99 protein-coding genes and 1 pseudogene (2 of these 100 cut by a window edge) are annotated in these 112,520 nt (G+C 71.3%); 48 read left to right on the top strand and 52 right to left on the bottom strand.

Going from position 1 to position 112,520, the window contains the following annotated elements; genetic code table 11:
- From prfA to ACLBX8_RS03260, 3 genes are all read left to right on the top strand, one after another.
- Positions 1-964, top strand: partial view of a peptide chain release factor 1 gene (prfA, locus tag ACLBX8_RS03270; protein WP_056521837.1) — the 3' portion only. Its footprint begins 122 nt before the window's first position; 964 of the gene's 1,086 nt are visible here — the last part of the coding sequence; its start codon lies beyond the left edge, outside the window; its stop codon occupies positions 962-964.
- Between the two features lie 8 nt (positions 965-972).
- A complete protein-coding gene (gene prmC / locus ACLBX8_RS03265; protein ID WP_447714613.1) occupies positions 973-1,872 on the top strand; it encodes a peptide chain release factor N(5)-glutamine methyltransferase in 900 nt (299 codons plus the stop codon).
- 420 nt (positions 1,873-2,292) lie between these two features.
- A complete protein-coding gene (locus ACLBX8_RS03260) occupies positions 2,293-3,345 on the top strand; it encodes a DUF4167 domain-containing protein (RefSeq protein ID WP_447714612.1) in 1,053 nt (350 codons plus the stop codon).
- A gap of 69 nt (positions 3,346-3,414) precedes the next feature.
- On the opposite strand, the gene ACLBX8_RS03255 is transcribed toward ACLBX8_RS03260, so the two are convergent.
- The 4 genes from ACLBX8_RS03255 to ACLBX8_RS03240 all read right to left on the bottom strand — a co-directional run bounded on the left by ACLBX8_RS03255 (position 3,415) and on the right by ACLBX8_RS03240 (position 6,590).
- Complete coding sequence (locus tag ACLBX8_RS03255) at positions 3,415-4,176, bottom strand: hypothetical protein (RefSeq protein WP_447714611.1); 762 nt, start codon at positions 4,174-4,176, stop codon at positions 3,415-3,417.
- Positions 4,177-4,187: 11 nt separating this feature from the next.
- Positions 4,188-4,913, bottom strand: a complete 726-nt coding sequence (locus tag ACLBX8_RS03250) for an RlmE family RNA methyltransferase (protein WP_447714610.1) — start codon at positions 4,911-4,913, stop codon at positions 4,188-4,190.
- A 10-nt stretch (positions 4,914-4,923) separates the two neighbouring features.
- Positions 4,924-6,006, bottom strand: a complete 1,083-nt coding sequence (locus ACLBX8_RS03245) for a Ppx/GppA phosphatase family protein (protein ID WP_020091512.1) — start codon at positions 6,004-6,006, stop codon at positions 4,924-4,926.
- A gap of 110 nt (positions 6,007-6,116) precedes the next feature.
- A complete protein-coding gene (locus ACLBX8_RS03240) occupies positions 6,117-6,590 on the bottom strand; it encodes a response regulator (protein ID WP_012317168.1) in 474 nt (157 codons plus the stop codon).
- Between the two features lie 314 nt (positions 6,591-6,904).
- Between ACLBX8_RS03240 and ACLBX8_RS03235 the strand changes: the two genes are divergently transcribed.
- The 8 genes from ACLBX8_RS03235 (at position 6,905) to ACLBX8_RS03200 (ending at position 13,677) form a co-directional block, all read left to right on the top strand.
- On the top strand, positions 6,905-7,681 hold the full coding sequence (locus ACLBX8_RS03235; protein ID WP_447696151.1) for a cold-shock protein: 777 nt from the start codon (positions 6,905-6,907) through the stop codon (positions 7,679-7,681).
- 521 nt (positions 7,682-8,202) lie between these two features.
- Positions 8,203-8,514 (top strand): iron transporter, encoded by a 312-nt coding sequence (locus ACLBX8_RS03230; protein WP_447697901.1) that lies wholly within the window; start codon positions 8,203-8,205, stop codon positions 8,512-8,514.
- 26 nt (positions 8,515-8,540) lie between these two features.
- Positions 8,541-10,034, top strand: coding sequence for a PepSY-associated TM helix domain-containing protein (locus ACLBX8_RS03225; protein ID WP_447697900.1), 1,494 nt, complete (start codon positions 8,541-8,543; stop codon positions 10,032-10,034).
- Positions 10,031-10,378: a DUF3325 domain-containing protein gene (locus ACLBX8_RS03220; protein WP_020091518.1), complete on the top strand. Its 348-nt coding sequence runs from the start codon at positions 10,031-10,033 to the stop codon at positions 10,376-10,378. Before ACLBX8_RS03225 ends, ACLBX8_RS03220 begins: the two co-directional genes overlap by 4 nt.
- Before the next feature lie 308 nt (positions 10,379-10,686).
- Positions 10,687-12,210 carry an aldehyde dehydrogenase gene (gene adh / locus ACLBX8_RS03215; protein WP_020091519.1) on the top strand — a complete coding sequence of 508 codons (1,524 nt, stop codon included), beginning with the start codon at positions 10,687-10,689 and terminating at the stop codon, positions 12,208-12,210.
- Between the two features lie 162 nt (positions 12,211-12,372).
- Positions 12,373-12,798 (top strand): DUF779 domain-containing protein, encoded by a 426-nt coding sequence (locus ACLBX8_RS03210; RefSeq protein WP_026604679.1) that lies wholly within the window; start codon positions 12,373-12,375, stop codon positions 12,796-12,798.
- Between the two features lie 28 nt (positions 12,799-12,826).
- Positions 12,827-13,240 (top strand): carboxymuconolactone decarboxylase family protein, encoded by a 414-nt coding sequence (locus ACLBX8_RS03205; protein WP_447697899.1) that lies wholly within the window; start codon positions 12,827-12,829, stop codon positions 13,238-13,240.
- Positions 13,237-13,677 carry a cupin domain-containing protein gene (locus tag ACLBX8_RS03200; protein ID WP_447697898.1) on the top strand — a complete coding sequence of 147 codons (441 nt, stop codon included), beginning with the start codon at positions 13,237-13,239 and terminating at the stop codon, positions 13,675-13,677. The genes ACLBX8_RS03205 and ACLBX8_RS03200 overlap by 4 nt, the downstream gene beginning before the upstream one ends.
- Before the next feature lie 4 nt (positions 13,678-13,681).
- Here ACLBX8_RS03200 and ACLBX8_RS03195 read toward each other — a convergent pair whose 3' ends face one another.
- From ACLBX8_RS03195 to gap, 7 genes are all read right to left on the bottom strand, one after another.
- On the bottom strand, positions 13,682-14,731 hold the full coding sequence (locus tag ACLBX8_RS03195; protein WP_447697897.1) for a tetratricopeptide repeat protein: 1,050 nt from the start codon (positions 14,729-14,731) through the stop codon (positions 13,682-13,684).
- Positions 14,728-15,372: a thiamine phosphate synthase gene (locus ACLBX8_RS03190; RefSeq protein ID WP_447697896.1), complete on the bottom strand. Its 645-nt coding sequence runs from the start codon at positions 15,370-15,372 to the stop codon at positions 14,728-14,730. The genes ACLBX8_RS03195 and ACLBX8_RS03190 overlap by 4 nt, the downstream gene beginning before the upstream one ends.
- A 20-nt stretch (positions 15,373-15,392) precedes the next feature.
- Positions 15,393-16,463: a class II fructose-bisphosphate aldolase gene (gene fba / locus ACLBX8_RS03185; protein ID WP_020091526.1), complete on the bottom strand. Its 1,071-nt coding sequence runs from the start codon at positions 16,461-16,463 to the stop codon at positions 15,393-15,395.
- Positions 16,464-16,526: 63 nt separating this feature from the next.
- Positions 16,527-16,751 (bottom strand): hypothetical protein, encoded by a 225-nt coding sequence (locus tag ACLBX8_RS03180; protein WP_447697895.1) that lies wholly within the window; start codon positions 16,749-16,751, stop codon positions 16,527-16,529.
- A 91-nt stretch (positions 16,752-16,842) separates the two neighbouring features.
- Entirely contained in the window at positions 16,843-18,045 is a 1,203-nt protein-coding gene (locus tag ACLBX8_RS03175) for a phosphoglycerate kinase (protein WP_447697894.1), read from the bottom strand.
- A 34-nt stretch (positions 18,046-18,079) separates the two neighbouring features.
- Positions 18,080-18,565, bottom strand: a complete 486-nt coding sequence (locus ACLBX8_RS03170; protein ID WP_447697893.1) for a hypothetical protein — start codon at positions 18,563-18,565, stop codon at positions 18,080-18,082.
- An 89-nt stretch (positions 18,566-18,654) separates the two neighbouring features.
- Positions 18,655-19,659 carry a type I glyceraldehyde-3-phosphate dehydrogenase gene (gene gap, locus ACLBX8_RS03165; protein ID WP_012317185.1) on the bottom strand — a complete coding sequence of 335 codons (1,005 nt, stop codon included), beginning with the start codon at positions 19,657-19,659 and terminating at the stop codon, positions 18,655-18,657.
- Between the two features lie 452 nt (positions 19,660-20,111).
- Here gap and ACLBX8_RS03160 point away from each other — a divergent pair, with 452 nt between their 5' ends.
- Together ACLBX8_RS03160 and ACLBX8_RS03155 are read left to right on the top strand one after the other, a co-directional pair.
- Positions 20,112-20,396: a DUF4164 family protein gene (locus ACLBX8_RS03160; protein WP_091978416.1), complete on the top strand. Its 285-nt coding sequence runs from the start codon at positions 20,112-20,114 to the stop codon at positions 20,394-20,396.
- Positions 20,397-20,438: 42 nt separating this feature from the next.
- Complete coding sequence (locus ACLBX8_RS03155; protein ID WP_447697891.1) at positions 20,439-20,810, top strand: cell division protein ZapA; 372 nt, start codon at positions 20,439-20,441, stop codon at positions 20,808-20,810.
- A 72-nt stretch (positions 20,811-20,882) separates the two neighbouring features.
- Here the strand turns inward: ACLBX8_RS03155 and ACLBX8_RS03150 are convergent, their stop codons facing one another.
- Positions 20,883-21,317 carry a winged helix-turn-helix transcriptional regulator gene (locus ACLBX8_RS03150; protein ID WP_091677906.1) on the bottom strand — a complete coding sequence of 145 codons (435 nt, stop codon included), beginning with the start codon at positions 21,315-21,317 and terminating at the stop codon, positions 20,883-20,885.
- A gap of 74 nt (positions 21,318-21,391) precedes the next feature.
- Here ACLBX8_RS03150 and ACLBX8_RS03145 point away from each other — a divergent pair, with 74 nt between their 5' ends.
- Positions 21,392-22,276, top strand: coding sequence for an NmrA family NAD(P)-binding protein (locus tag ACLBX8_RS03145; protein ID WP_447697890.1), 885 nt, complete (start codon positions 21,392-21,394; stop codon positions 22,274-22,276).
- Between the two features lie 15 nt (positions 22,277-22,291).
- On the opposite strand, the gene ACLBX8_RS03140 is transcribed toward ACLBX8_RS03145, so the two are convergent.
- The 3 genes from ACLBX8_RS03140 to madL all read right to left on the bottom strand — a co-directional run bounded on the left by ACLBX8_RS03140 (position 22,292) and on the right by madL (position 24,296).
- Positions 22,292-22,960 (bottom strand): GntR family transcriptional regulator, encoded by a 669-nt coding sequence (locus ACLBX8_RS03140; RefSeq protein WP_020091534.1) that lies wholly within the window; start codon positions 22,958-22,960, stop codon positions 22,292-22,294.
- Positions 22,961-23,082: 122 nt separating this feature from the next.
- Positions 23,083-23,847 (bottom strand): malonate transporter subunit MadM, encoded by a 765-nt coding sequence (gene madM, locus ACLBX8_RS03135; RefSeq protein ID WP_026604683.1) that lies wholly within the window; start codon positions 23,845-23,847, stop codon positions 23,083-23,085.
- 17 nt (positions 23,848-23,864) lie between these two features.
- Positions 23,865-24,296 (bottom strand): malonate transporter subunit MadL, encoded by a 432-nt coding sequence (madL, locus tag ACLBX8_RS03130; protein ID WP_056521778.1) that lies wholly within the window; start codon positions 24,294-24,296, stop codon positions 23,865-23,867.
- Positions 24,297-24,523: 227 nt separating this feature from the next.
- On the opposite strand from madL, the gene mdcA reads away from it, so the two are divergent.
- From mdcA to ACLBX8_RS03090, 8 genes and pseudogenes are all read left to right on the top strand, one after another.
- Complete coding sequence (gene mdcA / locus ACLBX8_RS03125) at positions 24,524-26,170, top strand: malonate decarboxylase subunit alpha (RefSeq protein ID WP_447697889.1); 1,647 nt, start codon at positions 24,524-24,526, stop codon at positions 26,168-26,170.
- Positions 26,171-26,208: 38 nt separating this feature from the next.
- On the top strand, positions 26,209-26,517 hold the full coding sequence (gene mdcC / locus ACLBX8_RS03120) for a malonate decarboxylase acyl carrier protein (RefSeq protein ID WP_042671880.1): 309 nt from the start codon (positions 26,209-26,211) through the stop codon (positions 26,515-26,517).
- 2 nt (positions 26,518-26,519) lie between these two features.
- Positions 26,520-27,449, top strand: coding sequence for a biotin-independent malonate decarboxylase subunit beta (locus ACLBX8_RS03115; protein WP_447697887.1), 930 nt, complete (start codon positions 26,520-26,522; stop codon positions 27,447-27,449).
- Positions 27,436-28,152 (top strand): biotin-independent malonate decarboxylase subunit gamma, encoded by a 717-nt coding sequence (gene mdcE / locus ACLBX8_RS03110; protein WP_447697886.1) that lies wholly within the window; start codon positions 27,436-27,438, stop codon positions 28,150-28,152. The genes ACLBX8_RS03115 and mdcE overlap by 14 nt, the downstream gene beginning before the upstream one ends.
- A complete protein-coding gene (gene mdcG, locus ACLBX8_RS03105; protein WP_447697885.1) occupies positions 28,145-28,804 on the top strand; it encodes a malonate decarboxylase holo-[acyl-carrier-protein] synthase in 660 nt (219 codons plus the stop codon). The genes mdcE and mdcG overlap by 8 nt, the downstream gene beginning before the upstream one ends.
- Positions 28,801-29,727 (top strand): acyltransferase domain-containing protein, encoded by a 927-nt coding sequence (locus tag ACLBX8_RS03100; protein WP_447697884.1) that lies wholly within the window; start codon positions 28,801-28,803, stop codon positions 29,725-29,727. The genes mdcG and ACLBX8_RS03100 overlap by 4 nt, the downstream gene beginning before the upstream one ends.
- Positions 29,728-29,903: 176 nt before the next feature.
- Positions 29,904-30,887 carry a GDP-mannose 4,6-dehydratase gene (gene gmd, locus ACLBX8_RS03095; protein ID WP_447697883.1) on the top strand — a complete coding sequence of 328 codons (984 nt, stop codon included), beginning with the start codon at positions 29,904-29,906 and terminating at the stop codon, positions 30,885-30,887.
- Between the two features lie 68 nt (positions 30,888-30,955).
- Positions 30,956-32,437 (top strand): annotated as a pseudogene (locus ACLBX8_RS03090) (aldehyde dehydrogenase).
- A gap of 38 nt (positions 32,438-32,475) precedes the next feature.
- Here the strand turns inward: ACLBX8_RS03090 and ACLBX8_RS03085 are convergent.
- The 9 genes from ACLBX8_RS03085 to ACLBX8_RS03045 form a co-directional block, all read right to left on the bottom strand.
- The gene (locus tag ACLBX8_RS03085) at positions 32,476-33,705 is read right to left on the bottom strand and encodes an O-antigen ligase family protein (protein WP_447714609.1); all 1,230 of its coding nucleotides are present in this window, start codon (positions 33,703-33,705) and stop codon (positions 32,476-32,478) included.
- Between the two features lie 115 nt (positions 33,706-33,820).
- Entirely contained in the window at positions 33,821-35,332 is a 1,512-nt protein-coding gene (locus ACLBX8_RS03080; RefSeq protein WP_447697880.1) for a lipopolysaccharide biosynthesis protein, read from the bottom strand.
- A complete protein-coding gene (locus tag ACLBX8_RS03075; protein ID WP_447698139.1) occupies positions 35,329-36,552 on the bottom strand; it encodes a glycosyltransferase family 4 protein in 1,224 nt (407 codons plus the stop codon). Before ACLBX8_RS03075 ends, ACLBX8_RS03080 begins: the two co-directional genes overlap by 4 nt.
- Before the next feature lie 110 nt (positions 36,553-36,662).
- Positions 36,663-37,919: a glycosyltransferase family 4 protein gene (locus ACLBX8_RS03070; protein WP_447714608.1), complete on the bottom strand. Its 1,257-nt coding sequence runs from the start codon at positions 37,917-37,919 to the stop codon at positions 36,663-36,665.
- Positions 37,900-39,036 (bottom strand): glycosyltransferase family 4 protein, encoded by a 1,137-nt coding sequence (locus tag ACLBX8_RS03065; RefSeq protein ID WP_447697878.1) that lies wholly within the window; start codon positions 39,034-39,036, stop codon positions 37,900-37,902. Before ACLBX8_RS03065 ends, ACLBX8_RS03070 begins: the two co-directional genes overlap by 20 nt.
- Before the next feature lie 44 nt (positions 39,037-39,080).
- On the bottom strand, positions 39,081-40,307 hold the full coding sequence (locus ACLBX8_RS03060) for a glycosyltransferase (protein WP_447697877.1): 1,227 nt from the start codon (positions 40,305-40,307) through the stop codon (positions 39,081-39,083).
- Positions 40,304-42,499: a GumC family protein gene (locus ACLBX8_RS03055; protein ID WP_447697876.1), complete on the bottom strand. Its 2,196-nt coding sequence runs from the start codon at positions 42,497-42,499 to the stop codon at positions 40,304-40,306. Before ACLBX8_RS03055 ends, ACLBX8_RS03060 begins: the two co-directional genes overlap by 4 nt.
- An 11-nt stretch (positions 42,500-42,510) precedes the next feature.
- Positions 42,511-43,680, bottom strand: coding sequence for a glycosyltransferase (locus ACLBX8_RS03050; protein WP_100250971.1), 1,170 nt, complete (start codon positions 43,678-43,680; stop codon positions 42,511-42,513).
- A 309-nt stretch (positions 43,681-43,989) separates the two neighbouring features.
- Positions 43,990-45,078, bottom strand: coding sequence for an acyltransferase family protein (locus ACLBX8_RS03045; protein ID WP_447697875.1), 1,089 nt, complete (start codon positions 45,076-45,078; stop codon positions 43,990-43,992).
- A 390-nt stretch (positions 45,079-45,468) separates the two neighbouring features.
- Here ACLBX8_RS03045 and ACLBX8_RS03040 point away from each other — a divergent pair, with 390 nt between their 5' ends.
- The 8 genes from ACLBX8_RS03040 to ACLBX8_RS03005 all read left to right on the top strand — a co-directional run bounded on the left by ACLBX8_RS03040 (position 45,469) and on the right by ACLBX8_RS03005 (position 55,196).
- A complete protein-coding gene (locus ACLBX8_RS03040; protein WP_170855117.1) occupies positions 45,469-45,717 on the top strand; it encodes an acyl carrier protein in 249 nt (82 codons plus the stop codon).
- Entirely contained in the window at positions 45,714-46,877 is a 1,164-nt protein-coding gene (locus ACLBX8_RS03035; protein ID WP_447697874.1) for an acyl-CoA dehydrogenase family protein, read from the top strand. The genes ACLBX8_RS03040 and ACLBX8_RS03035 overlap by 4 nt, the downstream gene beginning before the upstream one ends.
- Positions 46,877-47,833 carry an amino acid--[acyl-carrier-protein] ligase gene (locus tag ACLBX8_RS03030; protein ID WP_447697873.1) on the top strand — a complete coding sequence of 319 codons (957 nt, stop codon included), beginning with the start codon at positions 46,877-46,879 and terminating at the stop codon, positions 47,831-47,833. Before ACLBX8_RS03035 ends, ACLBX8_RS03030 begins: the two co-directional genes overlap by 1 nt.
- Before the next feature lie 4 nt (positions 47,834-47,837).
- A complete protein-coding gene (locus tag ACLBX8_RS03025; RefSeq protein WP_447697872.1) occupies positions 47,838-48,809 on the top strand; it encodes a DUF1839 family protein in 972 nt (323 codons plus the stop codon).
- A gap of 8 nt (positions 48,810-48,817) precedes the next feature.
- Entirely contained in the window at positions 48,818-51,253 is a 2,436-nt protein-coding gene (locus tag ACLBX8_RS03020) for a glycosyl hydrolase 2 galactose-binding domain-containing protein (protein WP_447714607.1), read from the top strand.
- A complete protein-coding gene (locus tag ACLBX8_RS03015) occupies positions 51,243-53,027 on the top strand; it encodes an alpha/beta fold hydrolase (RefSeq protein ID WP_447697870.1) in 1,785 nt (594 codons plus the stop codon). Before ACLBX8_RS03020 ends, ACLBX8_RS03015 begins: the two co-directional genes overlap by 11 nt.
- Positions 53,024-54,307, top strand: a complete 1,284-nt coding sequence (locus ACLBX8_RS03010; protein ID WP_447697869.1) for a hypothetical protein — start codon at positions 53,024-53,026, stop codon at positions 54,305-54,307. Before ACLBX8_RS03015 ends, ACLBX8_RS03010 begins: the two co-directional genes overlap by 4 nt.
- A 64-nt stretch (positions 54,308-54,371) precedes the next feature.
- On the top strand, positions 54,372-55,196 hold the full coding sequence (locus tag ACLBX8_RS03005; protein WP_447697868.1) for an alpha/beta hydrolase: 825 nt from the start codon (positions 54,372-54,374) through the stop codon (positions 55,194-55,196).
- Between the two features lie 72 nt (positions 55,197-55,268).
- On the opposite strand, the gene cydB is transcribed toward ACLBX8_RS03005, so the two are convergent.
- Positions 55,269-56,282 (bottom strand): cytochrome d ubiquinol oxidase subunit II, encoded by a 1,014-nt coding sequence (gene cydB / locus ACLBX8_RS03000; RefSeq protein ID WP_091978443.1) that lies wholly within the window; start codon positions 56,280-56,282, stop codon positions 55,269-55,271.
- A gap of 4 nt (positions 56,283-56,286) precedes the next feature.
- Complete coding sequence (locus ACLBX8_RS02995) at positions 56,287-57,729, bottom strand: cytochrome ubiquinol oxidase subunit I (RefSeq protein ID WP_447697866.1); 1,443 nt, start codon at positions 57,727-57,729, stop codon at positions 56,287-56,289.
- 184 nt (positions 57,730-57,913) lie between these two features.
- Here ACLBX8_RS02995 and ACLBX8_RS02990 point away from each other — a divergent pair, with 184 nt between their 5' ends.
- Positions 57,914-58,726, top strand: a complete 813-nt coding sequence (locus ACLBX8_RS02990) for a universal stress protein (RefSeq protein ID WP_447698138.1) — start codon at positions 57,914-57,916, stop codon at positions 58,724-58,726.
- Between the two features lie 48 nt (positions 58,727-58,774).
- Here the strand turns inward: ACLBX8_RS02990 and ACLBX8_RS02985 are convergent, their stop codons facing one another.
- Positions 58,775-59,725, bottom strand: coding sequence for a substrate-binding domain-containing protein (locus tag ACLBX8_RS02985; protein ID WP_447697865.1), 951 nt, complete (start codon positions 59,723-59,725; stop codon positions 58,775-58,777).
- A gap of 36 nt (positions 59,726-59,761) precedes the next feature.
- Positions 59,762-61,492, bottom strand: coding sequence for a methyl-accepting chemotaxis protein (locus ACLBX8_RS02980; RefSeq protein ID WP_447714606.1), 1,731 nt, complete (start codon positions 61,490-61,492; stop codon positions 59,762-59,764).
- Between the two features lie 894 nt (positions 61,493-62,386).
- Here ACLBX8_RS02980 and ACLBX8_RS02975 point away from each other — a divergent pair.
- The gene (locus ACLBX8_RS02975) at positions 62,387-62,572 is read left to right on the top strand and encodes a hypothetical protein (RefSeq protein WP_132366249.1); all 186 of its coding nucleotides are present in this window, start codon (positions 62,387-62,389) and stop codon (positions 62,570-62,572) included.
- A gap of 215 nt (positions 62,573-62,787) precedes the next feature.
- Positions 62,788-63,507 carry an HWE histidine kinase domain-containing protein gene (locus ACLBX8_RS02970; protein WP_447697863.1) on the top strand — a complete coding sequence of 240 codons (720 nt, stop codon included), beginning with the start codon at positions 62,788-62,790 and terminating at the stop codon, positions 63,505-63,507.
- 25 nt (positions 63,508-63,532) lie between these two features.
- Here the strand turns inward: ACLBX8_RS02970 and ACLBX8_RS02965 are convergent, their stop codons facing one another.
- Entirely contained in the window at positions 63,533-65,017 is a 1,485-nt protein-coding gene (locus ACLBX8_RS02965) for a methyl-accepting chemotaxis protein (RefSeq protein ID WP_447697862.1), read from the bottom strand.
- Positions 65,018-65,430: 413 nt separating this feature from the next.
- Positions 65,431-66,273 (bottom strand): factor-independent urate hydroxylase, encoded by an 843-nt coding sequence (gene pucL / locus ACLBX8_RS02960; protein WP_447714605.1) that lies wholly within the window; start codon positions 66,271-66,273, stop codon positions 65,431-65,433.
- Positions 66,274-66,446: 173 nt separating this feature from the next.
- Here pucL and ACLBX8_RS02955 point away from each other — a divergent pair, with 173 nt between their 5' ends.
- The 3 genes from ACLBX8_RS02955 to ACLBX8_RS02945 are packed head-to-tail and all read left to right on the top strand — an operon-like array spanning position 66,447 to position 71,358.
- Positions 66,447-67,286, top strand: a complete 840-nt coding sequence (locus ACLBX8_RS02955; protein ID WP_447714604.1) for an FAD binding domain-containing protein — start codon at positions 66,447-66,449, stop codon at positions 67,284-67,286.
- Positions 67,283-70,018 (top strand): molybdopterin-dependent oxidoreductase, encoded by a 2,736-nt coding sequence (locus ACLBX8_RS02950; RefSeq protein WP_447714603.1) that lies wholly within the window; start codon positions 67,283-67,285, stop codon positions 70,016-70,018. The genes ACLBX8_RS02955 and ACLBX8_RS02950 overlap by 4 nt, the downstream gene beginning before the upstream one ends.
- Positions 70,018-71,358: an NCS2 family permease gene (locus ACLBX8_RS02945; RefSeq protein ID WP_447714602.1), complete on the top strand. Its 1,341-nt coding sequence runs from the start codon at positions 70,018-70,020 to the stop codon at positions 71,356-71,358. The genes ACLBX8_RS02950 and ACLBX8_RS02945 overlap by 1 nt, the downstream gene beginning before the upstream one ends.
- Positions 71,359-71,374: 16 nt before the next feature.
- Here the strand turns inward: ACLBX8_RS02945 and ACLBX8_RS02940 are convergent, their stop codons facing one another.
- The 10 genes from ACLBX8_RS02940 to ACLBX8_RS02895 all read right to left on the bottom strand — a co-directional run bounded on the left by ACLBX8_RS02940 (position 71,375) and on the right by ACLBX8_RS02895 (position 81,473).
- Complete coding sequence (locus ACLBX8_RS02940) at positions 71,375-71,821, bottom strand: PTS sugar transporter subunit IIA (protein ID WP_447697858.1); 447 nt, start codon at positions 71,819-71,821, stop codon at positions 71,375-71,377.
- A gap of 45 nt (positions 71,822-71,866) precedes the next feature.
- On the bottom strand, positions 71,867-72,595 hold the full coding sequence (locus ACLBX8_RS02935) for a response regulator (RefSeq protein ID WP_447697857.1): 729 nt from the start codon (positions 72,593-72,595) through the stop codon (positions 71,867-71,869).
- Positions 72,592-75,309, bottom strand: coding sequence for an ATP-binding protein (locus tag ACLBX8_RS02930; protein ID WP_447697856.1), 2,718 nt, complete (start codon positions 75,307-75,309; stop codon positions 72,592-72,594). Before ACLBX8_RS02930 ends, ACLBX8_RS02935 begins: the two co-directional genes overlap by 4 nt.
- Before the next feature lie 184 nt (positions 75,310-75,493).
- Positions 75,494-76,099 carry a K(+)-transporting ATPase subunit C gene (locus ACLBX8_RS02925; RefSeq protein ID WP_447697855.1) on the bottom strand — a complete coding sequence of 202 codons (606 nt, stop codon included), beginning with the start codon at positions 76,097-76,099 and terminating at the stop codon, positions 75,494-75,496.
- A 21-nt stretch (positions 76,100-76,120) separates the two neighbouring features.
- A complete protein-coding gene (gene kdpB / locus ACLBX8_RS02920; protein ID WP_447714601.1) occupies positions 76,121-78,211 on the bottom strand; it encodes a potassium-transporting ATPase subunit KdpB in 2,091 nt (696 codons plus the stop codon).
- A 106-nt stretch (positions 78,212-78,317) separates the two neighbouring features.
- Positions 78,318-78,512, bottom strand: coding sequence for a hypothetical protein (locus tag ACLBX8_RS02915; RefSeq protein WP_447714600.1), 195 nt, complete (start codon positions 78,510-78,512; stop codon positions 78,318-78,320).
- Position 78,513: 1 nt separating this feature from the next.
- Positions 78,514-80,229 carry a potassium-transporting ATPase subunit KdpA gene (gene kdpA, locus ACLBX8_RS02910; RefSeq protein WP_447714599.1) on the bottom strand — a complete coding sequence of 572 codons (1,716 nt, stop codon included), beginning with the start codon at positions 80,227-80,229 and terminating at the stop codon, positions 78,514-78,516.
- A 22-nt stretch (positions 80,230-80,251) separates the two neighbouring features.
- Complete coding sequence (locus tag ACLBX8_RS02905) at positions 80,252-80,341, bottom strand: K(+)-transporting ATPase subunit F (RefSeq protein ID WP_020091582.1); 90 nt, start codon at positions 80,339-80,341, stop codon at positions 80,252-80,254.
- Between the two features lie 482 nt (positions 80,342-80,823).
- Positions 80,824-80,964, bottom strand: coding sequence for a hypothetical protein (locus tag ACLBX8_RS02900; RefSeq protein ID WP_020091584.1), 141 nt, complete (start codon positions 80,962-80,964; stop codon positions 80,824-80,826).
- 299 nt (positions 80,965-81,263) lie between these two features.
- The gene (locus ACLBX8_RS02895; RefSeq protein WP_020091585.1) at positions 81,264-81,473 is read right to left on the bottom strand and encodes a hypothetical protein; all 210 of its coding nucleotides are present in this window, start codon (positions 81,471-81,473) and stop codon (positions 81,264-81,266) included.
- Positions 81,474-81,775: 302 nt separating this feature from the next.
- On the opposite strand from ACLBX8_RS02895, the gene ACLBX8_RS02890 reads away from it, so the two are divergent.
- The 4 genes from ACLBX8_RS02890 to ACLBX8_RS02875 all read left to right on the top strand — a co-directional run bounded on the left by ACLBX8_RS02890 (position 81,776) and on the right by ACLBX8_RS02875 (position 86,781).
- Positions 81,776-84,703, top strand: a complete 2,928-nt coding sequence (locus tag ACLBX8_RS02890; RefSeq protein WP_447714598.1) for a response regulator — start codon at positions 81,776-81,778, stop codon at positions 84,701-84,703.
- 49 nt (positions 84,704-84,752) lie between these two features.
- Positions 84,753-85,112: a response regulator gene (locus ACLBX8_RS02885; protein WP_026604690.1), complete on the top strand. Its 360-nt coding sequence runs from the start codon at positions 84,753-84,755 to the stop codon at positions 85,110-85,112.
- A gap of 33 nt (positions 85,113-85,145) precedes the next feature.
- Complete coding sequence (locus tag ACLBX8_RS02880) at positions 85,146-86,201, top strand: adenylate/guanylate cyclase domain-containing protein (RefSeq protein ID WP_447680399.1); 1,056 nt, start codon at positions 85,146-85,148, stop codon at positions 86,199-86,201.
- A 97-nt stretch (positions 86,202-86,298) separates the two neighbouring features.
- A complete protein-coding gene (locus ACLBX8_RS02875) occupies positions 86,299-86,781 on the top strand; it encodes a DUF1203 domain-containing protein (RefSeq protein ID WP_447680400.1) in 483 nt (160 codons plus the stop codon).
- A 43-nt stretch (positions 86,782-86,824) separates the two neighbouring features.
- Here the strand turns inward: ACLBX8_RS02875 and ACLBX8_RS02870 are convergent, their stop codons facing one another.
- The 4 genes from ACLBX8_RS02870 to ACLBX8_RS02855 all read right to left on the bottom strand — a co-directional run bounded on the left by ACLBX8_RS02870 (position 86,825) and on the right by ACLBX8_RS02855 (position 93,392).
- Positions 86,825-89,686 carry a putative bifunctional diguanylate cyclase/phosphodiesterase gene (locus tag ACLBX8_RS02870; protein WP_447714597.1) on the bottom strand — a complete coding sequence of 954 codons (2,862 nt, stop codon included), beginning with the start codon at positions 89,684-89,686 and terminating at the stop codon, positions 86,825-86,827.
- Complete coding sequence (locus tag ACLBX8_RS02865; protein WP_020091590.1) at positions 89,683-90,492, bottom strand: PstS family phosphate ABC transporter substrate-binding protein; 810 nt, start codon at positions 90,490-90,492, stop codon at positions 89,683-89,685. The genes ACLBX8_RS02870 and ACLBX8_RS02865 overlap by 4 nt, the downstream gene beginning before the upstream one ends.
- A 75-nt stretch (positions 90,493-90,567) precedes the next feature.
- The gene (locus tag ACLBX8_RS02860) at positions 90,568-91,605 is read right to left on the bottom strand and encodes a 2Fe-2S iron-sulfur cluster-binding protein (protein ID WP_447714596.1); all 1,038 of its coding nucleotides are present in this window, start codon (positions 91,603-91,605) and stop codon (positions 90,568-90,570) included.
- Positions 91,606-91,619: 14 nt separating this feature from the next.
- On the bottom strand, positions 91,620-93,392 hold the full coding sequence (locus ACLBX8_RS02855) for an ethylbenzene dehydrogenase-related protein (RefSeq protein ID WP_447697846.1): 1,773 nt from the start codon (positions 93,390-93,392) through the stop codon (positions 91,620-91,622).
- 754 nt (positions 93,393-94,146) lie between these two features.
- On the opposite strand from ACLBX8_RS02855, the gene ACLBX8_RS02850 reads away from it, so the two are divergent.
- Positions 94,147-95,745 carry a porin gene (locus ACLBX8_RS02850; RefSeq protein WP_165923069.1) on the top strand — a complete coding sequence of 533 codons (1,599 nt, stop codon included), beginning with the start codon at positions 94,147-94,149 and terminating at the stop codon, positions 95,743-95,745.
- Between the two features lie 562 nt (positions 95,746-96,307).
- Positions 96,308-96,601: a hypothetical protein gene (locus ACLBX8_RS02845; protein ID WP_020091594.1), complete on the top strand. Its 294-nt coding sequence runs from the start codon at positions 96,308-96,310 to the stop codon at positions 96,599-96,601.
- 78 nt (positions 96,602-96,679) lie between these two features.
- Here the strand turns inward: ACLBX8_RS02845 and ACLBX8_RS02840 are convergent, their stop codons facing one another.
- The 4 genes from ACLBX8_RS02840 to ACLBX8_RS02825 all read right to left on the bottom strand — a co-directional run bounded on the left by ACLBX8_RS02840 (position 96,680) and on the right by ACLBX8_RS02825 (position 103,560).
- The gene (locus tag ACLBX8_RS02840) at positions 96,680-98,065 is read right to left on the bottom strand and encodes a sensor histidine kinase (protein WP_100251000.1); all 1,386 of its coding nucleotides are present in this window, start codon (positions 98,063-98,065) and stop codon (positions 96,680-96,682) included.
- A complete protein-coding gene (locus ACLBX8_RS02835) occupies positions 98,052-98,732 on the bottom strand; it encodes a response regulator transcription factor (protein ID WP_447698137.1) in 681 nt (226 codons plus the stop codon). Before ACLBX8_RS02835 ends, ACLBX8_RS02840 begins: the two co-directional genes overlap by 14 nt.
- A 176-nt stretch (positions 98,733-98,908) precedes the next feature.
- The gene (locus ACLBX8_RS02830) at positions 98,909-100,294 is read right to left on the bottom strand and encodes an efflux RND transporter periplasmic adaptor subunit (RefSeq protein ID WP_447714595.1); all 1,386 of its coding nucleotides are present in this window, start codon (positions 100,292-100,294) and stop codon (positions 98,909-98,911) included.
- Entirely contained in the window at positions 100,294-103,560 is a 3,267-nt protein-coding gene (locus ACLBX8_RS02825) for an efflux RND transporter permease subunit (protein ID WP_447714594.1), read from the bottom strand. The genes ACLBX8_RS02830 and ACLBX8_RS02825 overlap by 1 nt, the downstream gene beginning before the upstream one ends.
- Before the next feature lie 590 nt (positions 103,561-104,150).
- Between ACLBX8_RS02825 and ACLBX8_RS02820 the strand changes: the two genes are divergently transcribed.
- The 3 genes from ACLBX8_RS02820 (at position 104,151) to ACLBX8_RS02810 (ending at position 105,404) form a co-directional block, all read left to right on the top strand.
- Positions 104,151-104,438: a hypothetical protein gene (locus ACLBX8_RS02820; protein WP_447714593.1), complete on the top strand. Its 288-nt coding sequence runs from the start codon at positions 104,151-104,153 to the stop codon at positions 104,436-104,438.
- Between the two features lie 360 nt (positions 104,439-104,798).
- A complete protein-coding gene (locus tag ACLBX8_RS02815) occupies positions 104,799-105,035 on the top strand; it encodes a hypothetical protein (RefSeq protein WP_244435236.1) in 237 nt (78 codons plus the stop codon).
- Positions 105,036-105,152: 117 nt separating this feature from the next.
- Entirely contained in the window at positions 105,153-105,404 is a 252-nt protein-coding gene (locus tag ACLBX8_RS02810; protein ID WP_020091601.1) for a PilZ domain-containing protein, read from the top strand.
- A 115-nt stretch (positions 105,405-105,519) separates the two neighbouring features.
- On the opposite strand, the gene ACLBX8_RS02805 is transcribed toward ACLBX8_RS02810, so the two are convergent.
- The gene (locus tag ACLBX8_RS02805; RefSeq protein ID WP_447714592.1) at positions 105,520-106,809 is read right to left on the bottom strand and encodes a D-serine ammonia-lyase; all 1,290 of its coding nucleotides are present in this window, start codon (positions 106,807-106,809) and stop codon (positions 105,520-105,522) included.
- Positions 106,810-106,917: 108 nt separating this feature from the next.
- Here ACLBX8_RS02805 and ACLBX8_RS02800 point away from each other — a divergent pair, with 108 nt between their 5' ends.
- Entirely contained in the window at positions 106,918-107,871 is a 954-nt protein-coding gene (locus tag ACLBX8_RS02800; protein ID WP_447714591.1) for a LysR substrate-binding domain-containing protein, read from the top strand.
- 52 nt (positions 107,872-107,923) lie between these two features.
- Here the strand turns inward: ACLBX8_RS02800 and ACLBX8_RS02795 are convergent, their stop codons facing one another.
- Positions 107,924-108,814: a LysR family transcriptional regulator gene (locus tag ACLBX8_RS02795; protein WP_447714590.1), complete on the bottom strand. Its 891-nt coding sequence runs from the start codon at positions 108,812-108,814 to the stop codon at positions 107,924-107,926.
- 122 nt (positions 108,815-108,936) lie between these two features.
- Between ACLBX8_RS02795 and ACLBX8_RS02790 the strand changes: the two genes are divergently transcribed.
- The gene (locus tag ACLBX8_RS02790; RefSeq protein WP_447714589.1) at positions 108,937-109,815 is read left to right on the top strand and encodes an SDR family oxidoreductase; all 879 of its coding nucleotides are present in this window, start codon (positions 108,937-108,939) and stop codon (positions 109,813-109,815) included.
- Positions 109,816-109,868: 53 nt separating this feature from the next.
- Here the strand turns inward: ACLBX8_RS02790 and ACLBX8_RS02785 are convergent, their stop codons facing one another.
- Complete coding sequence (locus tag ACLBX8_RS02785) at positions 109,869-110,780, bottom strand: LysR family transcriptional regulator (RefSeq protein WP_447714588.1); 912 nt, start codon at positions 110,778-110,780, stop codon at positions 109,869-109,871.
- 95 nt (positions 110,781-110,875) lie between these two features.
- Between ACLBX8_RS02785 and ACLBX8_RS02780 the strand changes: the two genes are divergently transcribed.
- Positions 110,876-111,970, top strand: a complete 1,095-nt coding sequence (locus tag ACLBX8_RS02780; protein ID WP_447697838.1) for an aldo/keto reductase — start codon at positions 110,876-110,878, stop codon at positions 111,968-111,970.
- 55 nt (positions 111,971-112,025) lie between these two features.
- Here the strand turns inward: ACLBX8_RS02780 and ACLBX8_RS02775 are convergent, their stop codons facing one another.
- On the bottom strand, positions 112,026-112,520 hold the end of the coding sequence (locus ACLBX8_RS02775; protein ID WP_447714587.1) for a glycosyltransferase family protein. Its footprint extends 2,709 nt past the window's final position; the window shows 495 of its 3,204 coding nt (coding positions 2,710-3,204); the start codon falls outside the window, past its right edge; the stop codon is at positions 112,026-112,028.

Genomic DNA, 112,520 nt, shown 5'->3' with positions numbered 1-112,520 from the left:
CGACCTCGACCCGGTCGTGGCGGCGATCCGCGCCTACCGCGCCGCCCTGGAGAACCTCGCGGGCGTCGAGGCCCTGATCGACGAGCCCGGCACGGATCCGGAGATGCGGGCCCTCGCCGCCGAGGAGAAGCCGGAGGCGCAGGAGGCGCTCGAGGCCGCCCACCGGGACCTCCAGCTGCTGCTCCTGCCCAAGGACGCCGCCGACGAGAAGAGCGCGATCCTGGAGGTCCGCGCCGGGACCGGCGGCGACGAGGCCGCGCTGTTCGCCGGCGACCTGTTCCGGATGTACGCGAAGTACGCCGAGTCGAAGGGCTGGCGGGTCGAAGTGATCTCCGAGAGCGAGGGCACGGTCGGCGGCTTCCGCGAGGTCGTGGCCGAGGTGAAGGGCCGGGGCGTGTTCGCCCGCCTCAAGTTCGAGAGCGGCGCCCACCGCGTCCAGCGTGTGCCCGACACCGAGACGCAGGGCCGGATCCACACCTCCGCCGCCACCGTCGCGGTGCTCCCGGAGGCCGAGGAGGTCGACATCCACGTCAACGACGCGGACCTGAAGATCGACACGATGCGGGCCCAGGGCGCGGGCGGCCAGCACGTCAACAAGACGGAATCGGCGATCCGGATCACGCACCTGCCGACCGGCATCGTGGTCTTTGTCCAGGAGGAGCGGTCGCAGCACAAGAACCGGGCCCGTGCCATGGCGCTCCTGCGGGCGCGGCTCTACGACGCCGAGCGCAGCGCCAAGGATTCGGCCCGGGCGGCCGACCGCAAGGCGCAGGTCGGCTCCGGCGACCGCAGCGAGCGGATCCGGACCTACAACTTCCCGCAGGGCCGCGTGACCGACCACCGGATCAACCTGACCCTCTACAAGCTCGAGGAGGTGATGGCCGGGACCGCCCTCGACGAGGTGGTGGACGCCCTCATCACCGAGCACCAGGCGGAATTGCTGGCCGCCGAGGGCATGGCCTGATCCGCGCCGTGACGCCGGACGCGATGCAGGACCTGACCCGCCGCGAGGCGCTGCGCGCGCTGACGGCGCGCCTGCACGCCGGTGGCGTCGCCGAGGCGGCGGGCGACGCCCGGTTCCTGCTGCTCGGCCTCCTCGACCTGGAGACCCGCGACCTGCTGATCGAGGGAGATCGCCGCGTCGGCGCGGCGGGTGCGGCCGCCCTCGCGGCGGCGCTGGCCCGGCGGCTCGCCGGCGAGCCGGTCGCCCGCATCCTCGGCGCCTGGGAGTTCTGGGGCCTGCCGTTCCGGCTGGGCCCCGACACGCTCGTGCCGCGCCCGGACACGGAGATCCTGGTCGAGGTCGCGCTGGCGGCGCGGCCCGAGCGCGCCGCTCCGCTCCGCTGCCTGGACCTCGGGACCGGGACGGGCTGCATCCTGACGGCCCTCCTGTCCGAGCGGCCGCGGGCCACCGGCGTCGGGCTCGACCGCTCCGAGGGCGCCCTGCGCGTCGCCCGGGACAACGCCGTCTTGAACGCCGTCGACGACCGGGCGCGCTTCGTCGCCGGCGACTGGTGCGACGCCCTGCGCGGCCGCTTCGACCTCGTGGTCTCGAACCCGCCCTACATCGCCCGCGCCGTGATCGCGACCCTGGCGCGCGAGGTCCGCGGCCACGACCCGGAGGCCGCCCTCGACGGCGGCACCGACGGACTCGACGCCTACCGGCGGATCCTGGACGGCGCGGGCGCGCGTCTCGCCCCGGGCGGCCTGCTCGTGCTCGAGATCGGCTACGATCAGGCGGCGGCCGTCACGGAGCTCGCGCGCGCCGCCGGCTATCGCGAGCGCGGGCTGACCCGCGATCTTGCCGGTCATGACCGAGTCCTGTGTTTCGACCGGCCGGAGGGTCTTTTATCCGGCCACAGGGATGCCTAAGTCTGGGTCGACCATCCCGGCACCGAAAAATTGCTTGTTGCATCAACCGGGGAACGCTAGAGTCGGCTTGAAGATCGCGAACCGTCCGTTAAGACGGACGGCTGTAAGGTCGGTGGTGACCATGGGTCACCGATTGGTTCGCTGATCCCCCTAACCCGTCGAACCAGAACGCGCCGGTGCCAGCGCGGCGGGACGACACATTCGAACCTGACAATCGACTGAGGATCGGCGGCCTTCACCGGGCGCCCGGTTCGAGGGGTGGTCAGGCAGACGCGCGGACCGAAGAGCGGTCCCACGCGCGGCGCCGCCGGATGCGCTTGGCCGGTTCGCGCCACGAGATCCGCCCGGGCGCCTCCGTAGACAGTCGTTTGCGTGAACGAGGGTCATAACAGACCGATGAGACCAAACCAGAATCGACGGATGCGCGGCCGGAACCGGCCGAAGGGTCCGAATCCGCTGACGCGCTCCTACGAATCCAACGGTCCCGACGTCAAAATCCGCGGCACCGCGCAGCACATCGCCGACAAGTACGCGCAGCTCGCGCGGGATGCCCTTGCCGCCGGCGATCCGGTCGCCGCCGAAAACTACTTTCAGCACGGCGAGCACTACTTCCGTATTGTCTCCGGTGCGCAGGACCAGAATCGACCGGCTAACACCGGTGGCTATGCCAGTCGTCCCTACGACGACGACATGGACGAGGGCGACGACGACGCTCAGGGCAATGGCGGGTCGCAGAACGGTCATGCCTATAACGGCTACGACGACAATGATCCCGGCCAGCAGCCGCAGCCCTACGAGAGCCGTCCGGACGGGAATCAGGACGGCCGCCAGGGCCGCGACCGGTTCCAGAACCGCGATCAGCGCCGGTTCGACAACAACGGCCGTCAGGACTACCGGCGCCAGGACCAGCCACGTCAGGATTATCAGCGCCAGGACTACCAGCGTCAGGATTATCGCCAGGAGAACCGGCAGGATCGTCAGGACCGCCAGGATTACGGCCGTCCGGACTACCGCCAGGAGCGGCACGAGGGCCGGCCGGATCGCCAGGACCGTCCGGACAATCGGCAGGATGGCCGCCAGGACACGCGTCCGGACAACCGTCAGGACAATCGCGGCGACCAGGGCCGCTACGAGAACGGGCGCGGCGATGCCCCGCGCGCCGAGGCCCGGCAGGAGGCCCGTCCCGAGGCTCGCCCGGAGCGGGCCCCCCGCGCCGAGGCCGCGCCGCGCCGCGAGCGCCGCCGCGAGACCGCGCCCGCCGCGGAGGCCGAGGAGCCCACGGGCCTGCCGGCCTTCCTGATGGCGCCCGCGCGCCCCGCGCCCGCGGTCGAGCCGTCGAGCGCTCCCGAGCCCGAGGCGGCGGCCGACGAGGCTCCGGCCGCCAAGCCCCGCCGCCGTCGGCGCCCGCGCTTCGAGAGCGCCGCGGACGAGGGCGGCGCGACCTCGCCGGCGGCGGACGTGCCGACCGAGTGATCCGACATCGCGGATGACGTTGAAGCGAGGCCGTCCCGGGAAACCGGGGCGGCCTTCTTCTTTCGCGGCTCAGCGCGCAGACCGCCGCGCGGCCTTCCAGTCCGGGTAGGCGTGCATGCGGTGGATCAGGCGGCGACGCCGGCCGATCTCGCCGAACGGTGCGATCTCCCAGTCCCAGGCTTCCGGCGCGGGCGGCAGCGTGATCCCGAACAGCAGGTCGGCGCTGTCGACGGTCCGGCCCGCCCAATCCTCCTCGCGCTGCACCGTGTCGGTGATCAGGCAGACGCGCTCGACGCGCCCGGCGAGCGCGTCGAGCGCCGCCAGGTGAGTCTCGACGAGGTGCGCGCCGAGTCGCGGGGGGGCCTCGCGGCCCCGGGTCTCGTGGGCCTCGATCGGGAGGAGCGGGATCTGCGACAGCAGATTCGCCGAGACGATCAGGTCGGCGTCCGCGCAGAGGTCGGCCCAGGCCCCCGCGAGACCGGCGCTGATCTCCGCGGTCGCCAGCGCGACGTTCGGGACGCGGCGGGCGGCGAGGCGCGCCGGCCAGGGATGGACGGCGTCCACGAGGCTGACCCGGTCGAACAGTCGCGCGAGCGCGTCGAGCGGTACGTCGTCGAGCAGGCCCGAGCCCAGCACCACCGCGTGCCGGCGCTGCCGGGTCGCTTCGGCCGCCGCCGCGATCACGGATCGGGCCCGCGCGAGGTGCGGCGCCCAGGCCGCCCGGCAGCGGCGCGAGCGGGCGTGGAGCAGGCCGCTCTGGCGGACATAGCCGAGCCGGCGCAGGGGCAGCGGCGCCGGGTTGAGGACGGACAGGGCCCAGGCGAGGAGCATCGCCGGGCGGCTCAGCCCTCGTCGGCGGACGCGGCCCGGCCCGGCGCACCCCGGTAACCGGTCGCGAGGACGTAGAGCTCGCTCGAATCGGCCCGGCTCGCGGCCGGCTTGACGTGCCGGACCGTGGCGAAGTCGCGCTTCAGGTCGGTGAGCAGCGCGCCCTCGGTGCCGCCCTGGAGCACCTTGGCGAGGTAGGCGCCCCCGGGGCCCAGGATCTCGCGGGCGAACTCCGCCGCCGTCTCGGCGAGGCCGATGATCCGCAGGTGGTCGGTCTTCTTGTGGCCGGTGGCGTTGGCGGCCATGTCGGACATGACGAGGTCGGCGGGGCCGCCGAGCATGCCGGTCAGCCGGACAGGCGCCTCGGGGTCGAGGAAGTCCAGGGTGATGAACTCGACCCCGGCCATCGGCTCGATCTCCAGGAGATCGATGCCTACGACGCGGCCCGTCGGCCCGACCACCCGCGCGGCCACCTGCGACCAGCCCCCCGGCGCGGCGCCGAGGTCCACGATCTTCTGGCCGGGCCGCAGGAGCTTGTAGCGCTCGTCGATCTCCAGGAGCTTGTAGGCCGCCCGCGACCGGTAGCCCTCGCGCTTGGCGCGGGCCACGTAGGGATCGTTGAGCTGGCGCTCGAGCCAGCGCTTCTGGGACAGGGTCCGTCCGCGGCCGGTCTTCACCCGCTGCTTCAGTTCGCCCCGGACACCGCCGCCGGAACTCGCGCCGCCGCGCCGGTCGCTCATCGCGCCGCCCTCATCGGACCGCCTTCCGGTTCCAGACCCCGTCCTCCCGCATCATGTTCATCAGCAATCCTTCGCGCAGGCCGCGGTCGGCGATGCGCAGGCGCTCCGAGGGGAACGCCCTGCGGATCGCCTCGAGGATCGCGCAGCCCGCGAGCACAAGATCGGCGCGGTCGCGGCCGATGCAGGGGTTGTCGGCGCGCTGCTCCAGGCGCGTGTCGAGCAGGTCGTCGATCGCGGTCGAGACCGCGTCGTCGCTCATCCACAGCCCGTCGACCCGCCGACGCTCGTAGCGGGCGAGGCGCAGATGCATCGCCGCGATGGTCGTCACGGTGCCGGACGTGCCGAGCAGATGGAAATGCGGCGCCGTCGCCGCGGGCGCGGCGCGGAGCGCGAAGGCCGAGAGCTTCTCGGCCACCTCCTCGACCATGCCCTCGAACATACGCCGGGTGACCTCGGCGCCGCCGTGGCGCTCGGCGAGCGTGACCACGCCGACCGGCAGCGAATCCCAGGCCCGGATCCGAAGCGTCGGGTCGGTCGACGGGTTGGCGGCCGCCCCGTCAAGCCACGCGATTTCGGTCGAGCCGCCGCCGATGTCGAAGATGATGACCGATTCGGCCAGCGGGTCCGCGAGCGCCGCGCAGCCGGTGACCGCGAGATACGCCTCCGTCTGCCGGTCGACGATCTCGAGGTCGAGACCCACGCCGCGGCGGACGCGCTCCACGAAGGCGGCGCCGTTCACCGCGAGGCGGCAGGCCTCCGTGGCGATGATCTTGGCCCGCTGCACCCCGCGGGCCTGCATCTTGGCCCGGCAGATCCGCAGGGCCTCCACGGTCCGCTCGATCGCCGCCTCGCTCAGGCGGTCGGACGTGCCGAGGCCCTCGCCGAGGCGCACGATCCGCGAGAACGCGTCGATCACGCGGAAGCCGCTGAAGGTCGGCTCCGCGACCAGCAGGCGGCAATTGTTGGTGCCGAGGTCGAGCGCCGCGTAGGCGGCGCGGCGACGCTCGCGGCCCGGCACGGGGGCTTGCGTCTGGAGCGGCACCGCGCCGGTCTGGATTCGGGACGGCGCGGCCGCGGCGGTCTCGTCCCTCATCGGCGCGGCCGTCGATCCTTCGGGTCGGCCCTGAGCAGCGCGCTCGGACTCTGTTGAACTGCGACCCTACAGGCTCGGTGGGGAACTGCAACGCCCCATCGCGGTCGCGCTCAGGCGACGGCCTTCATCGCGCTGGCCCGGCGCGGGATCGGCCGCAGGAGGCTCTTCACCTGCGAGTAGGGGCGGGGCCGGTTGATCACCTCGTCCAGCCGCGACCACAGGGTCTTGGGCGAGAACGGCTTGGCGATGATCTCGTTGACGCCGAGCGCCACCGCCCGGTCGACCACGTTCCGGCGGGGCTGGGCCAGCATCAGGATGATCGGGATCGTGGGGCAGGGGGAGGTGGTCGGGGTCCGCGCGAGCCGGATGAACTCCTCGCCCGACAGGATCGACAGGTCCCAGTCGATGATGCTGATGTCGGGCTTGCTCTCGGCGAGCACGCCCAGCGCCTCGGCCCCGTCCGGCGCCTCCAGCACGCGCTTGATGCCCACGCGCATCAGCATGTCGCGCACGATTCGGCGGATGTAGAGACTCTCGTCGACCACAAGAGCGGAGAGATCGGGGAAAGTCGGTGTCGCGATCATGGCCGGCCGGTTCTGCGGGGCGCGGGGCAGAGCCTAGCCGGACAGCCTTTGCGTTTCGCTAACGCCTTCCCTCGAATGAGAAAGGGCCGGCCCGGGAGCGAGGGCGGACTCCGTTGTTTGCCGCAAGAAAGTAACGAAACGGGCGCCTCTGAGCCAAGAAGGTCCTTGCGGTCAAGGCCCGATTGCGTCAGGACTGGGGCGTTATTCTTGGTTACCGCGACCTGGGGTAATGATAGTGCGGGGCGTGGGCTGTCTGGGATGGCGCGCACGCGGTATTCGAGACAAGGGCGGCGGACGGTTTTTGCGAGCTTTCTATGGGACGTGGTCGTGATTTCAGAGGGCCGCAGAAGCGCGGCTTCGACGAGAGTGGCGAGCCGAGATGGCCTGATCAGGCTCCCCCCAGCGGCGGATACGGCGGCGGCGGTTTCGGCGGTGGCGGCGGTGGTTTCGGCGGGGGCGGTTTCGATCGCGGCCCGTCGCGTGGCGCGGCTCCCGTCGCGTCCGGACCGGAGCGCGATGCGACGGTCAAGTGGTTCAACAAGGAGAAGGGCTTCGGCTTCGTCGAACTCGGCGACGGTTCGGGCGATGCCTTCCTCCACATCCGCGCTGTCGAGGCGGCCGGCCACGACGATCTGATGCCGGGCACCCGGCTGACGGTCACGACGGCCCAGGGTCAGAAAGGCCCGCAGGTCACGAGCGTCACCAGCGTCGACACCTCCACGGCCGAGGCGCCCGCGCCCCGGCGTGAGTTCCGTCCGCGCACCGGCGGCTTCGGGGCCGGCGGCGGCTACGGCGACCGCGATCGCGGTGGTTACGGTGGCGGCGGCGGCTACGGCGGCGGCGGTGGTGGCGGCGGTGGCCGTTTCGCCAGCGGCCCGTCGGTCGAGATGAGCGGCACCGTGAAGTGGTACGATCCCGCCAAGGGCTTCGGCTTCGTCTCGGTCAACGACGGCGGCAAGGACGTGTTCGTGCACCGCTCCGCGCTGTCCCGCGCCGGTCTCGATTCGCTCGCCGAGGGCCAGCAGGTCACGCTCGGCGTGGTCGAGGGCCAGAAGGGCCGTGAGGCCCAGAGCATCAACGTCGAGGATTGAGGATCCCGCGGCGGTCTCTTTGCCGCGGCGTTCCGCGAAGATCATGAGGCGGCGGCTCCGAGCGGGGCCGCCGCCTTTCTCGTTCGGGGACGATCGATGCGCCGCCTTGTGCTGTCCACGGCCCTGGTGCTGCTCGCGGGAACTGCGCGAGCGGAGGACTTCACGGGCTTCTACGCGGGGTCAACGCCGGCTACGGCTGGGGACACGCGCGCCGGCCGCGCGGCCGGCCCTGTGCCCGGATCGGCCGCGGCGTTCAGCAAACCCGACCCCGGGGCCGATCTGCCGCCGAGCGCGCGGAATGCGGCCGTGGCGATCCGCAGGCCGAGCCGCGACGGCGCGTCGGGAACCGCCGGCCCGTAGCGCGGGGCGGCGAGCGTCGGATCCGACCTCGGGACGCGCCGCTTTCCGGCGTCCTAAACGCCTCTTTTCACACTGGAATCGTTCCGGAACATAGGCGTTGCGCGGCGGCCCGGACCGCTGGTACGTCGCGCCATGGGCTCACGGGAACGAGGGATGGCGCCATGAGCGCCCGCGCCATGCCGACGCTGGCCGACCGCGCGGCGGTCGCCGGCCGGGTCTTGCTCGCGATCCTCGGCGGCTACGCGGTCGCCGCCCTGTCGAGCGCGCTGCTGGCCCTGGTTCTTCCGTTCCCGCGGGCCGAGGCGGTCTCGGCCGGGACGCTGGCGAGCTTCGCCATCATGGCGGGGGCGGCGATCTGGGTGTTCGCGGCCCGCACGCTCGGCCGGGCGACCCTCGTCCTGGGGCTGACGGCGCTCCTGCTGACCGGGGCCCTGTGGCTCGCCGGCGCCTTCGCGCACGGGGCGGCCGCGTGAGCCCGGCGCGGAGTGTCCGCCAGGCGATGGCGTGGCTGCACACGTGGTCCGGCCTCGTGGTCGGCTGGGTGCTGTTCGCGATCTTCGTCACCGGCACCGCCAGCTATTACCGCACCGACATCTCGCACTGGATGCGGCCCGAACTGTCCGCGACCGCACCGGATCCCGCCGCAGCGGCGACGCGGGCCGGGGCGTTCCTGCGCCGGATCATGCCGGACGCGGCCGGATGGTCGGTCAAGCTGCCGAATGCCGAGACCCCGGCCGTCGAGGTCTACTGGTGGCCGCGTCCGGGTGGCCCGTTCCACCACGCGCTCCTCGATCCCGCCACGGGCGAGCCCGCGCGCATCCGCGACACGCGCGGCGGCGACTTCCTCTACCGATTCCACTTTGAGCTGAGCCTGCCGCCGATCTGGGGTCGCTGGATCGTCTCGGCCTGCGCCATGGTCCTGCTGATCGCGCTGATCTCCGGGATCGTGACGCACCGGCGCATCTTCGCCGACTTCTTCACCTTCCGGCGCGACCGCTCTGCGCAGCGCGGCTGGCTCGACGCCCACAACGTGGTCGGCGTCCTGGCGCTGCCGTTCCACCTGATGATCGTCTACACGGGCCTCGTCACCCTGTCGGCGATGCTGATGCCCTGGGGCATGAAGGCCGTCTACGGCGACGACATGCTGCGCTACTACGCCGAGGCCGGCCTGGCGATCCCGGGCGCGGCCCCGGTCGGGCGCCCCGGCACGCCGCTGCCGCTCGGCGAGATCGTCGCCCGCGCGACGGCCGCCGGGGGCGAGGTGCCCGAGGTGGTGCTGGTCACGCGGCCGGGCGACGCCGGCGCCACCGTGACGGCGTATTTCGAGGAGCCGCACGGGCTCGCGCACCTGCACCCGCAGATCGCCTATGCGGCCGATACCGGTTCGGAGATCGCCCGGGTCGGCGAGGCCGGCGCGGCGACCCGGACCGGGGCCGTGATGGTGGGGCTGCACGAGGCGCACTTCGCCGCCGCGCCCCTGCGCCTCCTGTTCTTCCTCTGCGGCGTGATGGGTGCCGCCACGGTCGCCAGCGGCCTCGTGCTCTGGACCGTGGCCCGGGCGCCGAAGGGCGCGGATCCCGAGGGTTTCGGCCTGCGTCTCGTGCGGTTCCTCAACCTCGGCACCATCGCGGGTCTGCCGGTGGGCCTCGCCGCGTATTTCCTGGCGAACCGTCTGCTGCCCGACGGGCTCGGGGCCCGGGCGGACTGGGAGGTGCGCGCCTTCTTCGCCGCCTGGCTCGTGGCCGCCCTCGCGGCGTCCCTGTACCCGCGTAGGCGCGCATGGTCGCTCGCCCTGGCGGTGCCGGCCTGCGCCTTCCTGGCGATCCCGCTGGTGGACGTGATCCTCATCGGCCAGCAGCGCTTCCTCGCCTTCGACGCCGCCATGGCGGCCGTCGGCCTCGCGCTCGGCCTCGCGGCCCGGCTGGCCACGCGGCGGGGCGTGGCCGCGGCCCGTCCGGCCAAGGTAACCCTGTCCCGGACGGTCGAAGCATGACAGCCGCCGCGCTGATCCTCAGCCTGCTCCTGAGCTTCTCGGGCTTCGCGGCCCTGGCCCTCAGCCTCGACCGGCACCACCGGGCCGCCTACCGCGTCGGCGTGCCGAAGGCGCGGGTCGGCAGCCTGCGGATGGCGGGCTGGTGCGGGCTCGGCCTCTCGTTCGCGGCGGCCGTCGCGGCGGGGGGCTGGAATTTCGGCCCAGTGCAGTGGGTCGGATCGTTGACGGGCTCCGCCCTCGCCGTGGTGGCGATCGTCGCGTACCGGCCCACGTGGCTGCGGAACGCGGCCCTGGCGGCGCTTCCGCTCGCGGCGGCGTCCGTTCCGCTGGCCCTGCTCGGCTGAGGAACAGCGCGCCGATTCGGCACATCATCGATTCGGCCGGTCGCCGGGTCTGGCCGATCGTCGCGCGGCGGCCGGCCGGACGGTGCCGGAGACGAGGCTCTTTTGCCCGCTCGCGATGATGCCGGGAAGCGCGTAGGATCGGCGCACTCGCGCACTGGCCAAAAGTCCACCTTGATTCGGCAGGCCAAAAGCCATTGGCTGCGAACAGAGCGGAAGCGGATGCGGCCCCCAGGATCGGTCGCCCGAGCGCCAGCTTAAGCCCAAGAGCCGCGGTTCGCGAGGCCGGGGCCCACGGAGGGAACACAGCGATGAACAAGCCGGAATTCCTCGGCGACTCGAAGGTCAAGTCGCCCTTCTCGGCCCGCTACGACAACTTCATCGGCGGCCAGTGGGTCGCCCCCGCGGCCGGCCGCTACTTCGAGAACACCTCGCCGATCACCGGCAAGGTGGTGTGCGAGGTCGCCCGCTCCGACGCCCAGGACGTCGAGAAGGCCCTCGACGCCGCCCACGCCGCCCGGGAGGCTTGGGGCCAGACGGCGCCGGCCGAGCGCGCCCGCATCCTCCTCAAGATGGCCGACCGGATGGAGGAGAACCTCGATCTGCTCGCCCTGGCGGAGACCTGGGACAACGGCAAGCCGATCCGCGAGACGACCCACGCGGACATCCCGCTGGCGATCGACCATTTCCGCTACTTCGCCGGCTGCGTGCGGGCGCAGGAAGGCTCGATCTCCGAGATCGACCACGACACGGTCGCCTACCACTTCCACGAGCCGCTGGGCGTCGTCGGCCAGATCATCCCGTGGAACTTCCCGATCCTGATGGCGGTGTGGAAGCTCGCCCCGGCGCTCGCCGCTGGCAACTGCGTGGTCCTGAAGCCCGCCGAGCAGACCCCCGCCTCGGTGCTGGTGCTGGCCGAGATCGTCGGCGACCTGCTGCCCCCGGGCGTGCTGAACATCGTCAACGGCTTCGGCCTCGAGGCCGGCAAGCCGCTCGCCTCGTCGCCGCGGATCGCCAAGATCGCCTTCACGGGTGAGACGACCACCGGCCGCCTCATCATGCAGTACGCGTCGCAGAACCTGATCCCGGTGACGCTGGAGCTCGGCGGCAAGTCGCCGAACATCTTCTTCGCCGACGTGGCGAACGAGGACGACGACTTCCTCGACAAGGCCCTCGAGGGCTTCACGATGTTCGCCCTCAACCAGGGCGAGGTCTGCACCTGCCCGAGCCGCGCGCTCGTGCACGAGTCGATCTACGACCGGTTCATGGAGCGCGCGGTGAAGCGCGTCGAGGCGATCACCCAGGGCTCGCCGCTGGATCCGGCCACGATGATCGGCGCCCAGGCCTCGGGCGAGCAGATGGAGAAGATCCTCTCCTACATCGATATCGGCCGGCAGGAGGGCGCGCAGCTGCTCACGGGCGGCGAGCGGAACGTCAAGGACGGCGAGTTCGCCGAGGGCTTCTACGTGAAGCCGACCGTGTTCCGCGGCCACAACAAGATGCGCATCTTCCAGGAGGAGATCTTCGGTCCGGTCCTGTCGGTCACGACCTTCAAGGACGATGCCGAGGCGCTCTCCATCGCCAACGACACGCTCTACGGCCTCGGCGCCGGCGTCTGGACCCGCGACGGGACCCGCGCCTACCGCTTCGGCCGGGCGATCCAGGCCGGCCGCGTCTGGACGAACTGCTACCACGCCTACCCGGCCCACGCGGCCTTCGGCGGCTACAAGCAGTCCGGCATCGGCCGCGAGACCCACAAGATGATGCTCGATCACTACCAGCAGACCAAGAACATGCTGGTCAGCTACTCGGCCAAGAAGCTCGGGTTCTTCTGAGTTTCTTCCCGGGTCAACCCCCGAGACAACTTCAGCCCCGGCCGCAAGGCCGGGGCTTTTTCGATCCCGGACCCGGTGACCATGCACTCCGCGCTCCGGAGGGCGCCGCAGTGGAAACCGGCCGGCGCGCACGCATATTCAGGCATCGACCGGGAGGATCGCATGAGTTCGGAGCAGAGTGTGGACGCCAATGTCGCCGAGCAGGCCGGCGCCGACGGGACGCCGCTGCGGGTCACCGCAACCCCGGCGGCCCTCGCGCTGATCGACGAGCTGCGGGGCGAGTACGGTCCGGTCATGTTCCACCAGTCGGGTGGCTGCTGCGACGGCTCGTCTCCCATGTGCTATCCCGTCGGCGATTTCCTGGTGAGCGACGGCGACGTCCATCTCGGCACCGTCGGCGGCGCGGACTTCTACATCAGCCGGTCGCAGTTCGAGGTCTGGAAGCACACGCACCTGATCCTCGACGTGGTGCCGGGCCGCGGTGGCATGTTCTCGCTGGAGAACGGTCGGGAGAAGCGCTTCCACATCCGCTCGCGCCTGTTCTCCGAGGCGGAGAACCGGGCGCTCGAGGAGGCGTGCAGGCTCTGACGGCGCGAGCTTCGAGGAAGGGACTGCGATGGCGACCGTGAAACTCTGGTCCGATCCCGAGGTCGAGGCCGACCCGCGCGTCCGCGCGGTCTTCGCCGACATCCGGGCGACCCGCGGATCCGACTTCGTCAACAATTTCTGGCGGGGCCTGGCCAACGATCCGGCACTGCTGGAGCGGACCTGGTCGACGCTCAAGACCGTCATGGGACCGGGTACCCTCGATCCCCTGACCAAGGAACTGGTCTACATCACGGTCTCGATCGCGAATGGCTGCCCCTATTGCATCCATTCCCACACCGCGGCGGCGCGGGCCAAGGGCTTGACGGAGGCCCAGCACGGCGAGTTCCTGGCGGTCGTCGGGATGGCCAACCAGACGAACGCGCTGGTCAACGGCATGCAGATCCCCGTCGATCCCGCCTTCAGAGTGGAGGAAGATCCATGAGTTCCGCGTCCGGCACGGACAAGCAGGGGTTCCGGGTGGTGCACGAGAGTGCGCCGTTCCGCGGCAAGCAGGGGCACATCTACCGACCGGCCGTCTCGGCCGAGTCCGTGGATTCGAAGGCGCTGCACATGCAGCTCCTGGAGATCCCGCCCGGGGAGCGCGCCCACGCTCACAAGCACGAATCCCACGAGACGGCGATCTACGTGCTGTCGGGCGTGTCCGGCTGCTTCTGGGGCGAGCGGCTGGAGAACCACGCGATCGCGGGCGCCGGCGAGTTCGTCTACATCGCCGCCGACGTGCCGCACCTGCCCTACAACCGCAGCCAGACGGAGCCCGTCACCGCGGTGATCGCCAGGACGGACCCGAACGAGCAGGAGAGCGTCGTCCTGCTGCCGCATCTCGAGGCCGGCGTCGACTGGTCGAAGGCCGAGGTCTAGCGGCTCAGCGCTGCTCGATCCGCTCGTTGGCGAGACGCTCCGCCCGGGTGCGCTCGTCGGCCGAGAGACCGGAGAGGGTCTGATCCAGCCACGCGTCGGACAGGCCCTGTCCGGCCGCCGCGAGGTTCCAGGCGGCCGCCTCCACGGGATTCTTGGCGACGCCGCGACCCACGGCGTAGAGCCGCGCGACGCGGTTCTGCGCGATGGCGTTGCCGCGCGAGGCCGCGTGGAGGAAGTACCGTGCGGCCGCCCGCTCGTCCTTGGTGACGCCGGTGCCGTTGAACAGCAGGATCGCGTACTCGACCTCGCTGGCGAGGTCGCCGTTGTCGGCGCCGCGCCGGAACAGCTCCGCGGCCTTCGACGGGTCCTTGGGCACACCGCGGCCCTGCAGGTAGAGCACGCCGAGGTCGTGCTGGGCCGGGCCGATCTCGGCGTCGGCCGCCTTGCGGAACTGTGAAGCCGCCGCCGCCTCGTCGGCGGTCGCGCCGGTGCCGATCAGGATCAGTCCGAGATTGTAGGCCGCGGTTGGCGAACCTTGGGCCGTCGCCTGCTCGAGCCAGCGCCGCCCGCCCTTCGGGTCCTTCGGCATGCCGCGGCCGTCGAGGGCCATCAACCCGAGGGACGCCATGGCGGAGGCGTCGTTCTGCGCCGCGGCCAGGCGATACCAGTCGGCCGCCTTCACCGGATCCTGCTTCACGCCGAGGCCCTGATTGTACAGCTCCCCGAGCAGCGTCATGGCGGCGGCGTCCTTGGGATTCGCCTCGATGCGCTTCGTCGCCTCGCGGAAGGCGGTGACGTACTGACCCTTCTGGTAGGCGCCGTAGGCGAAATCCGGCGGCTGGCTCCCCGGCGGCGGCACGGCGCCCCGGGCGTAGTTCGGCGTGTAAGGGCTCGGCAGCTCCGGCATCGACGCCTTGCCGGTCTGCGCCGCGGGCCCGAGCGAGCCGGGCGCCGCGGTCCGGGCCGGGTCGGCCGGTCCCGAGGCCGCCCAGGTCGGCACCGCCAGCAGCGCGGCGCCGGCGAGAGCTGCCAGACGAACGTCGCGGCCCCTCACGCCTCGATCTCCCGGACGGCGCACTGGGCCCGCTCGACCGCGCCCGAATCCTGCAGCCAGAGGCCGCTCTCGAGGCCGACGAACTCCGCACCCGTCGCGGCGAGCGACGCGATCTCGTCGGCGGCGGCCGCCACCGCGATGCACGGCGTCTCGAAGATCTCGGCCCACCACGCGGCGCGGGCCCGGACCGTCTCCGCATCAGGCGCGACGCCGTCCGGGTAGAGGCCGCCGAACATCAGGTAGTCGATGCCGGCTTCGCCGGCCTCCATCGCGCCGTGCTTGGTCTCGAGGCCGCCCGCGCCGAGAATGCGGCCGTCCCGGAGCCGGCCGCGCAGGTCCTTCAAGTCGCGCGGCTTGTCGACGTGGATGCCGTCGGCCCCGCCGCGGATCGCCACCGTGGCAAGGTCACCGGCGAAGCCCGGGCAGGCGACGACCAGCGCCGCGCCGCGCTCCTGCACGATCGAAGCGACCGACTTGACGCGGGCCGTCAGCCCGCGCTCGTCGGTGGCGGCGAGCCGCAGGATCACGGCGGCGACATCGCCGGCTTCGCAGGCGGCCTTCAGGACCGTCACGAAGTCCGCGATGCCCTCCGCGTCGAGACCGTGCGGTCCGAGCAGGGCGAGGCGGGCGCTGTTGCTCATCGCGGCCGACAATCCGCGCCCTACTGCGGGCCGATCTTCGGGTCGAGGGCGCCGCTGGCGTAGCGCTTGGCCATCTCGGCGACGGAGATCGGGCGGAGCTTCGAGCCTTTCCCGGCGGTGTTGAACTCCTCGAAGCGCTGCTTGCAGAGCTTCGTCATCGCCTCCATGGCGGGCTTCAGGTACTTGCGCGGGTCGAACTCGGAGGGGTTCTCGGTGAGTACCTTCCGGATCTGGCCGGTCATCGCCATGCGGTTGTCGGTGTCGATGTTGATCTTGCGCACACCGTGCTTGATGCCGCGCTGGATCTCCTCGACCGGGACGCCCCAGGTCGGCTTCATCTGGCCGCCGTACTGGTTGATGATGTCCTGTAGGTCCTGCGGCACTGAGGAGGAGCCGTGCATGACGAGGTGCGTCGTCGGCAGGCGGCGGTGGATCTCCTCGATCACGTTCATCGCCAGCACCTCGCCGTCGGGCTTGCGGGTGAACTTGTAGGCGCCGTGGCTCGTGCCCATGGCTACTGCCAGCGCGTCCACCTTGGTCGCCTCGACAAACTTCACGGCCTCGTCCGGGTCGGTCAGGAGCTGGTCGTGGCTGAGGGTGCCCTCGGCGCCGTGGCCGTCCTCGGCCTCGCCCTGGCCGCTCTCCAGAGAGCCGAGCACGCCCAGCTCGCCCTCGACCGAGACGCCGGCCCAGTGGGCCATCTTGGTGACGTTGCGGGTGATCTCGACGTTGTAGTTGTAATCGGCCGGGGTCTTGCCGTCGGCCTTCAGCGAGCCGTCCATCATCACCGAGGTGAAGCCGTACTGGATGGCGGTGGCGCAGGTGGCTTCGTTGTTGCCGTGGTCGAGATGCATGCAGACCGGGATGTGCGGGTAGATCTCGACGAGGCCGTCGATCAGCTTCGCGAGCACGACGTCGTTGGCGTACGCGCGGGCGCCGCGGCTCGCCTGGAGGATCACCGGCGAGTCGGTGGCGTCGGCGGCCGCCATGATGGCGAGCCCCTGCTCCATGTTGTTCAGGTTGAAGGCGGGCACGCCGTACTCGTACTCAGCGGCGTGATCGAGGAGCTGCCGGAGGGTGATGCGTGCCATCGTGCGTGTCTTCCCGTTTCCCGTTTCGTCGTCCGCCCGATCGCCGGAGTTGCCGTCAGGCACTCAGCTGAGCTGTATCGTGTCGCTCTGCCGAGTGCCTTGCTTTCGGTCAATCTCCGACGCGGCGCAGGGCATTCTTTCGGCGGATGATCGGCACCCGGACCGGTTCTCCAGGGCAACGACGGCCTCCGCGATCGCGCTGACACGCGCGTCGAAGCCGCCCGCCATAGCCGGCGTGGCCACGCGCGCCCGGATGCCCTTCAGGATCTCGAAGGTCGCGTTCGCCACGTCGTCACCGATCGACTCGGCCCCCCAGCCGATGGAGGCCGGTCCCGTAGATAGGGCTCGGTCGAAGGGGGAGGAGAGCAAGGCGGCCGTCTCAGCCCTTCGCCCGCAGCGCCTCGACGCCCGGGAGGGCCTTGCCTTCCAGCCACTCGAGGAAGGCACCGCCGGCGGTCGAGACGTAGGTGAAGTCTTGCGCCACGCCGGCGTGGTTAAGTGCGGCCACCGTGTCGCCGCCGCCCGCCACCGAGACGAGCTGGCCGGCCTCGGTCCGGGACGCCGCGTGCTTGGCGGCGGCTACGGTCGCGGCGTCGAACGGAGCGAGCTCGAAGGCGCCCAGCGGGCCGTTCCACACCAGAGTCTTTGCCCCGTCGATGGCGGCGTTGATCTCGGCGACCGAGCGCGGACCGGCGTCGAGGATCATGCTCGCGTCCGGCACGGCATCGACCGGCACGGTCTCATGCGGGGCCTGCGCCTTGAATTCGGTCGCGGCGACGGCATCGACCGGCAGGATGATCCGGCAGCCGGCCTTCTCGGCCGCCGCCAGGATGCGCGTGGCGGTCTCGGCGAGATCCTTCTCGCAGAGGGACTTGCCCACCGCCTTGCCCTGCGCGTGCAGGAAGGTGTTGGCCATGCCGCCGCCGATCACCAGCATGTCGACCTTGGCGACGAGGTTCTCGAGGAGGTCGATCTTTGAGGAGACCTTGGCGCCCCCGACCAGCGCGATCACCGGGCGCTGGGGCGATTCCAGGCCCTTGGTCAGCGCGTCGAGTTCGGCCTGCATCTCGCGGCCCGCGTAGGCCGGCAGCCGGTGCGCCAGACCCTCGGTGGAGGCGTGGGCGCGGTGAGCCGCCGAGAAGGCCTCGTTGACGTAGACGTCGCCGTTCGCCGCCAGGGCGTCCGCGAAGGCCGCGTCGTTCTTCTCCTCGCCCGCGTGGTAGCGGGTGTTCTCGAGCAGGAGGACATCGCCGTCCTTCAGGGCCGCCACCGCCTGCGCGGCCGCGTCGCCGACGCAGTCCGCCGCGAACGCGACGCTGCGCCCCAGGGCCGCGCCGAGGGCGTGGACCACCGGCTCCAGCGAATCCTTCGGCTCGCGCTTGCCCTTCGGGCGGCCGAAATGGGCGAGCAGGATCACCTTGGCACCCTGCTCGGCGACCTCGCGGATCGTCGGCGCGACGCGCTCGATGCGGGTCGCGTCGGTCACCCGCCCGTTCTCCATGGGCACGTTCAGGTCGACGCGCATGAGGACCCGCTTGCCCTTGAGGGAGCCGGCATCGTCGAGGGTGCGGAAGGCGCTCATGCGGTCTGGTGCGGTCCTGTTCGGGGCGGGGCGGTTACTGCGCGGTGGTGCCGATGGTGGCCCGCTGCGGCAGCAGGCGGTCGAGGTTGAGCCGCTGGACGGCGACCATCAGGACCACGGTCAGGATGGCGGTGATCACGGCGGTGAGGACGAGGGCGCCGGTTCCGGGCAGGCGCCGGGTGCGCTCGGCGAGGCCGCGCATTTCCGTGCGGAGCGCCGCGAGGTCGGACTGGCGCGCGGACTCGTTCATCCGGTTCGCGGCATTCTCGACCTTGTCCTCGACGCGGGACAGCAGCGCCTCTGAGCGGGCGTACTTGTCCTCGATGCGCGAGCACTTGTCCTCGATGCGCGCGAGCTGATCGAAAAGCTGGTTGGCCGGGAGCGCGTGGGACGGGAGCGCGGAGGCGGCGGGTGCCACGGGAGGTGGTGCGGTCTGGGTGGTGGGCGGCGGCGGAGCCGGCCTGGGGGCGGGCGGCACGGCAGCCGGCCCGCTCGACGTGCCCTGCGAAGCGTCGGTCATCCCTGGAGAGTCCCTGGTTCGAAGAAAGGCCGTCCGAAGAGAGGTGCGGCCGCCGGCCTCAAGGGAGGCGGCGACCGCTGCAGTCCGGCTCAGATGAGCTTGGCCATCGCCACGGCCGTGTCGGCCATGCGGTTCGAGAAGCCCCACTCGTTGTCGTACCAGGTCAGGATGCGCACCAGCACGCCGTCCATGACCTTGGTCTGGTCGAGGTGGAAGGTCGACGAGTGCGGATCGTGGTTGAAGTCGATCGAGACGTTCGGCCGGTCGGTGACGCCGAGGACGCCCTTGAGCGGGCCGGAGGCGGCCGCCTTGATGGCGTCGTTGATCTCCTGAACCGTGGTGGCGCGCTTGGCCGTGAACACGAGGTCGACCGCCGAGACGTTCGGGGTCGGCACGCGGATCGCGGTGCCGTCGAGCTTGCCCTTGAGCTCCGGGAGCACGAGGCCGACGGCCTTGGCCGCGCCGGTCGAGGTCGGGATCATCGAGAGCGCCGCGGCGCGGGCCCGGTACAGATCCTTGTGCATCTGGTCCAGCGAGGGCTGGTCGTTGGTGTAGGAGTGGATCGTGGTCATGAAGCCGCGCTCGATGCCGACGGCCTCGTCCAGCACCTTCGCCACCGGGGCGAGGCAATTCGTGGTGCAGGAGGCGTTCGAGACGACGTGGTGCTCGCCCGTGAGCTTGTCGTGATTGACGCCGTAGACCACCGTCAGGTCGGCGCCGTCGGCCGGGGCCGAGACGAGAACGCGCTTGGCGCCGGCGTCGAGATGGGCCTTCGCCTTGTCCTTCGAGGTGAAGATGCCGGTGCATTCCAGGGCGATGTCGACGCCGAGGTCGCGGTGCGGCAGCTCGGCCGGGTTGCGCACGGCCGTGACCTTGATGCGCTTGCCGTTGACCACCAGGAACTCGCCGTCGACCGCGACCTCGCCGGGGAAGCGGCCGTGCACGGAATCGTAGCGGAGCAGGTGGGCGTTGGTCTCCACCGGGCCGAGATCGTTGATCGCCACGACCTCGATGTCGCTGCGGCCGGCTTCCGCGATCGCGCGCAGGACGTTGCGGCCGATGCGTCCGAACCCGTTGATGGCAACCTTCGTCACGGCGTGACTCCTTCCTGATGCGGCTCGCCGCGCGCCGGACCTCAGGGGGGCGGTCCGCGGAGCGGTCTCGGCGGCCCGCCATACCGTCCGGGCCGGGCCGGGCGGGATCTGGGCGGGCGGGTTTGAACCTGCGATGAACCGGACCGGGAGAGGCCGGGCTTCCACGCCCGTGACCGTCAATTCGGACGGTGCTGGCTGAGGCCTCGGAACTGTCGCGGACCGGCCCTCCGGCATGTCTCGCGCGGTCCCTCTCGGGATCGCGCGGCTGTCTAGCATGGAGCCTCGACCTGTCAAACGCGTGGTTGTGACAAAGACCTTCGATCCACCGACCAATAAACAGGGATCGCGACGATCCATTCGGTCAGCGACCGGATCGGGGATCAAACGCGTTTTCGCGCTGGAATTTCGCCTGCATTCGACGGAAAGCTTCGCGTCGGGATAGACGAAGAACCATGGCCGACGAGACCGAGACCCGTTCCATCGACGACGCCCTCAACCGGCTCGAAGCGGCGATCAACCGCCTCGACGCCGTCGTCCAGCATCGCCTCGAGACCGACGCGCAGCCCGACGACCGGGACGCGGAACTCGCCCTGATGGACGAGGACCGGGCCCGGCTCGCCGCCGCCCTGGACGCGGCGAGCGCCCGCCTCGCCACGGTCTCGGCGACGACCGGGGAGGTCGGCCACCGGCTCGACCGGGCCATCGAGACCGTTCAGGATGTACTCGGACGCGCCTGACACCACCGCCCAAGCCTGTCGGAGCGATCACCGGAGCGATCCTTGCCGCAGATCAACGTGACCATCGACGGCCGCAGCTACCGCATGGCCTGCGGCGAGGGTGAGGAGGCGCATCTCACCGGTCTCGCCGCCCTCCTCGACGGGCGCATCGGCGAGATGCGCAAGAGCTTCGGCGAGATCGGCGACATGCGCCTGCAGGTCATGGCGGCGCTGACCATCGCCGACGAACTCGCGGAACTGCGGTCGCGGATGTCGTCGCTGGAGAGCAGCGTGGCGGAGCTGCGCGCCGCCGCCGAGACCGCCGAGCGTGGGCGGGTCGACGATGCCGAGCGGGCGGCGTTCGGGATCGGTCGGGCGGCCGAGCATATCGGGCGGCTCGCCGACGCCCTCGGCGGATCGGCGACGCGGGCTTGACCCTCTTCGCGCGGGCGGACAGCGCGAGGCCCGACGTCCTGAAGAAGCCGTGGCAGGCCGCGCGCGACGCTCCTAGAAGGGCTCCGCGTCGAACCGGGTCCGCGCCGCCCGGATTGCGCCGTGACGCTCCTCCGCCCATTGCACGAGGCGCGCCAGCGGCTCGAGCAAGGCGGCCCCGAGATCCGTGAGCCGGTACTCGACGCTGGGCGGCTTCGTCGGGAACACCGTCCGCGCGACGAAACCGTCCCGCTCCAGGTCCCGGAGCGTCTGCGTCAGCATCCGCTTCGAGATGTCGGGCAGCGTCCGGAGGAGGGCGCTGAACCGGTGCGGCCCGTCGGCCAGGGCGATCAGGAGCAGCATCGACCACTTGTCGCCGACCCGATCCAGCACGTCCCGCACCGGGCACGCCGCCGGATCGAGGGTTCCGGCCTGCCAGGCCGCGTACTTGGCCGCCAGCTCGGCGCGGGCGAGCGGCACCGCGGTTTCCTCCGAGTAACCTGGTCCCAAAATCCTGCCTCCTTCACCGCGCTGGCGGTCTCATCTAGTGACCTTGCTCCGATATTGAACCATGAGGAGCGAGCATGAGCCCGACCAGTCAGCCGACCTACTTCGTGACCGGCGCCACGGGCCAACTCGGCCGCCAAGTCGTCGCGGCGCTCCTGCAGCGCGTACCGGCCAGCGCGGTGGTGGCCGGTGCGCGCGACACCGAGGGCGAGGCTGCACAGAGCCTGCGAAGGCTCGGCGTCGCGGTCCGACGGGCCGACTACGCGGACCCGACGAGCCTGGACGCGGCGCTCGAGGGCATCCAGCGTCTCCTGCTGATCTCATCGAGCGAGATCGGCCGGCGCGTGGCGCAGCATCGCAACGTCATCGACAGCGCAAAGCGGGCCGGTGTCGGCCTGATCGCTTACACGAGTGTTTTGCGCGCCGACACGTCGGCACTCGCCCTGGCCGAGGAGCATCGCCGGACCGAGCGGCTGCTCGAAGCCTCCGGCGTGCCGTTCGTCCTGCTGCGCAACGGCTGGTACACGGAGAACTACGCCGCGGGTATCGCGCCGGCGCTCGCCCACGGCGCAGTCCTCGGCTGCGCGGGCGACGGGCGCATCGCCTCGGCCGCGCGGGCCGACTACGCCGCGGCGGCGGCCTCGGTCCTCACCGCCGACGGGCAGGGTGGCCGCGTCTACGAGCTGGCGGGCGACGAGGCCTACACGCTGGCCGAGTTCGCCGCTGCGATCGCCGCCGCCGCGGGCAGGCCGGTCGTGTACCGCGATCTGCCGCAGGCCGAATACCGCGCGGCGCTGGTCGGCGCCGGGATGCCGGCGGACTTCGCGGCGCTGCTCGCCGACTCGGACGCGGCCGCGGCCCGCGGCGCCCTCAACGACGACACGCGTCAGCTGAGCGCGCTGATCGGCAGGCCGACGACGCCCTACCGGTCCACGGTGCGCGACGCCGTCGCGCGGCTCTGAAGCCGCGCCGGCCCGTCACTCCGTCTCGGCGATGTAGCGCCCCAGCGCCGCCGCCGCCCTGAGCATGTGGGCGCGCATGCGACGGGCGGCCGTCTCGCCGTCCCCCTCTGCGATAGCCGACAGGATCTCGCCGTGCTCCTCCCGCGAGCGGCGGATCCGGTCGGCGTGGCGGAGCTGCGTGCGCCGGAACGCGGCCAGCCGCTCGCGTATCGCCAGAGCCTGCTCGGCCATGAAGCCGTTGTGCGTCGCCGTGTAGAGTGCCTCGTGGAAGGCGCGGTTGAATCGGTCGTAGGCGTCGACGTCGCCCGCCTCGACCGCCTTGGCGGATTCCTCGTGGAGCTCCATCAGCTCCCCGCGCTCGAGGGGCGTCATCCGGTAGGTGGCGAGCCGGGCGCACATCGCCTCGATCTCGGCGGTCGTCTCGAACATGTCGGCGATCCGCTGCGGCGTCAGGCGCGCCACCACCACGCCCCGCCGGGGCCGGATCTCCACGAGGCCCGAGGCCGCGAGCTGGCGCAGCGCCTCACGGACGGGTGTGCGCGATGCGCCGTAGCGATCGGCGAGGTTCTGCTCGTCGAGGGCCGTACCGGCCGCGATCGTCCCCGACGCGATGGCGTCGGTGAGCGCGTCGCGGATCCGGTCCGAGAGCAGCCCGCTGTCGATCTTCTGGAAGTCTCCGTGCATGCGCCGTTCCTCGAGCGTCCCCTGAGCGGCGCCTGCCCGTCCTCGGGAAGACGATGCGGGACCATACCCTAATCCGCGCGTGCGGATCCGCTTTTCGGCCGGGAAGCCGGTGAGCCGACGCGTCAGCCGACCAGGGCCCGCACCGTCAGGAACAGGATCGAGGGTCCGACGAGGCAGCCGATGCCGGTGTGGAACGTCGCCGTCAGTGCGCCGTAGGGGACGAGCTTCGGATCCGTCGCCGCGAGGCCCCCGGCGACTCCGCTGACCGTACCCATCAGGCCGCCATACGCCATGGCCGAGCGCGGGTTGTCGAGGCCGATCAGCCGGGCGACCAGGGGCGTTCCGACCATCACCATCACCGCCTTGGTCACTCCGGTGGCGATGGACAGCGCCATCACGGTGGAATCCGCGCCGATCGCCGCGCCGGTGACGGGCCCGACGATGTAGGTGATCGCCCCGGCGCCGATCGTCGTGATCGAGACCGCGTCGTGATAGCCGAAAGCCACGGCGGTCAGGGTGCCGACGATGAACGGCAGGATCGTGCCCAGCGCCAGCGCCAGGACACCCAGTAAGCCCGCGCGCCGCGCCTCGATCACGTCGACCTCGAAGGCGGTGGCGACGATGGCGAAGTCGCGCAGCATCGCCCCGCCCATGAGGCCGATCCCGGCGAGCGCCGGGATGTCGGCGAGGCCCTTCTTCCCGCCCGTGTAGAGCCCGCCGACATAGGCGAGCACCAGACCGAGCACGATCGCGATCGCGGAGCCGTGGACCCGGCCGTTGGTCAGGTGCTTGGCGGCGAAGTTCGAGACCAGGATCAGCGCGCCGACCACCGCGAAGGCGGCCACGAGGCTCTGCTCGACGAAGACGTGCTCGATGCCGTGCCAGATGTCGTGTCCCATGGCGATCACCCCTTCCTGGCGACGGGTTCGGCGTCGCCGCCGATCACGGATCCGCCGTGCTCGACGGGGCCGCTGCCGGGATCGCGCCGGCCGATCCGGCTCAGCAGGGCGACCGCGCCGAAGCACAGGACCAGGGAGCCGGTCGCGGCGATCAGCACGATCGGGCCGCCGCTCACCGCGGCGACGACGTTCTGCTGGGCCGCCATGGCAACCACGATCGGGATGTACATCCCCGCCCAGAACTCGACGCCGAACTGGACGCCCTTCGTCAGGCGGCCCCGGCGGGACAGCCACAGGCGCGCGGCGATGAGCAGGATCATGGCGATGCCGACGCCGCCGACATTGGCCTTCACGCCGAGGGCCAGGCCGAGGAGATCGCCGAGATACACGCCGACCAGCGTGCAGGCGGCGAGCAGGGCGACACCGAGGACGATCATCGGCGTTGCCCCTTCGAGGAAGCGGCTCTTCCGGCCGCATCCGACGGCCGTATGGACGCGTGCGACATGGCGCATTGCCCTCCCGGGTCGGCCTCGGAGGCCGTTGGTGAAAGTATGCAAGATATTGACAGGTGCGCAATCCCGTATACGAAACTGTGATAGAGAAGGGTTTGAGAATACCAGAGTGCCCGCTATATGACGTTCGGTACACCGGTGGGAGCACGCGGATGGGCGAGTGGCGCGGTGAGAGGCAGGCGCGCGACGCGCGGATCGCGGCGGGGCGCGCCCACGCGGACGGCAAGGTCGTGCCGGCCGGAGCCGTGGTCGACCTCTTGGAGGCCATCCTGCGGCCCGGCGACCGCGTCTGCCTCGAGGGCGACAACCAGAAGCAGGCCGACTGCCTCGCCCGCGGCTTGAGCGCCTGCGATCCCGGGAAGATCCACGACCTGCACATGGTCCAGTCGGGGATCGTGCTGCCCGAGCACCTCGACGTGTTCGAGACCGGGATCGCGAAGCGGCTCGACTACTCGTATTCGGGCCCGCAGGGCGCCCGCATCGCCAAGATGCTCTACGGCGGCCAGATCGAGCTCGGGGCGGTGCACACCTACCTGGAGCTGTTCGCCCGCTACTTCGTCGACCTCACGCCCAACGTGGCGCTGATCGCCGGCGTCTCGGCCGACCGGAACGGCAACCTGTATACGGGGCCGAACACCGAGGACACGCCGACCGTCGTGGAGGCGACCGCCTTCAAGAACGGCGTCGTGGTCGCGCAGGTCAACGAGATCGTCGACGCGGTCCCGCGGGTCGACATCCCGGGCGACCGGATCGACTTCGTGGTCGAGGCCGACAGGCCCTTCTACGTGGAGCCGCTCTTCACCCGCGACCCGGCGGCGATGACCGAGACGCAGATCCTTATCGCCATGATGGCGATCAAGGGCATCTACGCCGAGTACGGCATCAAGCGGCTCAACCACGGCATCGGGTTCGGCACGGCGGCGATCGAGCTGCTGCTGCCGACCTACGGCGAGAAGCTCGGCCTCAAGGGCAAGATCGCCACGCACTGGGCGCTGAATCCGCACCCGACCCTGATCCCGGCGATCGAGTCCGGATGGGTCAAGCAGGTCCACTGCTTCGGCTCCGAGGTCGGGATGGACCGCTACATCCGCGAGCGGCCGGACGTCTTCTTTACCGGCGCCGACGGGAGCCTGCGCTCGAACCGGGCCTTCTGCCAGACCGCCGGCCTCTACGCCTGCGACATGTTCATCGGCGCGACCCTGCAGATCGACCTGATGGGCCATTCCTCGACCATCACCCAGTCGCGGGTGGCGGGCTTCGGCGGGGCGCCCAACATGGGGTCGGACCCGCACGGACGACGCCACCCCTCCGACGCCTGGATGAAGGCCGGCCGCGAGGGCCAGATCGTCGGCGATCCGGCACTGATGCGCGGGCGCAAGCTCGTCGTGCAGCTGGTCGAGACCTTCGGCGACAAGCTGGTGCCGACCTTCGTGGAGAAGCTCGACGCCCTCGAACTGGCCAAAAAGATCGGCCTCGAGCTGGCGCCGGTCATGATCTACGCGGACGACGTCACTCACATCGTCACCGAGGAAGGCATCGCCAACCTCCTGCTCTGCCGCGACGCCGACGAGCGCGAGCAGGCGATCCGGGGCGTGGCCGGCTACACCGAGGTCGGTCGCGGTCGAGACCGGGCGAAGGTCGAGGAGCTGCGCGCCCGGGGCGTCATCCGACGCCCGGAGGATCTGGGCATCGAGCCGCTCGACGCCGACCGCGCACTGCTCGCCGCGAAGTCGATCAAGGATCTCGTGCACTGGTCCGGCGGGCTCTACGAGCCGCCCGCCCGCTTCCGGAACTGGTAGCGTCGCGCGATGACGTATCCGCACCCGAGGAGCCGGCGATGGAATCCCTGACCTTCCGCCACACCACCAGGAAGCCGCTGGCCGGCTCGGCGCCGAGCGCGATCACCGGCGTCGTCGCCTCCGGCAACCTGGAGATCCTGCTGGAGCGGGTGCTGCCGCCGGATGCCTGCGAGGTGGCCATCGAGACCCCGATCGCCGGCTACGGCGACGTCTGGGAGGCGGTGGTGGCCGATTTCGTTGCCCGGGCGCAGCCGGGCGGCCTCCGCATCAGCATCAACGACGGCGGCGCCCGCCCCGACACCGTGTCGCTGCGCCTGCTCCAGGGCGCGCGGCTGATGGAGGCCTGACCATGGCTGCCGACCGCGCCGCGCGCTTCGATCCGGACGCCCTGAGCTGGTACGAGGCCACCGCCCGCCAGCGCGTACTGGCGCTCACCGATCCGGGAAGCTTCCGCGAGTTCCTGCCGCCGACCGAGCGGCGGATGAGCCCGCACCTGCCGCTCTTCGACCTGCCCCGCGCCTTCGACGACGGCATCGTGGTCGGGAGTGCGCGCCTCGACGGCGACCCGGTCCTGGTCGCCGCCCAGGAGGGCCGCTTCATGGGCGGCGCCTTCGGCGAGGTGCACGGCGGCAAGCTGGTCGGCCTGCTCCGCGCGGCCCTGGAGCTGAAGCCGAAGGCGGTCCTTATTTTGTTCGATACCGGCGGCGTCCGCCTCCAGGAGGCCAATGCCGGCGAGACGGCCATCGCCGAGACCATGCGGGCCATCGTCGACGTCCGCGCGGCCGGCATCCCGGTCGTCGGGCTGATCGGCGGGCGGGCCGGCTGCTACGGCGGCGGCGGCCTCATCGCCGGCACCTGCTCGCGGCTCGCCGTGTCGGAGAGCGGGCGCATCTCGGTCTCCGGCCCCGAGGTGATCGAGACCAACAAAGGCGCCGAGGAGTTCGATTCCCGCGACCGCGCTCTGGTCTGGCGGACCATGGGTGGCAAGCACCGTCGCCTGATCGGGGGCGCCGACGCCTTCTGCGCCGACACGGTCGCGGCCTTCCGCGCGGCCGCCAGCGACCTCGTCGGCCGCGCGCCGGCCTTCGATCTGGCGACCCTGGACGCCGAGCAGGCGCGCCTGGAGGCCCGGATCGAGCGGTTCGGCGATTGCCGCGACGCCACCGAGGTCTGGGCGCGCCTCGGCGTGAACGATCCCGACGCGGTGCCGGCGATGGACACGCCCGCCTTCGACGAGACCGTGACCCGGAGCCCGGAGGCCGACCATGACGCTCGCTGAGATCCTCGCCTCCCTGTTCCCGCGAGGACACGCGGTGGCGGTGCGCGACGGCCTCGTGACCGGGACCGGCCCCTTCGCGGACGGCCGGATCCACGTGGTCGGCATCGACGGCGATACGCCACTGGGCGTCGACGGGGCGCTGGTCCTGTCGCGCGCCGTGCTCGACGCCGTCCGGGTTGGCGACCGCGCGCCGATCCTCGTGGCGGTGGATTCCGACAGCCAGCGCATGAGCCGCCGCGACGAGTTGCTGGGTCTCAACGAGTGCCTCGCGCATCTCGCCAAGGCGCTGCTCCTGGCCGACCGGTCGGGCCATCCCACGATCGGGCTGATCTACGGCCACTCGGCCGCCGGCGCCTTCATCGCCACGGCGCTCGCGACGCGGGTCCTCGCGGCGCTGCCCGGGGCGAACCCGAGCGTGATGGACCTGCCGTCCGTCGCCCGGGTGACCAAGCTGCCGCTCGACACGCTGAAGGACATGGCGAAGTCGACGCCCGTCTTCGCGCCCGGCCTCGACAACATGGTGGCGACCGGCGCCGTCCACGTGGTTCTGAACCCGGACCTGCCCCTGGAGGGTCAGATCCGCGATGTGATGGGAACCCTGCCGGCGGAGGATATCCGCGACCGGCTGGGCGCCGAGCGGGGCGGTCGCCCGGTCGCCCGCACCGTCGCGGCGGCCGTGGCCGACCAAGCCCGTCTTGGCTGAGCCGTTCCGACGCCACGACCTCGTCCGGGTCGATCCGGCGGCCTGGGCGGCGTGGCGCGCGGACCGGCCCGACCTCGGCGCCGTCCCCCATCTCGACGGCTGGGCCGCTGCGGGCCGGCCGCTGATCGTCCGCCGCCGCGTCCCCGGAGAGACCGGCGACGCGGTGCCGCTCGGCCTGCCGCTGCCGCCCGCGGATGGCAAGCGGCGGATCGGGCTAGCGCTGCCGGCATCGGCGCTGGCGCCCGCACCGGTGGTGACCCTCGCCCAGGCCGCCACTTGCGCGCCGGCGGCCTGGGGCCCGACCCTCGACGCGCTGACGGCGCTCGGCCGACGGCACGGCCTCGTGCCGCGCCCCTTCGGCAGCCTCCTCTGGCAGGCGGTCACGGGCCTGACCTACCTCAGCGCCACCTCCGACCTCGACCTGCTCTGGCCGTGCCCACCACCGGTGCCGGTCGACCTTCTCGACGGCATCGCCGCCGTGGCGGAGACGGCGCCGATGGGCATCGACGGCGAGATCCAGTTGCCGGACGGCGCCGGTCTGCACTGGCGCGAGCTGCGCGACGCGCCGGAGGACCGCTCGGTGCTCGCCAAGAGCCTGGATCAGCTGCTTCTGCGGCCGGTCGCGGGCCTGCGCGGCCCGGGCGCGGCATGACCCTCGCGATCCTCCTCTCCGGCCAGGGTGGTCAGCACCCGGCGATGTTCGACCTGACGGCCGATCGTCCGGCGGCTCAGGACGCGTTCGCGGCCGCCAGACCGCTCCTCGGCGGCGCCGACCCGCGCGACTTGGCCCGGGCCGGCGGCGACAACCTGCACGCTAATCGGACCGGCCAGATCCTGTGCTGCGTCGCCGCCCTGGCGGAGTGGCGGGCGCTGGCCGAGGCGGCACCGGACCGGTCGATCGTGGCCGGCTACAGCATCGGCGATCTCGCGGCCTGGGGCGTCGCCGGGCGCCTCGACCCCGCCGACGTGCTGGCCCTTGCGGCAAGACGGGCGGAGGCCATGGACGCCGCGTCCGGCGCGGGGTTCGGCCTGGCGGGGATCCGCGGCCTGAGCCTCGACGCGCTCGCGGATCTCGCGGCGCGCCACGGCTGTCACCTCGCCATCCGCAACGCGGCCGACAGCGGCGTCGTCGGCGGTCCGCGCGCGGCGCTGGAGGTGCTGTGCCGGGAGGCGACCGGCGCGGGCGCGCAGCGCGCCGTGGTCCTGCCCGTTCACACGCCGTCGCACACGCCCCTGCTCGACGCCGCGACGGTCGCATTCCGGGACGCGCTCGCCGCGGTGCCGCCGCGCCGCCCGCCGCCCGGAGCGCCCCGGCTGCTCAGCGGGCTGGACGGGAGCACGGTGTTTCGGGATGCCGAGGGTCGCGGGAAGCTGGCCCTCCAGATCTCGCGCACGATCGACTGGGCCGCCTGCCTGGAGGCGTGCCGCGAGTACGGCGCGGACCGCGTCCTCGAGCTCGGGCCGGGCCACGCCCTCGCCACCATGGCCCGGGCCGCCCTCCCGGCGGCGCGCGTCCACGCCGTCGAGGAATTCCGCTCGCTCGACGGCGTGGCGGACTGGCTCGCGCGACCTTAGCCGTGCCGCACTGGGGCCGCATAACCATTGCAGATGGCTGTCGAGTTGCGACGCTAGTCTGGCGATGTGCCGGTCCGGCTCCGCTTGCTTGGCGCAATACTGATGTCGACACATCGCCTTGACGCGCGGCCCGTTGCGGTCGTAGCAGCCGGGCATCTTCGGGACGGGACGGGTTCATGACGGCCAAGCGAGCGCTGATCACGGGTGTGACGGGCCAGGACGGCGCGTATCTGGCGCAGCTGCTCCTGCAGAAGGGCTACGCCGTCACCGGCATCGTGCGGCGCTCCAGCCACGCCGGCGTCTTCGACCACCGGTTGAAGTGGCTCGGCATCACCGACGACGTCGAGTTGGTCGACGGCAACCTGCTCGACCAGTCCGCCCTGCTGCGCATCGTCCAGGCCACGAAGCCCGACGAGATCTACAACCTCGCCGCCCAGTCGTTCGTGACCTCGTCCTGGCAGCAGCCGCTGCTCACCGGGCAGGTGACCGGCCTCGGCGCGGTGCACATGCTGGAATGCCTGCGCTCGGCGGCGCCCCAGGCGCGCTACTACCAAGCCTCGACCTCGGAGATGTTCGGCCTGATCCAGGAGGCCAAGCAGAGCGAGTCGACGCCCTTCTACCCGCGCTCGCCCTACGGCGTGGCCAAGCTCTACGCGCACTGGATGACCATCAACTACCGCGAGAGCTTCGGGCTGCACGCGTCGAACGGGATCCTGTTCAACCACGAGAGCCCGCTGCGCGGCGTCGAGTTCGTGACCCGCAAGGTCACCGACGCGGTGGCGCGGATCAAGCTCGGCCAGCAGAGGGAGCTGCGGCTGGGCAACATCGACGCCAAGCGCGACTGGGGCCACGCCCGGGACTACGTGAAGGCGATGTGGCTGATGCTGCAGCAGGACCGCCCGGACGATTACGTGATCGCCACCGGCCGGACCACGACCGTGCGGGACATGTGCGAAATCGCGTTCAAGCATGTCGGCCTGACGGTGGACGACCACCTGATCGTCGACCCGGCGCTGTTCCGGCCGGCGGAGGTCGAGGTGCTGCTGGGCAACCCGGCCAAGGCCAAGGCGACCTTCGGCTGGGAGGCCGAGACCAGCCTCGAGGCGCTGATCACCGAGATGGTCGACGCCGACATCAAGCGCCTCAGCGCCAACGCCTGAGCCGTCGGGCTCGCCGCGAGCGGGCTCCGGATCCATATGGCGCGCATCCCCGGACGGAGAGGCGCGCCGTGAAGACCTACCAGCTCTACATCGACGGCCAGTCCGTCGATCCGGTCGAGGGCTCGTGATTCGAGTCCATCGACCCCTATCGCGGCGAGCCCTGGGCGCGGATCCCGCGCGCTGGGCGCGCCGACGTCGACCGGGCGGTAGCCGCGGCCAAGCGCGCCATGTGGGACGGACCCTGGGCGATCATGACGGCCTCGGCCCGCGGCAAGGTCCTGCGCCGGATCGGCGATCTCGTCGAGCGCGAGGCCAAGGCGCTGGCCGAGATCGAGGTCCGCGACAACGGCAAGCTCTTCGCCGAGATGTACGGCCAGACCCGCTACCAGCCGGAATGGTGGTGGTACTACGCGGGGCTCGCCGACAAGGTCGAGGGCGCGCAGGTGCCGATCGACAAGCCCGAGACCTTCGCGTTCACTCGGCACGAGCCCGTAGGCGTGGTCGGGGCGCTGACGGCGTGGAACTCGCCGCTCCTGTTCGTCGCCTGGAAATGCGCGCCCGCGCTCGCGGCGGGCTGCGCGGTCGTGGTGAAGCCGTCCGAGTTCGCCTCCGCGAGCACGCTGGAATTCGCCCGCCTGACCAAGGAGGCAGGGCTGCCCGACGGCATGTTCAACGTCGTCACCGGCTACGGCGGCGAGGCCGGCACCGCCATCGTCGAGCATCCCGACGTCGCCAAGATCACCTTCACGGGCTCCGACGTCACCGGAGCGAAGGTCTACGAGGCCGCCGCGCGGCAGATCAAGCGCGTCTCCCTGGAGCTCGGCGGGAAGTCGCCCAACATCGTCTTCGCCGACGCCGACCTGAAGTCCGCTGCCGCGGGGGCGATCTCGGGCATCTTCGCGGCCACCGGGCAGACCTGCATCGCCGGCTCGCGCCTGCTGGTCCAGAACAGCATCCGCCAGGAATTCACCGAGCGGCTCGTCGAACTCGCCCGTACCGCCAAGCTCGGCGACCCGATGCAGGCCGACACCAATATCGGGCCGATCACGACGCCGCCCCAGTACACGAAGGTTCTCGACTACATCGCGCTCGCCAAGAGCGAGGGCGCGCGCTGCGTCTTCGGCGGCAACCCCGCCTACGGTCCCGGCGTGCTCGGCGGCCAGTTCGTCGAGCCGACCATCTTCACGGGCGTCACCAACGACATGCGCATCGCCCAGGAGGAGGTGTTCGGCCCGGTGCTGTCGATCATCGGATTCGAGGACGAGGCCGAGGCGCTGAGAGTCGGCAACGACGTGATCTACGGGCTCGCGGCCGGCGTCTGGACCCAGGATATCGGCCGCGCGATGCGGATGTCGAAGGGGCTGCGAGCCGGCACCGTCTGGGTGAACACCTACCGGGCGGTGAGCTACATGATGCCCTTCGGCGGCATGAAGCGCTCGGGCATCGGCCGCGAGAGCGGCATCGAGTCGATCCGCGAGTACCTGGAGACCAAGAGCGTGTGGATCTCCACGAGCCGCGACGCGCCGGAGAACCCCTTCGTCATGCGCTGAGCCCGCGGGCCGCGCCGCGATCCGTGGCGGCGCGGTCCCTAATCCGGGGCCGATTGGGCGCGGTCCGGCGGCAGCGCGAGGGATGCCAGGACGAAGCCCATGAAGAAGAGGAAGTACTGGTTGACCGACAGTTCCTCGAACATGAGCGACGGGATCAGGAACACCGCGCTGTAGGTCAGGAACGGCCCGAAGGCGGCGGGCGCCAGCAGGATCCGCCCGAGGCCGGCGACGAGCAGCAGCGCCGCGGCGATGCCGCTCTGGAGTGCCAGCGACACGAAGCCGTTGTGTGGTGTCACGAGCCCGGTCAGGGCCTGCAGCTCCTCCCGGCGGGCGACCTCGCCGACGCCGAACGGGTACTCGAGGACCAGCTGGAGCGCGGTCACGCCGGACAGGAACCGCTCGTCGAAATTGCCCGTGACGTTGTGGTCCTCGGCGAAGCGCCGCTCGATCGCCTGGGACAGCGTCCCCGGCAGCGGGATCTCCCCCGTCACCGCCCAGGCCACGAGCAGGACGCCCAGGACGCCGAGCGCGGCCAGCACCGCGGGCGCCTTGAGGTTCCGCCGCATCAGCAGGCCCAGGAACAGGACCGGCATGAACAGGCCGGCGCGGTTGTTGGTGAACGGGAAGCTCGCCAGGAGGCCCGCGAAGTAGGCGAGATAGACGATCTTCAGGCGATAGCGCAGGCTGAGTAGCAGGGCCGCGGCCCCCGCCAGGGCGAAGACGTGGCCGGTCTCGTTACCGGAGGCCCAGAGGCCGCCCTGCTTTTCCTGCACGAACAGCTTCAGCTCCTCGTCGAGCCCGTCCGTGGGAACGGCGAGTCCGAACCGGTCGAGCGGCATGCCGGAGGCGGCGAGCAGCAGGACCGCGAGGGAGGCGAGCATCCCGGCGAGCAGGCCGACGCAGAACGCTTCCTCGACGCGCCGGTCGCGGAACATCACCAGCAGGATGAACGCCTGGACCACGTAGAGCAGCAGGACGAGGGTCAGGTAGACGTCGCCCGCCTGCTTGTGCGCCTTCAGCACCAGCGAGGCCGCGATCAGCGCCAGGATGCCGGCGAGGGGCGCGGCCTGCCGCAGTGCCTCCGCCACGACGGCGCGGCGCAGGCCCAACCAGGGGATGAGCAGGAACGGCAGCAGGTCGGACAATCGCTGGAACGGCAGCCCGAAGGTCGAGGTCAGGACGTTGAAGTTCAGGGCGGCGCCGAGCAGGAACACGGCGACGCGGTCCGTGAGGAGGGACGCGGCCGGCGCGCGCGTCTCGATCGGCAACGCCTGTCCCGCCATCACCCTGCACCGTCCCCGCGTATCGGCCGCCGATGAACCCTCCGCCGGCCGCGGCCTCTAGCGGGCAGTGTCGCCCACAAAGGTTGGCGGAGGGTGCAGATCAGGCGGAGCGTCTCAGGAACAGGCCGACGGCCGTGCGGAGCGTGCCGCGCATGAAGATCCAGGCGAGGCCCAGATAGGCCGCGATCCCGAGTCCGACCGCCGCGAACAGGCCGACCCGGTCCCCGAGGTTGGCGTGGATCGGCCCCTGGACGACCAGCACCAGCCCGGCCATCGCGCCGGCGCAGAGCGTGATCGGCGCGAGGAGCCGCACGAGCCGCCCGTTCGTGACCGGGACGACGCGCCCGGCGCTGGCGACGATCGCGGGCGTGAACAGGTAGGCCCGCGCCACGTGCCCGGCGACCAGGGCGGCGAGGCCGAAGGGCGCGGTGACGAGGGCCGCCGCGGCGCCGAGGCCGAACTGCGCGCCGGCGAGCCGCAGGGCCGTGCCGTTGCGGCCCAGGGCCGTGAAGATCATCCACAGCATCGAGGTGGCGACGAATTCCGGGGCGAGGAGCGCGAGCGTCCGCAGCACCGGCGCCGCGTCGTGCCACTGGTCGCCGAACAGGAACGGGATGAGGGTCGGGGCGACGGCCGCCATGCCGAAGAAGGCCGGCACGGCCAGGAAGGCCGAGGCCTGGGTGAAGCCGTGGAAGGCCGCGGCCAGCTCGCCCGGCCGGTCCTGGAGCCGCGCGTAGGTGGTCAGCCCGACCGTGGTCAGCGGGATGACCGCGACCTGGCTCACGAGGTCGATGCAGCGCCACGCGAGGCGCAGGTAGCCGACATCGGTGGCGGACAGGAAGTAGGCCGCGATGACCTCCTGGCTCCGGATCGAGGCGACGAGCAGCAGATAGGTGCAGAACAGCCGCGAGCCGAACGCGATCTGCTCGCGCACGGAGGCGAGGTGCAGCCGCAGCGGCGGAATCCAGCGGGCCGCCGCCCAGGTCAGGAGCGTGGTCGCGGTCGCGGCGACGAGCCGCTGCACCACCAGGCTCCAGACGCCGTAGCCGTCGAGGGCCAGCACGAGGGCCGCGGCGCCGCCGAGCACGTTGGCGCCGAGCGCCCGCAGGGCGAGCTTGCGGAAGCCGAAGCTCCGCTGGAGCCGCGCTTCGTGGATCGCGCCCGCGGCGGTGATGACGAAACAGGCGGAGAGCGCGCACAGGACCGGCCGCAGCGCCGGCAGGTCGAAGATCCAGGCGATCGGGCCGGCCAGGGCCACGAGGCCCACGGCGCACAGGACACCCGCGGCGAGCATCACCCAGAAGGCGGTGGCGGCGAAGTCTTCGTCGAGGTCGGCGCGCTGGACCACCGCGTCGGGCAGGCCGCAGCGGGCGACGATCTGCAGGATGTCGATGAAGACCGCGGCGATCGCCACCATCCCGAACTCGGCGGGCCCGATGAGGCGGGCGAGCACGAGGAACACCCCGAAGCTGAGGACCACGTTGCCGACCGAGGCCACCGCCACCCAGCGCGCGGCGTCGAACGAGCGCCGCGTCACCGCGGCGCCGGAGGCGAGCCCCGGCTCCTCCTCGGCGGCGGCCGCCTCCGACAGGACCGGCGCGGCGGCGCTCACGGGCGGCTCGCCCGACGCTCGGCAACGAGTTCGGCGTAGAGATCGAGGTACTTCTCGGCGACGCGCTCCGAGGTCGATTCGCGGATGACGTGCTGGAAGGCGCGCTCGTCCGGCAGGTCACCGCGGCCGCGGGCGATCACGGTCCGCAGCCGTGCGGCGAGGTCGGCGTCGTCGCCCGGCGTGAACAGCCAGTCGGCGTTGTCCTCGCCGATCAGCTCGGGGATGCCGCCCGAGCCCGCCCCGATCACCGGAACGCCCATCGTGTAGGCCTCGTAGATCGTCCGCGGCGACGGCTCGGCCCAGAACGACGGGACGATGAGCACGTCGATCGCGCTGAGGAACTCGGCGGGTTCCGCCCAGCCGACGAAGTCGATGGGCAGGCCCTCGGCCTGCGCCTTGAACCGCTCGATCGAGTCGTCCATCGCGTGGCCGGCGACGAGGCAGCGCCAATCGCCGGGACCGATCCGCCGGAAGGCGTCGATCATCGTGCCGACCCCCTTCTCGGTGTTGATCCGGCCGAGATAGCCGAAGGTCATCGGCTGGCCGGTCCGGTCGATCCGGCGCCTGGCCTCCGGGTCGCCCTCTGGGACGGTGCAGGAATAGAAGATCACCCGGCGCCGCTCGGGCGCGAGATGCGCGAACAACCCGTGGTCGACATGGGTCTTGAGGATCTCGGTCCCGACGCTGACGACGGCGCCGACCGACCGGTTCGTGATCTGCTTGGCGGCGTTGACCACCTTGCAGCCCAGATGCCAGCGGTCGCACGGCTTGCCGTCCCTGAACATCGCGGCGTTGCCGCAGATCAGGTCGTACTCGCAGACCGTGTGGACGATCGGGATCCCGCGCTTGGCCGCCTCGCGCCAGACGAGAGTCGAGACGTCGAGCAGCGAGTGCGTGTTCACGATGTCGGGCCGGAAATCGTCGAGGACGCGGCCGAACTCGGCCGCGACGGCGAAATTCCACTGCTGCTTGAGCTTCGCCCAGGCGCGGCCGAAGCGGCTCGCCTGGGGCCAGTCCTCGAGCCAGAAATCGTTGTGGTGGGCCATGCGGTAGACAGTGACGCCGCCGCGCACGCTCTTGGGCTCGGGCTCCCGGGCGATGCAGGCCGCCGCCACCGTGTGGCCGGCCGCGACGAGTTCCTCGGCGAGGTGCTCCACCGAGCGCTCGGCGCCGCCCACGATGTAGGGCGGGTAGAGGGCGCTGAGATGCAGGATCCGCAGGGGGCCGGTCACCGCGCGTGCGGCCGCCTGATCCCTCGGGCGGTCCCGGTCCTGGGCGCGGGGTTCCTCCGAGAGGACCCGGGCGAAGCTCGACGACAGGGTGGGGGTCATCATGAACGGCACTCGCTGAGGTGCGGGCGCTCCGCGCGGGCGGAAGGCTCGGGAAGCGGTTCGATGGAGGCCGCGTCGCGGGTCGCGGCGTAGAGATCGAGATAGGCGGTCGCCACAGCGACCGGATCGGTGCCAACGCGGATGCGTGCGGCGCTGGCGAGCCCCTCGGCGAGACGGGCCGGCTCCGCGATGATCCGGGCCATCGCGGCGGCGAGCGCCGGCGCGTCGCCGGGCGGGACCAGCCAGGGGCCGGACCCGACCTGCTCGCCGATGCCGCCGGTCGCGGTGCCGATCACCGGGACGCCGCGCCCGTAGGCCTCCGCCACCGTCCGGCCGAAGGGCTCGGGCCAGATCGGCGGGACCACGAGGCAGTCGAGATCGTCCAGGAAGGCGTCGCGCTCGGCGTAGCCCGGGAAGGTCACGGGCAGGCCCTCGGCCAGGGCTCGAAAGCGGTCCAGTCCGTCCACGGCGCGACCCGCGACGGCGAGGCGCCAGCCCGCCTCCGGCAGGCGCCGGCAGGCCTCGAGGAGGATGTCGAGGCCCTTCGCACCCTCGATCCGGCCCAGATAGCCGAACCGGACCGGCGCGCCGGGCGCCCGCTTCGCCCGCGTCACCGGCGAGCCGGGCGGGATCGGGTTCCAGATCACCCGGCGCAGCGCCGGCGGCACGTGGGTGAAGAGGCCGGCCGCGAGGTGGCGGTCGAGGATGTCCGAGCCCACGGCGGCGACGGCCGTCACGGCGCGCTGGCAGCGCCGGTGCGGCGCGGCGTAGAGGCGGCACTTGAGATGCTGCCGGGCGCAGGGACGCCCGTGGCGCACCATCGCGCCGTTGGTGCAGAGGCTGGTGAAGTCGTGCAGCGTGTGCACGACCGGCACCCGGAGCCGCCGGAGCATCGGCCAGAGCGCCGGCGGTAGCTCGGAGATGGAATGCGTGTTCACGAGGTCGGGGGCGAAGTCCCGGACCGCCCGCGCCATCCGGTCGACGGCGTGGCGGTTCCACTGCGCCGCGACCTTGTAGCGGAGGCGCTCGACCCGCCCGCGCTGCGGCCAGTCGAGGATGTGGAACGGCGTCCCGTAGCCGGTCCGGTAAACCGTGACGCCGTCCTGCAGGACCGGTCCGCCTTCGGTCCGCGCCGCGCAGGCAACGGCGACGCTGTGGCCGAGATGCGCCTGGGTCCGGGCGAGCGTCTCGACCATCAGTTCGGCGCCACCGACCTGCTCGGGTGCGTAGAGGGAGCTAAGGTGCAGGATGCGCATGCGGCACCTCCCGGGCGGACCGCGCCGCCGCGCCGTCTTGCAGCGCGTCGAGCAGCAGCGTCTCGTAGCGGCGGGCGGTCTCGGCCCAGTCGTAGCGCCGGACATTGTCGCGGCCGCGGGCGATCAGCGCGTCCCTGAGATTGGGCTCGTCGAGCAGGCGGCGCAGGCACTCGGTCAGCGCCGCCGCGTCGGCGGGATCGAAGGTGAGGGCGCCGGCTCCCGCGATCTCGGGCGTCGCGGAGCGGTCCGAGCAGATCACCGGACAGTCGAGGGCCTGCGCCTCCAGAACGGGCAGGCAGAATCCCTCGGCGAAGGACGGGACGCACAAGCACAGCGCGCCGCGATAGAGGGCCGCCAGCCTGTCGTCGCCGATGCCCGACAGGCGGGTCAGGGGGACCAGCGCGTTGCCGAGTGCGGCGGCGACGGCCTCGGCGGAATCCTCGCCGACGTGGACGATCCCGATCCCCGGCCTCCCGAGCGCGACCACGGCGCGCGCAAGGGTCGCGAAGTTCTTGTTGTAGAGGGCGTTGCCGACGGCCAGCACGTAGGGCGCCGCTGGGACACCGGCGGCGGATCCGCCCGCCGAGGGGTCGAGCATGGCCGCGGACGGCACGGTCTGCGTCCGGCCGCGGAGCCGCGGGTAATGGTACTCCAGATCGCGCCGTGTCGCCTCCGAGACGGCGATTACCCGGGCGCTGTTGCCGAGGACCAGGCGGAAGATCGGGTCGGTGGTCAAGGCCTCGCGGGAGCGGATGCGCTCGGGCAGGGTGCGGAAATAGAGGTCGTGCACCACGCTGACGCGGGCGCGGCCGCCGAAGGCCGCCCCGTACGGGTCGATGTTCAGCACCACGTCGACGGCGCGGGCGCGGCACAGCCGCGGGACGGCGAGGCACTGGCGCAGGACGTCGAGCAGCATGATCCGCGGCCGCGGCACCGTCACGACCTCGACGCGGTCGCGGATCGACGCCGGCAGCTGGTCGCGGCGCCACGGGGATCGGAGCACCACCGCGAAGGTGCCGCGCGCGACCAGGCCGGCGATCACCCGGAAGGCGACGAGCGCGACGCCCGACGGCCGACCGGGATGCTGGCTCGGCATGTTGACGAGGACGCGCGGCATGGCGGGTCTGACGGCTCCGAACGGGAAGGGGGATCGCCGGCCCGTCAGGCCCGGCCGGCGACCTGGAGGATGATGGCGGCGAGATCGCGCTGCATGCGCTCCGCGCCGTAGCGGGACAGCGCCCGCTCGCGCGCGCGCTCTGTGCGTGCGCCGAAGGCTTCGGGATCGGCGAACAGCGCCGAGAGGGCCGCCGCGAGGCGATCCGGCCGACGCGGCGGCACCAGCGTCCCGGCCGCGCCGCCGTCGAGGATCTCGGCGGAGGCGCCGGCGTCGGTGGCGATCACCGGCACGCCGACCAGCATTGCCTCGACCAGAGTGCGACCGAACGGTTCGGGATCGACCGAGGGGTGCACGACCGCGTCGACCGCCTGCATCAGCCGGGGGACGTCGTCGCGCTGTCCGAGGAACAGCACCCGGTCCGAGAGGCCGCGCCGCGCCGCGAGGTCGCGCAGGTGCGCCGCGTAGGCATCCTCGCCGAAGAGCGGCGCCCCGACCACGACGCAGCGGAGGCCGGACAGGGTCGCCAGCGCCTCGATCAGAACGTCCTGCCCCTTCCACGGCGCGAGGCGGCTGAAGACGCCGACGAGGGGGCCGTCCGGCAGGCCGAGTTCCGCGCGCAGAACGGCGGCGGAGCAGGGTGCCGGATCGACGTCGAGGCCGTTCGGCACGACGCGGATCAGCGACCGGCGGCCGCCGGCCTGGACGAAGGCCCGCGCGGCGGCCTCGGAGGGAACGATCACCCGGGCGGCGCAGAGATTGGCGAGCCGGATCTGCAGGATGCGCTGCGCCCGGCCGAAATGCGCCCCGTCGAGGATGTCGTGGAGGTGCCAGATCAGGGGGCGCCCGGCGGCGCGCGCGGCCAGAGACGAGAGCAGGAAGGCCTTCTGCGAGTTGGCGTAGACCACGTCGCAGGACCGGGCCGATCGGGCGATCTCCAGCGCCAGGGAACCGAGCTGTCCCAGGACCGGGAGCGCGCTAAGCGGGGACACATCCCGCCGGAGGCCTGCCAGGGCGGACCGGCGGCGCGCGAGACGGATCTCCAGACCCGCGTCGCGGAGGGCCGCGGTCAGCGCGCCGTCCTCGAACAGGAAGGCGCTGGAGCCCGCCCAAGGCCGGACGGCGTCGCGGAGCACCAGCTCGGCACCCGACATCGTGCCGGTATGGCTCACGAACAGGACCCGCGGCCGCGCGGCGACAACCGACCGCGCGGCCTGCGCCCGGTCCAGGAGGCCGCGCTTCGCGAGCGCGTCGGCGGGGAGCACTTCGGTCATCGCGCGCTCGCGGCCGTGCGGGGATTGGGCAGCGGCATCACGTCGTAGGTCGACTGGATGCCCGGGCGGACCATCGTCATGGCGATCCCGAGGACGTGTCCGCCGGCGCGGCGCAGGTTCGCCACGGTCTCGACCGTATCGGAGAGCTGCGAGCGGCCGTAGCGGGCGCAGCAGAGCACGCCGTCGACGTGGCGGGCCAGCATCGCCGCATCCATCAGGAGGCTGGTCGGCGGGGTGTCCAGGAGGACGAGGTCGTAGCGGCGGCTCCACTTGAGGAAGTCGGCCATCCGGTCGCCCATCAGGAGCTCGGTCGAGTCGGCCGTCGGCGTTCCCGCGGGGATGACGTCGAAGCGTCCGGCCTGGATCACCGCGTCGGCCGGGTCGATCTCGCCGCGGAGCACGCCGCCGAGGCCGGGGCCGCGGCCGAGCCCGAGGGAGGCCTCGAAGTTCGGCCGCCGCAGGTCGCACTCGACCACCAGCACCCGGCGGCCGCTCGCTGCGCCGATGCCCGCCAGCGCGAAGGCCGTGAACGACTTGCCCTCCCGCGGCTTCGCCGAAGTCACCAGGATGACGCGGGACTTGCCGGCGCCCGCCAGCACGAGATGGGCGTGCAGGTTGCGCAGGACGTTCTGCATCACCGGGTCGACCCGCGCCCGCGACAGGGCCTCCGCGAGGTCGAGCTCGCGCTGCCGCTCGGAGAAGCGGCCGACAAGTCCGGCGGGCTCCAGGCTCGGCAGCTGCGCGAAGACCGGGGCGCCGGTGCCGGCCATGAGCTGCGCCGAGGTGCGCACGCGCCGGTCGGTGTAGTCGCGCAGCAGCGCGGCGGCGGCCGCGAGCACGCCCGCCAGCACGACGCCGCCCGCCAGGAACGGCACGGCCTTGGGCGAGAACGGCTCCTGCGGCAGCTCGGCGAGGCTGACGAGCCGCGTGCTGCCGGTGAGGATGCGCCGCTCGGTCTCCAACTCGCCCGCCCGCTTGACCAAGTCGGCGTAGCGGGTGCGCTTGATCTCGGCGTTGCGCACCATGCCCTCGATCGACGCTTCGTCGTCCATGGCGGCGGCGGCGTCGGTCTTCGCCGTCTCGAGCTGGGCGCGCAGCGACTTGGCCAGGGCGTTCGAAGCCTCGTAGGACTTGCGCAGACCCTTGGCGACGTTGCCGATCTCCTGCTCGATCCGCGCGCGAAGGCTCGCCTGCTCGGTCTCGAGCGCCCGGATCACCGGGTGGTTCGCGCCCAGCAGTGTGCTCTGGTTGGCGAGCTGCGCGCTGACGCCGCTGAGCTGCTGCTTCAGCGAGACGATGGTCGGGCTTGCCAGGACGGCCGGGGCGCTGTCGGCGCCGCGGGCACCCTTGGCCTCGATCTCGGAGAGCCGCGCGGCCGCGTCCGCCTTGGCGGTCTCGGCCGCGGCGAGCTGCTGGCTGATGCTGGTGAGCCGCTCCGCGCTGATCGGGGCGAGCGAGCCCTTCAGCAGGCCCTTGCGGCGCCGGAAGGTCTGGATGCGGGTCTCGTCGGCCCGAATCGAGGCGTCCAGCTGGCTGATCTCGGTGTGCAGCCAGTCGGCCGCCGCCTTGCGGCTCGAGGCCTGTGCCTCGCGCTGGTCGTCCAGGAAGGCGTTGATCAGGCCGTTGGCCATCGTCTGCGCCGTCTCGGGCAGCGGCGACTTGTAGCCGATGGTGATGATGCGCGAGCGGCCGGAGCTCAGGACCGTGTAGCGCTGCTGCAGGTACTCGACGAACGCGTTGCGGTCGGTCGTGAGCTTCGTGCAGGCGGCATCCTTCTTCTCGCTGATCCGGTCGGGATGCCCGCCCGAGGCCGCGTATCGGCACTCGGCCAGCACCGCGGCGACGAGGTTGTCGTCGATCGCGAGGCGCAGGAGCCGCGGCGAGCGGATCACCAGGATCTGGCTCTCGATATCGGCCGGGTCGCCGATCTTCTGGATCCAGGCCATCGAGGCGTTGTTGGCGCCCGGTTCCGCCTCGGCCACGATGACCGAGCCGCTCGCCACGTATTGCCGCTGGATCATCAGCAGCGCGGTCACGGCGAGGCCGAGGACGGTGGCGAACACCGCCGCGAACAGGTACCGGCGATGCCAGATCCGGGCGAGGGCCGCGGCCAGCGGCCCGCCGCGCGCCGGCTCCTGGGCGAGGGCGCGAACCGGCGTCCGGTCGGCCAGATCGACAGTCAGGAAGGACATGCGGCGCGTCCTCAGCCGACGGCTTCGAGGCGCGGCAGGATCCGCGGACGCGTCTCGCAGGCGGCCCGGTGCATCGCCATCTGGTCGTCGACGAAGGTCGAGAACCGGCTGCGGAACAGCTCGGCCGAGAACATCTCGGCCTGCGCCCAGCAGGCCTCGCGGGTGAAGTGGCTCTCCTGCAGCAGGAAGCGCTGGACGCACTCGGCGATGGCCACGGGCTCGGGCGTGTCGAAGAACATCCCGGTGCGCTGCGGGCCGCGGGTCTGGACCGTCTCGCGGGCGCCCCCGCGGCCCAGCGCGAGGACCGGCGTGCCCTCCGACGTGGCCTCGACCACGATGATCCCGAAATCCTCCTCGGCCGCGAAGATGAAGGCGCGGGCCGTGGCCATGAGGTGGCGTAGCTCCGCGTCGGGCACGAAGCCGGAGAACGACACGTTCGGCCCCGCGATCTCGCGCAGCCGCGCGGCATCGGGCCCGGTGCCCGCCACCACGAGTTCGAGGTCTGGGAGCAGCGCGAACGCGCGGATCACCGCCTCGACGTTCTTGTACGGCACCAGCCGGCTGGCCACGAGGAAGTGGTTGCCGCGCGCCCCGTCATACCGCTGGCTCGGCAGCGTGATCGGCGGGTGGATGACCTCGGCGGTGCGGCCGTAGACCTTGTGGATGCGGCGGGCGACGAAGGCCGAGTTGGCCACGATCGCGTTGGGGCCGGCCGCCGTGCGAAAATCCCAGACGCGCATCCGGTGCAGGATCAGCCGGGCGAGCACGCTCTTCATGCCCGCGTCGCAGCCGCTCTCCCGCAGGTAGGTGTGCTGCATGTCCCAGGCGTAGCGCATGGGCGAGTGGATGTAGGAGACGTGGAGCTGGTCGGGCCCGGTTAGGACGCCCTTCGCCACCGCGTAGCTGCTCGAGATGACGAGATCGTAGGCCGACAGGTCGAACTGCTCGATCGCGAGCGGCATCAGCGGCAGGTAGTTGCGGTGCCGCGTCCGCGCGAAGGGCATGCGCTGGATGAAGCTCGTATGCGCCTGGGTGTAGCCCAGCCGCGCCCGGTCTGCTTCAGGCAGGAAGTCGAAGAGCGCGAAAACATCCGCGTCCGGATAGATCCGCAGCAGCTGCTCGAGGACACGCTCGGCGCCACCGACGATGTACAACCAGTCGTGAACGATCGCGACACGCATCACAGCTTCCTCGTCGGTGCGCCGGACGCTGGACCATGCATTCCGTCCCGCCGGTCCCGCCGGTGACAGCGGGCCAAGGCACACACGAGAGGGTAATAGCAGCGTGATCTGTAAAAAAGGGGTCACCGCCGCAGCAACAGTCGAAAATAGCGCCTGTTTAGACGCGAGACGCGGCGTGTAAACTTAATTTTTGCCAATAATTAACGTTAAGCGAAGGGTGTTCTGAGACCTGCAATCTTCGGCATGACTCCCCGTGGGTGCCCGCTGCGCCGGGTGGGCACACCTGCGGCGGGGGCCCGGCTGCGCGGCCTACGAAGCGGCCGGAACGGGCAGGGGATCGGGCGAGGGCCGCCGGTCGAGCCGGCGCCGCAGGGCCGCGATCACCGGCGTCTCGACATACCGGAACAGCAACTCGCCGGCGGCGACCGCCGCCGGGAACGCGATCGCGAAGATCAGGGCGGCGCGCGCGAAGCCGGGCGCGACGACGAGCGCCGCGATCTTGGCGGCGCTGTGCAGCAGCAGGTTGTGGACCAGGTAGAAGGAATAGCTGGCATTGCCCTGCGACAGCAGCCAGCGCGACTTCAGGGCGATGCCGCCCCGCTCCAGCAGCAGCATCGCACCGACGATCAGGACGGCCGCTGACCCCCAGATCAGCGGGCGCGCGAACCCGGACAGCTCGGGGCTGACGCCGAGCGCGTCGGTCACGATCTGGCCGCCGAGGATGAGCAGAAGAGCGGCCGCGACGGCCGCGCACGCCACGCGCCGGACCGGGAAGCCCGCGGCCGGCGCCCGGAGCCGCAGGTAGGCGTATCCCAGCCCGATGCCGGCGGCGAACTCGATCAGGATCGGCTTCGTGTAGTACGCCCAGTAGAGATTCGACGCGGGCAGCAATCCGAGCAGGATCAGCGCCAGGAAGATCGCGGCCGCACCGAACGCCCGGAAGGCGGGTCTCGGCACCACGAGCAGCGCCGCGAAGACCACGTAGAAGAACATCTCGTAATTGAGTGTCCAGCCCACGGAGTTGAGCGGCTCGACGAAGCCGCCGCGGGAGAACGGCAGGAACAGCAGGGACTGGACGACGTAATCTGGCCGGATCTCCACGATCCCGATGGGCTTCAGGCCCGTCAGCGCGATGAGCGCCAGGGCGAGCGTGACGAGCCAGTAGACCGGGACAACGCGCGACGCGCGGCGGAGCAGGAACTCGCCCGGGCTCTCGCGGCGCCCGCTCGTGCTCACGAACATGATGAACCCGGAGAGCACGAAGAACACGTCGACCCCGCTCGCGCCGAAGGCGAACAGATCCGGCCTCGGCAGCACGGGGCCGATGTAGAGGCCGAAATGCGTGAGGAAGACGAGGTACGAGGCGACGGCGCGCAGGATTTGGAGGTTGTAGATCATCGCGCGCCGGCTGATCGCTGGGCCCGCCCGGGACGGGCGACGTCGCGCCCTTATGGCCGAGATGGCCCCGCCGCGTCACGACGAGTCCGGAAACGTCCTAAATGGCCCGCGTCTCGAATTGAAGATCAGGCGGGGCATTTACACGCATGAGTTGCTAAATCCGCGAAATCTCTGGACGGACGATCACGAAAGCAAGAGCTGGAAAGTGATCGTAAAGGTCGCGTCGCCGAATGTAGGCCGCCGGCCACATCCGGTTCCTGTTTGCACGGCGCGCAACCCTATGCCGCCCTCTACGGACCGCTATTTACTATTAATCAATAGATAATTTGACGCCGAGCCGATCCGTTCAATAGCGTCGCGATAACTGGAATAAGGAGTTCCGCCTTGAACATCGCTCAAGACATCCGTGAGATTCTCGGGGCGAACGAAGCCTTCGCCGGGAAGGCCGACCAGCTCTCCGAGGATGACAGCCTGTTCGATCTCGGGCTGGACTCGTTCGGTTCCGTCCAGCTGATGCTGGGCCTCGAGGAGCGTTTCAGCATCGAGTTCCCCGACGAGCTCCTGAACCGCAAGTCGTTCTCGTCGATCCGCGCGATCCGCGAGGCCGTCTCCACCCTGATCCAGCAGGAAGCCGCATGAGCACGCTCGCCGCGCGCGCCGAGCGGGCCGCGGCGGTCGCGGCCCGCCACGCCGACGCCGTCGACCGCGAAGGCCGCTTTCCCGAGGAGGCCGTGGCCGCGATGAGGTCCGAGCAGTTGCTCGGCCTCCAGATCCCCGGCCAGTTCGGCGGCGAGGGCGCCGGGCTGACGCAGATCGCCGAGCTGTGCAGCACGCTCGGTCAGGCCTGCAGCGCGGCCGCGATGGTCTTCGCGATGCACCACATCAAGGTGTCCAGCCTCGTGACCCACGGCCTCGACAGCCCGTGGCACGGGCGCCTGATGGAGCGCATCGCGCGCGAGCAGCTGCTGGTCGCCTCCTCGACCACGGAGGCGGGCATCGGCGGCGACCTGCGCAACAGCCTCTGCGCCGTGGAGACGACCGGCGAGGTCTTCGCCCTCGGCAAGGACGCGTCGGTGATCTCCTACGGCGCACAGGCCGACCTGATCCTCGCCACGGCCCGGCGCCATCCGGACGCCGCGACGTCCGATCAGGTCCTCGTCGCGCTGATGGCCGACCAGATCTCGCTCGCGCGAACGGGCGACTGGGACACGCTCGGGATGCGCGGGACCTGCAGCGACGGCTTCCGCCTGGAGGCGCGGAATGTCCCGGTCGAGCAGATCCTGCCGAAGCCTTTCGCGGAGATCGCCGCCCAGTCGATGCTGGCCTCCTCGCACCTGCTGTGGAGCAGCGTCTGGTACGGGATCGCGACCTACGCGGTCGACCGCGCCCGCGCCTTCGTGCAGGCTGAGGCGCGGCGCCGGCCCGGGCAGGTCCCGCCGACCGCGACGCGCCTCGCCGAGGTCTCCAGCGCGCATCAGGCCATGCGCGGCACCATCGTGTCGGCCCTGCGCCGCTTCGAGGAGGCACACGGGGACGCCGACACGATCGGCTCGGTCGGCTTCTGCGTGATGCTCAACAACCTGAAGATCACCGTCTCCGACATGGCGGTCGACATCGTCCGGCGGGCGCTCGCGATCGTCGGCCTCGCCGGCTACCGCAACGACACGCCCTTCAGCCTGGGGCGGCCGCTGCGCGACGTCCTCTCCGCGCCGCTGATGATCGGCAACGACCGCATCCTCGCCAACACCGCCAAGCTCCTGCTCGTGCAGAAGGGCAGCGGCCAGCTCATGAGTGCGTGATGGAATCGATCTCCTCTGCCCCCGTCGACGTGCTGCTCGAGGACGAGCCGGCCGGCGGTCCCACCTTCCTCGACCGCCTGTTCGATCACGGCCTGCTCGTCCGGACCGGCATCGACGGCCTCTACGGCCGCAGCGGCGGCTTCGAGAGCGTCGTCGACGCCCTCGACCGGATGATCACGCGACTCGGGGCCGTTGAGGAGGCCGAGGTGCTGCGCTTCCCGCCGGCCATGAGCCGCCCGGCCTTCGAGCGCAGCGGCTACCTGAAGGGCTTCCCGAACCTCGCCGGCACCGTACACAGCTTCTGCGGCGACGCGCGCGGCCACGCCGAGATCCTCGCCTGCCTCGAGGCCGGGACCGACTGGACCGGGCAGCAGGAGGCCACCGACATCGTGCTGACGCCCGCGGCCTGCTACCCGGTCTACCCGGTCGCCGCCGCGCGGGGCGCGCTGCCGGCCGAGGGCCGCCTGTTCGACCTGCAATCCTACTGCTTCCGGCGCGAGCCCTCGCTCGAGCCGACCCGGATGCAGCTGTTCCGGATGCGCGAATACGTGCGCATGGGTAGCCCCGAGCAGGTCCTGGCCTTCCGCGAAGCCTGGCTCGAGCGCGGCACGGCCATGATCCGCGCCCTCGGTCTCCCCCTCGCGATCGACGCGGCCAACGACCCGTTCTTCGGCCGCGCCGGCCGGATGCTCGCCAACAACCAGCGGGCGCAGGGACTGAAATTCGAGCTGAACGTCCCGGTCAACAGCGTCGACAAGCCGACGGCCTGCCTCAGCTTCAACTATCACCAGGACCATTTCGGCAGCACCTGGGAGCTGCGCCAGGCCGACGGCGAGGTCGCCCACACGGCCTGCGTCGGTTTCGGCCTGGAGCGGATCACGCTGGCGCTCCTGCGCCACCACGGGCTCGATCTCGCCGCGTGGCCGGCCGCCGTGCGCGCCGAGCTGTGGGGCTGAGGCGGTGACCGTCGCGCTGCGCCTGCCGGAGGGTCTCGGAGCCGCGGGACCCTACGTCCCGCACTCGCTCCACGATTCCGGCCGCGACTGGCCGGAGACGAACTGCTACGTCGACCTCTGGATCGAGCTCCTGCACGGACGCGGCCTCGTGCCGGAGGCGATGCTGGGCTTCACCGTGAGGCAGGATTTCGAGGGCGACCAGTTCACCTTCTTCAAACCGCCGACCGGCGATATCGAGCGCCTCTACGGTCTGGAGGTGCTGGAACTCGCGGTCTACGGCGGCCTTGAGAACCACGCCGTGATCCAGGCCGCGGCCGGCCGGCCGGTGCTGGTCGAGGTCGACGCGATCTACCTGCCGGACACCCAGGGGACCACCTACGGACGCGAGCACGGCAAGACCACGATCGGGATCCTGGCCATCGATCCGGCCGCGCAGGAGCTCGATTACCTGCACAATGCGGGTCGCTTCCGCCTCGCCGGGAAGGATTACGCCGGGATCTTCGGGCCGGCGACGCTGCCGCCCTACGCCGAGTTCGTGAAGACCGTCGCACCGTCGCTTGGCCCGGCGGATCTGCCGGCGGTCGCGCGCGAACTGCTCGTCCGGCATCGCGCCCGGGCGCCCCGGCGCAACCCCGTCCTGGCGTTCCGCGACACCCTCGCGGCGACGGCCGCCGAGCTGGTCGTCCGGCCGCTCAGCGTGTTCCACGCCTACGCCTTCAACACGACGCGCCAGCTCGGCGGCAATTTCGAGATGCTCGCCAGCCATCTCACGTGGCTCGAGGCCCGGGAAGCCGGCGGATTCGGGCCTGCCGCCGCGGCCGCCGCGGACCTGAGCCGCGAGGCCAAGGCCTTCCAGTTCCAGCTCGCCCGCGCGTTCCATCGCCGCTCGGCCGAGGGCCTGGCGCCGCGCCTCGACCGCCTCGCGGCGACCTACGACCGCGTCTTCGCGGATCTCGACCGCGCGCTGGACCGCTGAGAGGCGTCATGGCCCGCATCCGCAGCGTCGACGACCGCGCGCCGGAGGTCCGATTCGGGCCCTGGCGGCTCGCCGCGACGCCGGCGGGCGCCTGCGCGGGTCCCGGCGATCTGGACGGGGTCACCGACTGGATCGTCGCCGAGGTTCCGGGCACCGCCGCCGGCGCCCTTCGAGCCGCCGGACGCTGGAGCGAGGCGGCGCCGGAGCCGATCCACGACCGCGACGTCTGGTATCGGACACGCATTACCGGTTCCGGGCCTGCCCGGCTGCGCTTCGGGGGCCTCGCCACCCTCGCCGAGGTCTGGCTCGACGGCGTCCCGGTCCTGTGCGCCCGCGCGATGTTCGAGGAGCACGTCGTCGACGTGGACCTTGGCGGCACCTCCGACCTCGCGCTGTGCTTCCGCGCGCTTCGGGCGGAACTCGAACGCCCGGCCAAGCGCGGGCGCTGGCGGCCGCGGATGATCACGCCCGGGTCGCTGCGCCACGTGCGTACCAGCGTCCTCGGCTTCATGCCGGGCTGGTGTCCCGAGATCGACCTCGTCGGGCCCTACCGCCCGATAACCGTCGAGCCGGTCGGCCCCCGCGCGAGCGCCGCGGATGTGCGTACGACCCTCGACGGCGACGTCGGCCGGGTGGCCTTGCGCCTGCGGGTCGACGGTCCGGTCGGCACCGTCCTCCTCCGGTGCGGCGGCGGCGAAGCCCCACTCGCGGAGGTCGAGCCGGGCCTGTTCGCGGGCGCGCTGGCGCTGCCCGGCATCGCGCCCTGGTGGCCGCATACCCACGGCGCACCGAACCTTCACCCGGTCGAAGTCCGCGTCGACGGGGCGCAAATCGACCTGGGCCGCGTCGGCTTCCGGACCCTGTCGCTCACGCGGCCGTTCGCGGAGGGGCTCGCGCTGGCCGTGAACGGCGTGCCGCTCTTCTGCCGGGGCGCCATCTGGACGCCGCCGGACCTCGTCGGGCTGGGCTCGGACGGCACCCGCGCCTTGCTCGAGCTGGCGCGCGAGGCCGGCATGAACATGCTGCGCGTGCCCGGGACGACGCTCTATCCGGCCCCGGACTTCTACGATTTCTGCGACGAGCTCGGCATCCTGGTCTGGCAGGACCTGATGCTCGCCAACTTCGACTACCCGCACGCCGAACCCGCCTTCGCGGCCGCGCTCGACCGCGAGTTGACCGGATTCCTCGACCGCACGCAGACCGCGCCGTCGCTCTGCGTGGTCTGCGGCGGCAGCGAGGTCTGGCAGCAGGCGGCGATGCTCGGGGCACCGCGCGCCGTCTGGGCCGACGCCTACTGCGCGGACACGCTGGCGGAGCGGGTGGCAGCGCGGCGGCCCGATCTCGTCGTCGTGCCGAACTCGCCCTCCGGCGGCGACCTGCCGTTCCCGCCGCGCGGGGGTTGCACGCACTATTTCGGCGTCGGCGCCTATCGACGGCCCCTGGAAGATGCCCGCCGGGCCGAGGTCGGCTTCGCCAGCGAGTGCCTCGCCTTCGCCAACCCGCCCGAACCCGGCACGCCGGGCCCGACCGGACCGGCCGACCCGCTCTGGCAGGCCGGCATCCCGCAGGACCGAGGCGCCGACTGGGACTTCGAGACGGTGCGCGACCACTACGTCGGCGCGCTCTACGGCGTCGATCCGGCGACCCTGCGCGCCGAAGACCCGGACCGCTACCTCGAGCTCGGCCGCGCCGCGGTGGCCGAGGTCATGGAGGCGACTTTCTCCGAGTGGCGCCGGCCGCGCTCGCCGACGGCCGGCGGCCTCGTCCTGATGATGCGCGACCTCGCGCCCGGAGCCGGCTGGGGCGTGATCGACTGGACGCAGCGCCCGAAATCGGCCTGGTACGCGCTGAGGCGCGCCTTCCGCCCGGTCCAAGTCCTCCTCACCGATGAGGGCCTCGACGGCCTCCATGTCCACGTCCTCAACGAGACGGCGACGGCCCAGGCGCTAACGCTGTCCCTGATCTTCTGCGCTGTGGCGGGCCGCGTCGCGGCGCGCGCCGAGCGCGATCTCGTGGCCGGCCCGCGGGCGGCGCTCACGTTCACCTCCGCGACCCTTCTCGGGCGCTTCTTCGACGCCACCGACAGCTACCGATTCGGGCCCCGGACCCACGATCTCGCGCACGCGCGGCTGACCGACGCCGACGGGCGCGTGATCGCCGAGAGCTTCCACGTCCTGAGCGCGGGGCCGCTCGACCGGTCGGCCGTCGGCCTCCGCGCCGAAGCTGTCGCGACCGAGGCGGGGCCGGGTCTGCGGATCAGCACCGAGCGCTTCGCCCGCGGCATCCAGGTGCTGGCCCCGGGGGCACGGCCGACCGACAGCGGCTTCCACCTCGCCCCGGGGTCGAGCCGGATCATCACCTTCGCGGAGGCCGCCCGGCTCCCGCGCGGGCGCGTGCGGGCCATCAACAGCGACGAGATCGTGGAATTCGGTCATGACGGGTGAAGTCTGGTCCGAGGCCGCGGTGTCGGTGCCGGTGACCTTCGACGGGCTGTTCGGGTGGCTTCATCCGGCGGCCGGGACGCGGGGCGTCGTCCTCTGTGGGGCCTACGGTTTCGAGCAGATGGCCGCGCATCGGCCCTGGCGCTCCCTGGCCGAGGGCCTCGCCGCGGCGGGCTGCCCGACGCTGCGCTTCGACTATCCGGGCGAGGGCGACTCGGCCGATCTGGACGAGGCGCGGGTCGCTGGCTGCGTCGCTGCGGTGCGTGGGGCCATCGCGTACCTGCGCGCGACGACCGGCGTCGCGGAGATCGTCGTCGTCGGCCTGCGGCTCGGCGCGACCTTCGCGGCTCTGGCCGGCGAGGCGGAGGCCGTCGACCGCCTCGTCCTGCTGGCGCCGGTCACGACCGGGCGCGCGTATCTGCGCGAGATGCGGCTGCGGGCGCAGACGATCGGCCGCCTGCCGGACGGGTCCGCTCCGGCGCAGGACCCGGACAGCCTCACCGTGGGCGGCTTCCGGATGGAGGCGGCGTTCCTCACCGATCTCGCCGACCTGAACCTCGCGCGGCTTGCGCGGGCGCCGGCCCGCCACGCGCTGCTCCTCGCACCCGAGACCAAGGCGCTGGCCGCGCACCTCGGCGCTCTCGGCTGCGACGTGGCGACGGGAGCGTTCCCGGGTCTCGCGGCGCTCGTCGCCGATCCGATCTTCTCGGATGTCCCGACCGCGGATTTCGCCCGCGTCATCGGCTTCGCGACCGACGGGATGGCGGCCGCCGGGCCGCGACCCGGCGGCATCGCCATCGACGGGCGCCGGAACGGGCTGACCGGACCGGGCTGGGCGGAGGCGCCGGTCCGCTTCGGGCGCGGCCTGATCGGCATCCGCTGCCAGCCCGACCGGGCGGAAAGCGCGGCGCCGACGATCCTGTTCGTCTCGACGGGCATGAGCGTGCATTCCGGATGGGGGCGCCAGACCACGGATCTCGCCCGGCGCCTCGCCGCGGAGGGGATCGCGTCGGTCCGGTTCGACCTGCGCGGCATCGGCGACAGCGACGAGCGGCCGGACGGCCGCAAGCCCCTCTTCGCCGGGGACGGCTTCGCCGACGTCACGGCGGCGGTCGACCTGATCGCCGGCGCGGGCGGCCCGATCCTGTTGGTGGGCGGGTGCAGCGGCGCCTACGCGGCCTTCCACGCGCTCTGCCGGGACCGCCGGATCGACGGCGCGCTCCTGCTCAACCTCTACTGCTTCGACTGGGATCCGGATCAGGACCTCGACCAGGTCATCCGGCAGACCTTCGGGAGCGCGTCCACCTACGCGGCCCTGCTCAAGCGGAGCGCGACCTGGCGCCGGCTGATTCGCGGCGAGATCCGGATCGCCGCCATCGCCTCGGTCCTCGCCCGGCGCGGCATCGAGGCCGGGATCCGCCGCCTGCGCCGGGCTCTCCGCCCCGGTCCGCTCGGGGGCTCGCCCGCCCGGCGGGTCGCGGCCCTCCATCGGCGGGGCGCGGAGATCCGTCTGCTCTACAGCGCGGGCGATCCGGGCCTCGCGGCCGTCCGCCGCCATCTGGGACGCTCGCCCGGACCGGCCGACCGCCGTGTCGGAGCGCCCGTGACGGTGGTGCCGGGCGTGGACCACAATTTCGGCTCCCGCGTGGCCCAGGCCCGGGTCGCGGAGGCGCTGCAGGACCTCCTGCGCGCCGTCCGCCGCGCTCACGCGACGCGCACCGTCGCGGCGAAGGCCGCCGCGCCGGAAAGCGGTCTCACCCTGGCGGGCCGAACGTGACCCGTCTCACGCGCCGGTCGGCCCTCGCCCTGGCGGCGGGCGCCCTCGCGGCCGGTCGGGCCGCCGCGGCCGAGCCGCTGCACCGCTGCGAGGCGCTGATCGACTCGATCGGCGTCAACGTGCATCTCGGCCATCGCGGCACCCCCTACGTCGACCGCTTCGCCGCCTGCGCCCAGGCGCTCGACGAACTCGGGATCCGGCACCTGCGCGACGACATCGTGCTCGTCGGCGACGAGCCGGCCGGGCAGTTCGAGCGCATCGCCGATCTGGCCGACCGGGGCTACCGTTTCAGCCTGATCTTCTACGACGGGCTCACGCCGGGGCCGCGGGTGCCGCCGGAGCGCTTCGCCGAGATCGCCGGCTGGGCCGGCGACGGGCTCATCGTGGCGGAGGGCGGCAACGAGCCGCCGGTCGCGGCGCGGCCGGGCCTCGCGCGGCTCTCGGCCGATCATCAGGCGGCCCTGTTCCGCGCGGTGAGGGCGGACAGGCGGGCCGAGGCCGTGCGTGTGGCCGGACCGAGCTACATTCAGAGTAACGTCGCGGCGGCGCAGAACCTCGCGGCGGTCGTCGACCTCGCCAACATCCACGCCTATCCCGGGGCCGAGCACCCGGAAACCGACGGCGGCGGCAGCCTCGCGCGCTTCGTCGCGGCCGCGCGCCCGGTCTTCGGCGACGCGCCCGTGATCGCGACCGAGAACGGCTACCACACGGCGCTCGCCACCGGGAGTGCCCACCTGCCGATCTCACCGGGGCTGCGCGCCCGCTACCTCCCGCGGATGCTGCTCTGGAGCTACCTCCAGGGCGTGCGGCGGACCTACCTGTACGAGCTGATCTCCAGCTTCGACCGCGGCGACGCCGATCCAGAGAGCCGCTTCGGCCTTCTCGCCCACGACGGTCGCGCCACACCCGCCTTCGCGGCGGTGCGCAACCTCGTCCGGCTGTTCGGCGCCCCAATTGGCGAGATCGCCGCCGTTCCGGCCGACCGCGACGTCACGCTCGGCAACCCCGTTCCCGATCTCGTCACCGCGCGGTTCGCGCGGCGGGACGGGGCGACCCTCGTCCCGATCTGGCTCGGCCTCGATGGCTGGGACCGGCGCAGCCGGGCCGCCCGGCCGGATCTGCCGGCGCGAACCGCCGAGCTCCGGCTGTCACGGCAGCCCCGGCGGGTGCGCCTCCATCGCTTCGACGACGACGGCGCCGTGAGCGTGGTGGAGCTTCCCGCGGACAGGCGGGTGCCGGTCCCGGTCACGGACCGCCTCGGCGTTGTCGAGCTCACCTAGGGTCGCCGCCGACGGAGTCGTTCCGTGACGCGCCCGATCTCCGATTCTCGCGGAGGCCTGATCCATGCTGAGCTACCTGGGTGACACGATCGTCGGCCTGACCCTCGCGGTCCTGAACGCGCTGGCGCCGCTCGAAGTCCACGTGGACAAGGGCGTCCCCTATGCCGACGGGAGCGCGCACCGCGCCGACATCTACCGGCCAGCCGCCGGGAAGCCGCGTCCGGTCGCCGTGTTCCTGTACGGCGGCGGGTGGCGGACCGGATCGAAGGACGAGGTTGCCTACGTGGGCGCGGCCTTCGCGCGGCGGGGCGTCGTCGCGGTCATCCCCGAGTACCGCCACGTGCCGGCGGCGAGCCTCCAGGACATCCTCGCGGACAACGCCGCCGCCGTCGCCTGGACCCTCGCGCACGCGGCCGAGTACGGCGGCGATCCCGCCCGCGTCACCGTCGTGGGGCATTCCTCGGGGGCCTGGGCCGCCGCGATGCTGGGCCTCGACGCGACTTGGCTCGAGCGGGCCGGCTCCAGTCCCGCCAAGCTCGCCGGGATCGTCGGGCTGGCCGGACCCTACGCGACTTCGGCGCTGACCGATCCGCTGGATCGCCAGGTGTTCGCGGACAGCGATCCGGCCCTGCAGCCGATCAACCACGCCGCGGATCCCCATCCGGCGATGCTGCTGGCCACCGGCGCGGCGGATCTCGACGTCAACCCCGCCGGAACCCTGTCGCTCGACCGGGCGCTGCGCGGCTTTGACGGCAGGGAGACGATGAAGATCTACCCGGGTCTCGGGCACGGGCAGATCGTCCACGCGATGAGCGTCCCGTTCAGTCTCCGGTACTCGGTCGCGGACGACGTCGCACGTTTCGTCAAGGGCGCCCGTGCCGGCCCGTGAGGCCGAGCGCGCGAGGGCAGGGACCGGCGCGGCGCGCCGATCCCTGCGTCCCCATTCGACGGGCCGCGGGTCTCAGTGATAGCCCGGCGCGCCCGCCGCGACCTTGCCGCGGAACAGCCAGTAGACGTAGCCGGTGTAAGCCAGGATCATCGGGACCAGGATCACCGCGCCGGCCAGTAGGAACGCCTGGCTGCTCGGGTGGGTCGCCGCGTCCCAGATCGTGACCACCGGCGGGACGATCATCGGCCACAGACTGATGCCGAGCCCGACATACGACATGAGGAACAGGCCCAGGGCGCAGAGGAACGGCGTCACTTCGGCCCGCCGATCGAGCGCGACGAAGAAGCGCCACGCCAGCAGCGCGACGAGCGCCGGCACCGGCGCGGCCAGGGCGAGATTCGGCCAGGACAGCCACCGCGCGCGGAACGCGTCGCTGAGGATCGGCATCGCCGCCGAGACGACCACGATGGCCGCCAGCGTGACGAGGCCGAGCCGGCGCGCGAGCCGGTAGGCCCGGAGTTGGAGCTCGCCCTCAGTCTTCCAGATCAGCCAGCAGGCGCCGAGCAGACCGTAGCCGGCGACCAGGGCGGCCCCGGTCAGCACCGAGAACGGCGTCAGCCAGTCCCACCAGCCGCCCGCGTAGGCGCGACCCTCGACACGGATGCCCTGGACCAGGGCCCCGAGGCAGATGCCCTGGCAGAAAGTCGCCACGTAGCTGCCCCACGAGAAGGACCGGTCCCAGGTCCGCTGGCTCGCGGGCGAGGCCGCGCGGAACCGCATCTCGAAGGCGACGCCGCGGAAGACCAGCGCGAGGAGCATCAGGATCAGCGGCATGTAGAGCGCCGGCAGGATCGTGGCGTAGGCCAGCGGGAACACCGCGAACAGCCCGCCGCCGCCGAGGATGAGCCAGGTCTCGTTTCCGTCCCAGACCGGCGCCACGGTGTTGACCATGACGTCCCGGTCCGCCTTGCCGCGCACCGCCGGGAAGAGGATGCCGACCCCGAGGTCGAAGCCGTCCATCACCACGTAGAGGAAGACCGCCGTGGCGATGAGGAGCGCCCAGATGAGCGTGAGATCGAGGGGCATCGGGCTACTCCGCGGGCTGCGCGAGGGGGCGGCCGGCAGTCGGAGCGCCGGCGACGAGGGCGGGGGCGGGCGTGATGCCGGCGGTGCGGATCGGCTGTCCGGGCGGCGGGCCGGGCTCGTGGGCGTGCGGCGCCTGATTGAACAGGTGCAGGAGGTACCAGATGCCCGCGCCGAACACCGCGAGGTAGACCGCCGCGAAGGCCGCCAGCGAGGCGGCGACGGCCGGGGCCGCCACCGGTGACACGCTGTCGACGGTGCGCAGCGCGCCGTAGACGGTGAAGGGCTGACGCCCCGCCTCGGTCACCGTCCAGCCGGCCGTGACGGCGATCAGGCCGGACGGCCCCATGCCGACCGCGAAGCGGTGCAGCCAGGGCGCGTCGTAGAGCCGCCCGCGGTGGCGCAGCCAGAGCGCGGCGAGACCGAGGGCGATCATCAGCAGGCCGAGGCCGACCATGATCCGGAACGACCAGAACACCAGGGGGAGGTTGGTCGGCCAGAGGTCGCGCGGCATGTCGTTGAGCCCGCGGACCTCACCGTCGAGATCGTGGGTCAGGTAGAGGCTGGCGAGGCCGGGAATCTCGATCCGGCCCTGCACCGTGCCCGCCTCCGCGTCCGGCCACCCGAACAGGATCGCGGGGGCCCGGCGCTCCGTCCGGAAATGACCCTCCATGGCGGCGACCTTGGCGGGCTGGTGCGCGTAGGAATTGCCGCCGTGCAGGTCGCCGATCACCAGCTGGGCCGGAGCCACAGCGGCGGCCATCCACATGGCCATCGAGAACATCAGCCGGGCCCGGGGATTGGCCCGGTCCCGCAGCAGGTGCCACGCGCCCACGGCGCCGACGATCATCGCGGTGGTGAGGTAGGCGCCGGTGACCGTGTGGGCGAAGCGGTAGGGGAAGGACGGGTTGAAGACGATCGCCCACCAGTCGGCCGGGTTGAAGCGGCCGTCCGGCGCGACGACGTAGCCGGTGGGTGTCTGCATCCAGGAATTGGCCGACAGGATCCAGAACGCGGAGGTCAGGGTGCCGACGGCGACGAGGCAGGTCGCCAGGAAGTGGAGCCCCTTGCCGACCCGCTCGAGGCCGAACAGCATGACGCCGAGGAAGCCCGCCTCCAGGAAGAAGGCCGTGAGCACCTCGTAGCCGAGAAGCGGCCCGAGCACCGGCGCCGTCCGGTCGGCGAAGACCGACCAGTTCGTGCCGAACTGGTAGCTCATGACCAGGCCGGACACGACGCCCATCGCGAAGGCGACCGCGAAGATGCGGAGCCAGTAGCGGTAGGTGTCCAGATAGACGGCCTTCCCGGTGCGCAGCCAGAAGCCTTCGAGCACGGCGAGATAGCTCGCGAGCCCGATGGTGAAGGCCGGGAACAGGAAGTGCCAGACGACGGTGAGCGCGAATTGGGCTCGCGCGAGATTGACTGCACTCGGCAGTTCGAGGGCGGACATCGCGGTCTCCAGGGGACGAACGCGGCAGCTCTGCCCTGGCCCGGATCGCGACGCGTTGATTCAGCTCAAGGCCGGTGCCGTGAATCTGAGGGCGTCGGCGCGATTGCGCTGGATCAAGGCCCTCGCCCGCGCGTCGGGCGAGACTTTGGCGCGGGGGCCGGTCACGGCTCACGAGGAGATCGCCATGTCCTACGCCAACATCCTGGTATCCGTGGATTTCGCCGAGTCGACGCCCGAGCGTGTCCGTCTCGCTGCCGCGCTGGCAGGCCGCTTCGATGCGAGGCTCACTGGCGCCGCGGCCGCCGAGGTGCCGGCACCGCTCTTCGCCCACGACATCCGCGACGCGCAGGCCCAGTACGAGCGCGCGAAGGCGAAGATCCTGCAGGAAGTCGAGCGCGCGGAGGCCGTCTTCGCCCGCTGCGCCGGCGCGGCACCCCGCACCGCGTGGCGGGGCGGCACGGACCGGCCCTTCGCCCATCTCGTCGAGAGGGGCCGCGCCGCCGACCTGATCGTGGTGGGCGGCGCCGCCGCGACCGAGATCGATCCGAGCCCGTTCGGCGTGGCGGTCGTGCCCGTCCTGATGGAGGCGGGGCGTCCCGTCCTCGTTGTCCCACAGCAGAACGTCGGGGAGCCGGGCCACCGCATCGTGGTGGCCTGGAAGGATACACCGGAGGCGCGGCGGGCGGTGTCGGGCGCCCTGCCGTTCCTGCGCTCCGCCGATGAGGTCTTCATCGTCACGACCGGTCAGGGGGCCCGCCTCGAGGGGGCTGAGGAGGTCGCGGATCATCTCAGGCTCCACGGCGCGGCGGTCACGACCCATCTGCTGACCACGGCGGTGTCCGACGGGGAGGAGATCCTGCGGTTCGCGCGCGACCGGCAGGCCGACCTGATCGTCATGGGTGCCTACGGCCACTCGCGCCTCCGGGAATGGGCCTTCGGCGGCGCAACCCGCGACATCCTGCAGGCGAGCACCCTCTGCTGCCTCATGGCGCACTGACGGGCCGAACCGGCGCCGGGACGACTGGCGTTTGCCCGCCGGCGCGGTCTAGCGCGAGAAGTGCGTGGTCGACATGCGGTCCGTGATCAGCTCGGACGGGACCCAGTCGCTGGGCGGAACCGGCTCGCGACGGATCAGCGCCAGGGCGTCGTCGACCGCGCGCCGGCCCTGGACGCCCGCGTCCTGGAAGACCGTCACGGCGAGGCGCAGGTCCTGCATCGCCTGCATGCCCTCGGCGGTCGCATCCACCCCGCCGATGCGGATCCGGCCCGCCGGAATCCCGGCAGCCTCGACCGCCTCGGCGGCGCCGAGCGCCATCTCGTCGCTGGTCGCGGCGATCGCGTCGATGCCGATGCCTCGGGCGAGCCAACCGGCGACGATGGCCCGCGCCGTCGCGCGGCTCGCATCCGTCGCGGCCTCCGCGACGAGGCGGAGGCGCGGGCTCTCCGCCAGCACCTCTCGGGCACCCCTGCTGCGGAGCGCCGAGGCGGGATCGGTGGCGCTGCCCGCGAGGATCGCGACGCGTCCGGCCCCACCCGACATCTGAGCGAGCTTGCGCATCTGCAGCCGCCCGGCGACGAGATCGCTCGGCACGACCTGGGTGACGCGTCCGGCAAACCAGTCGGTCCGTGCGCCGTGGCCGATGAGGACGAGCGGTACGTCGGCTTCCAGGGCCAGCCGGATGATCTCCTCGCGCGCCGCGGAGTCGACCGGCACGACCACGAGGGCGTCGGCTCTCTCGGCGATCAGCCGCCGCGCCTGCGCGATCTGCTCGTCGCCCGCACCGTCGGGCGCGTAGGCGAAGCGAGTCGCGACGCCCCGCGCGCGCGCCTGCTCGTCGAGGCCGTCGTGCAGGCGCCGGGCGACGCCTGCCGGTGTCAGGAACGCGATGGTGGTGGCCGAGGCCGGCAGCGCCCAAGCAGCGAGAGCGAGGACGAGGGATCCCCTCCGGAGCGACCCGCCGATCGAGCGGCAGCGTGCCCACTCGATCCAGTTCATGCGGCCAGTTCCGTCCCGCTCTCAGCGGGCCCCGCCTCACGCCGCACGGAGGCTCTCCAGGAGGCCAGCGAGCGCCTCGCCGAGACGGGCGGCGTCCTGGGTCAGGCCGTCGGCCGCGGTCAACACGGCCGTCGTCGTGGGCTCGGCCGCCCCGGGAATCTCGGCGACGCCCGCGCCCTCCGCGTCGAACCCCTCGGTACCGTCGGTCGCCTCCGCGATGGCCGTCACGATCTCCCGCGCGGTCGCACCCTGCCGCTCCACGGACTCGACGATGGCGTTCGCCGCGCGGCTCATGTCCTCGACCCGCGCCGTGATGCCCGCGATCGCCGACACCGCCGCGTCGGTCGAGCCTCGGATCTCGGAGACGTGCTGGCCGATGATCTCGGTGGCTTCCCTGGTCTGCGCGGCCAGGGCCTTCACTTCTGAGGCGACCACCGCGAAGCCGCGGCCCGCGTCGCCGGCCCGGGCGGCCTCGATCGTGGCGTTGAGGGCCAGCAGGTTCGTCTGTGCGGCGATTTTGGCGATGAGGCGGACCGCGTCGCCGATCCGGTCGACGGCGCTGCTCAGCGCCTGAACGCGGGCGGTCGTCCGGGCCGCGTCCGCCGCGGCGCTTCCGGCCAGGGTCGCGGTGGCCTCGGCCTGCGCCCCGACCTCTTCGACCGCCGCGCCGATCGTCTCGGCAGAGACGGTGATCTGCCGGACCTTTGATCGCGTCTGCGCGAGCGCGGCGCCCAACGTGGTCGATCGAACCGCTCGATCGCGGATCGCTTGGCCGACGTCGTCGGCGGTGACGCGCAGTGCCGCGGCGGTCGAAGACACGGCCTCGACCATGCCACCGATCGTGGTCTCGACCCGCTCGGTCGCGTGCTCGATCACGGCGCGGCGCTGCTCGCTCTGAGCGCGCGACCGATCGGCCTCCGCGTCCCGCAACACGGCCTGCCGCAGCGTTTCCTGAACAGCTCTCGTCGCTGCCGCCATGACGCCGAGTTCGGTGCAGCCCGCTGCCGCCGGGACCGCGACGGTGAGATCGTGGTCGGTCAGTCGCTGCATGGCGGAGGCCAGCGCTGTCATCGGCTGCCCGACGCCGCGCAGGAGGGCGTGCACCAGGACCAGGGCAGCCAGCGCAGCGGCGGACAAGCCGGCCACGAGGCTCGGGCGCAAGGTCGAGCCGGCGGCGTCGACAGCTCCGAGTTGCCCGGTGACCGCGGCGTCGCGGTCGGTCAGCAGCGCGTCGATACCGCGTGCGACGGCTGCCGCGTCGGCCGGAAGAGCCGACGTCCGCACCCTGTCGGCGAGATCGCGTTCCCCAGCCCTCTCGAGGGCGGCCGCCTCCGCCTCCACGGCGAGGAAATGCTGCCACGCGTCCCACAGACCGCGAGCGCGCTCCCGCTCGTCCGCCGTCCTGATCGTCGGCACATAGGTGGTCCAGGTCTTGAGGAATGCCTCGTGCGCCGCGGTTGTCCAATCGATGTCCTGCTGAGGGCCAGCCTCGGACGATACGGCGCGCGCGGGACGTTCCGACGCACCGAGCTCCTGTGTCCGCTGCTTCATGGTGCCGAGAGCCCGGACAGCCCCGATCTCCTGAGCCAGAGTGCGGCTGGCAGCGTCGATCGCGCCGACCTGCAATAGCAGGACGTAGACAATTCCAAATGTGAGCGAGGTCATCGACCCTGCGAAGACGATCACGATCGTTCTGAAACGCAGGGTGCAGCGATGGGTTGTTCGAATAATGAATGGCACCACAATCCTGACCCTAGGAAGGATCACCAGGGTGCGTCTATTTTACGGACCGGGAAAAATCAATTGCCTTCAATGGGCCAAAAAATGCGTCAAAATTTTTGAAATTTCGATTCGAACCTCGGTTAAGCTGGATCATATGCTTATATCGGCAGACTTATAATTTGCACGAGCAAACTATATAAGACAAATATCGGAATGGCGAGCGAGATGGCGATGCATTATTGTAGGGGAAGCTGCTAGGCGTCCGATTCTGTCGCTGCCGGAGAGTCGCGCGGCCGCGCCCGTCAGTGAGCTTCAGGACCGGCTCGATACAGGCCGACGCGCGGGCCATGGCTCGCCTCCGGGCGGGCTGCTCGGAGGGCATATCGCAGCCGAGACGATCGCCGGGCGACGCGGCGACGGAGCCTCGGTCAGAGCGGCTTGGCCTGCCGTGCCCGCATCCACAGCAGGCCGGCGATGCCCATCCAGGGACAGACGAAGACGATGAAGGCGACCAGCCCCATGACGACCTCCCGACAGCGTGCGGCGGACCTCAGGAAACGCTCGTGGTTTTTGCCGGATCCCTCTGATCGGACATGGCCCGGGCTTGGCGCGCCATGGCAATCAGCTCGGAGGCCGTGAGACCGCGCGGCGGCGGCGGTTCAGGCAGGTCGGCCAGTCCCGGCGAACGCGGTGCCGGCGGAAGGGTAGCCGCGCGCCCGGGCCAGAGCCGCTTCAGCCGTCCTGCCTTCCGCAAGCTTTGTCCCGCCACGCATCCGTCTCCCGCACATCGAAGTCCGGCCACGGGTAGGCGACCGGGGCAGGGATGGTTAGCCGAACCGAAACAAGGGTCGGACTCCGGCCCGGCGTGGGGCGTATGCGAGGCCCCCTGGGCGGGCGCGTCCGCCGCCCTACCGTTGGCGTTTTCCGGATCGCCGGCGGATGGTGCAGGTCGAACCGGGCCCGACGACGCTCGGATCCTGCCGAAACCGCCATCCGGCATTCGGCCGGCTCGGGATGATCGCGAACGTCGACGCGGCCGGATTGTCGCTCGGGGTGATCAAGGCCGAAGCTTTGCGTGCGGCTCGGAGGTGCTTCGTCGAAGATCGGCCTCTGGTCAGAACGTAGCCTGAATCCTGGACGAATGATCGCCGGTATTGGCTGACAGCATCTCGGAACTCGATGATCGCTCCGCGGTGGGGCGTGTTCAGGTCAGACGGGCACGAGCCGGCACTTCCCGCCCGGTACAGCGAAAATCTCCGGTCTGTGATGCTGGCGCAGGTCCGCGATACGTTATGTGAGCTGAACGGAACCTCCCGGCTTTCGGCGCTGAGAGAGCGAACATGGCAGAGCCTCAAGCAATGGCCGCGCGCGTCGCGCACCTCGAAGCGGACAACGCCCGTCTTCGCCGCCTCCTAGACGAGTCCGGGACACCGGACGGTCTGCGTCACGGCTTGCGCGACACGCTGGCGATGCTGCGGGCGGTCCTGCGTCTCTCGGCCGAGACCGCCGAGACCGTCGACGGCTACGCGACGCATCTCGAAGGTCGGCTGGACGCCATCGCGCGCGTGCGGGTCGCGGCAGACACGTTCGGCGAGGTCAGCCTGCACACGCTCATCTCCGACGAGCTGATGATCCACCTGATCCGCGAAGGCGAGCAGGCGACGCTGGCGGGGCCGACCGTGCGCCTCCGGCCGAAGGCCGCGCAACTCATGGCCCTCGCGGTCCACGAACTCTGCAGCAACGCGATCGAGCACGGTGCCTTCGGTCTCTCGAAGGGCGGTGTCGACGTCACCTGGGTCGTCGCCGGCGCCGGGGCGAGCCCGCCCGGCGACATGACGCTCGTCTGGAAGGAATCGGGAGGGTCAGGCGTCGCGCAGCCGAGCCGGCGCGGCTTCGGCATGCAGGTGCTCACCGAGATGCTGAGCTACGAGCTGCGGGCAACCGTCGCGCTCGCCTTCGAGCCCGACGGCCTGCGCTGCACGGTCACCTGCCCGCTGATCCCCCGGATCGGGCGCTTGGTCGAAGACGAGCGCGCGGACGAAGGCGGCGATCCGGGCTGACCCGGCGGCGACCGCCCGGATCGCCTCAGCCGAAAGCCCGCGCGGTCTCCCGGACCTGCCGCGTCGCGCGGTCGGCACGGCCGCTCGCCCGCGCGATCGTGGTCATCCCGCCGGAGATCGCGGAGACGTCCTGTGCGGCGGTCTGCATGGTGCCCGACATCTCGCGCATCACCGCGGATTGCTCCTCCACGGCCGCCGCGATGGTCGACGAGGCCGCGTCCAGGGCCCGGATCGTGCCCTGGATCGTGTCGATGGCGTCGACGGCCTCCCGGGTCGCCGCCTGCGTCGAGGCGATTTGCTGGCGGATCTGTTCCGTCGCGCGCCCCGTCTGCGCGGCCAGGGTCTTCACCTCCGACGCCACCACCGCGAAGCCGCGACCGGCCTCGCCGGCACGGGCCGCCTCGATGGTGGCGTTGAGCGCGAGCAGGTTGGTCTGCGCGGCGATGCCGGCGATGAGGCTCAGCACCGCGCCGATCTGCGCGGCCTGGTCGCTGAGGCCGGTCACGATCCGGCCGGTGCGCTGTGCCTGCTCCACGGCCTGCCCGGCCATCTCGGCGGCGTGGCTCACCTGCTGGCTGATCTCATCCACCGAAGCCGACAGCTGCTCCGCGCCGGTGGCCACCGAGCGGATGTCGCCGGACACGCGGTGCACGCGCGTGACCGCCGCGTCGGCCTGGCGCGTCACATCCGCCACGGCGTCGCCGATGGCGTCCAGCTCGGCGCCGATGGCGCTCTGCGCGGCGGCGCGCTGCTGCCGCTCGTGGACCTGGGCGGTGATGTCGGTGGCGAACTTGACGACCCGGACGGGCCGTCCATCCGCGTCCGTGATCGGATTGTAGGTCGCCTGGATCCAGACTTCCCGGCCGCCCTTGCCGGTGCGGCTGAACACGCCGGACTGATACTCCCCGCGCGCCAGGGCGGCCCAGAACAGCCGGTAAGCCTCGCTGGCGCGCTCCGCCTCGCCGACGAACAGGCTGTGATGCCGCCCCACGATCTCGTCGAGCCGATAGCCCACCGCGTCGAGGAAGTTCGCGTTGGCGGTGAGGATCGTGCCGTCGAGCGCGAAGGCGATCACCGCCTGCGAGCGGTGTAGCGCGCTGATCTGCCCTTCCAGATCGAGGGCGCGGAGCTTCTGGGCGGTGATGTCGGTGGCGAACTTGACGATCTTGACCGGTCCGCCGCGCGCGTCGAGCACCGGGTTGTAGGAGGCCTGGATCCAGACCTCCCGCCCGCCCTTGGCGAGCCGCTTGTACTCGGCGCTGGCGAAGGTGCCGCGCCGCAGCTTGTCCCAGAATTCCCTATAGGCCTCGCTCTCCCGCTCGGCCGGCGGGACGAACAGGCTGTGATGCCGGCCGCGGATCTCCTCGAGCGCGTAGCCCATGGCTTCCAGGAAGTTCGGATTGGCGTCGAGGATCGTGCCGTCCAGCGCGAACTCGATGGTGGCGAGGGACCGGCTCAACGCCGCGAGTTTGGCCGCGTGATCCCTCCCAGCCAGAACGCCCTCGAACATCGATTTCTCCGCATTCTGGGATGAGGGTGCGGCCGAAGCGCGCACCGAGCCGGTCGGATCAAGAATTTCTTGATCGAGATCAATTTTTATTGCGACGGGCGACATCATAAATCTGTCGATGCCCGGCTCTAGCGCGGGCTTCGATAATGGGATGCCGTTGCGCGGCGGTTAAAATGGTTCGCTTTGCTCGAGATATTCGCGGTGAGCCACTAAATGCACAGTCCCACTTAATGAAAAGCCATGGGACAGCATAGATCAAGGGCGAGACTATCTTGCGTTGTGCGTCGCCCGCGTTTGCCCGCCCCTTGCCAGCCTGCGGTTGTAGGATTGCACCGCTGATCCACAGCCCACCGATCGACGCGGCGCGCGATGATGCGTGGGGAATCTGGGAAGGGCGTCGCGGCGCGGACTGATCAGCCTGTCCGGCCGATGGTCGCCTCGATCCGGCCGTAGGGCTCGTCGGTCGGCAGAAAGACAACGCCCGGGTTGTCGAGGCCGAACGGTGTCAGGTCGATCGGCAGGTAGTGCTTGTTGGGCATGACGAAGCCGATCTCGGCCAGTTCCTGGACGGCGGCCAGGGCGGCCTCGCCCATCCGGTACATGCTGTCCTGGATCCCGCGGCTGTAGGTGGTGCCGAAGACGGTCAACAGCGTCGCGAGAATGCGAGCGTTGGTTCCGGCGTAATCGTGCGGCGCCGAGGCCCAGGTCCAGGTCGCGTCCATGCTGGTCGCGGCGATGCGGTCGGTCGTGTCGGGCAGGGTCCGGTACTGGTCCGCCACGAACCCCGTCCAGCCCGATTGCGTGGTCTTCATGAAGGTGTAGCCGCGCAATCCGGAGCGCAGGGTCGACCGGGTCCGGTCGGCGGTGAGCCCCACGTAGCCGGCGCCGTTCCCGTCGCGCGTGAAGGTGTGGCCGTGCGGCGCGTCGGCGATCGCGTGGCGGAGCCAGCGGACTTCCTCCGCGTCGATCGTGACGGTCTCGACCTGCGGGTAGGTCTCGAGCAGCACCCGCGCGACCGCGGCGACGAACCCCTCGGCGTCGAGCCCGAGATGCCGCGCCGCCGTCACGTTGACGATGTTCCGGATGCTGTCCGTGGCGATGGAGGCGCGGTTGTCACCTTCTGTCCAGGCCGCCTCGAAGCGCCCGGTCAGCATCACCGACAGGGTCAGCTCGCGCGGCGTGTGGTGGTCGCCGTCGCGGGCGAGGCGCAGCACGCGAACCCGTTCCTTGCCGTACCGCGATGCCGTCAGGGCCATGGGGATCTCCGATCCGGACCGCCGCCGGCCATCTCACGCAAATCTGATTCATCCTAGGCCGACGCACGTGGGGGCGCCAAGGTTCGAAGTTGCCGGCGCGGCTTGACCGGGGCCCGATTAGAACCGGCATAGTGTCGGGCCGGGTCGAACCGGCCTCGGACCGGCGAGCGGGCATGGACCTCAACACGATCGAGACCGTCGTCCGGCCGCAGAGTCGGACCGAGCTTCCCGCCTGGGCGGACGGCGATGCCTGCCTGGGAGGCGGGACGTGGCTGTTCTCCGAGCCGCAGGTCGGGATGCGGCGCCTCGTCGACCTCGCGGCGCTCGGATGGCCACCGCACGCGGTCGACGCGGAGGGCCTGACCCTCGCGGCGACCTGCACCATCGCCCAGCTCGACCGGCTGGAACTGCCGCCGGGATGGAACGCGGCGCCGCTGGTCGGCCAGTGCTGCCGCGCGCTGCTCGGCTCCTTCAAGATCTGGAACGTGGCCACGGTCGGCGGCAACGTCTGCCTCGCCCTCCCGGCCGGGCCGATGATCGCCCTCGCGACGGCCCTCGACGCGACCTGCACGATCTGGTCCGCCGACGGGGCCGAGCGGGAACTCCCGATCCTCGACTTCGTCCTCGCGCCGCAGCGGAACGCCCTGGCACCGGGCGAGATCCTGCGGAGCCTGTCGATGCCGGCCGCGGCGCTCGCGCGTCGCACGGCCTTCCGCCGCATCAGCCTCAGCCCGAACGGGCGCTCCGGCGCGCTGCTGATCGGGACGCGCGGCGCGGACGGCGCCTTCGCGCTCACGGTCACGGCCTCCGTCAAACGCCCGCTCCGCCTCGCCTTCGACGGTCTGCCGGATCCGGCCGCGCTGATGCGGGCGCTGGACGAGGCGATCCCGGACGCGCTCTACCACGACGATGTCCACGGGCGGCCCGACTGGCGCCGCCACATGACCCGGCACTTCGCCGAGGAGATCCGCGGGTCGCTCGACGCGGCGCCGTCGCCGGGAGCCGCGTCATGAAGCTCACGATCAACGGTGCCGCGCACGAGGGCGCGCCGAGAGCCGGGCAGTGCCTCCGGACCTACTTGCGCGAGGCCGGCTGGTTCGGCGTCAAGAAGGGCTGCGACGCCGGCGATTGCGGCGCCTGCACGGTCCATCTCGACGGCGAGCCCGTGCACAGCTGCCTAGTACCGGCCTTCCGCGCCGAGGGACGGAGCGTGACCACGATCGAGGGGCTGGCCGGTCCCTGCCGCGCCGACGCGGCCGAGCCGGCGGCGTTCCACCCGATGCAGGAAGCCTTCCTGGCGGCCCAGGGCTTCCAGTGCGGCTTCTGCACGCCCGGCATGATCATGACCGCGGCGAGCCTCGACCAGGGTCAGAAGCAGGATCTCGGCGCCGCCCTCAAGGGCAATCTCTGCCGCTGCACCGGCTACCGCGCCGTGCGCGAGGCCATCGCGGCCAGCGCACGCTCGGTCGACAGCTGCGGCTGCGGCGATCCCGTGGGCCGCAACCTCGCGGCACTGGCCGCGCCGCTGGTCGTGTCCGGACGCGCCCGCTTCACGATGGACGCGCCGCTCGGCGACACGCTCCACCTCAAGGTGCTGCGCTCGCCGCACGCCCATGCCCGGATCGTCGCGATCGACGCGACGGCCGCCCGCGCCGTCCCGGGCGTCGTGGCCGTGCTGACCCACGCCGACGCGCCGACGCGCCGATTCTCGACCGCGCGCCACGAGGACCCGCGCGACGACGCCTCCGACACGCGGGTCCTCGACCCGACCCTGCGGTTCGTCGGGCAGCGCGTCGCCGCCGTGGTGGCGGAGACGGAGGCCGCCGCCGAGGCCGGATGCCGCGCCCTGCGGGTGACCTACCAGGTGCGCCCGGCGCTCCTCGATCCGGAGCGCGCCCTCGACTCCGACGCACCCCGCGTCCACGATCCCCGTGACTGCCCGGGTGAGGACGCGCCGCCCCTCGAACAGCACCCCAACCTCGCCGGCGAGGTGCACGGCGCGGTCGGCGACGTGGCGGCGGGCCTCGCCGAGGCCGATTTCGTCTACGCCGGGACGTTCCGGTCGCAGCGCGTCCAGCACGCCGCCATGGAGACCCACGGCTGCATCGGCTGGCGCGCCGAGGACGGCCGCCTGACGCTGCGCACCAGCACCCAGGTGCCGTTCCTGACCCGGGACGCGCTGGCGGACCTGTTCGGCCTCGAGAAGGACGCGGTGCGCGTCGTCTGCGCGCGGGTCGGGGGCGGCTTCGGCGGCAAGCAGGAGATGCTGACCGAGGATCTCGTGGCCCTGGCGGTCCTGCACACGGGGCGGCCGGTGCGCTGGGAGCTGACCCGCCGGGAGCAGTTCGTCGGGACGACGACGCGCCACCCGATGCGGGTGGACGTGAAGGTCGGCGCCCGCCGCGACGGCACCCTCACGGCGCTGAGCCTCGACGTCCTGTCCGACACCGGCGCCTACGGGAACCACGCGGGCGGCGTGATCCACCACGCCTGCCACGAGGTGCTGGCCGCCTATGTCTGCCCGAACAAGCAGGTGAGCGGCCGCGCCGTCTACACCCACACGGTGCCGGCGGGGGCCTTCCGCGGCTACGGGTTGAGCCAGACGATCTTCGCGCTGGAATCCGCCCTGGACGAGGTCGCCCGCGAACTCGGCATTGACCCGTTCGCCCTGAGGCGGCGCAACGCCGTCAAGCCGGGCGACGCCATGGTGTCGAACAGCCTGGAACCGCACGACGTGATCTTCGGCAGCTACGGGCTCGACCAGTGCCTCACCCTGGTCGAGGACGCGCTGCGGTCCGATCCGGGGCCCGAGCCCGAGCCCGGCTGGCGCGCCGGGACCGGCATGGCGATGGCGATGATCGACACGATCCCGCCGCGCGGCCACCACGCCGACGCGCGGGTCAGCCTGGACGCCGACGGGCACTTCACCGTGCGCGTCGGGACGGCCGAGTTCGGCAACGGCACCAGCACGGTGCATCGGCAGATCGCGGCCTCGGCGCTCGGCGCCGCGCCGGAGCGTGTCCGCGTCGCGGGCGCGGACACGGATATCGTCGGGCACGACACCGGCGCCTACGGGAGCACCGGCACGGTGGTGGCGGGCCTGGCGACGATGCGCGCCGCCGAGGCGCTCGCGCTCCGGATCCGCGCGCGGGCCGCCGAGATCGCGGGCGCGACCCCGGAATCCTGCCGCCTCGACGGGGAGCAGGTCGAGACGCCGGCCGGACCGGTCACGCTGGCGGCGATCGGTCCCCTGGACGCGACCGGCCGGGCCGACGGCAGCCCGCGCTCGGTGGCGTTCAACGTCCACGCCTTCCGGGTGGCGGTCGACCCGGTGAGCGGCGCGGTGCGGATCCTCAGGAGCGTCCACGCCGCCGATGCCGGGCGGGTGATCAACCCGATGCAGTGCCGCGGTCAGGTCGAGGGCGGTATCGCGCAGGCGCTCGGCGCGGCGCTCTACGAGGACGTCCAAGTCGCCGCGGACGGGAGCCTCATCACGCAGACGTTCCGCGACTACCACATCCCCGCCTGCGCCGACGTGCCCGACACCGAGGTCCTGTTCGCCGACACGCACGACAGCGTCGGCCCGCTCGGCGCCAAGTCGATGAGCGAGTCGCCGTTCAACCCGGTGGCGGCGGCGCTCGGCAACGCCATCCGGGACGCGACCGGGGCTCGCCTGACCGCGACCCCCTTCGCGCCGGACAGGATCTACCGGGCCGTGGCGGCCGGCCGGGCGGGGCTCGCGTGATGGATCGCGCGCGGGACGCGGTGCCGGCGGCGAGGCCCGGCCTCCTGGAACGCACCTTCCGCCTCGCCGAGCACGGCACCAGCGTACGCACGGAGGTGCTCGCGGGGCTGACCACCTTCCTGACGATGGCCTACATCGTCTTCATCAACCCGAGCATCCTCGGGGATGCCGGCATGCCCCGGGGCGCGGTTTTCGTGGCGACCTGCCTCGTGGCGGCGCTCGGCTCGATGATCATGGCGCTCTGGGCCAATTACCCGATCGCCCTCGCGCCCGGCATGGGGCTCAACGCCTACTTCACCTACGTGGTGGTCCAGCAGCTCGGCTTCAGCTGGCAGGCCGCCCTCGGCGCGGTGTTCATCTCGGGCGTGTGCTTCCTGATCGTCACGCTGACAGGCCTGCGCGCGCTGATCGTCGAGGGGATCCCGCGCTCCATGCGGATCGCCATCACGGTCGGGATCGGCCTGTTCCTGGCGATCATCGCGCTCAAGAACGCCGGCCTCGTCGCGGCGAGCCCGGCGACCTTCGTCACCCTCGGCGACCTGCACAAGCCGGAGGCGATCCTGGCGGTGCTGGGCTTCCTGATGGTGGCCGTCCTCTCCGCCCGGAAGGTGCGGGCGGCACTGCTGTCGAGCATCCTCGCCGTCACGGCGCTGAGCTTCGTCTTCGCGGGCAACACCTTCCAGGGAATCGTCTCCCTGCCGCCGTCGATCGCCCCGACCCTGTTCGCCCTCGACATCCCGGGTGCCCTCTCGGCGGGCCTGCTCCACGTCATCCTGGTCCTGTTCCTGGTGGAGCTGTTCGACGCCACGGGCACGCTGATGGGCGTGGCGAGCCGGGCCGGACTCCTGACCAATGGGAAGATGCGCCGCCTCGACCGGGCGCTGATGGCCGATTCCGTCTCGGTCTTCGCGGGCTCGCTCCTCGGCACGTCGAGCACGACGGCCTATCTGGAGAGCGCCTCCGGCGTCGAGGAGGGCGGCCGCACCGGGCTCACGGCCGCCACCGTGGCGGTGCTGTTCCTCGCCTGCCTGTTCTTCGCGCCGCTCGCGGGCGCGGTGCCCGCCTACGCCACGGCGCCGGCGCTGTTCTACGTCGCCTGCCTGATGCTGCGCGAGCTGGTCGAACTCGACTGGGACGATATCACCGAGGTCGTGCCGGCCTGCGTCACGGCCCTGCTGATGCCCTTCACCTACTCGATCGCCACCGGCGTCTCCTGCGGGTTCATCACCTACGCGGCGCTGAAGCTGCTGGCGGGCCGCGCCCGGGAGGTGAAGCCGATCGTCTGGGTGATCGCCGCGGTCTTCCTGTTCAAGTTCGTCGAGACCGGCGGCGCGCACTGACGGCCGCGCGGCGCCCTTACCGGCCCGTCGCGGCCGCGTAGAGCGCCGCCGCGTCCCGCGCGGCGCGCATCGCCGCGGCGGCCCCGGGGTCGCGCAGGCGCCGCGCCACGCAGGCCAGCGCGTTCAGCGTCTCGCCCTCGGCGGCGACCGGGAGCAGCAGCAGGACGACGAGGTCCACCGGCCGATCGTCGACCGCGTCGAAATCGATCGGGTCGCGGAGCCGGGCCAGGATCCCGTAGGGGCGCGCGATGCCCTCGAGGCGCGCGTGCGGCAGGGCGATGCCGTCGCCGACCCCGGTCGAGCCCAGGCTCTCGCGCCGGATCAGCGCCGGGAAGATCGTCTCCGCGGCGAGGCCGAGGGCGTTGGCGGCGCGGCGCGCCAGCTCCTCGAGCAGCGCCCCCTTGCCGGCGGCGCGCAGGCCGACGAGCGCGTCGGAGGGCGCGAGGATCCGGTCCACACTCATCGCGCGGGATCGCGGGCGCTGGGACACATCGGGTCGTCCTCGGGATCAGTGGGCGATCGCGCCGCCGACGCCGCGGTGCGGCGGGGTCGGCTCGTCGTCGGGCGCGCGCAGGCGGTAGCCGACGCCGGTCTCGGTGAGCAAGATCCGCGGCCGCTCGGGATCCACCTCCAGCTTCTGGCGGAGCTGGCGCACGTAGACGCGCAGGTATTGCGGGTCGGACGAGGACGGCACGGAGCGCATCAGCTGCGCGTGGGTGAGCACCTTGCCGGCATGCAGGACCAGGACGCGCAGGAAGTCGTACTCGCGCGGCGTCAGCTTCACCTCGGCCTCGTCGACCTTCACGATCCGGCGGACCAGATCGACCGACAGGGTGTCGACGCGGAAGATCGGCCGCTCGCCGCGCGCGGCGAGCTGGTGGCGCATGGCGGCCCGCAGGCGTGCCAGCAGCTCCGCCATGCCGAACGGCTTGGTCACGTAGTCGTTGGCGCCGAGATCGAGCGCCTCGACCTTGCCGCTCTCGTCGTCGCGGCTCGAAAGCACGACGACCGGGAGGTCGGGATGGCTCGATCGAACCGACCGCAGCAGGTCGTGGCCGCGCATGTCGGGCAGGCCGAGATCGAGGATCACGAGGTCGACGCCCTCCCGGCCGAGCAGCGCCAGGGCGGTCCGGGCATCGGGCGCCTCCAGGATCGCGTAGCCCTGCGTGGCCAGGCCCATGCGGAGGAGCTTGCGGATCGGCGGCTCGTCGTCGACGACCAGGATCGTGGGGCTCATGCGGCGATGTCCCTGGGCGCGTTCCGGGCCGGAATCGGCAGGCTGACGGTGAAGCAGGCGCCGCCGCGGTCGGGGCGGTTCTCGGCCGTGACGGTGCCGCCCATCGCCTCGACGAAGCCCCGGGAGATGGCGAGGCCCAGCCCGGTACCGGCCCGGACACGGTCGCCCTTCCGGACACGGTAGAACTTGTCGAAAACCCGCTCGACATCCGCCTCGGGCAGGCCGTCGCCCTCGTCCAGCACGGCGATGCGGACGCGGTCGTCCGCGCGGCGCGCGCGCACCGTCACGGTCGAGCCCTCGGGCGCGTACTTGGCGGCGTTGTCGAGGAGGTTGACCAGGACCTGCTCGAACAGGACCGGGTCGAGCGCCAGCGGCGGCAGGTCGGCCTCGACGTCCACGGCGACGCGGTGTTCGGCAAGGATCTTCTGGGTGCGGCGCAGGGCGGTGTCGACCGTCTCGGCCACGTCCTGCGCGGAGAGGTTCGGCGCCACCGCGCCGGCCTCCAGCCGGGTCATGTCGAGGAGGTTCGCGATGAAGCGGTTGAGCCGCTCCGACTCCTCGATGATCGTCGCCAGCAATTCCGCCTTGGCGTCCGCGGGCAGCGCCGCCTCGAGGTCGCGCAGCGTGCTGGCCGCGCCCAGGACCGAGGCGAGCGGCGTGCGCAGGTCGTGGCTGATCGAGGTGAGCAGCGCCTGGCGCAGGCGGTCGGTCTCGGCCGCGCGCTCGGCCCGGTCGAGATCCTCCACGAGCCGGACCCGCTCGATGGCTAGGGCGCCCATGTCGGCCAGGGCGTCGAGGAGGCGGCGGCCCTCAGGCGACAGGATCGGCCCGATGCCGTCGGAATCGAGGCCGATCACCCCGATCGTCCCGCGTCCGGTCCGCATCGGCAGGAACAGGCGCTTGGCGCCCGGCAGCGTGTCGGCGCCCCGGCCCGCGGGCCGGTCGTTGTCGAAGGCCCACTGCGCGGCCGCGAGATCGGCCTCGTCCAGCATGTCCTCGGGCGGGTAGCCCGTCCGCACCGTGACGGCCTGGCCGTCGGGCAGCAGGAGAACGACGCGCACCTTCAGCATCGCGGCGACCTGGGCGCAGGTGGCCCAGAGCACGTCGTCGAGGGTGCCGCAGGCGGCGAGCTTCCGCGAGAAGCCGAACAGCCGCTCCGTGGCCCGCGCCCGGCCCTGGCTGACCACCGCGACGCGACGCGCGCGGGAGGCGAGGTTCGAGACGAGGACGGCCACCAGGGTGAAGAGCAGGAACGCCGCGACGTTGGTCGGATCGGCGATGGTGAGGGTGTAGACCGGCGGCAGGAAGAAGAAATTGTAGGCGAGCGAGGCCGCCACAACCGAGACGAGGGACGGCCCGAGGCCCCAGCGCACCGCCACCGCCACGACCGCGGTCAGCAGGAACAGGTCGGCGTTCTCGACGCCCGCGTAGGGTTCCGCGACGATGGCCGCGCCGAGGCCCGCGGCGATCGCCGCCAGCGCGATCGCGTAGGGCCGCGCGTCGCGCCCCGGGCGCGGCGCGCTCACCGCCACGGCGCGGCGCGCCGGCTTCTCGTCCGGGACGGCCTCGCCGGGGACGACGTGCACGCTGATGGCGCCGCTGTGCCGCACGAGGTCGTACACCACCGAGCCGTTGACCAGCTCGAAGAGCCACGAGCGGTTCGCCTTGCCGACGACGATGTGGTTCACGTTGGCCGAGCGCGCGTAGTCGAGCACGTCGTCGGCGATCCGGCGCCCGCCCGGCAGGGTGACGGCGTCGCCGCCGAGGCGGTCGGCGAGCCGCAGGGCCTCGGCGATGCGGTCGCGCTCGGCCTCGCTCAGGGCCGCCGCCCGCGCGCCCTCGATGGAGAGCGCCGTCCAGGGGGCGTGCAGGCGGTCGGCCAGACGCTTGGCGTGGCGCACGAGGCCGGCGGAGCGGGGATCCTCGTTCACGCAGACCAGCACGCGCTCGCCCGCCGCCCAGGGACCGGCGATCGCGTTGGCCCGCATGTGGCCGAGCAGCTCGTCGTCGACCCGGTCGGCGGTGCGCCGGAGCGCCAGCTCGCGGAGCGCCGTGAGGTTGCCGCGCGAGAAGTAGTGCTTGAGCGCGCGCTCGGCGTGCGTCGGGACGTAGACCTTGCCGTCCTTCAGGCGCTGGATCAGGTCGTCGGGGTTGAGGTCCACCACCTCGATATCGTCGGCCCGGTCGAGGACGCCGTCCGGCACCGTCTCGCGCACCCGGATGCGGGTGATCGACGCGACCACGTCGTTGAGGCTCTCGACGTGCTGGATGTTGAGCGTCGTCAGGACGTCGATGCCGGCATCGAGCAGCTCCTCGACATCCTGGTAGCGCTTCGGGTGGCGCGAGCCCGGGGCGTTGGTGTGGGCGAGCTCGTCGACCAAGGCGAGGGCCGGCCGGCGCGCCAGCAGGGCGTCGAGGTCCATCTCCTGCAGGACGGTGCCGTGATACGGAACGGAACGGCGGGGGATCGTCTCGAACCCGTCGAGCAGGGCCTCGGTCTCGGCGCGGCCGTGCGTCTCGACGACGCCGACCACGACGTCGAGCCCTGCCTTCAGCCGGGCCCGCCCGACGGTCAGCATCTCGTAGGTCTTGCCGACCCCGGGGGCGGCGCCGAGGAACACCTTGAGCCGGCCGCGCGTCCGCTCCTCCCGGCGCGCCGCTTCGAGCAGGGCGTCGGGGGAGGGGCGGGTCGGGTCGCGGCCGGTCTCGGGCATGATCGCCATCTTAGCAAAACCCCGCGGACAACGCGGGATCGTCGCGTCATCGCGAGCGGAGCGAAGCAACCCAGGGCAGCTGACGCCGGTGAGCGTGGCGCGGCTGGATTGCTTCGCTTCGCTCGCGAAGACGAAGCGGGATCCGCAGCGCAGCTTCGGGGTCCCCCCTGCTGCTGGGCGCGCCTCAGCGACGGGCGAGATCGTCGACCGCGAGGTTCAGCGCCAGCACGTTGACGCGCGGCTCACCCAGGAGGCCGAGGGTGCGCGCCTCGATGCGGGACGACACCAGAGCGCGCAGCTTGTCCGCCGGGATGTTGCGGGCCTTGGCGACGCGGGGAACCTGGAAGTAGGCGGCCTCGGGCGAGATGTCCGGGTCGAGGCCCGAGCCGCTGGTCGTGACGAGGTCGACCGGGACGGGCGCATCCGGGTTCTCGGCCCTGAGCGCGTCGAGATCGCCCTTCACCCGCTCGGCGAGGGCGGCGCTGGTCGGGCCGAGATTCGAGCCCGAGGAGTTCGCCGCGTTGTAGGGCATCGGCACCGTCTTCGCGGCGTCGGACGGGTCCGGCGCCGTCGTCGCCGAGGGCCGGCCGTGGAAGTAGCCGGCACCCGTGAAGTTCTGGCCGATCAGGCTGGAGCCGACGACCGTGCCGTCGCGCGCGATCAGGCTGCCGGCGGCCTTCGCGGGGAAGATGGCGCCGGCGAGGCCCGTCATCGCGAGGGGGTAGGCGAGGCCGGTGATCGCCGTCAGGGCGGTGAGCAGGACCAGGGCGGGGCGAAGCTGGTTGAGCATGGCAGGTCTCCGGGGACCGGTTCAGGCGAGGTGGAGGGCGCTGACGGCGAGGTCGATGGCCTTGATGCCAACGAAGGGCACCAGGACGCCGCCGAGGCCGTAGATCAGGAGGTTCCGGCGCAGCAGCGCGGCCGCGCCGACGGCCCGGTAGGTGACGCCGCGCAGGGCCAGCGGGATCAGCGCGACGATGATGAGCGCATTGAAGATGATCGCCGACAGGATCGCGCTCTGCGGCGAGGCCAGGCCCATGACGTTCAGCGCCTGGAGCTGCGGGTAGAGCGTGAGGAACATCGCCGGGATGATGGCGAAGTACTTGGCCACGTCGTTCGCGATCGAGAAGGTCGTCAGCGCGCCGCGGGTCATCAGCAGCTGCTTGCCGATGCCGACGATCTCGATGAGCTTCGTGGGGTCGCTGTCGAGGTCGACCATGTTGCCCGCCTCGCGGGCCGCGACGGTGCCGGTGTTCATGGCGACGCCGACATCGGCCTGGGCCAGCGCCGGGGCGTCGTTGGTGCCGTCACCGCACATGGCGACGAGCTTGCCGTCCGCCTGCTCCTTGCGGATCAGCGCGAGCTTGTCCTCCGGAGTCGCTTGGGCGAGGAAGTCGTCGACGCCGGCCTCGGCGGCGATCGCCGCCGCGGTCATCGGGTTGTCGCCGGTGATCATCACCGTGCGGATGCCCATCTGGCGCAGCTCGGCGAAGCGCTCGCGGATGCCGCCCTTCACGATGTCCTTGAGGTAGACCACGCCCAGCAGGCGGCCGTCCCTGGCGACGGCGAGCGGCGTACCGCCGGCCTTGGCGATCTCCTCCGCGATGGCGCGGATCTCGGTCACGACGCCGGTCTCGGCCTCGGGGCGGACGGCCAGGGCGACGTTGGAGCCGCGCGAGGCGATGGGCTGGCCCGAGACCGAGGCGATGACGGCATCGACGGCGCCCTTGCGGATCGACGTGCCCTGCAGATCCACCCCCGACATCCGCGACTGCGCGGTGAACGGCACGAAGGTGGCGTTGAGGCCGCCCATGTCCCGGGCGCGGATGCCGTACTTCTCCTTGGCCAGCACCACGATGGAGCGGCCCTCCGGCGTCTCGTCGGCGAGCGAGGCGAGCTGCGCGGCGTCGGCGAGATCCTGCTCGCTGACGCCGCGGACGGGGCGGAACTCGGTCGCCTGACGGTTGCCGAGGGTGATCGTGCCGGTCTTGTCGAGGAGCAGCGTGTCGACGTCGCCCGCCGCCTCCACGGCGCGGCCCGACATCGCGAGCACGTTGAAGCGGACCAGCCGGTCCATGCCGGCGATGCCGATCGCCGAGAGCAGCGCGCCGATCGTCGTCGGGATCAGCGTGACGAACAGGGCGACCAGCACGATCACGGGGATCGACCCGCCCGCGTAGCTCGCGAAGCTCGGGATCGAGGCCACCGCGAAGACGAACACGAGGGTGAGGCCGGCGAGCAGGATGTTCAGGGCGATCTCGTTCGGCGTCTTCTGCCGCGAGGCGCCCTCCACGAGGGCGATCATCCGGTCGACGAAGGTCGAGCCGGCCGCGGCGGTGATGCGGACCTTGATCTCGTCCGAGAGGACCTGCGTGCCGCCGGTCACCGCCGAGCGGTCGCCGCCGGATTCTCGGATCACCGGGGCGGATTCGCCCGTGATGGCCGCCTCGTTCACGGAGGCGACGCCCTCGATCACCTCGCCGTCGGACGGGATCAGGTCTCCGGCCTCGACCAGGACGACGTCGCCGACCTTGAGCGAGGTGCCCGGCACCGTCTCGAAGGCCCGGCCCTGCCCAATGAGGCGCTTGGCGGTCATCTCGGTGCGGGTGCGCCGCAGGCTGTCGGCCTGGGCCTTGCCGCGACCCTCCGCGAGGGCCTCGGCGAAGTTGGCGAAGATCAGGGTGAACCACAGCCAGAGGATGATCTGGCCCGAGAAGAGCAGGTCGCTGCCGCCGGTGACGAGGTCGCGGACGAACAGCACGGTGGTGAGGAGCGCCACGACCTCGACCACGAACATGACCGGGTTTCGGATCATGGCCCGCGGATCGAGTTTTCGTACCGAGCCGAGGAGGGCCGGCCCGATCAGGGCGGCGCTGAACAGGGATGATGTCTGACGCGACATGGGAGATGTCCGGAGGAGAGATTGGAGTGAGGCTGCCGTCCTTGCGAGCGGAGCGAAGCAACCCAGGGCCGCGCTCCGCTGCGCGCGCGTTCACCGTTGCGGAGGCTCAGCCCCCGGCGCCGAGGGTCAGCGCGTAGGCGGCCAGCAGGGCGAAGCCGCCGAGCATCACGACGCCGAGGAGCGCCAGGATGAGGTCGGAGGTCCGCAGGGGCTGGGCGCCGCCGCGGTCAAGCCGCAGAGGAGGGCGGTGCAGCGCGAGGTGGTGGCGCGGGACGCGCCGGGCGGGGAAAGCGCGCGGCATCTCAGCCCCCCGTCGCGAAGGTCTGGCCGGCCGCGCCCGCGAAGTGCTCCACGATCGGGCCGAGCGCCAGCGACGGGAAGAAGGTCAGGCCGCCCATGATCAGCACGACGCCGACCAGCAGCCCGACGAACAGGCCACCGTGGGTGGGGAACGTGCCCGCGGAGGCCGGGACCGTCTTCTTGGCCGCGAGCGAGCCCGCGATGGCGAGCACCGGGATCTTCACGAAGAACCGGCCGACCAGCATGCCGACGGCGAGCGTGCTGTTGTAGAACAGCGTGTTGGCCGTCAGCCCGCCGAAGGCCGAGCCATTGTTGGCCGCCGCCGACGTGTAGGCGTAGAGGATCTCCGAGAAGCCGTGCGGGCCGGCATTGGCCGGGCCGGCGAGGCCCGCCGGCACCACCGTCGCCAGGGCGGTGAAGCCCAGCATCATCAGCGGCAGGCAGAGGATGCCGAGCATGGCCATCTTCACCTCCTTCGCCTCGATCTTCTTGCCGAGGTATTCGGGGGTGCGGCCGACCATCAGGCCCGCCACGAAGATCGCCACGATGACGAAGATCAGCATGCCGTAGAGGCCGGCGCCGACGCCGCCGATGATGACCTCGCCGAGCTGCATGTTGAGCAGCGGGATCAGGCCGCCGAGCGCCGTGAACGAGTCGTGCATGGCGTTCACCGCGCCGCAGGAGGCCGCCGTTGTGATGACCGCGAACAGCGCCGAGGCGCTGATCCCGAAGCGGACCTCCTTGCCCTCCATGTTGCCGCCGGTCAGCCCGAAGCTGCTGAGCACCGAGCTGCCGTTGGCCTCGGCCCAGTAGGTCACGGCGACGCCGGCCAGGAACAGGATTCCCATGGCGCCAAGGATCGCCCAGCCCTGACGCTCGTCACCGACCATGCGGCCGAAGACGTTGGTCAGCGCGGCGCCGATCGCGAAGATCGAGACCATCTGGACGAAATTCGACAGGGCGGTGGGGTTCTCGAAGGGGTGCGCGGCGTTGGCGTTGAAGAAGCCGCCGCCGTTGGTGCCGAGCATCTTGATCGCCACCTGGCTCGCGACCGGGCCCAGCGCGATGGTCTGCTTGGCGCCCTCCAGCGTCGTGGCGTCCGCGTAGGCGCTGAGCGTCTGCGGCATGCCCTGCCAGACCAGGAACAGCGTGTAGGGTATGCAGATCGGCAGCAGCACGTAGAGGGTCGCGCGGGTCACATCGACCCAGAACGAGCCGATCGTGCCGCTGGAGGCGCGGGCGAACCCGCGGATCAGCGCCACCGCGACCGCGATGCCGGTCGCCGCCGACAGGAAGTTCTGGTGCGTCAGGCCCAGCATCTGGGACAGGTACGACAGCGTGGTCTCGCCGCCGTAGGACTGCCAGTTGGTGTTGGTGATGAAGCTGGTCGACGTGTTGAACGCGAGATCCGGCGCCACCGCGCTCTGATCGGCCGGATTCAGCGGCAGTACCGCCTGCAGGCGCAGGATCGCGTAGAGCGCCGCGAAGCCCAGCACGTGGAACAGGATGACCGCGCCCGTATAGGCCAGCCAGTGCTGCTCCTGGCGATCATCGATGCCGGACACGCGGTAGAGCCCGCGCTCGATCGGTCCGAGCACGGGCGAGAGGAGGGTGCGCTCTCCGGTGAAGACGCGGGTCATGTACGACCCGAGGGGCTTCACGAGCGCCAGAACGATCGCGCCGTACAGCGCGATCTGGATCCAGCCGTTGAGGGTCATGGGGGAGATCCGTCAGGGCCGCTCAGAACCGCTCGGGGCGGACGAGGGCGTAGGTGAGGTAGACGAGGAGGCCGGCGGTCACGCAGGCGCCGAGGGCGAGATCGAGGGTCATGGCGGCCTCTCTCAGAGCCGGTCGCAGGCGGCCGCGTAGCCGGCCGCCGCGGCGAAGAAGGCGAGGCCCCCTGCGAGGAAGACGATGTCGAGCATGGTGGTCGGGTCCGGTTCGGCGGACCGGCCGCGGAGGCTCCGCGGCCGGCCTTGGCCGACCAGCAGTGTCGCCGGGAACCGCGTTAGGGTTCGAGCGAGGACCGGGCGGGAGTTTATAAGGGCCGCGTTAGGATCCGGCGTTCCCGCCGAAGCTGGCCCGGAGACCCGCGCAGGCGGCCGGCACGGTCAGCCACGCCGCGCCCGGGCAGAGACGGCGCCACCGGGCGCGATCGAGCCGGATCACCCCCGCCTCGCGGCCGAGGATGCCGCCGTAGGCGAGGCCGCAGACGCGGCAGCGGCCCGCCAGCGGCTGGATGGATAACCCCGGGGGTGCCGTGCCGGACGGCGACGCGGCGTCGCCGCGACAGGGCGGCGCGGCTCCGGCGCTCACTGGACCCGCAGGGGTTCGAAGACGTTCAGCGCGAGCAGCGCGAGGGACACGGCGGACCACCCGCCGAGCGCGACGACCATCAGCGCGAAGACGCGGTCGGCCCTGCACTCGGCGAGGATGTAACGGACGATCGGCATGCGGAGGCTCCATCCGGGCTGATGCCCGATGGCGCGACCACGTCCGCATCGGCCGTGAGGGACCAAGACGCGTGCGGGGCGTCCGGCATAGGGATGTCATGAGGATGGGCGGCCGGCGCGCCCGTCAGCGCCAGAAAGGGCGGATCGAGCGCGTGCAGGACGCGGGGCGGTGAGTCGTGGGAGCCGGATCCCGGGTCGGCGCAGCCCACCGAGGCCGGGACGGGCTCGGGCGCACGGAGGGAATCTGGTGGCACGACGCGGCCACTCCGGGAGCGTCCGGTCCGCGGGCGGGCGACGCCCTAGACCGTCGCGGCCTCGGGCTGCTCGGTCGAGTTGAACACGACCTCGCCGGTCCGCTCGCAGACCACGGTGACAGAGGTCGCCCCGTTCTCGCGCTGCTGCAGGGGGAGCTGCGCGAGCGCGTAGGCCGTCGCCGCCTCGAGGTCGCACGGCCACAGCTTGGTGAAGCTCTCGCGTTTTCCGCGGCGAAAAGTGATCTTGTAAGCCATCGTTTCCTCCGTTTTCACGGAAGATACACCTTCTCGGCGTGCCGCCACGCCGCGCCGAGACATGGCACCGATGCGTTCCGGACGGGATTGGAAGCGAGAAGCCGGCAGACGGGCGACGAACCGGGCGACGAACGGCGAGCCCGTGACTGGGGCGGGACAGCGATTCCCGTACAGCTTGATCCGCAAAATAGACCATGCGACGGTGCCGAATAATGAATTGCGCGCCCGCGGGCATCGCGCAGATCAGGCTTGGCAGGGCAAGGCGTCACCCCTGGCGCGTCGGTGTCGGAGTGGTTCGAGGTATGTCCCACGCGCCGGCCGGATCACCCAGCGAGACAGGTCGGGCCGCCGACGCCGGCCCTAGCCGGAGCGCCGGGCCTCTCGACGAGGCCGGGGTCGCCAAGCAGAAGCTCGTCGAGGCGATCGAGAGCAGCTCGGAGGGCTTCGCGCTGTTCGACCCGGACGATCGCCTCGTCCTGTGCAACGGGCACTTCCAGGATTTCCATCCCGGCCTGTCGGCCATCATCGTGCCCGGCGTGACCTTCGAGGCCATCGCCAACGCCGTCGCGGAGACCTGCGTCGTACGGCCGGACGGGATGAGCGTCGAGGCCTGGGTCGCCGAGCGCATCGCCCATTACCGCGCGCCGCGCGGTCCGCTCCTCCAGCAGCGCGTCGACGGCCGCTGGGTCCAGGTCAACGAGCGCAAGACCAACGACGGCGGCGTCGTCGCGGTCTACACCGACGTGACCGAGATCAAGCGCGCCGAGCAGGTGCTCCAGGCGACGCAGGGGCGGCTGACCTACCTGCTCACCGCGTCCCCGTCGATGATCTGCAGCTTCGAGGTCGGAGGGCGCAACGCGCCGACCTTCATCAGCGAGAACGTGCGCGATCTCCTCGGCTACGAGCCGGGCGACTACCTGTCGGGGCCGGAATTCTGGCTGGAGCGGCTCCATCCCGACGACCGCGACCGCGTTCTCGCCGAGTTCCCGAACCTGCTCGCGGACGGGCACAACGTCATCGAGTACCGGTTCCGGCACGCGAACGGCACCTATCGCTGGGTCCGGGACGAGCAGCGCCTCCTGCGGGACGCGACGGGCCAGCCCGTCGAGGTGGTCGAGTCCTGGAGCGACATCACCGAGCGCAAGGAAGCCGAGCTGGCGCTGCAGAAGCAGACCGCCTTCGTCGAGCTGCTCCAGGCCGCCGCCGCGGCCGCCAACGAGGCCCCGACGGTCGAGGACGCCCTGCGCTTCTGCCTCGAGCGCGTCGCGCAGCACGCCGGCTGGCCCGTCGGTCACGCCCATATCCTGGCCCGAGACGGGACGCGGACGCTGCTCCCGACCGGCATCTGGCACTGCGACCCCGGCGCGGATGTCGCGCGATTCCAGGCCGCCACGGCCGCCACGTCGCTGGCCGCCGGATCGGGCCTGGCCGGCCGCGTTCTGGTCTCGGGCGCGCCGGAATGGAGCGTCGGGGACCCGACGCTGGCCGCGGACCCGCGCGCGCCGGCGGCGGTCGAGCACGGCATCCGGGCGGGGTTCGGCTTTCCGGTGACGGTCGGGCGCGACGTCGTCGCGGTGCTGGAGTTCTTCGCCCGTGACGCGTCCCCGCCGGACGCCTCGCTGCTCCGGGTCATGAGCAATATCGGCGCGCAGCTCGGCCGCGTGATCGAGCGCAAGCAGGCCGAGGAGAGCCTGCGTCAGGCGAAGGAGGCGGCCGAGGAGGCGAGCCGCGCCAAGAGCAGCTTCCTCGCCAACATGAGCCACGAATTGCGGACCCCGCTCAACGCGATCATCGGCTTCACCCGGCTGGTGATGCGGCGGGCGAAGGATGTCCTGCCGGTCAAGCAGTTCGAGAATCTCGAGAAGATCCTGGCGAGTTCCGAGCACCTGCTCTCGCTGATCAACAGCATCCTCGACCTCGCCAAGGTCGAGGCGGGGCGCATGGAGGTGAAACCCTCGGACTTCGCCCTGGAGCCGGTCCTCGACCTGTGCCTCCGCACCGTCGAGCCCCTCGTCAAGAACGAGGGCGTGCGCCTCGTCCGGGACGTCCGGGACCCGCCCCCGATGCTGCGCACGGACGAGGAGAAGCTGCGGCAGATCCTGATCAACCTGCTCAGCAACGCCATCAAGTTCACCGAGGCCGGGTCAGTCACGCTCCGCGTCCGCTCGGTCGATGAGGGCATCGAGTTCGCCGTGATGGACACCGGCATCGGCATCCCGGCGGGCGCCCTGAGCGCGATCTTCGAGGAGTTCCATCAGGTCGACAACAGCGCGACCCGGTCCCACAGCGGCACCGGGCTCGGGCTCGCGATCAGCCACCGGCTCGCGCGCCTGCTCGGCGGCCGGATCGGCGTCGAGAGCCGCGAGGGCGAGGGATCGACCTTCACGCTCACCATCCCGCCGCGGATCGCCGGCGGCGCCGAGGTGCCGCCGCCCCCGAAGCCGGCACCCGCCGCCGTCACCGCGCCGCGCTCGGGCGCCAAGGTCGTGCTCGCGATCGACGACGATCCCAACGTCGTCTACCTGCTGAAGGAGAACCTCGCCGATGCCGGCTACACGGTGGTCGGGGCGGCGAGCGGCCAGGAAGGGCTGGTCAAGGCCCGGGAGCTGCAGCCGCGGGCCATCACCCTCGACATCATGATGCCCGGCACCGACGGCTGGCAGGTGCTGCACGCGCTGAAGACCGATCCGCTGACCCGGGACATCCCGGTCGTCTTGATCTCCATCGTCGACCAGAAGGAGCTCGGCTTCCGGCTCGGCGCGACCGACTACATCGTGAAGCCGTTCGAGCGGGAGGCCCTGATCGGCGCCCTCGCGCGGATCGCCCCCGACAACGAGCGCGTCCTCGTGATCGACGACGATCCCAACGTGCCGGACCTCGTGCGGCAGCTGCTCGACTCGGAGCACTGCACCGTCGACTGGGTGGCCGACGGCGCGGCCGGACTGGAGCGCATCGCGCAGGCCCGCCCGAGCGTCATCCTCCTCGACCTGCTCATGCCGCGGATGGACGGCCTCGCCTTCCTGGACGCCCTGCAGGCGGATCCCGCCGCCCGGTCGATCCCCGTCGTGGTCCTGACCGCCGCGTCCCTGGATCCCGCCGAGCGCGGCATGCTCCGGGAACGGGTGCTCGGACTGATCGACAAGGGTGGGCTCGATCGCGCCGCCCTGGTCCGGGAGGTCCGCCGCGTGCTCCCGGTCCTGGAGACCGAGACCGCCGACGGTGACCGATGAGGTCTGAGACGCCACGTTCGCGGCGGCCCGCTTCGTCCGGGATCCGCCCATGAAGCGGATTCTCATCGTCGAGGACGTCGCGCTCAACCGCGATCTGCTGACCCAGCTGCTCGAGGACGAGTACGAGATCCTGATCGCCGTCGACGGGGCCGCCGGCGTGGACATGGCGATCGCGCACCGGCCGGATCTCATCCTCATGGACCTGTCGCTGCCGCTCGTCGACGGCTGGGAGGCGACGCGCCGGATCAAGGCCGACGCGACGACCGCCGCCATCCCGGTGATGGCGATCACCGCCAACGCGATGACCGGCGACGAGGACCGCGCGCGGGCCGCCGGCTGCGACGACTTCATGACGAAGCCCGTCGACGAGGACCTGCTCTTCGCCAAGCTGCAGCACTGGCTCGGCTGAGCGCGGCCGTCTCACGCCAGGAAGGGAGGACCCGTGGAGCCAGCCCGCATCCTCATCGTCGACGATGAGCCCTTCAACCTCGACCTGCTGGAGCAGGAGCTGGAGCTCCTCGGCCACGCCAGCGTGCGGGCGGCGAACGGGCGGGCGGCCCTCGACCGGCTGAGCGAGGAGCCGTTCGACCTCGTGCTCCTCGACGTGATGATGCCGGCCCTGGACGGCTACGCCGTGCTCGAGCGGATGAAGGCCCACGAGGCGTGGCGCCACACGCCCGTCGTGATGATCTCCGCCCTCATGGAGATCGGCAGCATCGTCCGGTGCATCGAGCTCGGCGCCTTCGACTACCTGCCGAAGCCCTTCGAGCCCGTGATCCTGGAGGCGCGCATCCGGTCCTGCCTGGAGCGGAAGCGGGCGCACGACCGCGAGGTGGCGCATCTGCGGACCATCGAGCGCGAGCGCAAGCGCGCCGATGAGCTCCTGCACGCCATCCTGCCGGTCTCGGCGGTCGCGGAGCTGATGGAGACCGGGCAGGTCAAGCCGCGGCTGTTCGGCGACGTCGCGGTCCTGTTCATCGACCTCGTCGGCTTCACCACGTGGTGCCACGACCAGAGCCCGGACGTCGTCGTCGCGGAGATCCAGCGCCTCGCGGAGGCCTTCGAGGTGGTCGCGCAGGCGCGCGGCCTGGAGAACATCAAGACGATCGGCGACGCCTTCATGGCCACGGCCAACCTGCTGCGGCCGCACGACGACCCGGTCTCCGCCGCCATCCGCTGCGCCGCCGACATGGTGGCGATCGCGGCCGAGGGCGAGCCGGGCTGGCGGATCCGCGGCGGCATCCACATCGGGCCGGTCGTCGGCGGCATCGTCGGCCGGACGAAGTTCACCTTCGACCTGTGGGGCGACACCGTGAACGTCGCCGCCCGGCTCGCGGGCCTCGGCGACGGGTGCGCGCTGCACCTGTCGCGTGAGGCCTTCGCGCGCCTGCCGGACCCGCGCGACGTCCGGCCGATCGGCCCGGTGACGCTGAAGGGCAAGGGCGCGGTCGACGTGTACTGCCACGCCCTCGCGGCCGGCGACGCGACCCCGGCCTGAGACGCCCGCGGCGGCCGCGGAGCGTTCCGGATTGCGCAGCAAGAAGCGGGATGCGGCGCGCCGGGACGGAGCTTAGGGCCCGTCCCGGAGGTGCACCATGACCCGTTATCGCTGCGTTCCGATCCCGACGGAGACCGCCGATCGCTTCCGTACCACCGGCCTCGACGACCGGGACAACCCGGTCCGTCGGGTCGTCGCGACGGCGGATGGCGGCTTTCCCTGCCGACACTGCCTGCAGCTCGGCCGGCCTGGCGAGACCATGCTGCTCGGATCCTACGATCTGCCCGAGCCGCGCGGGATCTACTGGACACCCAGTCCGATCTTCCTGCACGCGGACGAGTGCCCGCGCGCCGAGGCGGCCGACGGCCTCGCGCCGATCGTCCGCGCGAACACGTTGGTCTCGGTCCGTGCCTACGACGCGGACCATCTCTGCCTCTACGATCTCGGGCAGGTCTGTCCCGGGAGCGAGGCCGAGGTTCCGCTCCGCCGCGCCCTCGACGATCCGCGCACCCGCTTCGTCAACATCCACACGGCGCGGCCCGGGTGCCTCCTGTCCCGCGTGGAGCGCGTCGCCGACTGAGCGCGAGCCACCGAATCGCCCAACGGGCCTTTGCGGGGCCCGGTCAGGCCGCCACGTGGATGTGCTCCTGCGCGTTGATGAAGGCCGCCACGCCGGCGGCCGGGATCGGCCTGCTCAGCAGGTAGCCCTGGACCTCCGAGAACCCGCTCGCCCGCAGCCGGGCCAGCTGCTCCGGGGTCTCGACGCCCTCGGCCGTCGTCGTGATCTTCAGGCTGCGGCCGAGTTCGGCGACGACGTGGACGATCGCCGCCGCCTCGTCCTTCTCCAGGAGGTTCCGGACGAAGGACTGGTCCAGCTTGATCTTGTCGAATCGGAAGGTGTTCAGGGAGGAGAGGGACGAGTAGCCGGTCCCGAAATCGTCCATCGAGAACCGCACGCCTAGGGAGCGCAGGCGGCTCAGCATCTCGAAGCTCGCCTGATCCTGGCTCAGGATCACCGACTCGGTGATCTCCAGCTCGAGACGGTGGCTCGGCAGCTCGGTCTTCAGCAGGACCTCCTCGACGAACCGGTCGAGATTGCCTTCGCGGAACTGGATCGGCGAGATGTTGACGGCGACCCGCAGGGAGCCGGGCCACGTCATGGCATCGGCGCAGGCCCGTTCGAGCACGTAGGCGCCGAGGGCGTCGATCAGCCCCGTCGCCTCGGCGACCGGGATGAACTCGCCGGGCGAGATCATCCCGCGTTCCGGGTGGTGCCACCGCGCGAGGGCCTCGAAGCTCGTCACCGCGTTCGTCGCCAGGTCGAACAGCGGTTGATAGTGCAGCTCGATCTGCGCGGTGCCGATCGCCAGCCGCAGCTCGCGTTCCAGCCAGCGCCGCTGGTTCTGGCGCTCCTCCATCTCCTGCTCGAAGACGCGGACGCGCCGACCGCCTTCGGCCTTCGCGGCGTAGAGGGCGACGTCGGCGCGGCGCAGGAGATCGTCGCCGTCGGCATCCTCCGCGCCGGAGACGGCGATGCCGAGACTCCCGTCGACGGACACGAACTGGCCGGCCAGGAAGAACGGCCGCCTGAGCTGGATCAGGATCTGCTCCGCCAGGGCGAGGACGCCGTCCGGCAGGTCTGCCTCGAAGAGGACCATCGCGAACTCGTCGCCGCCGAGGCGCGCCACCGTGCCGCCGGACGGGCACAGTCCGGTGAGGCGGCGGCCGACCTGCCGGAGGAGTTCGTCGCCGGCCGGATGTCCGAGGGTGTCGTTGATGCCCTTGAAGTCGTCGAGGTCGAGACAGATGACGGTCACCGCCCGGCCGCCGACCGCATGGTCCGCGAAGGCGGCGGCCAGACGGTCGGCCAGGAGCGCTCGATTCGAGAGGCCGGTCAGCGCGTCGTGGGTCGCGAGATGCGCGATCCGCGCCTGCGCGGTGACGCTCGCGGTGACGTCCTCGTGGGTCTCCACCCAGCCGCCATCGGCCATCGGCTCGACCGTGATCTCGATGCAGCGGCCGTCGGCGAGCGTCCGGGTGAGGGTCCGGCGGATCGGTCCGCTCTCCGCGGCCGACCAGTCCGTGAGACCGGCGAGCCGGTGAACCTCATCCTGTGTCGGTTCGAGATCCAGCGCGCCCGGAGCGATCCCGTAGATCCGGCAGAACTGGGAATTGTAGACCTTGAGCCGGCCGTGGACGCCGAACATGCACAGACCCTGGGACATGTTGTTCAGGGCGGCGTCGAAGCGCTCGTTCTGCTCCTGCAGCTGCCGCTCGCGCTCCGTCAGGACCGTGTTCTGCCGGAACACGTCGTCGCGCAGCTGATCGCGCTCCGAGAGGGAATGCTCGAGCACGACGACGGCCCGCGCGATATCGCCGACCTCGTCGGCACGGTCGATATCGGGCACGCTGACATGCCAGTTGCCGCGCGCGACCTCGGAGACCGTCTGGGTGATGCGCACCAGGGGACGGGTGATCCGGCTCGACAGGAAGAGCATGACGACGGCGACGAGGCACAGCGTCAGACCGGCGACGACGCTGAGCGTCCGCAGCAGCGCGCGCGAGCTCTCCTCGCCGATGCCCACGACCTTGCCGGTGAGTTGCTGCAGCTCCCGCAGCGGCGCCGCGACGCAGAGGCGTATGTCGGGCGGCTGCGGGATGCAGCGCGCGACCTTCTCGGCGCCGAGCACGGCGTGCAGCTCAGCGCCCGACGCGGGTCCGAGCTGGGCTTTGGAGACCTCCGAGCCCGCCGAGGAGAGGAGGTTCTGGTCGGCGAGGATCAGGACGTCGCGGTTGCTGAGGGACGCGAACGCCGTCAGGGTCGGCTCGTGCGCGCGCAGGACCCGGTACCCGACGAGGCCGCCGATCACCTCGCCGAAATCGTCGAACAGCGGCTCGCCGAAGATGTCGGCGACCGTGCCGCTCTCGGTGGCGGCGAGCGCCCGCGCGAGCGCGTCGTCCCAGCGCAGCGACAGCACGAACCCGTCCGCGTGCTCCCGATCGTTGCGGGCGAGCACGGCCCGCAGGGACGCCGCGACGGGCGACGTCCGGAACGCCGCGTTGGCGGCGAGGAGGTCCGCCTCGACGCGGTCGGCGGTCAGGGCGCGGAGATTGAGGTCGAAGGCGATGGCGCCGTCGAGATCGGCGAGGGCGAGAGCCGGCCGCAGAAGCTCCGAGGCCGCCACCGTGTTGCCGGAGAAGACCGCCTTCGCGACGTCCCAGCGCTTGGACATGGTGGCGAAGCGCCGCTCGACGTCCTCGCGCTGCATCTGGAGCCGCGCCGCGGCGAGCTTGGCGTCGCTGAGCAGGCGGTCGGAGAGCTGGGCCTCGGACCAGGTCGAGACCTCCTGCGCCTGCTCGCGGAGCGTCTGGCCGGAGCGCAGAACCACGAGGAAAACCAACGCCGCCAGCGCGATCGCGGCCGTCGAGAGCGTGGCGCCGACGAGGCGCGCGCGCAGGGAACGCGAGAAGACGGTGCCCGTCACGGCCTGAGCGGGGCGCCGCCCCGCTCCGCCATGACCTGTCCCGCGCGGTCGGAGGTCGCGAAAGCGAGGAACGCCGACGCCGCGGCGTCGCGCGTGGCGGCCTTGTAGATCAGCGCGAGGGTCACGGCGCTCGGATAGGTCGGATCGCGCGGGGCCCGGCCGTCGATCGTCAGGACCGCGAGATCGCCCGCGAGCGCCGGCGAGTACGGACCGAAGCCGATCGCGCCGGGCGTCTCTCGCACCGTGGCGATCGCGTCCTGGGTCGTGGTCGCGGTCTTCGAGCGGCTGGTCAGGACGAGGTCTCGCCAGCCCGGCATGGTGGCCCGCAGGACCGTGAGCGTGCTGTCCGTGTCCTCGCGCCGGACGACGCGGATCTTCAGATCGGGGCCGCCGAGGGCGCTCCAATTGTCGACCGTGCCGGCGAAGATCGCGGCGGTCTGCGCGCTGGTCAGATTGGTGACGCCGACGCCCTGATGGACGAAGATCGCCGAGGGGATGCGGGCGAGCGGCACCTCCACGAGTCCCTGGGCCTTCTCGGCCTCGGTCAGCGGGCGCGCGACCCGCCCGAGCCTCTGCCGCTCGCCGCCCACGGCCGCGACAGCGCCGCCGGAACCGATGCTCGGCGGCACCGACACGCGCGCGTCGCCGCTCTCGGCATTGTAGGCGGCCGCCACGGCCTGGAGCATCTCGATCCCGTCGCCCGTGCCGACGACCGCGAGGTCGTCCGCGCGCGCGGCGGCCGGCAGGGCCAGGAGGATGATTCCACCCGCGATGATGCGCCGAAGAGACGTGAATAACAGTGCCATAACCCGAGAATGCGCCTCGAGTGCTTAACCCGAGGTCACCGGATACCGTACACCGAAGTTGTGGTTGACGATCTGCTAGGCGACAGGCTCCGTTTTAGCGGTCCGATGACCCGCGACGCGCTGGAGGAAGCGCTGCAGGAAGTTCGTGTCGGACGGCGGTTTCCCGTCCGCGCCGCGCGCGGCCGCGTAGAATGGATCGGCGTAGCAGGTCGCCCCGGTCGCCGCGGCGAGGAACTGGACAGCCGCGACCATCTCGGGGGCGCCCGCCGCGAGGACGGTGTCGTCGCGCGTGAGCATCGGCATGTGGAGCGTCGGCCGCCCGGGCCGGGCATCCGGAGGCGGGTTGCCGCCGCTGCAGGTCAGGATCGTCGTCGCCCCCCGCTCGCGCAGCCAGTCGAGCGCCGGGCGCATGTAGAGGTTCTGCGGGTGCCGCGCGCCGGCCACGACGAGCAGGTCGCGCTCCGGCTCACGCATCCGGCTCGCGCGGGCGACCGCCCAGGCGGGCGCCCAGCCGACGCCCGATGAGACGATCACGAGACGGCCGCGCCCGAGCCGGTGGAAGGCGGTCCCGAACGGGCCCTCGACCTTCACCGCGGTTCCCGGTCCGATCCTGCCGCCGAGCAGCGGCGAGACCGCGCCGTCGGGCTGGCGGCGGATCTGGAAGATCAACTCGTTCAGTTCGCCCGATCCGTCCGCGCGCAGGGTCGGGCTGTAGTCCCGCGCGGGCAGCCCGGCGAAGGAGACCCGGACATACTGGCCGGGCAGGTAGGTCAGCCGCTTGCGCAGCGCGACCGTCACCTCGACGATCTCGGCGGTGAGATCGACGACGCGGTCCACGATGCCGGCCCGCCGGACGGTTTCCGGAACCTCGTCGAACTCGATGACCGCGTCGGTGGTCAGGCGGGCCCGGCAGGCCTGCACGGTCTCGCCGATGCGCGTCCCCGCATCGTCGACCGCGCCCGCATGGATCCGGACGCGGCAGGTGTCGCACTGCCCGGTGGCGCAGTCGTGCGGGATCGCCTGGCCGGCCGCCAGACCCGCGTCGAGCAGGGTCTGGCCGGCGCTGGCGCTGACCCGCCTTCCGTTGATGACGAGGCTGACGCGATCGGCCACGGCGCGCTCCCGGCTCAGCGCAGAAGGACTTCGACCGGCCGCATGTGCCGCGTGTGCCGCGTCTGCGTGTGATCGAAGGCCGAGACGTACAGGTAGAAGGTGTTGCCGGGCAGGAAATCGACGTCGTACTTGCTGCCGGTCGCGATCTTGCGCGCGGCGACGAGGGTCCAGTGGTCGTCGGCCCAGTCGGCGGCCGCCGAGATCCCGGCGCGGTCCCCCGTGTAGCCGTCGGTCATGAGCACGCCCGGCATCACGGTGCCGACCGGGATCTCCGCGTCGGCGGCAGCCGAGTACGGCACCGTCTCGGTCTTCTCGACCATCCACCACGCCGAGCCCGGCGACGTGCTGGCATCGAAGTCCAGATCCACGGTGCCGAGCTTGGCCACCGTCGCCTGCCAGTCCTTGGGAAGCCGCAGCGGCTCGACCGCGCCCGCGTAGCCGCCGGGCCCCTCGAACTTGAAGTTGTAGCGGTACGCGCTGGTGCCGGGATCGCCCCAGTAGCCGGCCTGGTAGCGGCCCTTCACGGCCCGCTCGGCGTCGGTGGGGTCTGTGGGCGGGCCGATATGCATGTCCTCGACGACGCCGAGCATGCCGCCGCGGGCCGCCTTCCACTGCCACATATCGATGTAGCTGCCGTCGGTGGTGTAGTGGTAGCCGCGGCCGTTGAGCGGGGCGGGGGCGTCGGGCAGCGGCCGGGCGCCGAGATGGGTCGACCCGCCGCTGCCGAACGCGTCGGACCGCGAGAAGATCACCGCCAGCTTGTCCTCGTAGTAGGCGGTCACGTCCGCGCGCGCCGCGTCCGCGTCGAGGAGGTGCCAGCCGTCCGCCTTCTTGATCATCGGGACGCGCTTCAGCGAGCGCGACGGGTCCCACCAGCGGAAGGCGAAATACACATTCGTCGCGTCGCGCACGGCGCGGATCTCGACGGTGGTCTCACCGGTCCCGCCGAAATTGGCCCCCTGCATCGTCCGGACCGAGACCGGGCGCGCGGTGCGCCAGACCGGGTCTTCGAGGAGCTTCGACAGGTCGGGCCCGGCCGACACCTTGTCGATCACCAGCGTGGACCGGCCCTTCACGTCCGCGAAGGCGAGGCCGCCGACGACGGGGAGGCCGATGATGGCGGCGGCCAGAAGTGGGCGTCGCCGCCGCGCCGCACCGTCCGCCAGGGCCGCCGGGCGGAACAACCGCAGGAGCTGCCACAGGCCGCCGTACATGAAGTGCGCGAGGGTATGGACCGCGATGTAGGCCAGGGCGACCAGCGCGCAGGTGGCGTGCAGCCAGACCACCCAGCCGCCATAGCCGAGGTAGAGCGCGACCCCGGTGCCTGTCAGGACGAGCGTGACGGCGTAGATCAGCCAGTGCAGCGCGACGTTGATGCCGCCCCACCGTGCCTTCCGGGCGGCCTTGCTTCGCCCGCTGACACGGAGGGCGCGGAGCCGCGACAGGCCGTTGCGATCCGTGAGACGCCCGCGCACGAGGTAGACCAGATAGGCGGTGATTCCGAAGAATAGGGTCAGGCCGGCCACGAAGTGGACGGTCCAGACTTCACCTTGCGGAAGCAGGGGCGCCAGGAACTTCGCGGTCCGCGCCACGGGCGCGTCGGCCGAGATGCGCAGGCCCGTGAGCAGGCTCGCCACCATGGCGATGGCGACCACCCAGTGGATCACGATCGTCCCGACATCGGAGCGGGGATGCCGGTCGACCTGCGCGGCGGCTGTACTGCGCCACCCGGGGGCGGTCTCGGCTCCGCCGGGCGGATGCGGCGCGAGGGTCAGCGGTTCCGACATTCGATCCTCCGCACCGTCGCCGCAAATTGGACGCGCTACGTTAGAACTTTGTAAATCATGATGCCGGCCGTTGGATATAGCCGAGCTTTGCAATCTATAACTCTTGAAAGATATGCTTAACGGCGGTCTCGGCCCGGTCGATCAGCAGGCCATGCCGTGGCTCCGCCCCGCCGCGGCGCAAACCGGTTCGGGTCGCGCGTCGACGAGAGGCGGACGCGGCCGATAGGGCACGGCCTCAGAGCGGCACCTCAAGCACCTGTCACGACGGAGCGCTCAGTCAGGAATGCTCGGAGACAGGATCTCCTAGCGACGGCACGGGATCTGTCGCCGGATCTCGGGGAGCAGGCCTGATAGGGCGGCAGATGCCTCTTCATCGCTGCTAGCGACATCCACGGCGCAGAACTCGAGGTCTCGGTCGGCGGAGTCCACGCGATGGACCGCGCCATCAACCAGCCTCGCTGAGCCGACGCGGCCGCGATCCGCAGCTCGCCTCGCCCGCGCACTCCCATTTCCGTGATCAATTTGGATACAAAAACAAATTTCAGGAAGTCAATTCCGGTTGAAAAACGCAATCGCAATTTATTTGTAAAATCAAATCTTGACGGATACGGTCAAGCTGCCGAGCGATAGAGCGGCCAATTCTCGAAAAATACTGCGACGCCGCACCGTGTCGGGACCCGTACACGTGCGTGAACGCGGATCATTGGGTTGACGCTGGCAGTGGCACGACCACGGCGTCGGATGCGGGGATATGATGACCAGAATCAAGGCGCTGTTACTGGGCTCCTCGGCCCTGATGATCCCGATCGGCGGTGCGTACGCTGCCGATCTCCCGACGTTCAAGGCTGCGCCGGTCGAGTTCGTACGCGTTTGCAACGCCTACGGCGCCGGCTTCTTCTACATCCCCGGGACCGATACCTGCATTCGTCTGTCCGGACGGGCGCGGTATGACTTCCTGTATCAGACCAGCAAGGTTCGCACGGGCGGCGGCGGCGACCTCACCGGCTATCTCGGCCTGATGCGTCTGAACCTCGATTCGCGGACCCAGACCGATTACGGAACCCTGCGCGCCTTCCTGCGCATCGATGTCGCCAACCGCAGCGGCCCGTTCCTGACCTCGGGATCTCGGCAGCGCGAGAGCTTGGCCATCGCGGGCCTCGGCGCCGACGCCTTCGGGCGCACGCAGACCTACGTCAACGCCGATAAGGCCTTCATTCAGTTCGCCGGGCTCACCGCGGGCCGCGCGTCTTCCTTCTTCGACTTCTACGCGCACGACTTCGAGCTGATCGGCGGCACGGCCGGCTCCGATACGTTCAGCACGAACCTGCTCGCCTACTCGGCGATCCTCGGGAACGGCATCACGCTGACCGCCTCGATGGAAGATCCGACCTACCGGCGCTTCCCGATCTTCGGCACCGGCTCGGCAGTCGGGGCCTTCACGGCCGGTGGCGGCTTCGCGGGCTACAGCAACGCCTTCAACCCGTTCACCCCCTCGACCTGGCTGGCGCCGATCGTCGTCGGTCCCGGCAATGTCGCCTTCGTCGATGTCACCCAGAAGAGCCGCATGCCGGACTTCGTCGGCGCGGCCCGCATCGACCAGGCCTGGGGCTCGGCGCAGCTCTCGGCCGCCGTCCACGAGATCAATGCCGGCGATGCCGGCAGCACGGTCGCGGGCATCACCACCGCCACGACCGGCCTGGGCATCTCGCCGACGGGACGCGCCTCGAACGCCTACGGCTGGGCGGTCCAGGGCGGCCTGAAGGTCAACCTGCCGTTCATCGCGACGGGCGACACGCTCTACCTCCAGGGCGCCTACGGGCAGGGTGCCATCGCCTATACGGGCATCTCCAACTACACGGCGCCGTACGACGCCCTCGGCGCGGCGCCGGTCGGCGGCGGCTCGTTCGCGCAATACTACGCGGACGCGGTGCTGAATCCCGCGACCGGCCGCCTCGAACTGTCGACCTCGTTCTCCGCTGTCGCCTCCCTGCTCCATTACTGGTCGCCCGCCTGGCGCTCGGCCTTCTTCGGCAGCTACGCGCAGATCGACTACAACTCCAAGGGGCGCAACGCTCTGGGCCTCCTCGGCTTCGGCTTCGCCCCGGCTGGCGCCAGTGCGTCGAATGCCCTGGCCTTCGCCACGAGTCCCATCCTGCGGGGCAACAACCAGATGATCACCGGCGCCAGCCTGATCTGGACCCCCGTGAAGGATCTCGATATTGGCGTCGAGGGCGAGTACATCCGCACGGCGCTCAACAGCGGCGTCACGCCGGACATCTCGAAGAACGCGCTGCGCTACGTCAATTCGCAGGATGCGGCCCAATTCCGGTTCCGCGTGCAGCGGGATTTCTGAACCGATCCGACGCGCCTTCGCGGGCGCAACGTCCAGTCTCGAGCCCGGCCGCAAGGCCGGGCTTCTCTATTTGGCGCGCCAAGTAAGTTATCTCGTAAATTGGGCCATATTCAACAAATAAAAGATCTTTTGCTTGCGATTGTCGCAAAATCATCTACAAGAGAGTCAGCTCTTCAGCGGCTTGCTTCGCCGCCGACCGAGCGGATGCTATGGTTTCAGAGCGGCTGGCCCGGGTACCAGGGCAGGGCCGGTCTGACCCAGAGCTTCAGACCCATACGACTTCGCCGACCGGGCAACCGGTCGGCTTTTTCGTGCGCCCTGCCGGCGCAAGCCGGGCAGGATTGTCCGCCAGGCCCGGGCGACACAAGCCCCGATCCCGGTGACCGGGATGTGGCGGACCTGAGGTCAGCCACCACGAGAAATTCAAAAATCGTTTCAAGATTGAAGCCTGCCCAAAGAGCGAAAGAATTATTCCGCAATAAAATATAGAGTTTAAATGCGTATTGCAGCATCTTACTACCACGTCGCCGGTGAGCGACAGCTTGTGTAACGGGAGATCATCATGAAGAACATCGTCCTCGCCTGCTCGATGGGCGCGATGCTGATTGCGGGACCTGCTCTCGCTCAGGACGGTGGCGCGACCATCGATCCCAGCCTCATCGTCCGGACCAACGGCAGCGGCCTCGACGCGTGGTCCGCCTCCGAGGGCAACGACAAGGCGGGCGGCATGTGGGAGGGAGCGACCGGCTACAGCGCCGCGATCCAGCGGCCCAGCGCGGTCGAGACCGTCCCGGCCAATCGCCAGTGGAGCCATCTCAACAGCCGCGAGCGCCGCCGCGGCCAGCCCGCCTACTGAGCGCCCACCCGGTTCGGCCCCGCGCCCGGCACGCCCCGCGATGCGGGACCGGCCGGGCGCGACGGCGTGACGACGGCGTCAGAGGGATGCGGCCGGCAGGAGGTCGATCGACGGGTGCCCCGCGACGCTGTGGGTCCAGCTGAGGGTCACGCGGCAGCCGCTCCCGTCGGAGACGATGTCGAAGGTGGCGCTGTGCAGCCGCGCGATGGAATCGACGAGGCTCAGGCCGATCCCGAAGCCGCTCTTGTCGGTCTTCAGCGCGCCGCGGCGGTACCGGGCGCGCACGGCGCTCAGCTCCTCCGCGGGGATGCCGCAGCCCGTATCGGTGACCTGGATCCCCGTCGGATTCCGGAGCAGCGCGACCGTCACCTGCCCGCCGGCCGGCGTGAACTTCAGGGCGTTGTCGATCAGGTTGCTCACCGCCTCGAAGATCAGGCTGCGGTCGCCCTCGATCGCGCACGGGCCGTCCGGCCGCTCCCAGAGAAGTCGGATGTCGCGCTCGATCGCCAGGGGCTCGTAGTACTCCACCGCATCCTCGAGCAGCCGGCCGAGATCGACTTGGGTGAAGCCCGATCGGCGCAGGCGGTCCTCCATCTCGGAGATGCGCAGCAGGGCCGAGAACCGGACGACGATGCTCTTGACCTCGGCCAGGACGTCCTCGTTGAAGGCGCGGAAGGCCGCGACGCTGTCGGCTTTGCGCAGCGACCGCTCCAGCGTGCCGACCACCCGGGTCAGCGGGGTGCGCAGGTCGTGGGCGATGTTCTCGTTGACGCCCTTGATCTCCAGCATCAGCCGCTCGAGCTGGTCGAGCATGTCGTTCACGACGCGCGTGAGGTGAGCGAGGTCGGCCGAGACGCCGCGCGTCGGCAGGCGCTCGCTCAGGTCGCCGCGCATGATGCGCTCGACCGCCTTGGTGATCGCATCGTTCTGCCGCAGCGAGCCGGCGCCGAACACGACGGCACCGATCAGGCCGATCACGATGGTGGCGGCCATGCCCCAGACAAAGGTCTCGACCAGCGCCTTCTCGAGGGACTGGAGATCCTGGGCCGAGCGGCTGACCAGCACGTACTCGCCGCTCGGAAGCTCGGTGAGCTGGCTGAAGAGCGTGCGGCTGCGGTGATCCAGCGGCTGCGCCAGGATGAACGGCTTCCCGATCGGTGCCCTGTCGGGGAAGGCGATCGGCGCGCCGGCCCGCCGCACGTGGTCGGGCCCGAACAGGACGAGCGGGCGGCCGCCCTCGGCGAAATCCTCGGACGCGTCGATCCGCTCGCGCAGCGCGCGCGGCGACAGGTTCAGGAGGTGCTTCGATTCCCACTCGACCCACTCGAACGCGGCCTTGCGGCCGTAGCTGCGCGTGTCGACGTAGAGGAAGCCCGAGAGCGCCAGCGAGGCGGTCCCGAAGGTCGCGAAGAACAGGCACGCGACCCGGAAGCCGCTGGTGCGCCGGACCTCAAGAAGGCGCACGGAGGATGAAGCCCGTGTTGCGCACCGTGTGGATCCGCGGGTTCAGCCCGTCGGGATCGAGCTTCTTGCGGATCTTGCCGATGTGGACGTCGATGACGCTGGACTGGTGATTGAAGCTGTAGCCCCAGACGGATTCGAAGATCATCTTCCGGCTCACCAGCGTGCCGGCGTTCTGCATCAGGAACTCGATGATCGCGAATTCCTTGGGCAGGAGCTCAATTTCCCGGTTCCCGCAATGGAGGACGCGCTCGATCAGGTCGAGGCGCAGGTCGCCGACGACGAGTTCGTTCACCGCCTCGGCCGCCATCTTGCGCCGCGCCAGCGCGTCGACGCGGGCGGTGAGCTCGATGAACTCGAACGGCTTGGCCAAGTAGTCGTCGCCGCCGGCGCGCAGCCCGTCGACGCGCTCGTTGACGGCCGACAGGGCGCTGAGGATCAGGACCGGCGTCGAGATCTTCGCGGCGCGCAGCTCGGTCAGCAGCGACAGGCCGTCGATCTCCGGGAGCATCCGGTCGAGCACGATCACGTCAAAGTTACCGTCCAGGGCCTTGCGTAGTCCGATGCTGCCACTGGGGGCTTCGTCGACCTGAAAACCGTATTCCGTGAGGGCCGAACCGATCTCCGCGGCGACCCGCCGGTCGTCCTCGACTACCAATACGCTGGCCATTCGTTTTTCCTTCTTATTTTGTATTCGCCGGCCCTGTCTGGTCTCCTGCGGCTCGGAGGGAGAGGTGGAATTATCCTCTTCGGAGCCGGAGTCAAATGCGGTTCGGTCGCGGCGGCCGACCTGCGTCATCCCGCCGGCGAAGCTTACAAGGGAGCGAGGGATCTGGACCATGCGCCTCACTCCGCGCTCGCCTGCTCGGAGAGCTTGGCTGTCGGGACCTGGGAGGCGACGGAGCCGCGGGGGACGACGCGGCTGCCGTCCTGAAGGCCGGCGGGCGGGTTGAGGACGACGGTCTCGCCGCTGTCGAGGCCGCTGCGCAGCTCGAGGCGCGTGCCGAGATCGCGCGCGATCGTGATCGGCCGGAGCCGGACGGTGTCGTCCGCCCCGACCACGGCCACGCGCGTCCCCTCCGCGTCGAAGATGAGCGCCTCGGACGGCACGATCACCCGCGGATGCGTGCGCGGCACCGCGAAAGTGACGGCGACGTAGAGGCCCGGCCGCAGGATTCCGTCGGGATTGGCGACGTCGACCTCCGTGTCCAGCGTCCGCACCGAGGATTGGAGAGCCACCGAGCTGCGCGAGACCGTGCCGTCGAAGGTCCGGTCCGCGATCTGCGCGACCTGGACCCGCGCCTTCACCCCGTCGCGGATACCCACGGCGGCCGATTGCGGCACCTGCACCGCGACCCGCAGGACATCGGTGCTGTCGACCGTGAAGAGCGGCGTCCCGGAGCCGGCATCGCCGTGGACGAGGTCGCCGACATCGACCTTGCGGGCGGTCACGATGCCGTCGAACGGCGCGACGACGCTCTCGAAGGTGGTCAGCGTGCGGAGCCGGTTGACGGTCGCCTGCTGGGCGGTGATGTTGGCTTCCGCGACCTTCACCTTCGCCTGCGCGGCGGCGAGGGTCGCGGTGGCGGTCAGCATCCCCGCGCGGGTCTGGTCGGCGTTCTGCTTCGAGGCCCAGCCTTGTCCGGCCAGGGTCGCGGTGCGGGCGTCGGTCACGTTCGCGAGCGTCACATTGGCCTTGGCCTGCTCCACATCCGCCTGCGCGACGGCGAGCTGCGCCTTGAACTGGCCGAGCTGGGCCTCGGCCTGCCGGGCCTGCTGGTCGAGGTCGGGCGCGGCGATCCGGACCAGCAGGTCGCCCTTCTTGACCCGCGACCCGATGTCGACCCGGCGCTCGGCGATGTAGCCGGTGGCGCGGGCGAAGATGTCGGCATGGTCGAAGGCCTCGGTCTGGCCCGGCAGGGTCAGCGTCATGGGCCCGTCATCCACCTGCGCCGGCCCGGTGCGGACCGTCGGAACGAAGTTCACGGCCTCGGCCTGCGTCACCAGGGAGGCCTGGTAGGTCTCCCAATGGTGCCAGGCGCCGAGCCCGAGGGCGCTGCCGAGCGCGAGGAACGCCACGAGGAACGGGCGCTTGCGCGGCGGCGGCGGCACCGCGTGGACGAGGGCCTCGCCGGCCCCGTCCTGCCGCAGCGGGTCGATCTCGACCGCGTGCTGGTGCGCCCGCGCGGCAGCCTCGGCGCCGCTCCCGGGGGCGTCGTTGAAACGGGTCATCAATAATCCTCGAGGGGCTTGATCGGGTTGCGGCGGAGCAGGGTGTAGAGAAGGGGGACGAAGAGCAGGGTCGAGACGGTGCCCATCCCGATCCCGCCCATCACCGCGCGGGCGAGGGCGGCGTTCTGCTCGGCGCCTTCGCCGGACCCGATCGCCATGGGGATCAGGCCCAGGAACATCGCGGAGGCGGTCATGAGCACCGGCCGGAGGCGGGTATGGCCGGCCATCAGGGCGGCCTCGCGGGCAGAGCAGCCGGTGGCCTCGCGGTGCTCCTTGGCGAAGGTGACGAGCAGGATCGAGTTCGCGCTCGCCACGCCGACCGACATGATCGCGCCGAACAGGGCGGGGATCGAGAACGCCGTGCTGGTGATGAACAGGCTCATCACGATGCCGCAGAAGGCCAGCGGCAGGGCGGCGATGACCACGAAGGGGTCGACCCACGTCTGGTAGTTCAGGACGAGCAGCAGGTAGACCGCCACCAGCGCGATCCCGAGCCCGAGCTCGATGCGCGAGAAGGCGCTCTCCATGCTCTCGATCTGGCCGCGGACGAGGATCTTGTCCGGGGCCGGGAGCTTGACCTGCTCCTCGGCGACGATCCGGTCCACGGCGTTTCGGACGCTGCCGAGATCCGCGTTCTGGACGTTGGCGAGGATGTCGAAGGTCGGCTGCTGGTTGACGTGGTTGATCACGGTCTGCTCCGGCTGCCGCTGCATCGTGGCGATGTTCGACAGCAGGATCGGGATGCCGGGCCTGTCACCCGCGTCCGTGTGCACCGAGACCGGCGTGTTCATCAGCTGTGTGATGTCGGCGTTGCGCCACTCCGGCGTCTGGACCCAGAGCTGGTACGGCATGCCGGACTTGGGATCGGCCCAGAAGTTCGGGCTGACCTGGAAGGAGCCGGAGAGCGAGACGTTCAGGTTCTGCGCGATGGACTGCTCGCTGACGCCCATCTCGGAGGCCAGCCTGCGGTCGACGTTCACGTACATCTGCGGGGCGTCGACGATCTGGTGCAGGTGGACGTCGACGGCACCGCGGACCGCCGCGATGCGGCGGACGAGGTCCTGCGCCACGGCGAGGTCCTCGGCATCGTGCCGCCCGGAGACCTGCACGTCGATCTGCGCGACGGTCCCGAAATTCAGGATCTGCGTGATGATGTCGGACGGCTGGAAGTAGAAGGTGTCGTCGGGGAAGGCCTGGTGCAGGACCTGGCGCAGCCGCTTCTCGTAGAACGAGATCGGCTTATGCTCACCCTTCAGGTTGATGAGCATCTGCCCGTCATTGTAGGCGACGAACGACGCATCCATGAAGGCGAAGTTGTAGTTCGAGGCGGGGAGGCCGATGTTGTCCAGGATGAGCCCCAGCTCGTCCTTCGGGACGACCTGCCGGACGACGTCCTCGACCTGCGCGAAGGTCTTCTCCGCCTGCTCGATCCGCTCGCCCGGACGCGTGCGGATATGCAGGGTCATCTGGCTGGATTCGATCTGCGGGAAGTAGTCCTGACCGACGAAGGGGAAGATCGCGGCCGTCACCGCGAACACGGCGAGCGCGCCGGACAGCGCGAGGGCCGGGTGGCCGAGCACCGCGGACAGGAGGCCGACATAGCCCGCGTGGAAGCGCGCGAACCCGCGCTCGAACGCGTTGCGGAAGGCGAGGGCGCCGCGCAGCGGATATTGAAGCAGCCAGGCGAGGGGCCGTGTCGGCGCGCGGAGAATCCGGCCGAGGACGGAGCGGCGGCGGGGTGGTGACGCCCCATCGACCTCGGCGGCCGGGCCGTGATGCCGGGCGTATTCCGGGGCGACCAGGACGTCGATGAGGATCGCCACCAGCGTCCGCGACAGGAGGTAGGAGGTCAGCATCGCGAAGACCACCGCCTCGGCCTGCGGGACGAAGAGGTAGCGGGGCGCGTCCGTGAGGAAGAAGACCGCCGAGAAGGCCGAGCAGATCGCCAGCGTGGAGATCAGGGCCGGCTTGGCGATGCCGGCCACGCCCTCGACCACCGAGCGCCGGAAGGAGAAGCCTTCCTCGAACATCCGGTAGGTGTTCTCGATCGCGACCGTCGCGTCGTCCACGAGGATGCCGACGGCCAGGGCGAGGCCGCCCAGGGTCATCACGTTGATGGTCTGGCCCAGAGCAACCAGGATCGACAGGGAGGTCAGGATGCAGAGCGGGATGGAGACCAGCACCACGATGGTCGAGCGCCAGGAGCCGAGGAACAGCAGGATGGCGAGACCGGTGAGCCCCGCCGCGATCACCGCCTCGCGCACCACGTCGGAGATGGCGTCCGAGACGAAGACCGACTGATCGAACAGCGGCGTGATGGTCATGCCCTTCGGCGCGGCCGCGTGGATGTCCGGCAGGGCGGCCTTGACGGCGTTCACGACGTCCAGGGTCGAGGCTGCGCCGTTCTTGAGGACCTGCAACAGGACGGAGTGGTGGCCGTCGGCGCGGACGATGTTGATCTGCGGGGGCGAGCCGTCCCGGACATGGGCGACGTCGCGCAGCAGGACCGGCTGGTTGTTCTCGACCTTGATCGGAATGCGGTTGAGCTGATCGACCAGCTGCGGGCTCGAGTTGAGCCGCACCGTGTATTGCTGCGTCCCGATCTTCGCGAGGCCCGAGGGCACGACGAGGTTCTGCTTGAGGACCGCGTTCAGGACATCGAGCGGCGTCATGCCGATCGCGCGCAGCTTGCCGGGGTCGAGATCGACCATGACCTGACGCGGCGCGCCGCCGTAGGGCGAGGGCAGGGTCGAGCCCGGCACCTCGGCGAGCCGGCGACGGGTCCGGTACTGCGCGTAGTCGAAGACCTTGGTGAGCGGCAGCTTCGAGGACGACAGGGCCATCTGAATGACGGGCACCGACGAGGCGGAGAAACGCATGATGACGGGGGGCTGCACGCCCGGCGGCATGCGCGAGCGGATCGCGTTCATCGCCGAGTCGACCTGGGTCATCGCCAGATCGATGCTGACCGCGGAATCGAAGTAGATCCGCTCGGTCACCGTGCCCTGGATCGACGTCGACTCGATCCGGCGGATGTTGTTCACGTTGCTCGACAGCGAGAACTCGCTGTAGTTCGTGATGCGCTGGACCATGTCGGTCGCGTCGAGACCGTTATAGGTCCACACCACCACCACCACCGGGATATCGACGGCGGGCAGCACGTCCTTCGGCGCGACGGTGATCGAGCCGAGCCCCGCGAGGAACATGAGGACGGCAAGAACATAGAAGCTCTTGCGAAACTTCAGAGCGAACCGGACGAGTTCCATGTGATCAGTCGGGTGTCCCGCCGTGACCCGGCTCCCATTCCCGCGGGGTGCCCGCGTGAACTGGGAGCCGATCAAGCCTCGTGTGCGAAGAGAAGGCAGGGCGAATGCCCGGCACGCCGAAGTTATAGTCCTGGCAAAGACACTCTTCGAATGAATTCGGCACGACAAAATAAAGCGCTTTTAAGAAACTTAACGCGGCAGCGGATCTCTAAAGTGCGTCACGAATCCGATGCTTGCACTGTCTCCGTCCCAGGCCGCGGCCGGACGGGCGCGCATCGAATTTTGAAGAAAATTTCTCAAATCAATTCCGTTTTCACTGCTGAAAAGCCTATTTGATTGCGGTGCGCGGTCGGCTTGCGCCATCTTCCGGATGTCGAGATGGGCTGACCCGCCAACGTCGCTGAAGGCAGCGCGTCGCGGCCACGCGGTGATCCCGTCGGGCGGCTGTTCCGAAGCGCGCACGCGTTGTGGCGGGCCTGCCCGCAGAGACCGGCCGCTGACCCCCGCGGCGGTCTCGTCGGACACATCCAGGACATCCGGAGCGCGGCGTCCGCGCTGCCGATCTCGTGCGCGCGAGGAGGCGCGGGCCTATGACCAGACGATGTCTGCTGCTCCTGGTCTCGGTGCTCTCACTGGCGCTGCAGACCGGCGTGGCGCTGTCCGAGAACGAGATGCCGGCAGGAGGCGCCTTCATGAGCAGTTACACTTCGGATCCTTACTTCGACCCGCGGTCACGGTACTCGCAGGCTCACGCCACCGGAGACATCCGCGGACAGCCGATGCTCGTCGAACCGGGCGACGCCCCGCCGCCCTGCAAGCTCTTCGACACGGCCTGCGCGGCCGCCTTCGAGCGCTCACGCCCCCACGCGTATCGCTAGGGCCGGCGCCGACCGGGCGAGAGCGGAGCGCTCGCCCTTCTCGGTCCGAGAACGCGCCCTCTGCCGCGCGGAGATGGGGCATGTCAGTCCGCCGTCGGATCGTCCGCGATCCTGCGCCGCAAGTGCACCAACCTCTCGCCCGAGACCGCGCCGATATCCCGCCACCGGCGGCTCGCGCCGGTGGGGCTGCAGTCGACGATACCTGTGAATTCTTGAGCCAGGTTATATCGCAAGGCGTTTGCGCGCTCTATCCCGTTGAAAATTGCACGTTGACCGCGTGCGGGATGAGCAATGATTGAACAGGGTCCACGGATAGCGCGCGAATTCCATGTCGGCGTCGGCGGCGACCGCTGGGCCCTGATGCGCGACCTCCAGACCGGACAGCCCTACGTCTCTCACTCCCCGGGCGATGACGCGCCGGAGGTCCAACTGGATCTCGGTTCGTTCCTCGTGCTGTTCACCGGGGAGGAGCGGGAGAAGCTGCTCCGCCTGATCGGGTCGCTGCTGCCGGACGAGGACGCGCGTGCGGATGCCGACGGCCGGGCCGGCACGTCGCGGCCGCTGACCTTCGTCTCCCGGTGGCTTCCCAACCGGTAGGTCGAGACTTCGGTATTAGCCACCTCGACGCGAATTTTAGGCGCAATTGAGTTCAGTTCGTAAACCGGCCCTTGATCGGTCGCCGCTTATGCTCCGGCGCTCTAGCGCGGAGTACTTATGGACAACCAGCGCAACGCCCGACGCGTCTCCGTCAACCTGAGCGGATGCATCTCGGTGGCCGGCCATCCCGCCATCCCCTGCGTGGTGCACGACATGTCGCGGTGGGGTGTTCGCCTCCGCCTCGTCGGGACCGAGCGGGTGCCCCCCGCGTTCACGCTGACGATCGACGCCACCGACACGGTGATCGGCTGCGAGACGGTCTGGAAGAACGCCGACGAGATCGGGGCCCTGACCGACCTGATGGAGTGACCGAAAGCCGAATCTGGCCCTCGCTCCAGATCGGCCCCGGATCGCCTGGCGATCGGACACGATCGAGGAGCCGCGGCCGCGCGGTCTCGGCTTTTGATCCGGCGTCCAGCGCGCCTCAACCGCGGGCGAGGGCCGCCTCGAATTCCTCGGCCGGGAGGTGCGCGCCGCCGGTCGTCCAGATCACGTGGGTGGCCGCGGCGCCGACCGCCGCGGGCAGCGTGGCGGCGAAGCGCCCGGCCGCCGCGAAGCCCGCCGCCGCCGAGGGCTCCAGGCGCAGGCCCGCCTCGGTCCACATCACCCTGAGCCAGCGGTACAGCGCGTCGTCGGGCACCGTGACCACGGCGGCCACCAGCTTCTCGAGCGTCCGGGCCACCAGCATCGACGCGGAGGCGCAGGCCAACCCGTCCGCCGCGGTGCGGTTGTCGAGGCCGACATCGTAGACGCTGACCGGGCGGTCGAGACCGGCCGCGAGCTGGACCAGCATGCACGGGGACGCGACCGGCTCGACGAAGACCGGGTGCACGGCGTCACCGAACAAGAGCTTCAGGCCGAAGGCGACGCCGCCCGGCGCGCCGCCCACGCCGCAGGGCAGGTAGACGAACAGGGGTTGCGCCGGCCCCACGGCGATCCCGGCCTCCGCGAGCTGGCGCTGAAGGTCGAGGGCCGCGGCCGCGTAGCCGAGAAACAGGTCGACGGAATCCTCGTCGTCGACGAAATGGGCGTCCGCGCGGCCGGCGAACGCGCCGCGGGCCGCCGCGACCGCCGCCCCGTAATCGCCGCGATGCTCGACGACGCGGGCGCCGAGTTCGCGCAGGCGCTGCTTCTTCCACGCCTTGGCGTCGTGGGACATGTGGACCTCGACCGCGAAGCCGAGCGAGCGCCCCATCAGGCCGACGCTGAAGCCGAGATTGCCGGTGCTGCCGACCGCGATCACGTGGCGGGCGAACAGGGCGCGGAAGTCCGGGTCGGCGAAGGCCGCGTAGGATCGCCCCTCGGTGAGCAGCCCGGCCCGCGCGGCCAGGTCCTCGGCATAGGCCAGGACCTCGTAGACGCCGCCGCGCGCCTTGATGCAACCGGTCACCGGCAGCGCGTGGTCGGCCTTCACCAGCACGCGCCTGTCGGCGCCGTCCAGAACGTCACGGGACAGGCGCTCTTCCAGCGGGACGAGCGGCGAGTCGATCCGACCGGCGCCCTCTTCGGGGAAGAGGCGCGCCAGGAGCGGCGCGAACCGCTGCCAGCGCGCCACGGCCGCGTCCACGTCGGCCCGGCCGGTCGCGAGTCCGGGCAGGACGGACGCGGTGGCGTCCAGCGCCGGGTTCATCCAGACCGTGGGGCTGGCGCGCCTGACCGCCTCCGGAATCCGGTCGCCCGATAGTCGAGTCTCCATCCCGCCGACGGCTGCCATGGCGCTCCCGATCCTGCCCGGTTTGTCCGCGCCGACCCTGCGCGAGCGGCGCTCATGCGGCCAATTATATTCTCTGGTGCGGTCTATTAGGCCCGCTTATGATCGGGCATGCCCGTGAGGCTCGACGCGCGCCTGGCCGGCGACCTGTTCTTCTTCCGCGCCCTGGTCGAGGCGGGCGGCTTCGCCCGTGCGGGCGACCGCCTCGCCGTCACGCAGAGCGCGGTCACGCAGCGGATCCAGCGGCTGGAGCGGCGCCTCGGTTACCCGCTGCTCGAGCGGGGCGCCCGCGAGATCCGGCTCACCGCCGCGGGTCACGACCTGTTCGCCGCGGCGCGGAGCGGCTTCGACGGGATGGGCGAGGCCCTGCTCCGGGCGGAACGACGCGAGGGCCGCGCGACGCTGCGGATCAGTTGCGTCCCCTCCCTGGCCTCGGAATGGCTCGCGCCAAGGCTGAAGGCCTTCAGCGACACGCATCCCGACATCGACGTCGCCGTCTTCGGGGAGACGCACGACCTGGATCCGGGACGCATGGCGCAGTCCGGCATCGACGTCGCGATCCGCTACGGCCCGGCGCCGCCTCCCGGTGCGACGGTCGTCTTCGACCATCCCGAGCTGGTCTACCCGGTCTGCGCCCCGGCCTACCGGGATGCGGCGGATCCCGGCGGGGCCGTCGTCCTGCTCCACGACGCGACGCCGTGGGAGGCGGCCGCGAGCGTCTCGGAGGAGTGGGATCGCTGGATACGCGTCCACGGGGCGCCTTGGGGCGGCCGCGTCCAGAATCTCTACTTCAACCTCGCGCAACTGGCGCTGCGCGCCTCGCTCGGCGGCTCGGGCATCGCCCTGGGGCGATCGCTGATCGTCGCGCCCTATCGCGCCGACGGGCGCCTCGTGCCGGCTTGCGACGAAGCTGTCATGAACGGGCTCCGGTACTTCGTTCTCGTGCGTGCCCTGCCACCCGCGGGGCCGGCGGCGGCCTTCGTGGACTGGCTCGGCCGGACGATGGCGGGTCCGCCGGGCTCGCCCGAGGCGCCGCGTCGGGACGGTGCGGTGGAATGCGGATAGGGCACCGTCCCGCGCGCGCCGCGCTCGGCGCCCCTCGGTTCGAACGCTCGCTCTACCGCCGGGCGGGTCGATCCGTCGACAGCGCGGCTGCCAGATAGGCGACGAAGGCGTTCACCTTGGGACTGACCAAGCGCCGGGACGTGTGGAGCGCCCACAGCTCCGTCGGCGGCCCCTCCAGCCAGCCCCAGCAGGCGAGGCGTCCGGCCGCCACGTCGCCCCCGACCAGCGAGCGCGGGAGCAGCGCCGCGCCGGCGCCCGCCACCACGGCGTCGCGCAGCATCGGCAGCGAGGACAGGCGCAGGACCGGCACGGGCGCGTAGGACCGGCGCGTCCGGCCGTCATGGACCTGCCACGTCTCGTCCTGACGCGGCGTCCAGCGCACCGCCGCCGGCACGGTCGCCGCGTCGGTCGCGGCCGACGGTTCGGGACGCGGGACCTCGGGCGGCGCCACCAGCCAGAGCTCGTCCCGCAGGACACAGCGCCCGACGAGGCGCTCGTCCGGCTTCGGATTGACCCGGATGATCACGTCGAAACCCTCCTCGATCGGGTCGACGAACCGGTCCTCGGCGGAGATCTCCAGCTCGACCTCGGGATAGGCGCGGGCGAAGTCCGCGGCGACGCGGCCGAGCTGCGTGTCGGACAGGAGCAGCGGCGCACTCACCCGGAGCCGCCCACGGGGTCGGTCGAGGCCGCCACCGACGACGGCGCCGGCCTCCGCGATCTCGCTGAGCAGCGGCCCCGTCCGGGCGTGGAGGAGCGCCCCCGCCTCTGTCAGGCGCAGGCTGCGCTCACCCCGCTCGATCAGCCGCGTCCCGAGGCTCGCCTCGAGCTCGGCGACGCGCCGCGACAGCGTCGCCTTCGGCCGCCCGCTCGCCCGGGCGGCGCGGCCGAAGCCGCCGTGGCCGGCGACGAGATTGAAGTCGGCGAGCGCCGCGAGGTCCATGTGCTGTTCCAGATCCGGGACACCCAGTCCCGATCTTGCCGACTATGGCTCAGAAAAGGAACGGCGCATCTTCGGTTCATCGGCGGCCCGCTCGGGGCCGCCCCGCATCCAGGAGATCCGCCATGACCATCCTCGTCACCGGTTCCACGGGCCGCATCGGCTCCGCCGTCATCGATCATCTTGTCGCCGCGGGGGCCGCCGTGCGCGCTCTGACCCGCTCGCCCGAGAAGGCGCGATTCCCCTCCGGCGTCGAGGCCGTCCGCGGCGATCCCGCCGACATCGACGCGATGCGCGCGGCGCTGGTCGGGGTCGACACCCTGTTCCTGCTCGTCGCCAACGCGCCGGACGAGCTGACCCAGGCGATCACGACGCTCAGCCTCGCCCGCGACGCGGGCGTGCGCGGCATCGTCTATCTCTCGGTCTTCAAGAGCGAGGCCTTCGTCGATGCCCCGCACTTCACCGGCAAGCACGCCGTCGAGCGGATGATCGCGGCCCTCGACCTGCCCGCCACGGTGCTGCGGCCCTCCTACTTCATGCAGAACGACCTCGCCCAGAAGGAGCCGCTCCTCGGGGCCGGCCTGTATGCCGTGCCCCTCGGGCAGGCCGGCGTCTCGATGGTCGACGTGCGCGATATCGCCGAGGCGGCGGCCAACGCGCTGCTGCGCCGCGAGCGCGCGGCCGACCGTCTTCCGGCCGAGACCTACGACGTCGTCGGCCCGGACGCCCTGACGGGCGACGCCCTGGCGGAGATCTGGTCCAGGGCCCTCGGGCGCGCGGTCCGCTACGGAGGCGACGATCTCGACGCGCTGGAGCAGCGGCTCCGGAGCTTCGCTCCCGCCTGGCTCGCCTATGACCTTCGGGTGATGATGCGCCGCTACCAGGAGGACGGCGCCGTGGCGGCCGAGGCCGAGGTTGCGGACTTCGCGAGGCTCCTCGGCCGCAGGCCGCGGAGCTACCGCGACTTCGCGGGCGAGGTCGCCCGCGACTGGCGGGGCGCCTGAGCGGGGAGGCCCCGCGGGTACGGTCTCGCAGGCACTGTCACGCGGGCACGGTCTCACGGGCCGGGAGGCGACGGCGCCTCCCGCCACCGCAGCGCGTCGATCAGGCTGCGCAGGGCGGGCGTGACCTGCCGGTCGGGGTAGTAGAGGTGGCAGCCGGGAAACGACGGACACCACGCGTCCAGCGCCTGGACGAGACGTCCCGCGGCCAGGTCGTCGGCCGCCTCGTCTTCCAGCATGTAGCCGAGCCCGGCACCGGCCCGGATCGCGGCGGCCGCGAGCCGGCCATCGTTCACGACGAGCTGGCCGGCCGCGCGCACCCGGATCTCGCGGCCGTCGCGGGCGAACTCCCAGGGCAGCAACCCGCCGCCGCCGACGAGCCGGTAGTTCACGCAGCGATGCGCTTCCAGGTCAGCCGGGCTCTCCGGGCGCGGGTGACGGGCGAAGTAGTCCGGGGTCGCGACGACCACCGTGCGCAGGTCGGGTCCGACCCGGACCGCCACCATGTCGCGCTCGACCGTCTCGCCGAAGCGGATCCCGGCGTCGAAGCCGGCGGCGACGATGTCGGTCAGGGGGTCGTCCACGATCACCTCAACCGAGACGGCTGGGTGATCGATCAGGAAGGCGGGCAGTCTGGGCTCGAGGATCGCCCGCGCGGCGTACGCGAAGGTCGTCAGCCGCAGCCGCCCCGACGGCGCGCCGCGCCACTCGGCCAGCGCGTCGAGCCCGCGCGCGACGTCCTCGAGCGCGGGGCCGACCGACCGCAGCAGCCGCTCGCCGGCCGGAGTGAGCGCGACGCTGCGGGTGGTGCGGGCCAGCAGGCGCACGCCGTAACGCGCCTCCAGAGCCCGCATCGTGTGGCTGAGCGCGGAGGGCGACAGCCCCATCTCCGCGGCCGCCCGCGTGAAGCTGCGATGGCGCGCCACCGCCGCGAAAGCCGCCAGATCGTCGAGGGTGCCGCGCCGCATTCCTGAATTCTGCTCACAGACGCATGCGGAATACCACGGCTAATCCCGATCCCCACGCCGGACTACGTCCAAGCCCTCAACAGTGAGGTGCGGCGATGGATCTGAGGCACTATCGAACCCTGGGACGCTCGGGTCTGGCCGTGAGCCCCCTGGCGCTCGGGACCATGACCTTCGGCGCCGCCCGCTGGGGCAGCGACGCGACGGTCTCGGCGGCCATCTTCGACCGTTACGTCGAAGCGGGCGGCAACTTCCTCGATACGGCCGACGTCTACGCGGGCGGCGCGAGCGAGACGATGCTCGGCGACCTGATCGCGGCGCGCGGTCTGCGCGACCGCCTGGTCGTCGCGACGAAGTCCGGCTTTCCGCGCGCGCAGGGGACGCCGCTCGCCGGAGGCAACAGCGCGCGGAACATCCGCTCCGGTCTCGAGAGCTCCCTGCGCCGTCTCAGGACCGGCTGGATCGACCTGTACTGGACCCATGTCTGGGACCGGACCACGCCGCCGGAGGAAGTCCTCCGGGCGCTGACCGACGCCGTCGCGCGCGGCGACATCCTGTATTACGGATTCTCGAACGCGCCCGCTTGGTACGCCGCGCAGATCGCCGCGCTGGCCCGTGCCCACGGCCTCCCGGAACCCATCGGCCTGCAATACGCCTACTCGCTGCTCGACCGGGGCGTGGAACTCGACGTGCTGCCCGCGGGCCGCGCCCTCGGGCTCGGGCTGGTGCCCTGGAGCCCGCTGGCGGCCGGCCTGCTGACCGGCAAGTACGGGCGCGAGAAGCTCGCTCTGGCCGGTCCGGCAGGCTCGCTCCCGGACCGGGCCGGCGACGCGGCCGAGGGCGGCAGCGACGGCCGGCTCAACGGCGACAATCCCTTCGGCGGCATGCTGTTCACCGAGGCGAACTTCGCGGTGGTGGACGTGCTGCGGGCGGTCGCCGCGGACGTCGGCCGACCGATGGCGCAGGTGGCGCTGGCCTGGGTCGCGCGGCGCCCCGGCATCGCCTCAGTCCTGGTCGGGGCGAGCCGCCCGGAGCAGCTGGCGCAGAACATTGCCGCCCTCGAGGTCGTCCTGACGCCCGAGCAGCAGTCCCGCCTGGATGAGGCCGGGGCTCCGCCGCAACTCAATCCCTACTTCATCTTCGAGCTGCCGACTTCGCGCATCTTCGGCGGTGAACGGGTCGAGGCGTGGTAGACCCGCGTCCGCGATCGGCTCGGGGGATCGAGACCGGGCCTGCCGGTGATCCCCGTCACTCCGAACGCGCCACCTGCGTGCGGAACAGCGTCGCGAGGGTCCGCAACGTCCTGTTGTGCGGCTCGGCCAGGGACACCGTGTAGGCGCCCGGATCGATATTCGGGACGGAGGCGGTGATGCGCACCGTCCGCTCGTCGATCTTGAGGACGGGCGCCCGCCACGTCTGACCGTTGGTGCCGCGGAACACCGCCAGCGTGTCCTTGCCGAGCCGGGGCGCGGTCCCGGGGAACGCGACTTCCGCGGCCCAGAGCTGCCCCGGCGACACGCGGAGCGCGTCGCCGGCATCCGGCAGGCTGTGGTGCAGATCCGGGACGTGCGGCGGGCCGCTGACGAGATGGCGCGGCTCCGGAACGAAGCGCGCCGGCGGCTCGGTGTCGGGGGCGATGAAGATCGAGGCGACGTCTTCGAGGATGCGCAGGCTACCGTCGGCGATCTGGACGATCGCGAGCGCGTAGCGTCCGAAGGACATCCCCGCGACGTCGATCTGGCC

It is taken from the genome of Methylobacterium sp. D48H (assembly GCF_053345715.1).
Note: the sequence above shows the minus strand (reverse complement) of the source record. Positions and strands in the feature narration are given on the sequence as shown.

Excerpts from the sequence above, each read along its gene's own strand:
- ACLBX8_RS03260 (WP_447714612.1), top strand. The coding sequence starts at position 2,293 with ATGCGCGGCCGGAACCGGCCGAAGGGTCCGAATCCGCTGACGCGCTCC.
- ACLBX8_RS03255 (WP_447714611.1), bottom strand. The coding sequence starts at position 4,176 with ATGCTCCTCGCCTGGGCCCTGTCCGTCCTCAACCCGGCGCCGCTGCCC.
- ACLBX8_RS03250 (WP_447714610.1), bottom strand. The coding sequence starts at position 4,913 with ATGAGCGACCGGCGCGGCGGCGCGAGTTCCGGCGGCGGTGTCCGGGGC.
- ACLBX8_RS03245 (WP_020091512.1), bottom strand. The coding sequence starts at position 6,006 with ATGAGGGACGAGACCGCCGCGGCCGCGCCGTCCCGAATCCAGACCGGC.
- ACLBX8_RS03240 (WP_012317168.1), bottom strand. The coding sequence starts at position 6,590 with ATGATCGCGACACCGACTTTCCCCGATCTCTCCGCTCTTGTGGTCGAC.
- ACLBX8_RS03235 (WP_447696151.1), top strand. The coding sequence starts at position 6,905 with ATGGGACGTGGTCGTGATTTCAGAGGGCCGCAGAAGCGCGGCTTCGAC.
- ACLBX8_RS03230 (WP_447697901.1), top strand. The coding sequence starts at position 8,203 with ATGAGCGCCCGCGCCATGCCGACGCTGGCCGACCGCGCGGCGGTCGCC.
- ACLBX8_RS03225 (WP_447697900.1), top strand. The coding sequence starts at position 8,541 with ATGGCGTGGCTGCACACGTGGTCCGGCCTCGTGGTCGGCTGGGTGCTG.
- ACLBX8_RS03220 (WP_020091518.1), top strand. The coding sequence starts at position 10,031 with ATGACAGCCGCCGCGCTGATCCTCAGCCTGCTCCTGAGCTTCTCGGGC.
- adh (WP_020091519.1), top strand. The coding sequence starts at position 10,687 with ATGAACAAGCCGGAATTCCTCGGCGACTCGAAGGTCAAGTCGCCCTTC.
- ACLBX8_RS03210 (WP_026604679.1), top strand. The coding sequence starts at position 12,373 with ATGAGTTCGGAGCAGAGTGTGGACGCCAATGTCGCCGAGCAGGCCGGC.
- ACLBX8_RS03205 (WP_447697899.1), top strand. The coding sequence starts at position 12,827 with ATGGCGACCGTGAAACTCTGGTCCGATCCCGAGGTCGAGGCCGACCCG.
- ACLBX8_RS03200 (WP_447697898.1), top strand. The coding sequence starts at position 13,237 with ATGAGTTCCGCGTCCGGCACGGACAAGCAGGGGTTCCGGGTGGTGCAC.
- ACLBX8_RS03190 (WP_447697896.1), bottom strand. The coding sequence starts at position 15,372 with ATGAGCAACAGCGCCCGCCTCGCCCTGCTCGGACCGCACGGTCTCGAC.
- fba (WP_020091526.1), bottom strand. The coding sequence starts at position 16,463 with ATGGCACGCATCACCCTCCGGCAGCTCCTCGATCACGCCGCTGAGTAC.
- ACLBX8_RS03175 (WP_447697894.1), bottom strand. The coding sequence starts at position 18,045 with ATGAGCGCCTTCCGCACCCTCGACGATGCCGGCTCCCTCAAGGGCAAG.
- ACLBX8_RS03170 (WP_447697893.1), bottom strand. The coding sequence starts at position 18,565 with ATGACCGACGCTTCGCAGGGCACGTCGAGCGGGCCGGCTGCCGTGCCG.
- ACLBX8_RS03160 (WP_091978416.1), top strand. The coding sequence starts at position 20,112 with ATGGCCGACGAGACCGAGACCCGTTCCATCGACGACGCCCTCAACCGG.
- ACLBX8_RS03145 (WP_447697890.1), top strand. The coding sequence starts at position 21,392 with ATGAGCCCGACCAGTCAGCCGACCTACTTCGTGACCGGCGCCACGGGC.
- ACLBX8_RS03140 (WP_020091534.1), bottom strand. The coding sequence starts at position 22,960 with ATGCACGGAGACTTCCAGAAGATCGACAGCGGGCTGCTCTCGGACCGG.
- madL (WP_056521778.1), bottom strand. The coding sequence starts at position 24,296 with ATGATCGTCCTCGGTGTCGCCCTGCTCGCCGCCTGCACGCTGGTCGGC.
- mdcA (WP_447697889.1), top strand. The coding sequence starts at position 24,524 with ATGGGCGAGTGGCGCGGTGAGAGGCAGGCGCGCGACGCGCGGATCGCG.
- mdcC (WP_042671880.1), top strand. The coding sequence starts at position 26,209 with ATGGAATCCCTGACCTTCCGCCACACCACCAGGAAGCCGCTGGCCGGC.
- ACLBX8_RS03115 (WP_447697887.1), top strand. The coding sequence starts at position 26,520 with ATGGCTGCCGACCGCGCCGCGCGCTTCGATCCGGACGCCCTGAGCTGG.
- mdcE (WP_447697886.1), top strand. The coding sequence starts at position 27,436 with ATGACGCTCGCTGAGATCCTCGCCTCCCTGTTCCCGCGAGGACACGCG.
- ACLBX8_RS03100 (WP_447697884.1), top strand. The coding sequence starts at position 28,801 with ATGACCCTCGCGATCCTCCTCTCCGGCCAGGGTGGTCAGCACCCGGCG.
- gmd (WP_447697883.1), top strand. The coding sequence starts at position 29,904 with ATGACGGCCAAGCGAGCGCTGATCACGGGTGTGACGGGCCAGGACGGC.
- ACLBX8_RS03070 (WP_447714608.1), bottom strand. The coding sequence starts at position 37,919 with ATGCGCATCCTGCACCTTAGCTCCCTCTACGCACCCGAGCAGGTCGGT.
- ACLBX8_RS03065 (WP_447697878.1), bottom strand. The coding sequence starts at position 39,036 with ATGCCGCGCGTCCTCGTCAACATGCCGAGCCAGCATCCCGGTCGGCCG.
- ACLBX8_RS03060 (WP_447697877.1), bottom strand. The coding sequence starts at position 40,307 with ATGACCGAAGTGCTCCCCGCCGACGCGCTCGCGAAGCGCGGCCTCCTG.
- ACLBX8_RS03055 (WP_447697876.1), bottom strand. The coding sequence starts at position 42,499 with ATGTCCTTCCTGACTGTCGATCTGGCCGACCGGACGCCGGTTCGCGCC.
- ACLBX8_RS03050 (WP_100250971.1), bottom strand. The coding sequence starts at position 43,680 with ATGCGTGTCGCGATCGTTCACGACTGGTTGTACATCGTCGGTGGCGCC.
- ACLBX8_RS03045 (WP_447697875.1), bottom strand. The coding sequence starts at position 45,078 with ATGATCTACAACCTCCAAATCCTGCGCGCCGTCGCCTCGTACCTCGTC.
- ACLBX8_RS03035 (WP_447697874.1), top strand. The coding sequence starts at position 45,714 with ATGAGCACGCTCGCCGCGCGCGCCGAGCGGGCCGCGGCGGTCGCGGCC.
- ACLBX8_RS03030 (WP_447697873.1), top strand. The coding sequence starts at position 46,877 with ATGGAATCGATCTCCTCTGCCCCCGTCGACGTGCTGCTCGAGGACGAG.
- ACLBX8_RS03020 (WP_447714607.1), top strand. The coding sequence starts at position 48,818 with ATGGCCCGCATCCGCAGCGTCGACGACCGCGCGCCGGAGGTCCGATTC.
- ACLBX8_RS03015 (WP_447697870.1), top strand. The coding sequence starts at position 51,243 with ATGACGGGTGAAGTCTGGTCCGAGGCCGCGGTGTCGGTGCCGGTGACC.
- ACLBX8_RS03005 (WP_447697868.1), top strand. The coding sequence starts at position 54,372 with ATGCTGAGCTACCTGGGTGACACGATCGTCGGCCTGACCCTCGCGGTC.
- cydB (WP_091978443.1), bottom strand. The coding sequence starts at position 56,282 with ATGCCCCTCGATCTCACGCTCATCTGGGCGCTCCTCATCGCCACGGCG.
- ACLBX8_RS02995 (WP_447697866.1), bottom strand. The coding sequence starts at position 57,729 with ATGTCCGCCCTCGAACTGCCGAGTGCAGTCAATCTCGCGCGAGCCCAA.
- ACLBX8_RS02990 (WP_447698138.1), top strand. The coding sequence starts at position 57,914 with ATGTCCTACGCCAACATCCTGGTATCCGTGGATTTCGCCGAGTCGACG.
- ACLBX8_RS02985 (WP_447697865.1), bottom strand. The coding sequence starts at position 59,725 with ATGAACTGGATCGAGTGGGCACGCTGCCGCTCGATCGGCGGGTCGCTC.
- ACLBX8_RS02975 (WP_132366249.1), top strand. The coding sequence starts at position 62,387 with ATGGTGCAGGTCGAACCGGGCCCGACGACGCTCGGATCCTGCCGAAAC.
- ACLBX8_RS02970 (WP_447697863.1), top strand. The coding sequence starts at position 62,788 with ATGGCAGAGCCTCAAGCAATGGCCGCGCGCGTCGCGCACCTCGAAGCG.
- ACLBX8_RS02965 (WP_447697862.1), bottom strand. The coding sequence starts at position 65,017 with ATGTTCGAGGGCGTTCTGGCTGGGAGGGATCACGCGGCCAAACTCGCG.
- pucL (WP_447714605.1), bottom strand. The coding sequence starts at position 66,273 with ATGGCCCTGACGGCATCGCGGTACGGCAAGGAACGGGTTCGCGTGCTG.
- ACLBX8_RS02955 (WP_447714604.1), top strand. The coding sequence starts at position 66,447 with ATGGACCTCAACACGATCGAGACCGTCGTCCGGCCGCAGAGTCGGACC.
- ACLBX8_RS02950 (WP_447714603.1), top strand. The coding sequence starts at position 67,283 with ATGAAGCTCACGATCAACGGTGCCGCGCACGAGGGCGCGCCGAGAGCC.
- ACLBX8_RS02945 (WP_447714602.1), top strand. The coding sequence starts at position 70,018 with ATGGATCGCGCGCGGGACGCGGTGCCGGCGGCGAGGCCCGGCCTCCTG.
- ACLBX8_RS02940 (WP_447697858.1), bottom strand. The coding sequence starts at position 71,821 with ATGAGTGTGGACCGGATCCTCGCGCCCTCCGACGCGCTCGTCGGCCTG.
- ACLBX8_RS02935 (WP_447697857.1), bottom strand. The coding sequence starts at position 72,595 with ATGAGCCCCACGATCCTGGTCGTCGACGACGAGCCGCCGATCCGCAAG.
- ACLBX8_RS02930 (WP_447697856.1), bottom strand. The coding sequence starts at position 75,309 with ATGCCCGAGACCGGCCGCGACCCGACCCGCCCCTCCCCCGACGCCCTG.
- ACLBX8_RS02925 (WP_447697855.1), bottom strand. The coding sequence starts at position 76,099 with ATGCTCAACCAGCTTCGCCCCGCCCTGGTCCTGCTCACCGCCCTGACG.
- kdpB (WP_447714601.1), bottom strand. The coding sequence starts at position 78,211 with ATGTCGCGTCAGACATCATCCCTGTTCAGCGCCGCCCTGATCGGGCCG.
- ACLBX8_RS02915 (WP_447714600.1), bottom strand. The coding sequence starts at position 78,512 with ATGCCGCGCGCTTTCCCCGCCCGGCGCGTCCCGCGCCACCACCTCGCG.
- kdpA (WP_447714599.1), bottom strand. The coding sequence starts at position 80,229 with ATGACCCTCAACGGCTGGATCCAGATCGCGCTGTACGGCGCGATCGTT.
- ACLBX8_RS02905 (WP_020091582.1), bottom strand. The coding sequence starts at position 80,341 with ATGACCCTCGATCTCGCCCTCGGCGCCTGCGTGACCGCCGGCCTCCTC.
- ACLBX8_RS02900 (WP_020091584.1), bottom strand. The coding sequence starts at position 80,964 with ATGCCGATCGTCCGTTACATCCTCGCCGAGTGCAGGGCCGACCGCGTC.
- ACLBX8_RS02895 (WP_020091585.1), bottom strand. The coding sequence starts at position 81,473 with ATGGCTTACAAGATCACTTTTCGCCGCGGAAAACGCGAGAGCTTCACC.
- ACLBX8_RS02890 (WP_447714598.1), top strand. The coding sequence starts at position 81,776 with ATGTCCCACGCGCCGGCCGGATCACCCAGCGAGACAGGTCGGGCCGCC.
- ACLBX8_RS02885 (WP_026604690.1), top strand. The coding sequence starts at position 84,753 with ATGAAGCGGATTCTCATCGTCGAGGACGTCGCGCTCAACCGCGATCTG.
- ACLBX8_RS02875 (WP_447680400.1), top strand. The coding sequence starts at position 86,299 with ATGACCCGTTATCGCTGCGTTCCGATCCCGACGGAGACCGCCGATCGC.
- ACLBX8_RS02865 (WP_020091590.1), bottom strand. The coding sequence starts at position 90,492 with ATGGCACTGTTATTCACGTCTCTTCGGCGCATCATCGCGGGTGGAATC.
- ACLBX8_RS02855 (WP_447697846.1), bottom strand. The coding sequence starts at position 93,392 with ATGTCGGAACCGCTGACCCTCGCGCCGCATCCGCCCGGCGGAGCCGAG.
- ACLBX8_RS02850 (WP_165923069.1), top strand. The coding sequence starts at position 94,147 with ATGACCAGAATCAAGGCGCTGTTACTGGGCTCCTCGGCCCTGATGATC.
- ACLBX8_RS02845 (WP_020091594.1), top strand. The coding sequence starts at position 96,308 with ATGAAGAACATCGTCCTCGCCTGCTCGATGGGCGCGATGCTGATTGCG.
- ACLBX8_RS02835 (WP_447698137.1), bottom strand. The coding sequence starts at position 98,732 with ATGGCCAGCGTATTGGTAGTCGAGGACGACCGGCGGGTCGCCGCGGAG.
- ACLBX8_RS02830 (WP_447714595.1), bottom strand. The coding sequence starts at position 100,294 with ATGACCCGTTTCAACGACGCCCCCGGGAGCGGCGCCGAGGCTGCCGCG.
- ACLBX8_RS02825 (WP_447714594.1), bottom strand. The coding sequence starts at position 103,560 with ATGGAACTCGTCCGGTTCGCTCTGAAGTTTCGCAAGAGCTTCTATGTT.
- ACLBX8_RS02820 (WP_447714593.1), top strand. The coding sequence starts at position 104,151 with ATGACCAGACGATGTCTGCTGCTCCTGGTCTCGGTGCTCTCACTGGCG.
- ACLBX8_RS02815 (WP_244435236.1), top strand. The coding sequence starts at position 104,799 with ATGCGCGACCTCCAGACCGGACAGCCCTACGTCTCTCACTCCCCGGGC.
- ACLBX8_RS02810 (WP_020091601.1), top strand. The coding sequence starts at position 105,153 with ATGGACAACCAGCGCAACGCCCGACGCGTCTCCGTCAACCTGAGCGGA.
- ACLBX8_RS02805 (WP_447714592.1), bottom strand. The coding sequence starts at position 106,809 with ATGGCAGCCGTCGGCGGGATGGAGACTCGACTATCGGGCGACCGGATT.
- ACLBX8_RS02800 (WP_447714591.1), top strand. The coding sequence starts at position 106,918 with ATGCCCGTGAGGCTCGACGCGCGCCTGGCCGGCGACCTGTTCTTCTTC.
- ACLBX8_RS02795 (WP_447714590.1), bottom strand. The coding sequence starts at position 108,814 with ATGGACCTCGCGGCGCTCGCCGACTTCAATCTCGTCGCCGGCCACGGC.
- ACLBX8_RS02790 (WP_447714589.1), top strand. The coding sequence starts at position 108,937 with ATGACCATCCTCGTCACCGGTTCCACGGGCCGCATCGGCTCCGCCGTC.
- ACLBX8_RS02785 (WP_447714588.1), bottom strand. The coding sequence starts at position 110,780 with ATGCGGCGCGGCACCCTCGACGATCTGGCGGCTTTCGCGGCGGTGGCG.
- ACLBX8_RS02780 (WP_447697838.1), top strand. The coding sequence starts at position 110,876 with ATGGATCTGAGGCACTATCGAACCCTGGGACGCTCGGGTCTGGCCGTG.